The sequence below is a fragment of the Oceanococcus sp. HetDA_MAG_MS8 genome, assembly GCA_019192445.1.
Lineage (GTDB): Bacteria > Pseudomonadota > Gammaproteobacteria > Nevskiales > Oceanococcaceae > MS8.
On record JAHCMK010000002.1, the window covers coordinates 1 to 115,343 of the forward strand.

Sequence of the window (115,343 nt, forward strand, 5' to 3'; positions counted from 1 at the left end):
GTCACGACTTCAACTCAAGGCCTTGCTGGGGGAGTCCATATACGATTTGTTAGGCCACACCTTGCACTGCCTCCGGCCATTGTTCTCTTGCCGCCTCTAGCTCTGCGTACATTCCGTCGATTTCTTCGGTATGACCGCTATCGACGAACCGATGGAGCATCCCAGAAGTACGGATGAATACCGAATTTGTGAGATTTAGATGGTGCACTGTACTTTCGATGTCCATGCTTTCATACAGCACAACCTCGACACCATTTTCCGTGGTCCGGAGGTGACGCTCTTCAAGTGTGGCTATGTCGCTATGTGAGTGACCGCATAGGTATGCATACGCCGAGATGTATTCATCCCCACGGTTCGCCATCTCAAAACGCTCAACTATTTGCATTGGCCTGTGGCCTTCCTTTTTCAGTGCTTCGAGTTCGCCGTTTTTCTTTTTCAGAAACTCCCTCAGCGATTCTTTGCCCCCGGAAGCGGATAAGAACCCTTCAGCCTCGGTATTGTGCGCAACCTGCAATACTCGAGTCATCTTCGTGAGATATTCGGCACAAACCGACTTGAAATAGTTTTCGTCCCGAATAGAGTTACACAGGTCGATATCAGCTTCATACATCGACCGAAGAATCAGTGGCACAGCGACAAAACTGTCGTTCTTGGCCAGATGGATGATAGTCGGGCAAAGTTCAATGACCGAAGCGTAAAGACACATGCAATGGAGATGCTGTCCGCTGCTGCTGTCAAAGCCAACTTCCGGAAGAAGGTTTACGCACCTTCTGTAGTGACGTTCCAGCATTTCGAGCAAGTGGCTGCGGGTTTCCTCCCAGTTGTTCATGTGGGGCCTAACACCCAAGCTCAGCGGCACTTGCGAGCGGGCGAGGATTGGCGTAGCCAAACGCAGCATGCTCGCAAGTGTCCGACTGGAGCGACCTGTTAGGTTTCACTTTCAGCTCGCCCAATCTCCTGTGCCCCCCCAACCAGCACATGCCCTCAACGTGACCATACTCGATCATAACTTCGCTACCGGCCACGAACTTTTTCGACTTGGTCGCAGCTTAATGAATTGAGCACAGAAGACCGATAGAAAAAGAGGTTCGCCAAGTAAGTGAGAAACCCTCCGATGGCTATCACGGTTATAGAGTCGGGCGGATTGGTTTGCATGCAAGCAGCGGAGCCGCTTGAAATGTAAATGGCGAAGATCACATAGCATGGCCAGGCGTATTTGGGGCTTCGAACGAACTTCACCAGCAGACCATCGCTCACGACCCAGGCGATGCTAACGATGGCGGTGATGAGTAGGGCGTATAACGGCCATTCGAGTTCGGCACCTAACATCAAGGATGCGGGTATCGCAGTCACGAAAGCAGATCCAGCAGCTGCTGTGAATTCGTCAACTGTTTCGTCGCTAGATACCGCCCCCCCTTGTGACTAATGAACTGCGCGAAGCTGATAGACCACCTTCGGGCTTCTGCACAAGTAGCCCAGGAAATCCCCCGGGTCGGCGACTGGCAGGATTAGCGTACCGGGCGAGCAACTCATTTCCATAATGAAACCTAACACCCAATTCGACGCCATAAGTGGCCCGTAGTCTGGGGTGGATGGGGTGTAGCACGGCGCAAAAAGACGCTCGGGAGTGTCAAAGTGGCTACAACCCCTTGTTTTATCTCAGCTTGCGTTGCTGACGCTTGGCTAACGTCCAGCGAAAAAGGTTGCGCTAGGGTCTTTTGCATAGGCGTGCCCTCCCGGTCCGCCTTGGTTGTTTTTGTTCGTTATACGTGGGCATGGGTTTAGCTGCAACTGCGAGCTTGAGATGCCGGCGGAGAAATTAGTGGACCAGGTGCGTGCGGAGTGTCGTAAGCGACATTACAGTCGGCGCACCGAGCAGAGCTACGTGAGTTGGTTGGTACGCTATGTGCGTTTTCACGGTCTGCGGCATCCAGCGCAAATGGGGAAGGTTGAGGTAGAGGCCTTCTTAACGCACCTTGCTACGAAGCGGCGGGTGGCGGCCAGTACGCAGAATCAGGCCTTGTGTGCTTTGGTGTTTGCGTACCAATCGGTTCTTGGGCTAGACCTGCCCTGGCTGAGCGATGTCACACGAGCCAAGCGTCCGGCGCGGTTGCCGGTGGTGCTGTCACGCACGGAGGTGGCTGCGGTGTTGGCGTCTATGCACGGGGTGCATCGCCTTATGGCCGAGCTTCTGTACGGGGGTGGGTTGCGGTTGATGGAGTGCTTGCGCCTACGCGTGAAAGACATTCACTTTGAACGCGGTGAAATTACGGTACGCAGCGGCAAGGGTGATAAGGACCGCCGCACGATGTTGCCAAAAACTGCTTCTGCCGCGCTGAGAACACAGTTGGAGCAGGCCCGGGCCATTTGGCAGGGCGACCGTGCAGCGGGCATCCCTGGGGTTGCGCTGCCGGGAGCATTGAACCGCAAATATCCGCATGCGGGCCAAGAGTTTGGTTGGTTTTGGGTGTTTCCCGATAATCATCTGTCCTTGGACCCGGTGAGCGGGCTTCGCCGCCGCCATCACCACTATGAGAAGCGTTTGCAGCGGGCTGTGCGCGCTGCCGGCCGTTCCGCAGGATTAGATCAAGCAATCTCTCCGCATGTGCTGCGCCACTGCTTTGCTACCCACCTTTTGGAGGGTGGCTATGACATTCGCACGGTACAAGAGCTGCTCGGCCATTCTGACGTCAGCACAACCATGGTTTACACCCATGTGCTTAATCGTGGTGGCCGCGGAGTGATCAGCCCCCTAGATGGGCTTTGAGCCCATTGCAGATGCGAGCCCAACGATTTATTCAGCGCCTTTCTACCGCTGGCAACTCGGGCAGAAATAGCTGGCCCGCTGGCCCAGTACTTCGCGGCGGATGGGGGTGCTGCAGCGTTGGCAGGGTTTGTCGGCTTGTTCGTAGGCGGCAAGTTGCAGGCGGAACCAGCCGGGGCTGCCTTGGGGGTCGACGTAGTCGCGCAAGGTGGTGCCGCCGCGCTGGATGGATTCGGCCAGCACGGCGCGGATGGCGTCTACCAATGCAGTATAGCGCTTGAGCGAGACTCTTCCGGCCGGGCGGCGGGGGTGAATGCCGGCGGCAAACAAGGCTTCGGTGGCGTAGATGTTCCCCACGCCCACGACAATGGCCTGATCCATGATGAAGGGCTTCACCGGGCCTTTGCGGCCACGGGAACGCTGGTAGAGATAGGTGGCGGTGAACTCGGGTGAGAGCGGCTCCGGGCCCAGGCTGGCCAACAAAGGATGCGTGTCGCCCAGGGGTTGCCAGAGCACGCTGCCAAAGCGGCGGGGGTCGTGCAGGCGCAGCACGCGGCCATCGGCCAGTTCCCAGTCCACGTGGTCATGCTTGCGCAGAGGGGCATCTGGCTCCACCACGCGCAGCTGCCCGCTCATCCCGAGGTGCACCAGCATGCTGCCTAGAGGCTGGCCGCTACGGCTGCAATCCAGCAGCAGGTATTTGGCGCGGCGGCGCACGGCATCGATGCTGGCGCCTTGCAGCAGGGCCGGGAGGTCGTCGGGCACGGGCCAGCGCAGCGCGGCGTTACGCACGGTCATTGCGCGCAGCGTTTGGCCTTCTACCGCAGGCGCGATTCCGCGCCGGGTGGTTTCCACCTCGGGGAGTTCAGGCATGGTGCTGGGGTGTAGTTGGAGGCTCCGGTCGCAGCCCTGTTAGGCGGTGCCGCCGATGGTCAGGGCATCCACCTTGAGAGTGGGCTGGCCCACACCAACAGGTACGCTCTGGCCATCCTTGCCGCATACGCCAATGCCATCATCCAGGGCCAGGTCATTGCCCACCATGCTGATTTTCTCCAGCGTGCGCGGGCCGTTACCGATGAGGGTCATGCCCTTGAGCGGGCGGGTGATCCGGCCTTTTTCGATGCGGTAGGCCTCTGCGGCGGTGAACACGAAGTTGCCTGAGGTGATGTCTACCTGGCCGCCTTCGAAGTTCTTGGCGTAGATGCCGTCCTCCACGCTGGCAATGATTTCGTCGGGGTCGTGATCACCCGCTTCCATGAAGGTGTTGGTCATGCGCGGCATGGGCAGATGGGCGAAGCTTTCGCGCCGGCCATTGCCGGTAGCAGCCACGCCAGAGAGGCGGGCGTTGAGCTTATCCTGCATGTAGCCGCGCAGAATGCCTTTTTCGATAAGCACATTGCGCTGGCCCGGCGTGCCTTCGTCATCCACCGTGAGCGAGCCACGGCGATCCGGCAAAGAGCCGTCGTCCACCACGGTGACCAAGCTAGAGGCCACTTTTTCGCCCACTCGCCCAGCGTAGACACTGCTTTGCTTGCGGTTGAAGTCGCCTTCCAGGCCATGCCCCACCGCTTCGTGCAGCAGTACTCCCGGCCAGCCATTGCCCAGAACCACTGGGAAAGTGCCGGCTGGAGCCGGATCGGCTTCCAGGCGCAGCAGCGCCAGGCGCACGGCTTCGCGGGCCACTTCGGCCGGCTGCATGCGTTGCAGCAGCTGATCCAGGCCGTAGCGGCCGCCGCCACCGCTGTGGGCGCTTTCGCGCTGGCCATTGCGCTCCACCACCACGCTCACATTCAAGCGGGTCATGGGGCGGACGTCGGCGGCGAGGGTGCCATCGCTTTGGGCAATAAGCACATGCTGATGGCTAGCCGCCAGGCTCACATTCACCTGTACCACCGCCGGGTCGGCGGCGCGCGCGGCGGCATCGGCCTCGCGAAGGGCGGCAATTTTGAGAGTGTCTTCCAGGCTAGTAATGGGGTCGGCGGCGGTGTATAGCGCCGGCACCTCCCGCGCGGCCACCGGCATGGCCTGGCCAGACTGCCCGCTGCGCGCCAAAGCGACAGCGGTTCCAGCCGCCTGTTCCAAAGCCTGGGGGGTGAGTTCTTCGGTGTAGGCCAGGGCTGCGGTTTCGCCCACGATGCCGCGCAGACCCACGCCCTGCTCAATGGAGAAGCTACCGCTTTTCAAGATGCCGTCTTCCAGCATCCAGCCCTGACTGCGCTTGGATTCGAAGAACAAATCCGCCGCATCCAGGCCAGGGGCCAGGAGCTGATTCAGACTGCGCTCAATATCCGAGGTGGAGAGCCCACCGGGCTCGAGCAGATGTTGTTGGGCCAGGGAGAGTGCGTTCATATGCCTAGGATATATGCATTGGGGCGGCATTTCTGCCTACGAATGGGGGTGGCCAGGGGATGCGCGGAGCACCGCGATTTGCCGCTGTGTCTACCCGTGCAGACCAGGCTTCAGACCGTCGGCACACGTCGATGGTTCGCCACCGGAAACCGCTCTCTGAGCGCTTGCAGTTCCTGCAAGTCCAAGGCCGCAGTGACGACATCGGGCTGATGTCCCGCTTGGGCCAGAATGCGGCCCCAGGGGTCGATAATCATGCTGTGGCCCCAGGTTTGGCGGCCACTGGCGTGGGTGCCGCATTGGTTACTGGCCACCACATAGCATTGGGTTTCGATGGCCCTGGCCCGCAGCAGCACTTCCCAATGCGCTTGCCCGGTGGTGTAGGTAAACGCAGCGGGTACCGCAATCACCTGGGCGCCCAGGTCGCGCAGCGACCAATAATGTTCGGCGAAACGAAGGTCGTAGCACACCGATAAGCCCCATTGCGCGCCCGCACAGGCCACCACTTGTGCAGGGTTGTCCCCGGGTGCGATGGTGCGCGACTCTTGGTAGCGCTCGCCCTGCCCGGCATCAACATCGAAAAGATGGCGTTTATCGTAGTAGCCCAGCGGCCGGCCCTTTGCATCACTTACCCAGCAGCGGCTACGCACCCGAGGCGCTTCCTGGGGCAGGCGGCAGTACAAGCTGCCGGCAATCAAAGCCAGACCAGCCTGCGCGCCCAGCTGCAGCACGCGATCCCGCCATACATAGTCTGGGGGGACGTCGGCGCTGGCGTACTTGTCCTCCTCGGTACGCCCCATGCACAGCGCATTTTCCGGCAGCACAGCCACCTGGGCCCCCGCCTGTGCAGCCTCAGCCAAAGCCTGCTCCAAAGCCAGCAAGTTGGCTTCGGGATCAGGGCTGCCATTCCACTGCAGGCCCGCAACTGTCAGCTGTGTCATTGCACGGGCTCCACAGTGGGGTCGTCGAGTGGCCCTTGAATGCGATAAGCAATCTGCCCCACTTGATCCAAGGGCTTATCCAGTAGCTCCTGGGCTAACAACAAGAACAAGCCCATCGCCGGCCCACCCAGTACGGTGGCTGCGGCAGTAAAGCCATGAGAAATACCGGGCAGGATGGTCACCTGCTGGTCTTGCAGGCGCTGCACAAGGTCGACTTCGCCGCGGGCCATCATGCGCAGGGAGGGGCTGATGATGCGCAAGTCATCGGTGATGGCTTGGCCTTGGTTGAGGGCATAGCTGCCCTCCAGGGTGTCGAAGCCTAAGCCAGAGTCGGTGACGTCGGAAAAATCCAGCAAGAACCGGCGCGGCAAGGCCGTCACACTCAACAGCCCTAGTAAGCGGCCAGCACCGGGTTCCACGCTCACCAAACGGCCATCGCTGAGGTTGAATTGAAAATCACCGTCAACGCGCAGCGCGGCCAAGTCCGCCGGCGAAGCCCACGCCAAGGAGCCGTCCAAACGCATGCGCTGGGCGCGAATTCGCCCGGCATACCCCATGCCGCGTAGCCAGGGCATGGCGTTGTCGGTGTTCAGCGCGAACTGTAAGGTGTTCTTGGCAGCTTCCCACTGCGTACCCTGGGCGCGCGAAGGGTCGATTACACGCCCCGACAAACGCAGAGTGGGAGCAGCATCTGCACCCACCCGCAAGGTATCTACCCGGTAGCCCCAGGGCTCACTCACCACGCCCATCGTGAGCGGGCCTAGGTCTTCTCCATCTAGCCGAAAACGCGCTATGCGTAGGTCCATGGTGGGCAGTTCAGCGGGCAGCTCCAGCTGTAGAGGTGTGGCGTCGCCGCTGCTCAGGGCCGTGCCCAAATTCCAGTCCACTTGCTCAAACTGCCCAGCCATGACCAAGTCTTGGTCTTGTTTGGGCGTCACCAACATTTGTCCGCGCAAGGTGTCACCGCGCAGGTTCACCAGCCAGTTTGCACCGGAGCGCAACACCTGCAAGTCGGTTTGTGGCCAGCTCTGACCGGCCAACTCCAAGGCGCCAAGGCGCAGGCTCAAGCCGCCAAACTGATCCGTCGTTGAGGCCTCGTCATCCGTGGCCGCGGCTTGCAGCTCGGGCAAGAAGTCCAACCAGGGCTGCAAAGGGAGCTGCCCCAGCTCGCCATCCACCCACACCCCAGCCGCCGGCGAAGCAGCGACTTGATCGGTGCCAAAGCGTATGGCCAAGCGGGCCTCTGGCCGGCCCAAGTGCAAGCCATGCAAGGCCAATAAATCGCCATAGGCCAGCTCCAGGCGATGTTCCTCTGGCTTCAGGCTGAGCTCCACCCGTCGCGCGCTCTCAGCAGTCTTACCCAGCGGCGGGGGAAGCTCCACCGCAACCCCTTTGAGGTCGGAGCGCAAGCTGATGTTGGTATTCGCCGCCCCACCAAACTGTCCTTCAACCACCCATTCGCTTGCACCCTGTAAACGTGCCGGCAGCCAATCCGGCAAGGGCCACTGCGCAGGAATATCCGCTGTTTGGGCGCGAGTGGTAGCCCGTAGCCGGGTGCGACCCGCACTGCGGCTGAGCCGGGCTTGAATGGGCCAGCCCAGCATCTGCGCCTGCATATTCGTGGCTTCCAAGCCTTCGGGGCTGATATTGAGGGCCCCGCGAATGTTGCGAATGGGTGTGGGCCAATCCCGTAGCTGCAGCTGGGCGTTGTCAACGTCCACCTGTGCCGACCAGCGCCCCCGTCCTTGTTTACGCAGATCCACCACCAGGTCCAGCTCGCCCTGCATGGGGCCAGACAGGGACATACTCCGGCGCAGGCCTTGGATTTCGTCGGCCACGGGGCTATCGCCCAAAAGCTGCATTACCCGACCCGCATCGCCGCGAACGCCGGCATTGATTTGCAGCAAGCCCGCGGGTTTAGGGGCCACTTGGGCCTGCACATTATTGATCTGCAGCTCCCGTAGCCGGCCTTGAGGCACAGACACCTGGACGGATTTATCGCGGATTTGCACTTGCGCCTGCTCGGCTTGGAGCAGGTCCCAGCCTGGGGCAAATTGCAGGCTCACCGCATCAAGCTCTAGATCAACCTCGGTGCGTTGCAGCTTGGCCGCCACGCCATTGAGGTGCACCCGACCTTCGCGCAGCTCACCGCCTTGGGCAGCCTCATTCAGCCAGTTCTGCAAGCTTTGTGGCCAAATTAATGGGATGAGATTACGCGCGACCCGCACATCCGGACAAAGAAAGCGCAGGTCCACCTGCCAGCGTCCACTGGCCTCTTGGCTCAAGCGCCCTACCCCGTCGATGGCACTGACGGAATAGGCCAAGTCCGGCACATCCCATTGCAAGCCTTGGTCGCTCCAGGACCATTGCATGGTGCCGGCCAGACTTTCCATTTCGGTCATCGCGCTGAGCACGGCCGGCCACTCCAGCTGCAGGTCGCGGGAATTGATGCTGATGCGCCCGCGTTGACCAGAGCTGCTCACCTCACCATCCACGCCCTCAATGGCCCATTGGTCTCCCCAGCGCACACCCAACCGGGATAGTTGGGCCACTAATGCCGGACGCGGGGTGCCCATGGTCCAATCCAAGCGCACATCGCTCAGCGCTCCTTGGAGCTCCTGTAACGGAGCTTGCTCAGGCAACCACGCCGCCACCATAGGGAAGAGATCATCCAGCTGTATCCAGCCCGCCTGCAAACGCAGCCGCGGGCGGTCGCCCAGCAGGTATTCCACCCATAATGCCTGGGTAGGCCAAGCTCGGGTACCTGTTTCTACCGACCAGGCCTCGCTTTCGACCCGCAGCCGATCGGTCCCTAGGCTGCCGCGCAAGGGCCCTTGTATGCGTAAATCCAGCGGTCCTTCCGCAACGCTGCTCAAGGCAGCCCGCAGCTGGCCCTGAAAAGGCCAACTGCTGCGGCCATTCTCCCACTCCCGGTCCGCACGTCCCTGCAGCAGGTGGATTTCGCCACTAGGAATAGGTGCCAACCGAGGATCTAAAGATTTCACAGCGTCGAGTTGAATATCCCGCAGCTCCCACTCCAGCATTTGCGGCTGCGCGTCGGCAAAGCGGCTGCTGAGCTCCATGCGTCCGCCCTGTGCATCGTGTAAGTGCAGCAGAGCGCGGCGTGGACCAAAGCCACCTGCCAGGCGAGCTTCATCAATGGTCCATACGGCGATGGCGGGGCCATCCTCTGCCGCCTGCAGCCGCAAGTTGGAGTCGCGAATACGCAGCTGGGAGAACTCATCCAGGGCCTGCAGCATGTCGTCCAAACTCGGTGGGGTATCTCCGCCACCGGGCAAACCCAGCACGCGCCACTGGCCAGTGTCATTACACAAAATGAGTTCGGCACCGGTAACAGTGAGGCGGCGGGGACGAATTTTGCCCTGCACCAGTTCCCAGGGATGAAAGCCGATGGTCAGCCCTTGCACCTGAACCGGGTCATTATTCGCGGCTTGAAGGCGTACCCCGCGCAGGGCCAAAGCCGGGCCAAAGCCCTCCCAACCCAGGCGCAGGTCGGCAATGTCCACCTGCGCGTCCAGCTCTTGCTCCAAAGCGGCCACCAAGCTTTGGCGATACTCGGGTGCCAAATGCATCGCCAGACGGAAGCCGCCCGCGGCCAGCCCGGCCACAATGGCCAGACTCAGCCCCAACCACAACAAGCCGCGCAGTTGTGTCATGACTTCCGCCCTGCGGCGCTGTGCTGCCACCAGGCCGGGCGGAAGCCTTGCCTACATGGGCACCACATCAAAGGATTCCGGCATGTATTGCGACTCTGCCTGCAGGCGGATGGGCGTGTGCAGAAATTCTTGCATTTCGGCCAACGCGCCGGCCTGCTCTTCGCGCAAGCGTTCAATCACATCTGGGCTGGCTAACACTCGATACTCTTGGCTGTCGAACTGCCGCGCGGTGCGTCGCAACTCGCGAAAGATTTCGTACATCACGGTGTCCGGAGTTTTCACCGTTCCGCGGTGGTTACAGACCCGGCAGGGCTCGCAGAGAATGCGTTCCAAGCTTTCGCGCGTGCGCTTGCGGGTCATTTCCACCAGCCCCAGCGGAGAAATGGGCGAAATGCTGGTTTTGGCGCGATCCCGCGCCACGGCCCGCTCCAAGGCATGCAGCACCTGTTGGCGGTGCCCCTCTTCGGCCATATCGATAAAGTCGATAATGATAATGCCGCCGAGGTTGCGTAACCGAAGCTGGTGCGCAATGGCATGCGCTGCTTCCAGGTTAGTCTTGAAGATGGTTTCTTCAAGGTTGCGGTAGCCCAAGTAACCGCCTGTGTTCACATCCACGGTGGTCATGGACTCGGTCTGATCGAACACCAAGTGCCCGCCCGATTTGAGCGATACGCGGCGTTCTAGGGCACGCTGCAACTCATCTTCCACTCCATACAGGTCGAAAATGGGGGTGTCGGCGTCGTACAGATCCAGACGCGGTGCAACCCAGGGCACATAATCCCGCGCAAAGGCTTCGCATTGAGCAAAGGCGCGCTCATCGTCAATACGAATGCGCTCTATGCCGCGCTCGACGAGGTCGCGCACCACCCGCGTGACCAGCGGCAGGTCGGAGTGGATCAGCGTTCCCGGCATACCGCTGGAGGCCTTACGCCGGATCTCGCTCCAGCAACGCTGCAAGTAGGCCATGTCGGTGGCCAAGTCTTCGGCCTGGGCCTTCTCCCCTGCGGTGCGCACAATAAAGCCGCCCGGCGCCTCACTCTCTTCAGCCAGCGCGCCTACCGCCTCGCGTAAGCGCTCGCGCTCTTCCTCATCTTCAATACGCGCCGAAATACCCACATGCGAGGAATAAGGCAAATGCACCAGATAGCGAGAGGGAATGGTGATTTGACCGGTGAGCCTGGCGCCCTTGCTGCCCAGTGGCTCTTTGATGACCTGTACCAAGATGGCATCGCCATTGCGCAGCACCGCGCTGATATCGGAGTCACCTTCATCATTCCGAGCCAGATCTGCCACATGCAAAAACGCGGTCCGCTCCAGGCCAATATTCACAAACGCGGCCTGCATGCCGGGCACCACGCGTTCAACCCGGCCCTTGTAAATGTTGCCCAGGATGCTACCGCGGTGGCCACGCTGAATATGCAGGTCTTGCAATACACCTTGCTCTACCGCGGCCACTCGGGTCTCGTAAGGCGTGACATTGACCAGTATTTCGTTACTCATAACTGCCAGGCCTCAATCCCGCATCGCTTAGTAGCTGCTCTGTTTGACACAAAGGCAGCCCCATGATTCCGGTGTAGCTGCCCTGCATTTCCAACACAAAGCGCCCGGCCTGCCCCTGAATGCCATAAGCCCCCGCTTTGTCCATGGGCTCACCGGAGGCCACATAGGCCGCAATTTCAGCATGGCGCAGTGGGCGGAACTGCACCCAGGAGCTTTGCAGCTGCACTTGGTGCTTGCCGTCGATGGCCAAGGCTATGGCCGTGTGCACCTGGTGCCGAGTCGCCGACAGCTCTCGCAGCATGTGCTCGGCATGGGTAGCATCACGTGGTTTTCCCAGTATTTGCCCGGCATTAACCACAATGGTGTCTGCCGCCAGCACAGCAGCCTGCGGCTGTTGCGCGGCCACAGCCTGCGCCTTGGTTAAGGCCAGACGCTGGACATGGGCTTCGGGCTGCTCTTCCGGCCAAACCGACTCGTCAATATCGGCAGCCTGCACCACAAAGCGATAACCCAGGCTCAGCAGTAGCTCTCGCCGCCGAGGCGAAGCCGACGCAAGAATAAAGGTGCGCTGCGCTGTGTTAGCCATTGTGTGTTGCCAAAGCGATTCCGGCCTATGCGCCGGACACTATCGTTATTAATCCCGATGATACGGGTGCTGAGCCAAAATCGCGCTGGCCCGGTACAACTGCTCCAACAGCACCACCCGCGCCAAAGCATGCGGAAAAGTGAGTTTGGATAAGGCTAGCAGCCCCGCAGCCCCGTCACGCAGGGCTTGATCATGGCCATCCGGCCCACCAATCACCAAATTCAACTGACTGTACTGTTCGTCCCAGCGCTGCACTTGTTCGGCAAAACGGCGGCTGGGCCAGTGCTGGCCGCGCTCATCAAGTAAAACATAGGGCTCTGCTTGAAGCAGCTTGCGCACTTTATCGGAGTCGGCGACTTTGAGCTTCTGGGCCGAGCTGCGCTCACGACCCGCCGTGGGCTTGATCCATTGAAGCTGGGTCTTCCAATGTTTGGGCAGCCGTTGCAGAAAGTCGGCCCCGGCGTCGTCCGCCCAACGCGGCCCCGGCGTAGCTACGACAATGATGCGTAGCTTCACCCCTCTTCGGCAGTGGGCTCGTCACCCGTCCAAAGCTTCTCTAGCTGGTAGAAGGCCCGGGTTTGAGCCTGCATGATGTGCACCACCACCCCGCCCAAATCCACCAGCACCCATTCGCCTTCATCCAGCCCTTCAACGCCCTTAGGCTGATGGCCGGCGTGCTTGGCTTTCAAAACCAAGTTATCGGCCAGCGACTTCACATGCCGACTGGAGGTGCCGGTGCAAATCAGCATCCAGTCGGTGAGTGGCGTGAGTGGACGCACATCAATTTTGCGGGTGTCTCGGGCCTTGAGCTCTTCCAAAGCCTCCTGAGCCAAGTTGAGCTCTGGAACATCACTGCCGTTGGCAGCTGTGTTGTCAGTCACGAATGTGTCCTTGTCCAAAGACCACCCACTTCTGACTGGTCAGGCCTTCCAGCCCCACGGGACCGCGAGCGTGGAATTTGTCGGTGCTAATGCCAATTTCGGCGCCCAGGCCATATTCGAAGCCATCGGCAAAGCGCGTACTGGCGTTGATCATCACCGAGCTGGCATCAACCTCGCGCAAAAAGCGCATAGCATCGGTGTGCGATTCGGTCACGATGGCCTCGGTATGCCCACTGCCATATTCGCGGATGTGATCCGCAGCCGCGTCAAAGTTGGGAACGGCGCGAATGGACAAGATTGGCGCCAAATATTCCGTGGCCCAATCCTCATCGGTGGCTGCCTGGATGCTGGCATCAACGGCGCGCACCTTCTCACAGCCACGCAGCTCTACGTCCTTCTCGCGCAGCTGGGCGGCAATTGCGGGCAACAGCTCGGCCAAGCGGGACTCGGCAATGAGCAGTGTTTCCATGGTGTTGCAGGTGCCAAAGCGGTGCGTCTTGGCATTGACGGCAATGGCGGTCGCCATCTGCGCATCGGCGGCATCGTGCAAATACACATGGCAAATGCCATCCAGGTGTTTGATGACCGGCACCCGCGCGGCATCGCGAACTGCAGCAACCAGACCCTTGCCACCACGCGGAACCACGACATCTACAGCCTCGGTCATGCCCACCAGAATCGGCACCGCCGCACGATCGGCGAAGTCCAGCACCTGCACGGCGTCTTCAGGCAATCCAGCCGCATCTAGTGCACGCTCGATACACCGAGCGATAGCTTGGTTGGATTGCAGCGCTTCGCGGCCGCCACGCAAGATGCTGGCATTACCCGATTTCAAGCACAGAGCCGCAGCGTCGGCGGTGACGTTAGGCCGCGACTCATAAATGATGGCCACCACACCCAAAGGCACCCGCATTTTCCCCACTTGAATGCCGGAGGGGCGGACCTGGGCGTCGCTGATGGCGCCAACCGGGTCTGGAAGAGCGGCGATTTGCTCTACCCCTTGGGCCATGCTTTCGATGCGCTCTGGCGTTAACTCCAAACGATCCAGCAAAGCCGCGTCCAGCCCATTCTCGCGGCCGGCCTGCATATCGGCCGCATTCGCCTCCAGTAGCGCGGCCTGCTGCTCGCGCAAAATACTGGCCAGCCCCAGTAGGGCTTGGTTCTTTTGGGCGGTGGTAGCGCGCGCGGTGGAAACCGAGGCATTGCGGGCCTTGGCACCGATGTCGCGAATGGTCTGCTCGAGGTTGGTAGTGTTAGTAGTCAAAATGTTGCGAGAGTCTCATCTAAAGCAAATGGCAGTTTGGCGGTAGTGGTACCACCGGCAAACACATGGACGAAGTTTAACAAGTCCTCCCAATACTCCTCCTCCGGCCGCGATTTGGCGAGCTGATCTAAACCCACCATCGCGCGGTGTAGCCGCCCCAAAACCGCCGGTTTCAGGCGACGCCGCGCCTGGTTGAACAGTGGTGCCCGCGTGCGCCATACACCAGCTGCCTGCGGGCTGCTGCCCTTGGCCAACTTGAGTAGGCTGCGCAGGTCGCGCGCCAGAGCAAAGTTCAGCAAAGGCGCAGCGGCTCCCTCGGCGCGTAGCCGTAGAGCGATCCGCCGGGCACGCACGAGGTCACCCTCCAAACAGGCATCCGGCAAGGCAAAGACGGCGAAACGCGCGGCGTCAGCGACGCTCTGCTCCAGGGTATCTTTGTCTATGCTGCCCTCTAAGCCCAGCATTTCCAGTTTTTGCAAATCCTGCGCCGCAGCCATCAAGGCGCCTTCGGTGCGGTCTGTCATCCACTCCACGGCATCCGCCGTGAGCTCCAGGCCCTGCGCCCGGGCGCGTTGCTCCAGCCAAGCCGGGATAGCCGCCCGCTCTAAGGAGTCGCCGCGCAGGAATAGGCCCTGATCTTGGATGGTTTTCATCCATGCCGTTGCCCTGGGCATACGCTCGCAATGCGCGACCAAGAGCAAACAAATATCTGCGGGCGGATCCTTCAGCCAACGGCTGATAAATTTGCCTCCGGTCTGGCCTACCTTAGCCTCCGGCAGATCGACCTCAAGAATTTTGCGCGAGGCGAATAATGAGCCTGCCTGCGACTCTGCATAAAGCGCATCTTCATCCAGGCTGTCGAAGCGCAGGCGCTCTTCAAAGCCCTGGCCGCGCAAATGCGCGCGCATCTGATCTGCGGACTCACTCACGAACAGCGGCTCGTCGCCTATCACTAGGCACACCGCCGGCGCGGTCGCCGGAAGGCGGCGTGGTAAATCGGGTGGCCGGAGTATCATGCCTAAAAGCTTAGCAGCCCCAGGCGGGCAATAAGCACCTCCCCTGCTAGTAGATTATTGGAGTTCTCTATGCCGAGCACCCCCTCCCCGATGCGCCGAGTCAGTCGCGGTGATGATTGGCTGGGCCGCATTCAGAATCGCCTCGCAGAAGTCATTGATGGACCAGCAGATGACACCCATTTAAGTGCTGCGGAGCGTCGCCAGGCAGCGGCATTAATGCGCATAAATCATGCTGGCGAAGTCGCCGCTCAGGGTTTGTACTTGGGCCAGGCTGCGCAGGCCAAACGCGCGGACAATCGCGAGCATCTGCTGGAAGCGGCGGCCGAAGAAAAAGCGCACCTGCGCTGGTGCCGAGCCCGCCTCGACCGTTTGGGCTCTGCGCCCAGTTTGCTCGACCCCATTTGGTTCGCAGGCTCGTACACCCTAGGCGCCAGTGTGGCGCGCTTAGGCGATGCTATTTCCTTGGGCTTTGTCTCCGAAACAGAGCGTCAGGTGGAGGCCCACCTGGAAGGGCACTTGCAACGACTCCCAGCAGGTGACCATGCCAGCCGCGAAGTGCTGGAAAAAATGCGGGATGATGAGGCGGCGCATGGTGCAGCCGCGCGCGAACGCGGTGGGCGCGAACTGCCGCGTCCAGTGCGCAAGCTCATGGCTTTGAGTTCCAAGGTGATGACGACCAGCGCCTACTGGATTTAGCCCTCGCCAAGCATGATTCAAGGATTAGTTGCCCTACTGTCGGCTCAGCTGCTAGGCGAGATACTCAGCGCGGCACTCGGGCTGCCAGTGCCTGGGCCGGTCATAGGGCTCATCGTGTTGTTTGTCTGGTTGTGCCTGCGTGGTGGCCCTAGCAATGAGCTCAGCCAAACCGCGCATACGCTGTTGCGATATCTGCCCCTGCTGCTCATTCCGCCCTGTGTAGGCCTGATGGATCACCTCGATCTGCTCGCCATGCACGCAGAGCTATTGCTGGCAATCATCCTCGGAACCACGGCACTATCTTTGGTGCTGAGCGGCTTGCTGGGGCGTTGCTGGCTTAAGGACCCGCAACATGGCGACTGAATGGCTGGAACACAGCCGCAGTTTTGACCTGCTGCTCACCCTGCTCGCCTATCAATGCGGGGTATGGGCATATGCGCGCAGCCGCGGCCATCCCTTATTACTCCCGGTGTGGGTAGGACTGATCCTGGTGTTGGGCGCCAATGTGTTGCTGCAGCGCGACTATGCCGATTACGCCGACGGCAGCGCCGCACTCACCGCCTTGCTGGGGCCGGTCATCGTCGCTCTGGCCATCCCGCTCTACCAACATATGGGGCCTATGCGCGCCCAGGCTGGGCGGGTGCTGGGCATTGTGCTCGGCACCGCAATTTTCACGGCCCTAAGTGTCGCAGCCCTGGCCCAGTGGCTAGCTCCCAATCAGGCCACCTTGCTGGCCTCGGTCTTACCCAAAGCCGCCACCACTCCCATCGCCCTGGAAATCGCCCAGGCCACCGGCGGCATCCCCGCCTTGGCGGCCACCACCGTGATGCTCACCGGCATCGCCGGGGCCATGTTGGCCCCACCCCTGCTCAAGCTGATGCGGGTGCAAAGCCATGCCGCCCTGGGGCTGGCCTTGGGCATTTCCGCCCATGCTGTGGGCACCGCGCGTGCCTTTGAAATTAGCCCCCGCTGCGGCGCCTGGTCCGCGTTGGGCATGGGCCTAACCGGATTGCTGCTCGCCCTGGTTTTACCGGCGGTTTTGGCCTAGACACTACAGGCGTCTGGTTTGAGGCGCCACAACCGTCGTAAGGGCGACTCTGGGCGGGACACGCTGCGCGCTACTTCGGCCCACCTCCGGGGGCTGCAGAGCCTTCATCCTGAATGCCTGCACCGGCCGGACGTCCTGTCCGGCCCCACTTCGTGGCCTGATCCTGCGGCGGGCCGGCGCTCCGCTACCGTCCCGCCCAAAGCCACCCTAACGGGCATAGCCTGCAGAGCCCAAATGGAGCCAAGATCTTTATATGCTTGGGTAGTGCGGCGAGCGGTCAAAGCCGTTCTGGTAGCCAGTAGGAGCGACCCGGCGGAGCGCAGGATCAGGCCGGCGCAGCCGGCGGGGGCCAGGACGGCCCCCGCTTTGCGCGGAGGCAGGATGCCGACTCGCAAAGCCCCGGAGCGCAACCGGACCAGTCGCGACGTGGCTACCAGAGCGGCTTTGAACGCAGTGCCAACCTCTGCCGCGCCCCTGATTGCGTGCTCACCGACTTAATCACTGGCGCGGTAGCGCTGAGTTCATCCGCAATCGCAGCGAGGTGAGCAGCCGCAAGAACACAGGAAGTGCAGCAGCCTTAGAACCTATTGGCGGTGCTAAAGGAGCCAGCGAGCACAGCAAGGTGGGCTGCCACCGAAACGCAGCAGCCGCAGCAATCCGAGCCGACAGGAGCACTACTCTCTGAGAACTGATTACGGGCGCTGAGGGAATCTGCGAGCGCAGCGAGGTGGACCGCCGCCGGAGCGCAGAAAGCGCAGCAAACCTAGAAGCTACCGGCGGCGCTGAAGGAGCCAGCGAGCGAAGCAAGGTGGGCTGCCGCCGGAACGCAGCAGCCGCAGCACACGGGCCGACAGGAGCACTACTCTCTAAAAGCTGATTGCGGGCGCTGAGGGAATCTGCGAGCGCAGCGAGGTGGGTCGCCGCCGGAGCGCAGAAAGCGCAGCATATGGGCCATATGTGAGCATTTTAAGCACCGCCGGCGGCCCAGATCGCAAGCGCAGAAATTCACTCAGCGGCCGCTAGCGGCCACCTGGCATATTGCGCCCGTAGAACATCTCCATAATCTCATGCTCCACCTTGCGCCGAATATCCCGAGTTTGCTTGGGGCTCAGCTCCATGCCGTCGTCGCCGAAGAGATAGGTGGGCAGGTCCAAGTCACGTAGGCGCATCTTGGTGTGGAAAATATTCTCCTGGTAGACGTTCACATCCACCATGTCGTAAGACTGCTTGATCTGCCGGTCCAGGTAATCCTGGATAGAGGTGATTTTGTGATCGATGAAGTGCTTATGCCCGCGCACGTTGCGGGTGAAGCCACGCACGCGGTAGTCCATGATCACAATGTCGGACTCAAAGCTGTGGATGAGGTAATTCAGCGCCTTCAGGGGCGAAATCAAGCCACAGGTTGATACATCGATATCCGCGCGAAAAGTCGAAATGCCCTTGTGCGGATGCGACTCTGGATAGGTGTGCACGGTGATGTGCGATTTATCCAAGTGCCCCACCACCGACTCTTTGATGGGCTCCTCACAGATCAGCATGGTGACCGAAGCCCCTTGGGGGTCGTAGTCCTGGTGGGCGATATTGAGGATGTTGGCACCGATGATGTTCGACACCTCGGTGAGAATATTGGTCAGGCGCTCCGCGTTATAGGCCTCATCAATGTACTCAATGTATTCCTTCTGGGCCTGCTCGGTGAGCGTGTAGCACACATCGTAGATATTGAAGCTCAGGCTTTTGGTGAGGTTGTTAAACCCCAACAGCTTGAGCTTGTCGTTCATGTGCTTAGCCATGCCTTAGGCGTCCTCGGCAATGCGCCACGAATGCGTGATCTCGCAGCTGGCTTCCAGCATGCGAGCCGCCGAGCAATATTTTTCGGCACTTAAGCTCACGGCGCGTTGTACTAGCTTTTCGCTTAAGTCGCCGCCACGCAGGATGAACTCCAAGTGAATCTTGGTAAAGACCTTGGGTTCGGTCTCCGCGCGCTCACCCTGAACTCTCACTTCACAGCCCTGAATATCGGCCCGGGAGCGGCGCAGGATGTGCACCACATCCACCCCAGAACAACTCCCCAGCGACACCAGCATCAGCTCCATAGGCCGTGGTCCCGAGTTATCGCCACCCAAATCTGGCGGCCCATCCACGCGGAGTTGATGGCCACTGCCGGTATCGACATCGAAGGCCATTCCGCCGGCCCAATTCATGGAAATATTCATGCTGTTGCTTCCTGAGCAAGATGCCTTACGGCCGTTCAATTTGGTCGCGAGGCGCGGATGGTACTCCGATCATTAGCCTTTGGCAGCGGGGTACCCAGGGTTGTGCAAGGGGTCTGCCACCAGACCTAGGCTGATTGTGACTGGGCCAACCAGCGGCCCAGTTCTGCGCCGGGCTCCACGGCGCGCATCAAGTGCTCACCAATCAAAAAACCAAAGACACCCGCCTGCATCATGCGCTGCATATCCGCCCCGTTACGTATTCCCGACTCGGTCACCAGCACCCGTTCTTCGGGAACCTCGCCAAGCAGCTCCAGGGTAGTCTCCAAACGAGTTTCAAAGGTACGCAGGTTGCGATTGTTCACGCCCAAAATACCTCCGGGCAGCTCCAAAGCGCGGCCTAACTCTTCGCCATCATGCACTTCCACCAGCACGTCCAACTGAAAATGTCGCGCGCAGGCATACAGTTCTTCCATTTGCGCATCGGAGAGTGCCGCCACAATCAACAAAATTGCGTCCGCGCCCCAGGTGCGCGCCTGCGCCACCTGCCAAGTATCGATCATGAAGTCCTTGCGCAAAATAGGTAGCGTAACCGCCTTATGCGCCTGCATAAGATAGTCGGCATGCCCTTGGAAAAAGTCCTCGTCGGTCAACACCGACAAGCAACTCGCGCCGCCCTCGGCATAGGACTGGGCAATATGAGCCGCATCAAAATCGGCCCGAATCAGCCCCTTGGAAGGCGAGGCCTTCTTGATTTCAGCGATCACCGCTGCGTCACCGGCCGCTACCTTGGCCCGCATCGCATGGGCAAAGCCGCGTGGCGCCTCTGCCACAGTAGCTAACTCTTCCAGGTCCCGAAAACTATGAACGCTGCGCCCAGCGCGCACCTCTTCGGCTTTGCGCTGGAGTATTTGGCTGAGAATATCGCTCATCTTCAGTCTCTTGATTGTTGTTGCAGCGCAGTCAGAAAATCCAGCGCTATCCCTTTTTCCAAGGCCGCCAATGCCTGCGATACACCCGCTGCCAGGCTAGAGGCCTGCCCTGCCACATAGAGGCCCGCACCAGCATTCATCGCAATAGCCGTAGTTGCTGCGCCCGGTGTACCGCCCAAGGCCTCTTTGATGATTTGCGCACTTTGCTCTGCGGACTCCACCACCAGGTCATTCATAGCCACGCGCTGCAGGCCAAAATGCTCGGGCTCGACCACATACTCAAGATACTCACCGTCACGCATCTCACAAACCTTAGTTGCAGCACACGCGCTGATTTCATCAGTGCTATCGGTGCCGTGAACCACCAAGGCATGCTTGCTACCCAAACGACATAGGACCTCGGCAAGGGGTCGTAAGAGAGCTTCGTCGAAGACCCCCAACACCTGCCGCTGGGCACCAGCCGGGTTGGTCAAAGGTCCGAGAACATTAAAGATGGTGCGAATACCTAGCTCACGCCGGGGGCCAATGGCATGTTTCATAGCCGGGTGGTACAGGGGCGCAAACAAGAAGGCAAAACCACTACTTTGCAGGGCCTGAGCTGCCTGCTCCGGAGATAACTCCAGATTTACCCCTAGGGTCGCCAACACATCGGCGCTGCCAGATTTGGAGGACACGCTGCGGTTGCCGTGCTTGGCCACCGGCACACCGAGCGCGGCCAACAGCAGTGCAGTCGCGGTAGACACATTAAACAACCCGGCACCGTCGCCACCCGTGCCACAGGTATCTACCAATGCAGCACGCAGCGTTTCGCTTACAGGCACAGCTTGGGCCTTCTCGCGCATCACTTCGGCTGCAGCCGTAATTTCAGTGACGGTTTCGCCCTTGAGTCTCAAGGCCACCAAAAAACCAGCGATCTGCGCCGGACTCGCCTCACCCTCCATGATCTCGCGCATGGCACCGCGCATCTGCTCGGCATCTAGATCATGACCAGCAAGTAATTCCTTCAGCAGGCTTTGCACCATCATGCGCGCATCTCCAAAAAGTTCTTCAGCATGCTGTGGCCATGCTCGCTCAGAATAGACTCGGGGTGGAACTGCACACCCTCAATTGCAAGCTCTTTGTGCCGAAGACCCATGATTTCCTCGCGCTCTCCGCGCTCGTCCAGCGTCCACGCCGTGACCTCTAAACAGTCCGGAACACTGTGCTCTGCAATGACCAGAGAGTGGTAACGAGTGGCCGTAAATGGGCTGGGCAAGCCGGCGAATACACCTTGAGCGGTGTGTTCGATCGCCGAGGTTTTGCCGTGCATCACCTCACGGGCACGCACGACTTCGCCACCAAAAAACTGCCCAATGCTCTGGTGACCCAAACACACGCCTAGCAAGGGGATACGACCAGCAAAACGCTCCACCGTGGCCAAAGAAATGCCCGCCTCATTGGGCGTGCAAGGGCCAGGAGAGATAACGATATGCGAGGGCTGTAAAGACTCGATATCCGCCACTGTTACCGCATCATTGCGCCATGTCTCCACCTCAACTCCCAACTCCAGCAAGTACTGGACAAGGTTGTAGGTAAAGCTGTCGTAGTTGTCGAGCATTAAGACCATGGCGGCGGTGCCAGATCGGCGGCATTGCAGTGAGGTAGGGCATTGTGCCGCAACAGGCCGTAGCGCGCCTGCGACCCAGGTTATTGCTCTCTATATGTTGCCTTGTTCTACCCCTCAACTAGGCCACCAATGGTGGTTCGTCACACCTCGAAACTGGGCAAAAAAGCGTCCTTAGTATTCGCTGCTGAGCGCATCTTTCTGGGGATTTTTACACAAGGCCTTGTTGCGGCGAGACTTCATCCGCCGTACTGCCGAGTCTTCCTCTCGCCATAGCGCCGCGCCTAGCCGCTTTCTCCCCACCCAGGCGCTGGCTTCGTCCTTAGGGCGCTCAGCTGTGCAGACCTATGCGGTGGTGTCGAAAATTCAGACAGAGTCGCTCAGCTCAGGGCGTATTGCGCCGTTGGATCCGCATTCGTCCGCAGTGCCGGAGGGCACCGCGCAGCAGCGCGAAGAACAGCGGCGCCAGCGGCGCGATACGCCCATTTGCAGACCTAATCACGAAAACCCAACAACCTGGGCCTGTTCTAGCCACAAAAAAGCCCCCTGCGCCATCAGCACAGGGGGCCATAGGATCAAAGATCGCCTGTCGCCTCGGAGCCACCAGGCTCGCGAAGCGAGGTTCTGCCGATTAGGGCAGATTCAGCGTAAAGATGGTGGTACTACCGTTGATCTCGTTACCGGTCACCAGCAAATCAGCGCCATTCGGGCTATCTGCTGCCGGGATGTACAGCACACCTTCAGGACCCAGGTCGCCGGCCATGCCGCCTTCCTGATCCACGCTGAAGTCCCGGTTGTTGGTGTAGCCCAAGAAGCCAGCCAGGCGGGGGTTGGTCAGGTCGTAGATCATGATGCCGCCCACGCGCTCGAGGCCAATGAAACCGTAAACCCGATCGCCAATACGAGCGATATCGACGTTTTCCGGCTCGGGGCCTTTGTTGTCGGAGCGGTTTTGACGAGTCGCGTTGTCATTGCTGGCGTTGAACACCACGCTGCCGTCAATCAGATCCAGATGGGCCGTGATGCGTTCGAAGTCGTCGTTGGAATCAAAGACCACACCGTTTTCATCCACCACCGAGAAGGAGCGCGCGCCGAAAGCGGTGACCCGATCGATATCGCCATCGTTGTCCAGGTCAAAAGCCTGATCGCAGATGAAATCGATGCGGCCCAGTTCGTTGTCATCGTCCCGACCGGCGAACAAGGTCGCGTCCAGATTGGCAAAGTCATCCAGCCCACACTCGTCCACATCATCGCGGGAATCGCCCTCGTTAGCGGTGACCACGTAATGGGTGCCGTTGACCATGTAGCTGGCAATACCATCCGGCATGGCCAAGCCCCAGACACCCTCTTCGGCCACGATATCGATCTCGTCGCGGTCCGAAGCATCCAGAGCATTCACCAGCAGGCCATGATCTTTGAAGCCCAGGCTAACGATGGAGTCGATGCGCATGTTTTCCACATCGACCACGGCGATACCGTTGTTTTCCTGCAAGGACACGAAGACCAAGCTGCCGTCTTCACTAAAGGCGGGGTACTCAGGCTCCAAGTCGTTGGCCACGGAGGTCGCGCCCGGCTCAATGCGCAGGGTGTCGGGCAGTTCGGCATGCCGGCTGCCACCCATATTGAAGTCGGTGAAGCCCAGGGTCATGGCGGTGGCATTGGCCGCACCATTGGACAGATCGATCATGGTGATCGAGCCAGGGACGTCATTGGCAAAGTCACGCAGATCGCCATCATTAGGGTCGGCAGGTACTTCGCCTTCGTTGGCCACGGCGACCAGGCTGCCGTCGGGGCTGGCGGCCAAACCATCGGGCAGCGCGCCAGCTTCCAAGCTGGTCACAAATGCCAGGGTACCAGCGTCGTACAAGGCCACCCGACCATTGGCGGTGGCTGGATCGGCCTCAACCGCTACGGCCACCACACCACCAGCGACAACGACGCTGTTCACTCCATCGAAGCCAGCACCGAGCTCGGCCACCGGGTCCAGTACCGCTTCTTGAGTGGGGGTGGCAGGGTTGCTGATATCCAACACTTCCACCTGACCCGCTTCGGCATTGATGACGAAGAGGCGATCGGTTGCTGGGTCGAAGGCGACGATTTCTGCCGCACTTTCGTCAAAGCCCGCATTGGGGTTCTGGTAACGACCCAGTACCGTGAGGCTGGCCTTGGTAGGCAGAGCAAACACCGAACTGCTGCGCCCATCCACCAGACGCTGAATACGTAGGTCATCGGCAGGGTCGGTCTCGGCCAGATCGTAGGGCACCTCAGCGAAGAAGGCCTGCAGATACTCGGCCAGGGCATCCTGCTCCCGACCGGCGTCGGAGAAGCTGCTTTGACCTGGGTCCACGACGGTGTCGATGCGCGACAGGCTGGTCATATTGGGTGCGGTCAGCCCCTTGTAGGGGTAGCCATCACCACAATCGTTGGTGGGGTCGTTGATGCAGCTTTCGGCCAGGAAGTTCAGCGTCACCAAACGGTAGCTCCGGCTGAGGTCACCCTGCAGCATGCCGTTCACGGCCACTTGGTCGATCACAGCACCCGAGTCATCGACGATGGCCAGATCCAGCACCCGGCTCAGCGTGGTCGCCACGCCGCGGTTGGTGTCGCCAGCCATACGCGCGGGCATGCTGGGGTCGAAGCTGAAGCGCACGCCGGCCACTTGCGGGAATTGGCCAGGCGTACCGTCGCCGGCGACCGCATGCTCAATGATGTCTGCCAACTCGGCCACGGTGACTGTGATGTTCACCAAGCGGTTGTTGAAGCGCAGAGTCTGCTCCAGATCAAGCTGCGATATACCACCCGCTGGCTTGCCACTGCTGACATTGGCCTGGGGCGCCAAGAACTGTGCCTGGGCCGGGTCGGTCGTCCCTGGCGGCTGCAAGACCTGGCCGATTTCGGCGCGGATACCGCCACCGTTTTTGAGCGAGATCAGCACATCAGATTCGGTTTGCTGCGCGTACCAGAGGTTGGCCTCGGCCGTGAGGTTACCCACATTGGTTTCTTCGGTCCGCACTTGGCTGCGACGGCCATCGAGGAAAACCGACGTCAGGCCCAGCACATTGCCATCTTTCTCCACCAGAACCTCTTCCAACGCCTCGGTAATCGCGACTACCTCAGGAATGGGCTCAAAGCTGGCGAAGGGCAGCACGTCGGTCGCGAAGGCGCCACTTTGAATGGGGTCAATACTTTGCGGCAGGACCCGGCCCTGGGCATCGAAGTCCACGACCAAGCGGCCCAAGTAGCGGTAGTCACCGTCGGTGTTCACCAACAGCACCGGCTCGCCACTGGCCGAAGTGATTTGCTGCGGATACACATCAGCAGCGGCATCACCCTCACGCAGACGGTCGGAGAGATCCGCCAGGCGGGTGTTGGAGCCACCGGCGATAATGATATCGACACCGCTGAGCAATTCGGCCAGCTGCTTTTCCACGCTGATCTGCTGCATGTGGGCCAGCAAAATCACCTTGTCGATGTTGCCACCGGCGGTGAGCGCGTCCACTTCGGCCTGAATAATCGCAGCCAGAGCATCGATGTCGCTGGAATCGTCCGGCGTGAACTCCAGATCGCCCACGCTGGTGATTGAGGGGAAAGTAGGACTGGAAGCGCCCACCACACCGATGGTTTGCCCGCCCACGGTGATGGTAGCGCTGGAAGAAACCGAGTTCGGCGCAGCCGCTTGGCCAGCCGCAACCAGCAAAGGTGCGGTGTCGGCATCGGCGCTGAAGTCGATATTGGCGGACAGATACGGGAACTGCGCGCCTGGCCACTCGCCATCAGCAGCAATGAGCTCAGCAAAGGTATCTGCGCCCAAATCCAACTCGTGGTTGCCGACCACCGAGGCCTGCACGCCCAGAGCATTGAGCCAACCCACATGGGCACGTCCGGCATCGGCGGCACCCAGGGCAGCATCGAGGCGCGCGTCATCAGCGCCAAAGTATTCTGGACCCGGAATCCAGTTGTCGCCCGAACTCAGGAGCAGCGTGTTTTGCGGCATCATGCCGCGGAAGCCATCCACCATGGCCGAGAAATTGCGCACATCATCGGCCCCACCAGGGCCATCGACATCAGCAAAGTGCAGCAGCTGTAGTTTAAAAACGCCTGGATCAACGCGATCCACGCCATCGGAACCATCTGCTCCGTCTGCACCGTCAGCCCCATCGGAACCATCTACGCCATTACAGATGATCTCGCTACTGGTGATCTCGGCAGCAGTGAGCACTCCGTCACTGTTCTGGTCGTTACCGGAATCCACCCTTACTCCGCCAGTGGGGCATTGGGCGCCGGCCGCAATCGCCGTCGTCTCCACCAGTCCACCGCTGATAAAGGTGAGCTCATCACCGCAGGCACTCAAACCTAACAGCATGGCGGCGGCCAAGCCGACACGCCCCACAATCATCTCTCGCACTGTGTATCTCCCAAATGTCCAATTGCTCGGGGGAGGGCCAAGCTGGCCCTAGCACCAGGACATTAGGGCGGCAATGGAGTCAGTGCGGTGACGCGGGGATGAAGCTTCTATGACGCCGGTATGGCAGCTCGTGCGGCGGCGCGCAATACAGCGCGGGCCTTATTCATGGTTTCTTCCCACTCTTTGGCAGGAACCGAGTCCGCAACAATGCCAGCGCCGGCTTGAACCACAACCTGGCCGTCTTTGATGACCGCGGTGCGAATAGCAATAGCCGTATCCATGCTGCCGTTCCAGGCGAGGTAGCCCACTGCACCGGAGTACAGACCGCGCTGGTGCGGCTCTAGCTCGGCGATGATTTCCAAGGCGCGAACTTTAGGCGCCCCAGACAGGGTGCCGGCCGGGAAAGTGGCGCGCAGCACATCCATGGCGCTGCGATCATCCGCCAGCGTTCCCACGACGTTGGAAACGATGTGCATGACCTGGGAATAGCGCTCGATGACCATCTTCTCGGTCAGCTGTACGCTGCCAGCCTGCGCGATCCTACCCACGTCATTGCGACCCAGGTCAATCAACATCAAATGCTCGGCCACCTCTTTGGGGTCGGCCAGCAAGTCTTCTTCGAAGGCTTTGTCGGCAGCCGCGGTGGCCCCACGCGGCCGGGTGCCGGCAATGGGTCGCACCGTCACCTGATCGTGCTCCAGGCGCACCAACACCTCTGGCGAGGAGCCTGCCACCTGAAAGTCGCCGTAATCAAAGAAATACAGATAAGGCGAAGGGTTATCGCTACGCAAGGCCCGATACAGGTTCAGCGCCGAACCATCGAAGGGGGCGGTGAGTCGCTGCGAGAGCACCACCTGCATGCAGTCGCCCGCCAGGATGTAATCGCGAATGCGCTGCACCCCGGCTTCGTAGGCGGCCTGGGGGTAGCTGGCTTCAAAGTCGAGATCTGTGCCTGGCGCAGCTTCCGCCAGCACAGGCCAGGATTGTGCCAAGGGTTGCTCAAGGCGATTCTGCAGCGCCTCCAAGCGCTGCTGCGCCTCGGCAGCCGGCACTGAGGCATCTGCCAGCACGACCAAATGCAATCGGTTGCGCAGATTGTCGAAAATGACAAACTCATCGGCGCGGAGCAAGCAGATATCGGGCAGGTCCAAGGGGTCTTCAGGGCTGCGCATCGCAGCCTGTACCCGTGGCTCAATGTGGCCAATGGTCGCCGCCCCAAAGTATCCCACCAGACCGCCATTCAAACGGGGCAGCTCCGGCAGTTCCGGGGCATCTATGTTGGCTGCGTAGTCTGCAATCCACTGCAGCGGGTCGGCCACATCCAGGCATTCTGCAAGGTGCCCATCAACAACACGACTAACGGTGTTGCCGCGCACCTCCAGGCGCTCCTTCGCAGGCAGGCCAATGATGGAATACCGCCCCCAGGTTTCGCCGCCCTGGACCGACTCCAGCAAGAAGCTGTTGGGGCCGGCCGCGAGTTTGAGGTAAACGGTCAGCGGCGTTTCCAGGTCGGATAGGACGCTGCGGGTGTGAAGTTGAAGCTGTTGCATCCGCTCAGACGGCAAGCCGCCCCTTCATCTCGGAAATGACCGCCGCATAATCCGGCGCATTAAAAATGGCACTGCCGGCCACGAAGGTGTCGGCCCCGGCGGTAGCAATCTCGGCGATGTTATCCACCTTCACGCCGCCATCAATTTCTAAGCGGGTAGACAGCCCCCGCTGATCAATCATGGCGCGCACGGCGCGAAGTTTATCCAGGGTGTAGGGGATAAAGGATTGCCCCCCAAAGCCGGGGTTCACGCTCATGAGCAGCACCATGTCGAGCTGCGGCAGGATGTGCTCCAGCACCTGGACGGGAGTCGCTGGATTGAGCACCACGCCCGCCTGACAACCAGCGCTTTTGATGAGCTGGATGGTTCGGTCGACATGCCGGGTTGCTTCGGGATGGAAAGTAATCATGCTCGCCCCCGCCTCGGCAAAGGGCTCCACCAAACTATCCACGGGCTCCACCATCAGGTGCACGTCCATGGGCGCGGAAATACCGAACTTACGCATCGCCGACACAATCATGGGGCCAAGTGTCAGGTTCGGCACGTAGTGATTATCCATCACATCCACATGCACCCAGTCCGCTCCAGCCGCGAGTACGGCGCTGACATCCTCGCCCAAACGAGCGAAGTCAGCAGACAAAATGGAAGGGGCGATCACGGGGCTTTGCATGGGTCAGAACCAACAAAATCTGGAGAGCGACCGCGCACTTTACCCAATGCACCGGCTACCATAAAGCGTTCCGCCTCGAATGCTGCGTACGCATGAGCTTGCACACCACTGAATTGACCTCACTCCCCCTGGTTCACCGCGGCAAAGTGCGCGATATCTACGCGGTTGGGAATGATCAGCTGCTCATCGTGACCACGGATCGTCTTTCAGCCTTTGATGTGGTGTTGCCCGATCCCATCCCAGGCAAAGGGCGGGTTCTCACGCAAATGGCCAACTTTTGGTTTGATCGCTTTGCTCATTGGCTGCCCAACCACCTCTCCTCTACCCCTTTGAATGAGGTATTGAGTGGTGCCGAGCTAGAGCAGGTCCAAGACCAGGCGATTTTGGTGAAGAAGGTCCGCGCACTGCCCTTAGAGGCCATTGTGCGTGGCTACATCATTGGCAGCGGGTGGAAGGACTATCAAAGCAGTGGTGCGGTGTGTGGCATCTCGCTTCCAGCTGGACTCCCCCAGGCCGCTCAGCTTGAGCAACCTCTGTTTACTCCCAGCACCAAGGCCGCTGTTGGCGATCATGATGAAAATGTCGATTTCGATCATATCGTCGAATTAGTCGGCAAGGATCTTGCCCAACAGATCCGAGAACTATCGCTGCGCCTCTATCGCGAGGCGGCCGATTACGCCCGCGACAAAGGCATTTTGATTGCGGATACCAAGCTGGAGTTTGGTGTGGACAATAATGGTGACCTCCTCCTGATTGATGAAGTACTCACGCCGGATAGCAGTCGCTTCTGGCCGGCTGAGGAGTACCAAACCGGCATCTCGCCTCCCAGTTTCGATAAGCAGTTTGTGCGCGACTACCTCGAGACTTTGGACTGGGACAAAACAGCCCCAGGGCCCACATTACCGGCCCACATCATCGAACAAACCAGTGCCAAGTATGCTGAGGCCCTGCGCCGATTAACCCAGGCTTGAGCGAGACTTCCACCGGCCAGTTGCTGACGCAACCTGCCTACTGGCAGGCGCTGCGTGACCATGGCTGTGCCTGTCCAGACACCGGCTGGGAGTGGCAGCAACAGGCCTCCGAATTGACCCAGGCCCCGGTATGGTCCAAAGCCCATTCCTGGGGCGAATTTGTCTTCGACCAAACCTGGGCCCAAGCCTACAGCCGCGCCGGCGGGGCTTATTACCCCAAGTGGGTCTGCGCTCTGCCCTTCACCCCCGTTCCTGGCCCACGGCTGGGCGCCCAGCCAGCCCAGACCGCCGCAGAGCTAGCCGAGCTCGGGCGTGATGCCGGCGTGAGCGGCATACATGTCTTGTTTGCCAGCGATACCGATGCCAGTGCGCTTGCCCACGACCCTCGATGGCTGCGACGGCAAGATATTCGCTATATCTGGCGTAACCGAGGATACGCAGATTTTGGCGATTTTCTTGGCGCGCTGAGCAGTAAAAAACGCAAGAACTTGCGCCGAGAGCGTCGCTTGGCCCAGCAAACCGGGCTCCATATGCAATGGCTACCAGCGGCGCAGCTTCCAGCGCAGGACTGGAATCGGCTGTATGCCCTTTATGCCAGCACCTATCACATGCGCGGCCAGCACCCCTACCTCAGCCTTAGCTGCTTGCAGGCCTGGGCGGAGCAGTTGCCCGAGAACTTTTGGTTATGCACAGCGCGCGATGACCAGCAGCAGCTACAGGCCATGGCCTTCTTCTTTGCCGATGAGCAGGCCTTGTATGGCCGCCATTGGGGGGCCGCCAAAGACTACGACTGCCTGCACTTCGAGCTGTGTTACTACCAGGGCATGGAATTCTGTCTAGAACGCAACATTCCCCACTTCGATGCGGGCGTCCAAGGCCAGCATCGCCTGCTCAGAGGCTTTGAGCCAGCACTCAGCCAATCCCTGCATTATTTGCTCAACCCGGAGTTTTCAGCGGCGGTCGCAGCCTACCTCCAGCGGGAGACGCCAGCGGTGCAAGCGGAGTGGCAGGAGCAGTGCCGTGCTACCGCATTTAAGGATCGCTTGGAGTAGAACGGGCACATCAGGTGATCGACTAGCAGACTCATCGGCAGCACGGACGCCGGCGACCCTAGGCCGCCCTTTCTGGCAGCGGCATCAGTTGCACCGGAGTATTTGGCTGACGCATCTGCAAGCTACCCAGGCTTTGCTGGTGCACCACGGCAATCAAAGGATAACCACCGGTCACCGGGTGATCTGGTCCTAATACGATGGGCAGCCCCGATGGCGGCAGCTGGATGCCTCCGCGCACCATCGGCTGAGACTCGCTCTGAGCGCACCCATCAACACGCAAGGGCTCACCACATAGCCGGGTGCCACTGCGATCGCCGGCGGCATCAATGCTCCACACCTGTTCCAATAACCCGCACCAAGCCTCATCTCCGCACAGCGCTCGATCGGGCCCCGGCCGAATCCAGACCGGATCATCCGCTCGCGGCAATTTGATACGCCCTTGGTCTGCAGCCGGCAGCTCAGCGGGCTCGCCCAGCGGTATGGCATCTCCATGGGCCAATGCTCGCCCCTGCCAGCCACCCAGGCCCGCCACCAACAAGGTGCCGCGCCCTCCGAGTACCGGCTCCACGTTCAGCCCACCAGCCACACACAGATAAGAGACTCTCTGGCCTGGTGTGACACGCACCGTCATGGGCTCCGCCGTAGCCACCTGCACCTGACCATCCACAGCGTAACCCCAGCCAGGCGGTAGGCTAAGTTGCAGCTGACCAAAAAACTCTATCCCCGCCGCCTCCGGCGGATTGCCCAGAACCACATTGGCAGCCATCAGCAGCTCAGGCACCAAAGCACCGCCCCAAGGCACGCCCATGTGCATGGCGCCAGGCCGGCCTAAATCCTGCACCCAGGCCGGGCCCAACACCTGGTCCAGACACACCTCAGGCACTGGGCAAAACCTCAAACCGAATGCGGTCCCCAGTCTGCAGTAAGGCACCATGGGCACCGAACAAGTGCACATCCAGCACCCGCCCCAGCAAATGCCAACCACCGGGCGAGTCCCAGGGATAAATAGCCGTATAAGGCCCGCCCAAGGCCAAGCTGCCAGCGGGAATACGCGGACGGGGATTGCTCCGCCGGGGCAGACTGAGGGCGGCGTCATCGCCGCGCAAATAAGCAAAACCGGGCATAAAGCCCAGCATGGCCACCTGATAAAGACTATGACTGTGGCGCTGGATGAACTCCTCCACTCCCAGGTCCAAAGCCCGCGCGACGGCTTGCAAGTCTGGCCCGTCATAACACACGCGCAAACTATGCTCGCGGGCTGTCGATGCCGCCTGCGTGCTGGCATGAGCTATCCGCTCTTGAAGCCGGGCCGGAGGATGCTGAGGGTCGAAATACACCGCTACGGCGTGCTCAGTTTCCAGCACATCCCACACGGCAGGGTCATCACGTAATACGCGGCTCAAAGCACCGGGCGCATGCGATTCTGGGCGCGGCCCACGCCAGGCTCCATCGCCGAGCCAAACCCAGCCCTCAGGCAGCATGATCCAGCCACTGCCGCACCTGCAGCGCCCGCTGCGCCGCTCCGGCATGATCACCGTGCACGCACACCGACCCTACGGTCGACTCAGTTGCAAATTGCTCAAGCTGATCTTGAATGTGCTCCCAGTCTTCCAGCACAGCACCGGGCTGGTCGCGAGGAATTAATTGCCAACGGCCATCGGCATCGCGCTGGCGACCTCGGTCCGCAAAGGCCTCTTGAACAAAGGCGCAGCCATGGGCCCGCACACGGCGCTCCCAATGGTGCCCGGCTGGTCCCAGCACCCGCAGATCTGAGCGCAGGTAGGGAGTGAGAGCTTGGAGAACCGCCTCCGCCAACGCTGGCTCGCGATCGACTTGATGGTAGAGCGCCCCATGCAGCTTCAGATGGCGGAGTGTTTGCCCTTGCTCAGCCGCTAGATCCGCCAAACGAGTGACTTGCTCCAGCACCTGCTCGGCCACCTGTGCCGGAGGCAGTGGGAGCACCCGCCGGCCAAAACTTTCGCGGTCAGCGTAACCAGGATGCCAGCCCGGCTGCGCGCCATTGTGATGGCAGTGGTCCAGGGCCCGCTGCATGGACTCTTTGTCACCAGCATGCCCGCCACAGGCAATATTGGCCCAATGAGCCGCCTGATAGAGCTCTGGGTCTTCACCAGCCAGCTCACCCAAATCGATATTGAGCGCAATCCGGGGTCGGAATGTGTTCATGCGCTCTATTGTGCCGCGCCAACCGCCACCATGCGAATGGCAGCAGGATAGATGGTGCAGCCATCCCATAAAAAAACCGGCTCAGGCAAAACCTGAACCGGTTCAATATGGTGCCGACGATGAGACTCGAACTCATACGGCTTTCGCCACTACCCCCTCAAGATAGCGTGTCTACCAATTCCACCACGTCGGCGTAGAACAAGCCCAGGGCTCGTTCCAAGAACAGTTTACTCCGGTGCGCCCTCACTTGGGGCCACTGGCTGAGCGGCTGGCTCATCTTCAGCGGTTTCCGGCGCCACCGACTGCTGAGCTGGAGCTGCGAGGCTATCAACCACCGAGGTGGTTCCGGCCTGTCCGCGCGCCACGATGACCGCCAGCACCAAGCTCACTACAAAAAAGAACGCAGCCAGAATACCCGTGCTGCGGCTCAGAAAGTTGGCTGACCCGCGTGAACCAAAGACCGTACCGGATGCACCGCTGCCAAAGGCAGCTCCTGCATCGGCGCCTTTGCCATGCTGCATCAAAACCAGCGCAATAATTCCGATGGCCAATACCACCTGGATGGCCACAAGTGCCGTATACATGTTTAATCTCAGCTCGAAATGGAGGCGGCCGCCGCCTGGGCAATGGCCAGAAAGCTCTCCGCCTTGAGGGCTGCGCCGCCGATCAAACCACCATCGATATCTGCTTGGGCAAATAGCTCTGTGGCCGTGTCGGGTTTGACGCTGCCGCCGTAAAGAATCCGCAAAGAGCCGGCTATTGTAGCGTCAGCTTCAGCTAACAGGCAACGTAGGTGAGCATGCACCTGCTGCGCATCGCTGGCAGCTGCCGATCGACCGGTCCCTATTGCCCATACAGGCTCATACGCAACAACCGCTTGCGCAAAGGCAGCAATGCCCACGCTATCGACCACGGCCTGGAGTTGGCGACCAACGACATCCAGGGATTCACCAGCCTCGCGCTGTTCCAGGGTTTCCCCTACGCACAGAATGGGCCGCAGACCCGCATCGAGTGCAGCAGCAAATTTCTGCGCCACCAAAGCATCGGTCTCAGCGTGATCAGCGCGGCGCTCGCTGTGCCCGACAATGACGTATCTACACCCTACATCGGCCAACATTCGGCCATGCACCTCACCCGTATGAGCGCCATCCTCGGTCGCCGCAGCAAGGTTTTGCGCACCTAGCTCAACCGTGCTGTCAGCCAAAACATCAGCCACGGTGGACAGGTGCACCAACGGCGGGCAAATCACCACCTCTACCTCTGGCCAGCTGTGGCGACGGGCAATATCTCCTGCCAGCACGCGCGCAGTTGCGCGATTCCCGTGCATTTTCCAGTTGCCCGCCACTAGCGGACGACGTTCATTGGCCTGCATCGTTAAAGCTCCTTGATGAGGAAATGTGTCACGACCTTTAGTTCAGTACCAACTGCAGCGCCTCGGCAACCGCCTCTGCTTGAGCCTGGGCTAATTCCTGCTGGGCAGCTTCGGTCATCACGCGAATCAGAGGTTCAGTTCCAGATGGTCGCAGCAGCAGCCGTCCCTGGCCCTCCAAGGCGGTATTGGCCGCCTCCACAGCCTGCCGCACCCGCGGCGCTGCCATCACCTCAGCGGGTGGGTGCCCTTCGCAGCGCACGTTAATCAAAACCTGGGGCAGACACTCCAAGCCCTGACACAAATCGGCCAGCGGACGCTGCGCAAGCTGCATTTCTGTGAGCACTTGCAGCGCAGTTACCATGCCATCTCCTGTTCGGCAGCGATCGCGCACCAGCACATGCCCGGAGGGCTCTCCCCCCAGCTGGGCCTCATGGGCAAGCATCTGCTCAAATACGTAGCGATCACCGACCTTCGCCCGCAACAAAGGAATACCCAGACCGCTCAGGGCCTGCTCTAGGCCGTAGTTGGACATTAAGGTTCCCACTACAGGCCCCTGCAACTCATCGCGCTGTTGCCGCGCCCGCGCCAGAATGAAAAGAATGGCGTCGCCATCGACGAGGCGCCCCTGCGCATCGACCATCAAGCAGCGGTCGGCATCTCCATCCAGTGCAATCCCCACATCGGCTTGCTGTTCAACCACAGCCCGTTGCAAAGCCTGCGGATGTGTGGAGCCCACATTGTGGTTGATATTGGTGCCATCAGGCTGCGTGCCAAGCGTGACTAATTTCGCCCCTAACTCCTGCAAGATCAGCGGCGCCACCTGGTAAGCCGCTCCATTGGCGCAATCGAGCACCACCTTTAAACCGCTTAGCGAGTCGGCCTTGAAGGTGGACTTACAAAACTCAACATAACGCCCCGCCGCATCATCAATGCGCCGCGCCTTACCAAACTCGGCCGCATCAGCACATTGCAAATCGGCGGCAAGCAGTGCCTCGATATGCTGTTCCCGCGCATCGGCCAGCTTGTAGCCATCGGCGCCAAAAATCTTGATGCCATTGTCGCCAAAAGGATTATGCGAAGCGCTCACAACAATCCCAGCCTGGGCGCGGAAGGTGGTGGTGAGTAAGGACACGGCTGGCGTAGGAATGGGACCCAGCAATAAGCTGCGTGCGCCTGCGGCGGAGAGCCCGGCCTCCAGCGCTGACTCCAGCATATAACCCGACAGGCGCGTGTCTTTACCAATGACCACTTGGGCTTGGCCATACTCCTGGCGAAGCACCGTCCCTAGCGCCCAACCCAGGCGCAGAACGAAATCTGGCGTCATCGGCGCCATACCCACTCGACCGCGGATGCCATCGGTTCCAAACCAACGCCGTGAATCCCCCATAACCGTCTCCTTACTTATTCCCATGCAGTGGGATCTGGCGCGTTTAAGGCCTGCCAGAGCTTAAGACCCTGCCGCGTTTGCAGTACATCATGCACCCGCAGGTACTCCGCACCTTGGTTGGCGGCCCAGACTGCGGTTTGTACCGAAGGCAATATCCGTGCGTCGGTGGAATCAAGGCCCAATAAATCACGGAACATCGATTTGCGCGACACCCCAATGAGCAGGGGCGCTGCCAACTCGGCACGCAGCCGCGCAGTGGCTCGCAGTAGCTGCAAATTATGTTGCAGGGTTTTGCCAAACCCGATGCCCGGATCGCAGATGATCTGCGACTCCGGGATACCCACCCGCAGACAGGCCTCCTTGCGTTCGCGCAAGAAGTCCAGCACTTCACTGACGACGTCTGCATAGTGTGGCGACTGCTGCATGGTGGCCGCATCACCCTGGCGGTGCATGAGCACGACCGCCACTGGAGCACCGGCGCAGGCCTCCAGGGCGCCAGGCGCCTGCAGGGCATTGACGTCATTCACCATGGACGCGCCGGCAGCAATAGCTGCGGACATGACCGCCGGCTTTTGCGTGTCAATCGACCAAGGACGCTTTGCGGCCTGCAGCTCCGTGAACACTTCGCGCAGGCGGCGCAATTCTTCCTGTTCGGAAACCGCGGGCGCGCCAGGGCGCGTGGATTCAGCGCCCACATCGACCCAATCGGCACCCTGCTCCCATAACTCCCGCGCGCGCGCACGCGCCAGCGTGGGCTGCAGGTAGCAACCGCCGTCGGAAAAAGAATCTGGTGTGACGTTGAGCACACCGAGGAGCTGAACCGGCTTCATAACCCCTCCACCGGTTCCAAGCGCATCTGCGACAGCTCCTGAATGGCTCAGGCGGAGCTTTGCTCGGCTGGCACCTTGGCTTCTTCCACCATCTTCTGCAGCTCACCGGAGCCATGCAATTCGATGACGATGTCACAGCCACCAATCAGTTCGCCGCTGATGTAAACCTGCGGGAACGTCGGCCAATTCGCGTACTGGGGCAGAGTCCGGTGGATCTCCGGGTCCTCAAAGATATTGACGTAGGCAAACTCACGCCCGCAGGAGGCCAGCGCCTGTGAAGCGCGCGCGGAAAAACCGCACTGCGGAAATTCCGGGTTGCCTTTCATGAAAATGACAACAGCGTTGTCGTTGATGATCTTTTTGATGCGTTCCATTGCGTCCATAGGACAGCCTCCAGCGTGTACGGGGAGAGACCCCATCTGTGCGGGGGCGGCAGTATACACCGCACCCCAGCGCAACACAGTATCCGTATACTGATGCACCCAACTTTGCGAACCCATGGAGAGTGTCATGGCATTGGAATTACCTGCCCTTCCGTATCCGCGCAACGCGCTGGAACCCCATATGTCGGAAGAAACCCTGGACTTCCACTACGGCAAACACCACGCCACCTATGTCGATAAGGCCAATGGCTTGATCGCCGGCACCGACAACGAGAACAAAAGCCTGGAAGAACTGGTGAAATCCAGCTCCGGCGGCCTGTTCAACAACGTGGCCCAAATCTGGAACCACACCTTCTTCTGGAACTGCCTCACCCCCGGCGGCAGCAGCCCCAGCGCTGAACTCACAGCGAAAATTGAAGCCGCCTTTGGCTCGATGGATGCTTTCAAAGAAAAGTTCACCGCAACGGCCGTTAATACCTTTGGCTCTGGCTGGGCTTGGCTAGTGAAAAACACGGCTGGCGAGCTGGAGCTGGTCTCCACCTCTAACGCCGGCTGCCCGCTCACGGATGGTCACACGCCGCTGCTGACCTGCGATGTATGGGAACACGCCTATTACATCGACCACCGCAACGCCCGACCCAAGTACTTAGATGCTTTCTGGGCTCTTGTGAACTGGGACTTTGTAGAGCAAAATCTGAACGCTTGACTCTAAACAGATAAGCGTCGAGGCCACCTGCGGGTGGCCTTTTTCGTTGGCCATTATGCAGCTACAACATTACCTCGATATCACCGACCTCAGCGCAGACTTAACGCGGGAAGTTCTACGCCGCGCGGCCGTACTCAAGCGTGCGCCACTGCGCCCAGAGCTACTCGCCGGGCGAAGCTTGGCGATGATTTTCGAAAAGAGTTCTACCCGTACGCGGGTATCTTTTGAGGTGGGTATGACCCAACTCGGCGGCCATGCCCTCTTTTTGAGCTCGCGCGATACCCAGCTTGGGCGCGGCGAGCCAGTGGCCGACACAGCGCGCGTGCTCTCGCGCATGGTCGACGCCGTCATGATCCGCAACGACTCGCACACAGCCCAGCAAAGCTTCGCGGAGCACAGCGACGTTCCGGTGATCAACGGCTTGTCTGAACAATCGCACCCCTGCCAAATTCTGGCCGACTTACAAACCTTTGCTGAGCATCGCGGCGATATTCGCGGCCGCAAAGTGGCCTGGATTGGGGATGCCAACAATGTTTGCGCCTCTTGGGCGCATGCCGCAGAGTTGCTGGACTTTGAGCTGGTGGTTTGCAGCCCTTCTGGATACGACTTGGAGGCCGCAAGCTGGTCGGTCAACAGCCCCCAGGTGCGCGCCGAAACCCAGCCAGCCATCGCGGCCAGTGGCGCGGCGCTGGTGGTAACCGATGTCTGGGCCTCCATGGGCCAGGAAGAAGAGCAGCGCCAGCGGATGGCGGCATTTGCCGACTATCAGGTCAACACCGCGCTGATGGCGCAAGCGGACCCGGAGGCCTTATTCATGCATTGCCTACCTGCGCACCGCGGCGAAGAAGTCAGCGCAGCCGTCATTGATGGCGCGCAAAGCGTGGTTTGGGACGAGGCTGAGAACCGCCTGCATGCGCAAAAAGCCTTGTTGACCCTACTCCTGGGAATTCCAAATTCGGAGTTTGCTTAAATATGCCCATCGAAGTGCCGCAAAGGCATGTCGAAGCCAATGTCCGTGCGGCCTTGCGTGAGGATATTGGCCCTGGTGATGTGTCCGCCGCGTTGATACCGGCCACGCAAATGGTGCAAGCCGAAGTGCTCTGCCGCGATGCTTGTGTGATCTGCGGGCAACCTTGGTTCGACAATGTCTTCGCCCAGCTCGATCCCAATGTGACCGTGGAATGGACTTGTGCCGAAGGCGCGAAGGTACCGGCGCAAACGGTGATTTGCCGTATCTCCGGCCCTGCCCAAGCCATCTTGGCCGGGGAGCGCACCGCGCTCAACTTCCTGCAAATGATTAGTGCGGTGGCGACCCGCACGCGGCGCTTCGTAGAGCGGGTCAAAGGCACACGCGCGCGCATTTTGGATACCCGCAAAACCCTCCCTGGCCTGCGTGTTGCCCAGAAGTATGCGGTTGCCGTCGGCGGCGGGCAGCCCCACCGGCTTGGCCTCTTCGACGCGGTCATGCTCAAGGAAAACCATATTGCTGCCATGGGCAGTATTGCGGCCGCTGCCACAGCGGCGCGGGCTCAGTCTCCAGATTTGCCGCTGATTATCGAAACCGAAACTCTGCAACAGGTGGAGGCCGCGCTAGAGGCGCAGGCTGATGTGATTCTGCTGGATAATTTCGGCACCCATCTGTTGGCGCGCGCGGTTGCCATGTGCACAGAGTTCAAACGCTACAACCGCGGCAACTCGGCCTTGGAAGCCTCGGGTGGTATTAGCCTAGAGAATGTCCGCGAGATTGCCGATACCGGCGTGGACCGCATTTCCATCGGCAGCTTGACCAAATCTGTGCAAGCCATCGATTTGTCCCTGCGGGTTCGCGACATGCAAGCCTAAGCCTGTTGAGGGAGCATTCCTACAAGCCTTAGGTTACTTAGGAGCAGATTAAGGCCACAGAGCGGACGGCTCTACATAAGGCTGCAATACCGTGGCGTCATCGAAATGCTGACGACCCAAAAAAGCAGTAGCGTGCCGCCCCCAGTCACGCATCGCCCCCGCGTTACGGACCCCGCTAGGCCATAACCACCAGCGCTCACCCCGTTCGCTGCCCGCGATCACACCGCGTTCGTTCATGCGTGGTTGCAGCTGCGCGCGCGCCACATTCCACGACTTCAGGTGCAACGAAGCCGGGGTGGCATCCATAGGCTGCTGGCGAGATTGCACATCGACCAGCATATGGTCGCCGCTGCGTAAGACCAGTCGCAGCTTCGCACTGTCGACCCGTGGTGCTGGCTGCAAGCGCGCCTCCTGCCAGGCCGACAAACGTGGCACATGCGGGCGATGACGAACGGGAAAAACCAAGTGATAACAACCGCAGGCATGAATACTGTCATGCACCACAGGCCAACCATCTGGGCCGAAGGTGGTGCGCCAGATCACACCATCCAGACGTCCCGCGTAGGGATCCCAAGCCGATTGGGCTGGGCGCTCTGAGAACCATAGCACCCAGGATAACTGCGGCAGTAGCCGGCCGTGGAGCAAGGTGTAGTCCAATCGCCAGTACACCTCCGGCTGCTGGATATCTACCCCTAAGGGCTGAGCCTGAGGACGTCCGGGACGATTATGTTCGGCGGCGGCGGGGAGCACCCAGCTCGGCGCAAATGCCGTTGCCAGGGCCTGGCCAAGAGATGCTGGCAGCTGCGCAGCCCCTAGATGATCTTGGGGCAGCTGACGCAGCGCGGCCGCAGCCTGAACAGCGGAGTGCCGCACTGCTGACACCGTATATTCCTGCCAAGCCTGCTCGGGCAGTGCGGCCCACTGATCTAAGAACTCGGCCTGATAACCGCTAATGCCTGCTGCTAAAAACGGAGCAGCGACGGGGTATGCCCCCAGGGCGCGCTGCCAGGCAGAGTACTCGCTGGGAACCTGCGCAGCACGAATCAAGGCCTGCACACGCGCAGCATCGGGCTCCTCGCTGCCCGTAGGCCAAAGCCCTTGCAGATGCTGCTCGGTACAAGCATCGCCGGATGCTGCACCGAACTGCGAGCCGCCGGCATGCAAAGCCACATCGCGCATGCGCCGCAGCAGGTCTCGCCATTGCGCACGCGACCAGCCTTCGCTGTGCGCGGCGAGCTGCGCCCATACACGCTGGGTAGCAAGACCAGCAAAGCCAGCAACCAGCCGCGCATCACCACGCTCCTCCAGCGGAGCACAACTCGCCGGCTCGGGCAATGGAGGCCGACTGGCACAACCCAGGGTTAAGCCCACACACAGCCATAACAAGCCAGCGCGCAACATGGAGAGCACCCCTATTGCGTGCGGCGACCAACCGGCTCACAAAGACAATGCGCCATGGTGCCGCGCTGGCCGGGCTGCAACACGGGCAGAGCCAGCTGTGGCGACAAAGCAGCCAGCCACGGCAGTTCGATGGACTCCATCAGCTGCGCTGCCAACCAACCCGAGGTGAGCTGTTTCAACCATTGAAAGCGGGGGTCAGGCAGGGGCGCAAACACCTCAGCAGGTGCATTCTCAGGCAAGCCTGCTAACTCGCGTAAGCGTTCCAAGGCCGCATCCTTGTCGCCCAGCAGGTCGACCAAGCCATTATCCAAAGCCTGCCGCCCGGTCCACACTTGACCTGAGGCAATCTCTTCGACTTGCGCCTCGGTCATGTCGCGCGCCTGCGCTACGGATTGAATAAACAGTCGATAATCGTGCCCTACCACCAAATCCAGAGTGGCCCTGGCGTTATCTGCCAGTGGCCGCAGAGGACTCAGCGCACCGGCCCATTGGGTCGTACCCACGCCGTCTGCATGGAGGCCCAATTTATCGCCAGCTTGGGCAAAGGTGGGCACCAAGCCAAACACGCCAATAGAGCCGGTAATTGTGGACGGCGCGGCGACGATTTGGTCCGCATTCATGCTCACCCAATACCCACCGGAGGCGGCCGTACTGGCCATTGAAGCCACCACAGGCCGGCCACTGGCCTGGAAGTCGAGCAAGGCCTGGCGAATCTGTTCACTCGCATTCACGCTTCCCCCGGGCGAGTCCACGCGCAGTAGCAAACCAGCCACATCCGAGTCCCGCCGCGCATCATGAATAAGATCGCGCACTAAGTCGCCGCCGGCGAGGCCGGTGCCTCCATCGCCATCGACAATTTCACCCTGGACATGGACCACAGCCAGGTACTTTTGCGATTGCTCAGCGGCTTGCATGGAGCTGCGGCCAGAGGTGGCGCGGCGATAATCTTCCGACCATATTTGCCGGAAGCTACCGTGATCGGGATCTTCACCAACGATGGCCTTAGCCGCATCACGTACCGCAGATAACGACTCGGCAGCCGTGACCAGCCCCGCCTGCACGGCGGCCGCGGCTAGATCACCCTCGGTAGCCTCCAAGCGTTGCACGAAATCATCGGCATAATCTTGCAGCTGCTGCGGGTCTAATCCACGCTGCTGAGCCACCTGTTCCCGCCAGCCGGCCCACAGACTATCCAGCCAACGCTGAGCATTGCGCCGCGCCGCTGGCGACATACCATTGCGCTGATAGGGCTCCACAGCCGATTTGTACTCCCCACGGCGGAACACATGCACGTCCACCCCCAAGGACTCCAAAGCATCTGCAAAGTACACCCGGTCTACCTCAAAGCCCGGTAAAAACACCGCCCCCATGGGGTCGATGGCAATGCGATCCGCCTGAGCCGCCAAAAAATACTGCGCTTGACCCAATGCCGCGCCATAGGCATGCACCGGCTTCCCGCTGGCACGAAAGCTTTGTATGGCGCTGGCAATGGCCTCGAGCTGCGCCTGACCGGCAGCAAAGCCCTCATCCAACTTCAAAAACAGCATTGCAATACGCGGGTCTTGCGCAGCCTGCAAGATGGGTTCGATGATGTGCTCCACGGGCATGATCGCCGGCGGCTCTCCCAGCGCCTCCTCCAGAAGCTGTTCTCGGGGGTCGGTATCGTCGTATTCCACCAACATGCCGCTGGGAGCAACGACCAGGGCGACATTGTCATCCACTGTCGGGCTTGGCGGACCTTGCCAAAGCATCACCAAGACTCCTACGAAAACGAGTAGGAAGACAACGCTGAGAAGTTTGCGTAGCAAATCGGCCGTACCGCTTAGCACGCGCCAGAGGAATCGAAATGGAGCCAACACTGTGAAGCCTTAGGCGGGGATTGTGGGCTGAGTCTAAGCCATCGCTTTAATCATAGTTATTCTCAATGGAGGGGCTAGAAGAACTTTGCTTGATCAATCTCGTGATGACCCCAACAATAGCGGCTCTCGTCGTTGAAGCGACGCGTCATGCATTTTTTTCTAGGAGAGACTTATGAGCGTACTTGTTGGCCGTAATGCCCCCGATTTCACCGCCGCAGCTGTGATGCCGGATGGTTCCATCGTCGAAGACTTCAAACTGAGTGATCTGCGCGGCAAGTACACCGTGCTGTTCTTCTGGCCTTTGGACTTCACCTTCGTGTGCCCATCGGAAATCATCGCGCACGACAAGCGCGTTGCTGCATTTGAAGAGCGTGGCGTGCAGGTGGTTGGGGTCTCCATCGACTCACAATTCACGCACTTTGCCTGGCGCAACACCCCGGTCGACAAAGGCGGCATCGGCGAAGTGAAGTTCCCGATGGTGGCCGACGTCAACCACGACATCGTGGCCAAATACGGCATCGCGCACCCGGAAGCTGGCGTAGCTATGCGCGCATCCTTCCTGATTGACAAGGACGGCGTTGTGCAGCACCAAGTGGTGAACAACTTGCCACTGGGCCGCGAAGTCGACGAAATGCTGCGCTTGGTAGATGCCCTGCAATTCACCGAAGAGCACGGCGAAGTCTGCCCAGCCGGCTGGCAAAAAGGCGATGCCGGCATGAAGCCCACCAGCGAAGGTGTGGCCGAATACCTGTCGTCTAACGCCGACAAGCTCTAAGAAGCCCAGATATCACTTGCCCGCCTGCGCAGCAGTGTTGGCGAGTGGGCCTGGCATCGTGCCAGCACGAACTTAAGACGGCCCGCCGCTATCGGCGGCGGGCTTCTCTTGGCTTCGCAATGACGGTCGCCCCAAAGCGACCACCCCATTTTTAGATTGCCCTCCAGCGGATAAACCATGAGCAGCGATAACCACCACAAACTGATCATCCTGGGCTCCGGCCCTGCAGGCTACGCAGCAGCCGTTTACGCAGCGCGGGCCAATCTTGAGCCGGTGTTGATTACCGGCATCCAACAAGGCGGTCAGCTCACCACCACCACAGAAGTGGACAATTGGCCTGGTGACCCCGAGGGCTTAACGGGCCCTGATCTGATGGTCCGCATGCAACAGCATGCTGAACGCTTTGATACGCAGATCGTCTTCGACCACATCAACAAAGTGAATTTCAAGCAGCGCCCCTTCGTTTTAGAGGGCGACTCTGCAACCTACACCGCGGATGCCGTCATCATCTCTACCGGAGCATCGGCGCGCTACCTAGGTCTGCCCTCGGAAGAGGCCTTTATGGGTAAGGGCGTCTCTGCCTGCGCCACCTGTGACGGGTTCTTTTACAAAAACAAAGATGTCGCAGTCATCGGCGGCGGTAATACCGCTGTAGAAGAAGCCCTGTACTTGGCCAATATCGCCAGCCACGTCCACCTGGTGCACCGTCGGGATACCTTCCGTGCGGAGAAAATCATGGTGGACAAGGTGAAGGAAAAGGTTGAGGCCGGCAAAATCACGCTGCATTTGAATGCCGAGCTGGCCGAAGTGGTCGGCGACGACAGCGGTGTAACCGGCGTCAAACTGCTACGCAAAGACGACCAAGGTCCAGAGCAATTGGATCTGCATGGAGTCTTCATTGCTATCGGCCATACGCCCAATACCGGCATTTTCGAGGGTCAGCTGGACATGAAGAACGGCTACCTCACCGTCAACAGCGGTACCGAAGGCAATGCCACGGCGACTTCGGTCCCTGGCGTGTTTGCCGCCGGAGATGTGAGTGACCACGTTTACCGTCAAGCCATCACCTCTGCCGGTACAGGCTGCATGGCTGCCTTGGACGCGGAGAAGTACTTGGATCAGCTCAGCTAAGATCGCCCGCGAACTCAACACCCCGAAGCCCCGCAGTCGCGGGGCTTTTTTTGGTTCAGCGCGGTTTAGCGGGATATTGGCTTAGGTCTGCCGAACATGATGGCTTGAGCATCTACCCTCCTCGTAGGTCGTCAGTTGGGCACAAGCCAGCTCTGCAGATGACAGACGGCGCCTCGTTACTGCACTCGCGGCGTTAGGCGTGTTGGTTCGTTAGCGCCGCTGTTCCTCGCGCCGCTGCGCGGTGCCCTCCGGCGCCTCGTGCTTGGTGTGGTCGGCTTGACGCGACGTCGTGTCGCGGCAAGCCTTAATCGGCCGTCCGTGGCCGATTGACCACAGTCGCGACAAGACGTCTACGGCGCTCGGATATGCGGCCCTAAGGGGCCAACACCCCAACCTGCCACCACCGGCTCTTCAGCATAGCCTCATCCTTAATCCTCAGATGCTTGATGTCGCTCCAATTAGAGCCAAGTGAGGCCCGACGGAGCTGCCGAGCAAAGATCATCGGCTCAATCCACAGTGTTCCGCGAAGAAGCTTTTATAACCTCACTTAAGCTCACTGACCCTCTGTGAATGCGCGGAAAGCCTCGTGATGTAGGAACGTAGCTCATCACTTGCGGGTATGCACATTTGTATGCACACTATGGTCATGAGATTCGAATGGGATGAAGCCAAGCGAGCCACGAACCTGCGTAAGCATGGCGTGGATTTCGCCGACGCCACGCCCGTTTTCGATGATCCCCTTGCCCTGACCATCGAAGACTTCGATAACAACGAAGTCGTCATGGTCACGATGGGGTGCGACGCGCTCCTGCGCGTCTTGGTGGTGGTCTGGACAGAACGCCTCAGCGGCACCATCCGGATCATCTCGGCCCGAAAAGCGGAACCTCATGAGTGCCGCCAGTATGAGAGTTAACCATGAAAGACCAATACGACTTCAACGATGCCAAGCGTGGCCCGATCATTCCCCAGGACACCGGGAAAACACGCATAACCATCCGCCTTGATACCGACATCATCGAGCACTTCAAAGCACAATGCGGCGGCGGTGGCAGCTACCAGACGATGATCAATGACACCCTGCGCGCAGCCATCCGTGGAGAAAACCTTGAGGACACGCTGCGGCGTGTTGTAAGGGAAGAATTGACGCACGCGGCGTGAATTAACCCCTGTCTTTGGCTGATCGGGTGCTAAACCCAAGTTAAAAGCTCATGACATGGGAATCACATTCAATGTCCTTCTGAAAGTGAGGTAATTCAGCTGTTATCTGGGGTTAAATCTGTATGTTCGAGCTTGCGTGAGACATTGGGCTGGGCCTACCACCCCCCTGCTCTTGTCCCCTCGCCCGAGGTCGGCAGTTTCACTCTAGCCAGCTCCAGCATTGACCGAGACGCCATCGCTTCCAGTGGCCCTTGAGGACCGCATCCAGGGGGCGCCTCGGAGGGGCAGGACCCGTTTGAGGCTGGTCCAGCAGTCTTACTGATTGCCGCTCACAGCGCCGCCACTCCCCGGTAGACGGCTGAGGAGTTTCCGCAGCGTATGCTCCCGCGCAAAGCTTGATCCACCGCGGAGCGGTGATCGCTAAACCCCGCGCTGTTATGCAAATCTTCTTTCCTCGTCCAACCTAGGGCCGGGCTAGGACCTCTCCCCGGTACACTTCGGCGGTGACTTGCACCAAATGCCGCAAGTTCAGACTATGGTGGCCTCAGCCCCGGACACAGGCCGGGTGTTGTATTGGTGGGGATATGACATGAGTGATGCAAACAGGGCCGGCCCAGCGATGACGCGCCAACGCACGGCCGTGTTAGGGCTTTGCGTAGGCGGCTTAGCCCTGTGTCCGGCGCCTGCGCTAGCCTTGCTTGAGGACATGCCATGGTCGCCAAGCTCTACCCTACCTTGGGCGATTGCCGGACTACTCAGCCTGTGGAGTCTGGCTGCCATGTTGCGCCAACGGCAGCGGCGCAAATTCATGCACCAGCGCTTGGCCCAGCTGCGCCGGCCACGGGCGAGAGAAACGCAAGCACCAAACTCTAGCTGGGCCGCGCTCGGGAGCGAGCTGGATCAGCTAGAGCAAGAGCTGCTGCAGGAGCGTAATGCCCAACAAGCCGACCAAGCCGTGGCGACTGGCCTACGCGAAGTTGGTGACCTTACGCCGGGCGCTATTTGGTCGGTGACATTGCCTACGGATGCTCCGGCCAGAGTCACGTATTTATCGCGTGGGTTTGAGGACCTCTACGCTCTTGACAGAGCCAAAGTGCGCAGCGATCTATCAAGCATTTTCAGCAGCATCCACCCTGCTGATATCGATCGCACGCGCGCTGCCATCGAGCAAAGCATCTTCGGTGATACGCCTTTACACATTGAACATCGCAGCCAGCGCCCCGATGGCAGCTTTCGTTGGACACGGGTCCTCGCGCAAATCCACCGGAATACCCAGGGCGAGCGAAGCTGGAACGGCTTTTGTCTAGACATTCATGAGTTAATCCAGTTACGACAAACCACCGAATCCGCCTTGCAGCGGGCGCGTGCCGCACATCAGGCCCAATCCCACTTTCTGGCCAATGTCGGGCACGAAGTGCGCACTCCGCTCAATGCCATTCTTGGTGTGGCCGACTTAGCTTTAGAGCAGACAGATCTAGCACCAGACATGCAGCAGCGCTTCAGCCGTATTCGCGATGCCGGCCAATCGTTATTACATCTGCTCAATGATCTGTTGGATACCGCCCGTTTAGAGGCCGGCAAAGTAGAGCTCAAGCCTACGGAGTTCGCCTTGGACCAATTGCTGGAAAGGGTGGGCCGCTGGCATGCGGACACCGCACGGCATAAAGGGCTGGACTGGCAACTCGCACTGGACCCAGGCGTACGCATTGCCGTCCGCGGCGACCCGGTCCGCTTACAGCAAGCCCTGGGCAACCTACTCAGTAATGCGGTGCGCTTCACGCACCGCGGCAAGATTGAGGTCTACGCTCGCCCTCTACTCTTGCCGCAACCAGACGGTCGTTCTTGGTTTGAAATCGGAGTGACAGATACTGGCCCAGGCATACCGCGCGACCAACAAGACAACATTTTTGAGCCCTTTATTCAGGGTGACAGCAGCGCCGAACGGCGGCATGGTGGCACCGGCTTAGGTCTGGCGATCGTGCGCCAATTAATGGAGTTAATGCAGGGCGAAGTTCGTCTGGACTCAACGCCGGGTCAAGGCAGCTGCTTTCGTTTACGCTTGCCCCTAGATCGCGTAGCGCTCATCTCTGCGGCCAGTGCGCATCAGGAGCCAGAGCCGGGAGCCCCTCTAGAGCTGGCCACAGAACAAGTCGCGGCGCTGCTAGCACGGATTCGGCATGGCGACCCCAGTAGCCGCTCCTTACTTCAAGAGTGGTTCGACCCCATTCCCGCAAACTTGCAGGGATTACAACAAGCCCTGCAACGCTTCGACTTTCAACAAGCCGAACGCTTACTCCAGCCGCTGGAGCGAGTGCCTGCATGAGCGCCCAATCTGCCCGCATCCTGGTGGTGGATGATGAGCCAGCCAACCTGGCCTTAATTCACGACATTCTTGGCGCCGACTACCAACTGCATATGGCGCAAGACGGGCCTCAGGCTCTGAGCATCGCCGCTGAGATTCAACCCGACCTCATCCTGCTGGACTTGATGCTACCGGGCATGGACGGTTATGAGGTCTGCCAACAGCTGAAGAAGAACCCTGTGCTGGCAGATATCCCGGTCATCATGGTGACCGCGCGTGACCACACCCAAGACGAGCTGCGCGGTTTTGCTGCCGGCGCGGTGGAGTTTATTACCAAGCCCATCAGGCCCGCCTTGCTGCGGGTACGCGTGCAAAACCACCTTCAACTCAACCACCTCAACAAGCGCTTGCAAGCCGATGTGGAGGCGCGAACGCGCGAGCTCGAGTTGGAAGTGCGCCGGCGTGAGCAAGCCATGGCCCGGGCCGAGTATCTGACTCTGCACCACCCGCGCAGCGGATTACCCAATCAGCGCCAGCTTCGCCTGCGCTTAGAGCAATACTTAGCAGCGCGCTCCAATGGCGCAGGTCGCTGTGGGCTACTTCAGCTGCAACCCGACGGCCTGGACCGCATTCGCCAGGGCAGCAGTCCAGAGCAGGTGGACGCTATTTTGAGCGAGTTGGGTGAGCGCCTGCGCGTTGCCTCCGGGCGTGATGATTTCGTCGCCCACCTGGACGATGACAGCTTGGTGGTGATGGTTCCACTACCATTGCCCAGAGCAGCGCAAGATGACCGCCAGAAGCTGGAGCGTCTCGCCGATCTCTACCGTAAAACCCTGGGACGCCCCGTCGACAACATGGCCATTAGCCTCTGCGTGGGCGGCGTATTGGCCCCCGACGATGCGGCCAGCGCAGAACTCGCCCTAGACCGGGCGCATATTGCCCTGGCCAATGCGCGCCGCGCAGGGGCAAATCAAACACGTATGTATGCACCCACCATGGCTGCTCATGCGCGGAGGCTGCACCAGCTCGAGCGCCAGCTACAAACGGCTATCCTGGAGCACCGCTTAGATATTCATCTACAGCCCCAGGTGCACCTTGCCAGTGGCCAAATCAGCGGTGCGGAGGCACTGATCCGCTGGCCAGATGGTGCTGGAGGCTACATCGCCAACAGCAGCTTTTTGCCGTTGGCAGCGGACGCCGGCCTGGGACTGGCTATCGACAATGCTGTACTGGAGCAATCTTTGGATTGGCTACAAGCCAACCAACAGATTCTCCCTCCAGGTTTTCGTCTGGGCATCAACATGTCGGCGCAGGCCTTGAGCCGACCGGGCTGGCTGGAGGCGCTGCCCCAACACCTGTGCGACCGCGGGATCGAACCCCAACGCGTGGAGCTGGAAATTACCGAGCAGTCTCTGATCCAGGATATGCATCACACCCATGAGCGCCTGCGCCGCCTCTGCGCGCAAGGCCTGCATGTCGCTGCGGATGATTTTGGTAGCGGGTATTCCTCACTAGCCTGGTTGGATGGGCTGCCCATCGATCGCATCAAGCTCGATCGCCTGTTCTTGCGCCGGCTAGAGCACAGCCCACGCGCGGCCACTTTGGCGGCCAGCATGATCCAGCTCGCGGATGAGCTCGACCTGGACTGCGTGCTGGAGGGCATTGAAGAAGCTTCGCAGTGGCGCTTTGCCAGAGCACATGGAGCGCCCCACGGCCAAGGCTACCTACTATCGCATCCCATTGCCCCTGAAGATTTCAGCGCGCTGCTCAGCGATGGACTCTGCCTTCCTCAAAGGCCAGCCGCTGCAAAATAAGGAGCCACCAAGGCTTGGCGCCAACCTGACGCTAGCCGTCCGCTCCGGTCACGACACCATTGCTCACAGTCAGCGCGGCTGGCAATCACGCCGCGATCCAATTCGGCCGCTTGAGCGGCCTTGCCAACCAGGGCCTGAACCCGCTTCACAGCCTCACGCTCCACCGGCTCCAGTAAGTCCACGGGCTGCTCCTGCGCCTGCTGCAATCGATCTAATAACTCTTGACCCTGATGTCGGACTAGTCCATCAGGGATATCGTTGATCCGGCGGAGCTCCTGCAGGTTGGTGGGGTTGTGGCGAGCGATAGCCACCAGCAAGCCATCCTTGGCCACCCATGATCGCGGCTTGTCGGACCGCCGTGCACGCTGCTCCCGCCAAACCACCAACTGCACATAACGTTGCTGCTCATCGGGCTCCATGCGCTCCATAGCCCTAGCGCGCAAAGCCAGGTCTACAGGGTCGGGATCTGCCCAGGGACGCGCCAAAGATTGCATCTCCTCCGTCATCCAGTCGGTGCGCCCAGCCGCTGCCAGCGCGTCCTGGAGTTGGGTGTACAGTGCGGGCAAGTGCTCTACGTCGGCTGCGGCATAGGCACACTGCTCCGCGGACAGCGGGCGGCGGGACCAGTCCGTCCGCGTTTGCCCCTTGTCTACAGTCAGCTGTAGCCGCTCAGACACGATTCCGGCATAGCCGATTTGCGGTACTCCGCCGAGCAGCGCATGAGCCGTCTGAGTGTCGTATAGCGGCTGCAAATGCTGCACACCCACAGTGGCCAACACCTCTTGGTCCTGGCCAGGCGCATGCATGATTTTGAGCAGCGGCAGGTTCAGCAACTCCACCAAAGCCGGGAGCAATTCGGCGCACTGCGCGTCGATTAAGGCCACAGCATCCGGGGTGCCCACCTGCACCAAGCATAGCTGTGGGTAATAGGTTCGCTCGCGCATGAATTCGGTGTCTAAGCTCAACCATGGCTGGGATCGCGCATGCGCTGTCCATGCCTGAACTTCGGCGGCGGTGGTGAGATACTGGGCGCTTCGAGAATTGCGCATGGGCCAACAGTGGTCCGTGTGTGGTTTAGGTCACCCATTGTTGCTGATGATTGCTTCGCTTGCGCACAACCTTTCTCGCCTACTGCTTTTTAAAGCTGGCCCGCAGGATCTGCCCGCTACTCCCTTGCTACTCCAACTGGGTGTGCTGGCCTTCCTGACCACTGCGGTGGCGCGCTTACTGCTGGTCAATACCATCGGTCCTGCCCTCCTCCAGGCCCTTGTCGGGTTTGCGGTCTTTTGGGCATATGTGCAGCTAGTGCTCAAGGCGCGCAAAAAACCGGAACGCTTTGCGCAAACCATGGGCGCCTTACTCCTCAGTTCCAGCGTGATCAGCATTTTGATGTTGCCGCCACTCAACACACTGGCACCGCTGCTCATGGAAGTAGCCCGCGGCGCCAATCTGGCTGAGGTACAACCTCCCAGCTGGGCGGTGTATACCTGGCTGGGCTTGAGCATCTGGGGCTTAGCCCTGGCGGGTCACATCTTTCGCCATGCATTAGATGTAGGCATGGGCTTGGGGGTGCTTTGCGCTCTGGGCTATGAGTTATTGCTTGTGCTGGTGATGTCACTGGTCAGCACCAACCCGGCCGCCTGACCCATGCACGTCCACATTCTGGGAGTCTGCGGCACCTTTATGGGCGGCTTGGCCGCGCTAGCGCAGGCGCGTGGTTTTGTAGTCAGCGGGCAAGATAAAGCGGCCTGGCCGCCCATGAGTGAACAGCTGGCCGCTCTGGGCATTCATGTGCACAGCGGCTATAGCGCAGAGGAACTGGAGCGGCAGCAGCCCGACATCGTGGTGGTCGGCAACGCCATCAGTCGTGGCAATCCTGCGCTGGAATATGTCCTCGACCGCGGCATCCCCTATGTATCCGGCCCCCAGTGGCTGGCCGAAGAAGTTTTGGCGGACCGCTGGGTCATTGCGATAGCCGGCACCCACGGCAAAACCACCACCAGCAGCCTAGTCGCGCATATTTTGGAGCACTGCGGACTCCAGCCTGGATTCTTGATCGGCGGCGTACCTGCGAATTTTGGTCAATCTGCCCGGCTTGGAGCTGCCCCCTTCTTCGTGATCGAGGCTGATGAATACGACACAGCTTTCCACGATAAGCGTTCCAAGTTTGTGCACTACCACCCGCGCACCTTGGTGCTGAATAACCTCGAGTTCGATCACGCCGATATATTCGCCGACTTAGGTGCCATCGAAACGCAGTTTCACCATTTAATCCGCACCGTCCCTAGCAATGGCCTGGTGATCTACCCCGAGGCCGAACCGGCCTTAGAACGGGTGATTCAGCGTGGCTGCTGGACGCCGACCTTGGTGCTAAATGGCGTCGACGGCCGCGCTGGCATACAGCCCCAAAGCGAGGACTGGAGTCGTTTTACGATCAGCCTGGGAGAACACAGCTACGCCGTGCAGTGGGGCCTACGCGGCGCTCACAATGCAGCGAACGCCTTGGCCGCCGTCGTTGCTGCACGGCATGCCGGCGTACCCGCGCGCGCGGCGGTGGAGGCGCTGCCCAGCTTTGCCAGCGTTGCGCGACGACAAACTGAAGTGGCTCAGGTTGCCGGCGTATCCGTCATCGACGATTTCGCCCACCACCCCACAGCAATCGCAGCCACCATCGCCGCCCTGCGCCCGGTCACCTCTGGACGGCTGATTGTTGGCTTGGAGCTGCGCAGCAACAGTATGCGCGCTGGCGCCCATTTGGCGGCTTTGCCCGAGGCGCTGAGCGGCGCGGATCAAATTCATCTACTCAATCCCCCTGATCTCAACTTTGATGCAGCTTCTGCGCTGGCAGCCTTAGGACCCCGTTTGTGTTGTGCGAGCACCGCGCCAGAGCTGCAGGCCGCCTTGGTGTCCACAGCCCAGCCCGGCGATCGCATCGTCCTCATGAGCAACGGCGCCTTTGGCGGGTTGCCGCAAAGTTTAGGTCCAGCCCTGGAAGGCAAATTCGCATGACCCAACAACTCTCTACGCTGAGCACAGACGCTCTCAATTTGGATCTGCCGGCACAGCAGCAGCTCGAAGAAGCCGCAGATATTGCGGCTCGCGCTGCTCAAAAAGGCGGCGCAAGCGCGTTTGCCTTGGCTGCCTCCGCGCACACCGGACTATCCCTGGCTTTGCGCGAACAAGCCGTGGAATCTTTAGAGTTTCAGCGCGACCGTGACTTGGGCATCACGGTGTACATCGGTCAACACAAAGGCCACGCAGCCACTGCGGATTTCCGCCCTCAAGCCATTGAGGAGGCTGTACAAGCGGCCTGTGCCATTGCTGCCCACACGCAGGACGATGCTGCTAACGGCTTACCGGACGCGACCGAACTCGCCCAGGACTTTCCCGACTTAGATCTGGATCACCCCACCCAATGGAGCATGCAACAGCTCCTGGACTGCGCCCGGGAGTGCGAACAGCGCGGCCTCGATGCCTCCGTGGTTCAATCCAGCGATGGCATGCACGTCAGCGCATCGCGGCAGATCAGCTTGCTACGCAATAGCCTGGACTTTCAAGGCTGGCGCCAGTCCAGCGACTACAGCTTAAGCCTCAGTCTGATTGGTGAAGATGACTCCGGCAAACGCCGGGATTATTGGTACGCCCATGACCTCAAGGACGCGGTTTTTGCGCAGGCCGACATGGTGGCCGACACCGCCGCCGCACGCGTGGCTCGCAGCCTCAACCCGCGCCAGCCCAAAACCGGAGCCTGCGCGGTGATTTTCCCCCCGGAATTGGCGCGGGGACTATTCCACAGCTTCTTAAGTGCTATTAGTGGGGGCGCCTTGTATCGGCGCTCGAGCTTCTTGCTGGATGCTTTGGATACCGCCGTCTTCCCGCATTGGCTGCAAATCAATCAGCGGCCACGACAAGCTGGGCGTATCGGCAGCGCGAACTTCGATGCTGAAGGCGTGGCGACCCGCGACCGGGAGCTGGTGTCGGAAGGGATTTTGCGGGGCTGGCTACTAGGTAGCTACTCCGCTCGCAAATTGGGCTTACAAACCACGGGTAATGCAGGCGGCGCCCAACGCATAGAGGTGGCATCCCACGGCGCCAGCAGTATTGACGAGATGATGCAGGAGGCTGGTCAGGGCTTGCTGATCACGTCGCTGATGGGTCAGGGCGTCAAGCTCACAACCGGCGATTATTCACGCGGCGCGACTGGCATTTGGTTTGAAAATGGGGCTCCGGCCTACGCCGTGGATGAGTGCACCATTGCCGGCAACCTGCGCGAGATCTTCGCCAGCCTTGCTGCTGTGGGCACAGATCAAGACCTGCGTTCCGGACTCGTGACTGGCAGTGTTCTGGTCCCCCGTATGATGATCGCCGGCCAGTGACAGACCAGCAGTCGAGAACCCGATGAAAATCGTTGCGTGTTACAGCAGCAAAGGCGGCGTGGGCAAAACGGCTACCGCGGTCAACCTCGCCTGGTGGTGTGCGGCGCGCGGCCGCACCACCTTGTTGGCTGATCTAGACCCCCAAGGCGCTTCTTCATTCTACTTTCGGGTCAGCCCTGCCAAAAAGAACTGGGGCAAAGTGCTGCGCGGCCGCCAAGCGGAGCTGGGTGACCAAATTCGCGCCAGCGAATATCCCAACCTCGATGTCCTTCCTGCCCATCAAGGATTCAGGAATGTCGACGTATTGCTGGCCGCTGCGGAGCAGTCGCACAAACGGCTAAAGCAGAGCCTGGGTACTTTAGAGTCGCATTACGACCTCGTGATCCTAGACTGCCCGCCCACCATGGGCCCCTTGGCTGAGGCCATCTTTAACGCCGCTGATCGCATATTGCTGCCCCTGATCCCAACCACCTTGGCCGAGCGCAGTCTCGAGCAATTACTCGAGTTTTTTGCCCAACAGGGCTGGAAAACCAAGGCCATACGACCCTTTTTCAACATGGTGCAAGGCCGGAAGACCCTGCATCGCAGCACTATGGCACGGCTACGCGCCCGCATACCGCACGTGGCTCAGGCGTGGGTTCCACATGCACGCGACGTAGAATACATGGGCGAACAACAAGCACCATTGCTCGCCACCACCCCCCAAAGCCCCGCGGCAAAGGCCTTCGATGCCGTTTTTGCCGAACATTGCGCAAAGCTCGTTCAGACCCTGGCCTGAGCTCTCAACCAACGCGCCTGCTGATCAGCGGCCCCCTGCGTGACTCACGCAGACCGGCTTAGTAGGTCGAGGGCACAATCCAGAAGACTGTCAAAGCGGTGATGATCAGGGCGCCCATCAGGTTCAAGGCCAAGCCTTCGCGCGCCATACGGGTGGCGCTGACCTGCCCACTCCCATACACAATGGCATTGGGCGCCGTAGCCACCGGCAACATGAAGGCACATGAGGCGCTCAGCGCGGCTGGCAACATCAACCACAGCGGCGGTATCTGCGCAGACTGCGCCGCCAGCGCAAGAACGGGTAATAACAAAACGGCTGTTGCGGTGTTGCTACTGACCTCGGTCAAGAAGGTGAGCATCAAACAAATGACGATCACCGCTGACCACAGCGGCCAAACTCCCACCATGGCAAGTGCATCGCCCAAGGCCTCACTGAGGCCAGACACGGCGAAGGCCTTGGCCAGTGCAATACCACCACCAAACAAGATCAGCACTCCCCAGGGTATCGCTACGGCCTGGCTCCAAGGCAGTAGCCGTCCGCCACGTCCGTCGCCGATGGCGCTCAGCAACACCACGCCCAACAAGGCCACGTGGGCGTCATGCGCTTGCGGAAGCTGTAACCATTGCTGCCAGCCGCCCCAAGGCTCGGAACGACTCACCCAGAGCAGGGCCACCAGTGCAAACACCCATAGGGTGCGACGCTCAGCCGCTTGCCAGGCCCCCACCTGGGGCAGCTCAGCACGTAGCGGGCCGTTTAATCGACGTGTCAGCCACAGTGCAGCGGCTGGCAGCAGCACAACGACCACGGGCAAGGTCCATTGCATCCACTGGACGAAACTGGGAGGGCGACCCACGTTTTCGGCATACACCTGCATAAACACCAGATTGGGTGGAGTGCCTATGGGCGTGCCCAAACCACCGATGCTCGCCGCATAAGCAATACCCAGCACCAGAATGGGCGCCATCCTGGAGCCCCCTTGGGCAGGCAGCACAGCCATGGCCACCGGCAGCAGCATGAGGGTGGTTGCCGTATTGGAGATCCACATGGATAGAACGGCGCTGGCCAACATAAAGCCGAAGACCAGTCGTCGCTGACTGTGCACACCGCACACATGCAGCATCGCCAGGGCCAACCGACGGTGAGCGCCGCTATGTGCCAGGGCCTGGGACAACATGAAGCCACCCAGCAGCAGCAAAATCAATGGACTGCCATAAGCAGCGCCAACCTGATCGGCGCTGAGCACACCAAACAATGGCAACAAGGCCAGCGGCAGCAAGGCCGTGACGGCCATCGGCAGGGGCTCAAAAACCCACCATAGAGCGCAAAGAGCCGCCAAACCGGCGGTTCCTACCGCAGCGTCTGGCAGATTCATGGCTGCGCAAACCCACATGCTCGCCGCGGCAACGATGGGGCCTGGAAACCATCTCCACAGGCCCATTGTCGTTATTGTCTCCATCCGCAGGGCGTAGCCTTCAACCTATGCCTTGGCCTCTAGTTGCGCTTCATCGCCGCAAAGAACTCAGCGTTGGTCTTGGTTTGCTTCATGCGGTCGATCAACAGTTCAATCGCGCCCAGGTCATCGCCTGATTGCAGGGCTTTACGCAGGACCCATACCCCCTGCATTTCCTGTTGATCCATCAGCAATTCTTCGCGGCGGGTCCCCGAGCGGTTGACATTAATGGCCGGGAAGACACGCTTCTCGGCAATGCGCCGTTCTAGGACCAGTTCCAGGTTACCGGTTCCCTTGAACTCCTCGTAGATAACTTCGTCCATCTTGGAGCCGGTTTCGACCAAGCAGGTCGCGATAATGGTGAGCGAGCCCCCCTCTTCGACATTCCGCGCGGCACCAAAGAAGCGTTTGGGCTTTTGCAAAGCATTGGCGTCCACACCCCCGGTTAGCACCTTGCCGGAGCTGGGCGCTACGGTGTTGTAAGCACGTGCCAGGCGAGTGATGGAATCCAACAGGATGACCACATCGCGCTTGTGCTCCACCAACCGCTTGGCTTTTTCGATGGCCATCTCGGCGACCTGCACATGCCGGCTAGCGGGCTGATCAAAGGTGGACGACACCACCTCACCACGCACGGTGCGCTGCATGTCGGTCACTTCTTCAGGGCGCTCGTCAATCAGCAGCACCATCAAATAGTGATCGGGGTAATTCGAGGCAATGCTCTGCGCAATGTTTTGCAGGAGCAAGGTCTTACCCGCTTTGGGCGGCGCAACAATCAACCCCCGCTGCCCCGCACCGATAGGCGATACCAAGTCAATGATTCGCGCAGTGATGTCTTCGGTAGACCCGTTACCGCGCTCCAAACGCAAGCGGTCCTGCGGGAATAAGGCGGTGAGGTTTTCAAAAGGAACCTTGCGCCGACTCACCTCAGGTGGCTCATCGTTAATCGTGTCGATTTGGCCTAGGGCAAAGTAACGCTCGTTGTTCGCTGGCGGACGTACCCGGCCGCGAATGGTGTCGCCTTTACGCAGGCTGAAACGACGAATTTGGCTGGGCGACACGTAAATATCATCCGAGCCGGAGTCCCAGGAATCGTTGGTGTTGCGCAGGAAACCGAAGTTGTCGTTGGTCAGTTCCAGGACGCCTTCCACCGTAACAATGTGGTTACGCAGCAGATAGTTGCGCAGCAACTGGAAGATGAGATCCGTCTTTTTGACCCGCGAGAGCTCTACACCGAATTCCTCGGCGATGGCGATGACTTCATGGCCGGGCTTGCGCTTGAGCTCCACCAAGTCAATGACGGGCAGGCTTTCATCGGGCTCATAATCTGCGTACTCGGCATTCCGATCACGCCCCTTGCCGCCGCCGTTACCACTGCCTTGATTAGGGTTATTCCGGCCACGCCGATTGCGTCCACGCTCGCGGCGGTTGCCTCGCGGGCCATTACCACCACGGCCACCTTGGCCGCCATTACCGTCGTTACCGTCCTTGCCATCGCCGCCGTCGTCGCTACCGGTGTTGTCATCACCACGCGCACTCTCAGGAGCTTTGTCGGCTTTGTCATTGGCAGCCGGCTTTTCCACACTCACCTTGACTTCTACAGCCTCAGCGGTGGACTCGGCAGCCTCAGCTTTGGGCTTGGCCGTGCGGCGGCGTGGTTTAGGCTTGGCTTCCGCTGCAGGGGTCTCGGCGGAGTTTTCTGGGGTATCAGCAGTCGCGGCGTCGTTGCTCACGGAATTCCTCTGTCAGGAAAGCAAAAAGGTTGAGGGAGCGCTAAAGGCTCAGGCGCAGATGTGAAAACAACCCAGACGAGGTTGGGAATCTGCAACCGAAAATCGTAGGAAGCTATGCAGCAGCGTGAATGCTGTGCGCTTAATCTCACGGTGGCCTGCACCGCTTGGATGACGAAGCAAGAATGTTGTCACCTCCGCTTCGACATCTGGATGCTACTGCGCTCGGCGGCGGTATGCAACTCGGGGCCGAAGAAATTTCCCTGGCGCAGCACTGCCTGCGCCGTTTCCACGCGCGATTCCAGCGACTCGAGCAGAGTGCATGCCGCTGGATGTGCCCCTACTACGCAGGACTATTTCGCCTGGCACAGGGTCGGTGCGGTGCCTTGAGCCTGGATGACCCTGACCAGTGCCAGAAAATAGCGATGAAGGGGACATTGGTCTGGGTCCACCCAATGTGTGTTGTCAACGCCCCGTACTCGCCCTGGTTGATGAAGGGCTTGTGGGCGCATTCTGAAATGCCATAAGGCCGTGTGCGAAGCCAGGGTTTGCTGACCATCGGCGACCAATGACTGACTCACTCCAGAGTGCTGCGTAAAGCAAAAAAAATCGGGGTAGCGCCAGAAGATCGCGCTACCCCGACTTTTAAACTCTAGCCGCTGGAACTCTAACCACTGAAACTTCAGCCGCTGGGCGAGCTCGCCTTACATGGCCGACTCAACAAACTCCGTGAGTTGAGCTTTAGACAGCGCGCCGACTTTGGTTGCTGCCACTTCGCCACCCTTGAAAATCATCAGGGTCGGAATACCGCGAACGCCAAATTTGGCCGTGGATTGCTCGTTATCGTCGATGTTGAGTTTGACGATCTTCAGCTTGCCATCATATTCCGGGGCCAAAGCTTCAAGAACCGGAGCAATCATGCGGCATGGCCCGCACCACTCGGCCCAGAAATCAACCAAAACAGGAACATCGGACTGCAGCACGTCAGCATCAAAGCTGGAATCTGTGACGTGGGTGATGTGCTCACTCATTTGCGGGCTCCAAATCTTTTATCGAAGGAAAAATGGAAAGTGGGGTGTATCTCAGCAATATCAACACAATACCTTGAAATTCTCCGCCGCAGGCCAAAGCCAACCAATCGCGACTATGGGTTTGCGCTATGGCCCTGGGCCCCAGAGCCATCAAGGTCTACAGCATCCGCGGCTATGGGCACGCCGAATCAATCACTTGGGCTGTCCACTGCAACCGGCAATGCTGCTCACGTGGCGCAAACGACAGCTTTTCAACACTTGGGTAAAGCGTTGTTATGATGGGTAGCGGCACGCTTTTGTCCGCTAATGATTCGCTGGGACATCCCGATTTAATGCAACAAGACCCAACTGAGGCTGGCAAACACCTGACTGATCAGGCTTTTGCCGACATGCCTATCCACAGCCGCCTGCTGGCTGCACTGCAAGAACAGCAGCTGAGCCACTGCACACCCATCCAAGCACAGACACTGCCCATGGCATTGGCCGGGCGTAGTGTGGCAGGGCAGGCTGAAACCGGCACCGGGAAAACGGCGGCTTTCTTAATCGCAACCTTGCACCACCTTTTAAGCAACGAAGACAGTCCCGAGCGCAAGGCCAACCAGCCACGCGCCATCGTCATTGCGCCCACCCGCGAACTCGCTCAGCAGATTCACGCCGATGCCGAGCCACTGTGCCAGAGCCTGCACCTGCGGAGCTGCGTGGTGTATGGCGGCAGCGGCTACCAATCGCAGCAAGACCAAATTGCCAGCGGAACAGACCTGCTTATTGGCACTCCTGGCCGGTTAATCGACTACTTCAAACAAAGGGTTTTCGATTTGCGGGCCGTTGAAGTCGCGGTGCTCGATGAAGCCGATCGTATGTTTGATCTGGGTTTCATCAAAGACATCCGGTTCTTAATGCGCCGTTTGCCGCCAGCCGGACAACGCTTGAACTTGATGTTCTCCGCAACGCTCTCACATAAGGTCATGGAACTGGCCTGGGAGCACTTAGGTGACCCAGAATGGGTGCGTAGCGAATCCACCAGCCTCACCGCCCGTGGTATCCGCGAGCAGCTCTACCATGTGAGCAAAGACGACAAACGCAACCTGCTGATTAATTGGCTGCGCGCCATGCGCCCGCAACACACCATGATATTTGTCAACACCCGGCGTGTGGCCGAGTACATTGATGAAAACTTGGTGCGCGCGGGTATTAAAGGCGGCATGCTTTCCGGCAATGTGCCGCAGAAAAAGCGCGAGCGGCTACTCAGCGAGTTCAAAAGCGGCGATATCCACGTCCTCGTGGCCACCGATGTTGCCGCCCGGGGGCTGCACATCCCTGGCGTCAGCCATGTGTTGAACTACGACTTACCCCAAGACGCCGAAGACTATGTGCACCGCATCGGCCGCACCGCGCGTGCTGGGGCTCAAGGAGATGCGGTGTCGTTTTGCTGCGAAGAGTATGTGTTCGGGCTGGAAGACATTGAGTCGCTCATTGGCTACCAGATTCCTGCCGAGCAGCCTCCAGCCGACTGGCTGCAGCGACCGGAGCTAGGACCCAGACCGCCGCGCAAACCCAAGCCTCCGCGCAGCGGAGGACAGCGCCGTCGGTCTGGTGGCGGACGCCGGCGTTCCTCGGCCGGCAACCGCAGCAGCTCCTAAGGCGCTGAGGGCACCTGCAGGGCCGCCAAGCTAGAAATCTCGATCAAGTCTGGCTCTGCCTCACGGATGGGCAGGGCGCGCCCTGCATCGCGCACCCCCAGAACCTGCCCCACCCCGCCGGCTAGGGCACCGCGCAGCACGCGTGGCGTGTCGTCCACGAGCACCGCGCGCTGCAAGTCGATACCGGTCTGTGGGGCAAAGCTTTGCCAAAAGGCCAACTGCTCTTTGGGAGCGCCAAAGGGGTGCGTGCTGTAGGCGCGGTCGAATAAAGCGGTCAATCCCGAATACCGATCTTTCAGGTCCAAGACGTCTGGATGGGCATTCGTCAGCAGTACCAACTCCCGTCCGCTCGCGCGTATGGCCTCCAAGGTGGGCTGCACCTGCGGTAGAAAACGGATATCGGCAGCTGTCTCCTGCTTGAGCTCACGCAAGCGCAGGCCCAGGGTCCGGTCCCAGAAGTCCAGGCAGTACCAGTTCAGGGTGCCCTGATGCTCCACGAATAAGGGACGCAAAGCCTGTTGGGCCGCGGCAAGCTCCATGTTGTTTTGTTGCCCCCAGGCGCGGGGCACCGCCTCATGCCAAAAGGCATGATCGAAACTCAGGTCCAGCACGGTGCCGTCCATATCGCACAGCACCGTGTCGATGCGAGTCCAGTCCAAGGCTTGATTCATGGACTTATGGTAGCTTGCCCAGCTTCATAGCGACCACCTCAGACACAGCGTATCCGCCCATGCTTGATCAGTTAACCGCCCTGGCCGAAGAGGCCGGCCAAGCCATCTTGAAGCACTATGCAAGCCCGGAGGCGGTGCAGACCAAAGCGGATGACTCACCGCTGACAGCAGCAGACCTTGCTGCCCACCAAGTCATCAGCGCTGGACTCGCTCGGCTAGACCCCAGCATTCCGGTGTTATCCGAAGAAGGGGGCATGCCAGACTTTGCCCAGCGACAAAGCTGGTCACGCTACTTCCTGGTGGACCCGCTGGATGGCACCAAAGAGTTTCTCAAACGCAATGGAGAGTTCACGGTCAATATTGCGCTTATTGAAAACCACCGCCCCAGCTGCGCGGTCGTCCATGCACCGGCGTTGGAGGGACAAAGCTGGATTGCTCGCATTGGCGAAGGTGCTTGGCACCGCCAAAACGGTGAGCAGCGAGCCATCCAGACGGCGCCCCTGCCCGAACGCTGGCGCATTTTGGTGAGTCGCAGCCATCGCAGCCCCGAGGTGGAGCAATTTTTGGCCAAATGCCCAGCCCATGACCCCATTGCTGCCGGATCGAGTTTGAAATTCTGCCGCATTGCTAGCGGCGAAGCCGATGTCTATCCGCGTCTGGGACCGACCTCGGAGTGGGATACCGGCGCCGGCCAATGTGTGCTGGAGGCTGCCGGAGGCGTCGTGCTGCGCACCGACGGCAGCCCCCTGCGCTACAACACCAAAGACGAAATCCTCAACCCGTGGTTTATCGCCGCAAGTACCGCCGACTATGACTGGACAGCCATGCTCGGCTAACAAGGCCATCCGCGTCGGCGTATTCGATTCCGGGCTTGGAGGCTTATCCGTTTTCAGACAGATTGCCCAACTACGCCCCGATATCGACCTCATCTACTACGCCGACCAGGCCCGCATTCCCTGGGGGCCGCGCAGCGCACAGGACCTACACCTGTATTGCCGCAATATCTGCTTGCAGTGGATACACCAACAATGTGACCTCATCGTCGTTGCCTGCAATACGGCCTCGGCAGCTGCGCTGAGCCGACTGCGCTTGGAGTTCCCGCAGCAGTGCTTCGTGGGGATGGAACCGGCCATCAAACCAGCCGCGCAATTAACCCGTAGCGGTGTCATCGGACTGCTCGCCACACCAGCCACGCTAGCAGGCGAGCTGCTGGCCCAGACTCGGGCCCGCCATGCCGCACATGTGCGCATCGTCTCGGACCCCTGCCAGGGCTTGGTGGAGGCCATTGAGAGCACCGACCCGCAACAGGTGAATGCCACCCTAGCGCAGATTTTGCCGAGGATCTTGGAGGCTGACAGTGACGTACTAGTGCTCGGGTGTACGCACTATGTGTTTGCCGCAGAGGCCATGCGCGCCCAGATGCCTAGCGACGTTCAGATTCTGGATCCAGCTCCCGCAGTCGCCGCCCAGGTCAATCGCCTGCTTCCTGCACCCACACAGCGCAGCGGCCAACGCCAGTTTTGGACCAGCGGCGACCCGCAGACCTTTAGCCGCCGAGCGTCTGCCCTGCTCCAGCACAGCATCCAGGCACAGCACGCGGACTGGGTCACAGCACCCCTGCCCTAGTCAAAAGCGACAGCTAATCGCGCCAAGCGTGCAGGCTGGATTAAGGCGCAGTCTCAGACTGCGTCACCTGACTAGGCTAGGGCGAGGTCCAGTTCGGCAAAGCTATGCACAGATGCATGCTGCTGCGCGGCTTGGGTCCCATCCTCGGGGCGTATGAGCTGTACAACCTGGAGCCCGCTTGCTTGGGCCGCATCCAGCTCTTCGGCCACATCGGACAAAAATAAGATGTGCTCTGGAATCACTCCCAGAGCCTGTACGATGCGAGCGTAGCTACCTGCCTCACGCTTGGCGCCAACACGGGTGTCAAACCACTGGGAGAACAGCTCCCGCAGGTCTCCTTGCGGCGTGTGTCCAAACAATTGCTGCTGTGCGGCCACCGATCCTGAGGAATACACCCCTAGCCCAATGCCGGCGGCATGCCAAGCTTTGAGAGCGGGAACCACGTCCGGATAGACGTGGCTTTGCAGCTGGCCATCGGCGTAGCCACGACGCCAAATCATGCCCTGCAAGGCCTTCAAAGGCGTCACCTTTTGGTCGGCGTCCATCCACGACAACAAGGTAGCCAAGATCGTTGGATGGTCATCGGGTGAGCACTCAGCCAGCATCGCTGTAGCCACCACCTCGGCGCGCACCTCAGGATCGTGAGCATGCTCACGCAGAAACTCCGGCAAGGCCGCGCGGGCAAAAGGGAACAAGGTGTCGTGCACGAAGGCAATGCTGGTGGTGGTTCCTTCAATATCGGTGAGCAGAAAACGCACGCTCAGGTTCATCTGCCGGCCTCCGGCAATGGTTGCATCGGCGCATAACGCTTGGCCACGTCATCGCCGGTAAACTCCGCCACCCAGCCATCTGCTTGGGTGAAGAACCGCAGGGCCACAAAGTACGGGGCCTCACTCATATCAAACCAATGGGTCATTCCCGCCGGCACGCTGATCAGATCGCCAGCCGTGCACAGCAATACATACACCCGGCCATTCTGGCGCAGATAGAACAGCCCGCCACCGGCGGCGAAGTAGCGCATCTCAAAATCTGCATGCGTGTGCTCTTGGAGAAACTTTTCACGGGCCGCCGCTGCGCCGGGGTGATCAGGAAACAGAGCCACCACATCCATGGCCGAGAAGCCGAATTCGTCTTGCAAAGCCTCAAGCGGCCCACTGTAAGCCCGTAGAACCTCTTCGCTTGGCGTTTGTGGCCCGATGCCGTCAACCACCGCCCAGCGCCGGAATAGCACCCCGATGGACTGCATGTGAGCCTCAATCGCTGCTGTTGATTGATGCTCTTCCAACAATTGCGGCTGGTCTTGGTCGGCGAAGATTCGCAAGGTGGTCATCGGATTTGCAACTCCATGAGCTGGCATTGAAGTAGAAACTCCAAGCTTTCATAGCGCCAAAGCGCTTGTTCAACAGTCGTTCCCCAAGCATAGACGCCATGCCCGCGGATGATGTAGCCGTGTTCTATAGGCCGTGCGGCATGCCGAGCACGAATATGCGCGGCCAGCCTGTCCATATCCTGGTCATTATCAAAAAGGGGCACGGCCACCGTGGCGTCGTGGGATTGCACGCCTCCCAAGCCTTTGAGCATTTCGTAGTCCTGCAGCTCCAACCAAGGCTCCGCGTGCCGCCGCCCCAGAACGGTTGCTGCCGGTGAATGGCCATGCAAGACGCAACCAATAGCCGGCAGGGCGGCATAGCGCTCACAGTGTAAAAGCGTTTCGGCCGACGGGGTCCGCCCTGCTTCCAGGCTTTGACCAGCGGCATCGACCAAGAGAAAGTCGTTCTCGCTCAGATGACCTTTATGCCGCCCGGACACAGTGAGCAGGAACTGCCCTGGCGCCAGTCGCACAGAGAAATTGCCGCCACCGCCTGGAACCCAGCCATGACGATCCAAGCGCTGGCCGGCGGCGATCAACGCCTGCCGATATTCCTGTTGTGACACCAGTGCTCCGTCATGTTCCAATATGTGCCAAGTTTAGCAATCTGCCTCGCTGCCCATGCGCTTTTCCCGCTCTGCTTCCACCCTAGGCTTGGCCGTATTGAGCGTAGGCCTCATCGGCTGCGAAGGCGCGCTGACCCTCGATATATTGGCCGACGCCCCCGCCCCGCAAGGCCAGCTCACTTTGGCTGTAGACCAAATCGAGCTGGTCCACAGCGATGGTGGCGTAGAGACCTTCGACGTGGAGCAAACGCTCACCATCGATTCCGGCGGCTTAACGACCACCCGCCTGCTGAGCGGAGAAACGGTACGCGACGGAAACTACACGGGCATCCGTCTTCGCCTGCAACAAGATCAGAGCAGCTACGACCCAGATGTCACGGACACCGTCGATGCGCTAGACCTCAACCTCATCAACAACCCAGCCGAAGCCAACAATCAAAGCTTTAGCGTGAGTGAGGATGAAGTGACAGAACTCAGCCTCAAGCTCGGGAGTTTTGTGAGCTTGAGTAACACCTCTGACAGCAGCAGGAACAGCCAAGACTTCAACCCCGCCTTGGAACTGAGCCGCACGGCAGACACCCGCAGCGTGAGTTTTAGCTTGCAGGGCTTAAGCGCCTTCGAGAGCGTTTGCGCCTCTACAGTATCGGGACTACCCCGACTGTACATCTTTAATAACTTCATCAATCAAGCCCTTGATGATGTTGACGGCGGCGCCAATGACCCGCTGCGGGTATTGCATGCCCAGCCCAGCACCGACGATGCTGACACTCGTAGCTGGCGTGCGCCCCGCCTGAGTAGCGGCACCTACCGGCTCGCGCTGAGTTGTTCGGATGACGACCCCGCATTTAACGAAACCGTCGTCTTTTTCTGCACCAGCACCCAGACCCTAGACTCCGATACCAGCGTAGACTTGGTGGCTAACAGTACCGATGCAGGCTGCCCTCCGGAAAGCTGAATCGAGCTCAGCGATAGACACCGTTGCTCTGCCCTACTGGTTCGCTAGGGAAGCTCTGAAGACACCCGCAAGCCACGCCAGGTGGCCAGCTGCCGGAGCGCAAATGCCACGGACTCTGTGCGGCCTTGAGCCATTGACTGGCGAGCATCGCCGGAGGGCGAGGCGGCAAGCACAGCAATGTATTGAGCGCTTCCTTAGTGGATCAGACGAATGCGGTCATCCTCAAAGGGTGACAAGTCCGGTGCCAGCAGCTGGATGTAGCGGTCAAAGTACAGCAGCTGTTTGAGCAACAAAGCGAACTCCTTGGGAAAGCGGATGCCATGCCGGCGCCCAATATCCACGATGGAGAGCATGAACTGCTCGGCATCATCTACGCCCAAATCCATGGCCGGATCACCCTCAATAACACCGCGGGCAACATCCACAACGCCCCGAATGTCACGGGCAAGGCGCGCCACATCTACATCCTCACTGGTGATGCCAATAGTGACTAAGCATTGCGCCATGAGCATGTAATCTTCGGCGGCCCGCGCTGACATGAAATCGATAATGGCCTGCCAGGTTTCTTTGCGGATGCGCCCAACGATGCCAAAGTCGATAAAGCCCACACGGCCATCCTCCAGCACCATTAAATTCCCCGCATGCACATCGGCATGGAAGAATTGGCAACGCACCAAAGAATCCATCCAGGTATTGAGCGCGTTAATCAGCGTCCACTCCGGCTGCGGCGAGTATTTGCGAATACTGTCGAGATCGGTGAAGGGAACCCCGTAGAACCGCTCCATGGTCAGCACCCGACGGGTGGTCGCCTCGTGGTATACACGCGGCGCGCGGGCAAAGTCGTTCTGGGTGTCCTGCAAAAACTGCCGGAATGCCTCGATGTTGGCCGCCTCAGCCAAGAAGTCACACTCCTTAAGCATGGTGGCCTGCACATCACCCACAATCTCAGAGGCTGAGGCACGGGTCACCGCAGGCACGAGCTTCTCAAGCACTTTCACGGCCAGGTAGAGCACGTTGAAATCGGTGGCAAGTACCGTACGCACACCGGGCTTTTGCACCTTCACCACCACGTCTTCGCCGCCGACCAAGGTCGCCGCATGCACCTGAGCGATCGATGCCGTGGCCAGTGGCTCGGGGTTGATCTTGGCGTAGATTTGCGTGAGGGGTTGCTGAAACTCCTCTTCCAGAATCTGCTGCACCACGCTAAAGGGAATGGGTGGAGCGGCATCCAGGCAGCCCTGGAATGCGTCGACGTATTCCCGCGGGAACAAAGAGGGCGCGCTGGCGACAAATTGGCCAAGCTTGATATAAGTCGTCCCTAAGCGCTCAAAGGTTTGCCGCAGCAACTCCGGCCGCGGCGGCCGCTTACCCAGCAAATACTCGACTCCGGTGCGCCCAATCACACTCGCGGTCTGGCCCAAGCGCATCCCGCTGGTCACTGTGTCACGCGCTACCCGAAGCGCCTTATAGCGTTGCAACATCCATTGCCCTCATATCGATCCTTAGGCCGCAATGGCTTGCGGCGGGTCCGCATTATAAAGGGGCCGGAGGGCCCGACGCCTGCGTCCCCGCAGTCTTAGTCTGAGTCCTGGCCCAGGCGTGTATCGCGCATGAGGCTCTCCTGAGCAACGCTAGCAACGAGCTCACCACTGCGATTGAAGATCAAGCCCCGCGACAGGCCGCGGGCTCCCTGAGCCGTAGGGCTATCCATGGAATACAACAGCCATTCGTCTGCGCGAAATGGCCGATGCAACCACAAAGCGTGGTCTAAGCTGGCCACAACCATATGCGGCTGCACAAAGCTGCTGGAATGGGGGAGCAGCGCCGTGGACAACAAATTGAAGTCCGAGGCATAGGTCAGCACCGCCTGATGCAGCAACAAATCATCGTCGAGGCTTCCGTCCGCGCGAAACCAAATAGCTTGCTGCGGCGCACGGGCCTCGGGCCGGAAGGGGTTCACTGGGTGTACCGGACGAAACTCAATCGCCAGCTGGCGCTGGAAGCGCTCGCGAAACGCCGGAGGGCAATCCTCTAACCATTGCTCTCTCCATTGGGCCTGCGACTTTAGGGCTTCTGGCGGCGGCACCTCCGGCATGGGGCTAGCATGGCTGGGCCCTAGCTCTTCGCGGTGAAAAGACGTAATCATGGAAAAAATGGGCCGACCATGCTGGATGGCATGGACTCGCCGCACACTAAAGCTGCGCCCATCACGGATGCGCTCGACTTCGTAAACGATGGGGGCATCCATACGACCTGGACGCACAAAATAGGCATGCATGGAATGCGCGCTCGCACCCGCTACCGTTCGCTGCGCGGCCACCAAGGCTTGGCCCAGCACCTGCCCGCCGAAGACGCTCTTCCCCCCTAAATCACGGGATTGCCCACGAAAAAGGTTGTCTTCAATTGTTTCGATATCCAGCAGGGCAATCAGGTCGGCAAATACAGCATTGGTCATGGTCGATGCGAAAGCGCTCTAGGTCAGCGCACAGCATAGCGCTCACTCCTGCCGCGCAGGGGCAGTACACTGCCAGACAATCGTCTATTGATACTGTGACCTTGTCATGTCCGAACATCGCATCACACTGCAGGCAGATATTGCAGCCCCCGTTGAGGAGGTTTTTGCAGCCTTTGCCGACCATGAAACCTTCGGCAAGCTTTGGCCGGGCCGTACCCAGCGTATTCGCGAAGGAGCCACGCACCCCAATGGCGAGGGTTCGGTGCGGCATGTGCGTAGCGGACTGGTGGAGCTGGAAGAAACCACGACCGTTTATCAACCCTCAGAGCAGCTTGAATATCGCATCACGCGGGGCACTCCGCTGCGCGACCATTACGGACGCCTGCACTTCCATGGCAGCGACAGTGGGACACGGGTGGACTATGAAGTTTATTTTCGCTGTCCAATCCCCTTACTCGGCAGGCTGATCGCACGCCAGCTCAAACAATCCTTCAATCGCCAGATCGGCCCCTGGTCTGAGGCCCTTCAAGCAACAACATGAGCTCCGAGCTGCTGCTGTTGCGTCATGCCAAAAGTGACTGGAATTCCCAGGCACGCAGCGACGCTTTGCGACCCTTAAACCCCCGCGGGCGGCGTGCAGCACCACAAATGGGAGCCTTTATCGCCGCGAATAATTGGCTCCCCGACCGCGTTCTATGCTCACCCGCTTTGCGCACGCGGCAAACTCTGGACGGCGTCGCTCAGGAACTGCCCTGCCCACTCCCCACCATCTGGGACGAAGCCATTTATGCAGCGAGCCTGCAAGCTCTGCTCCAATGCTTAAGCGACCATTGGCACCCTGGAGAGCGCATGCTGCTGGTGGGCCATAACCCCGGCCTGGAAGAGCTGCTATGCCACGCACTGCCGCAGAGCGACTGGCCGCCGGGCCCCAAACGTATGCCGACCTGCGCTCTTGCTCGTTTGGCCTGGGAGCCCACCCAGCTGACGCAGTCGGGTAGCGCTATGTTGTTGCACTGGCAACCGGTCAAGGCCCTCACCAACGCATGAATACCCCGCGCAGTCCCGTTACCCATTTCGCGCTGATTACCTGCGGGCTGATGTTTGTACTGCAGGGCTTTGGCGGCGGCCAGGACGTACTCTTACGCCATTTGGCCTTGTGGCCCAGCCTCAGCGCCACAGCTGGGCCAGAGTGGCCAAGCTTTGCCCCCTGGCAGCTACTGAGTTACGCCCTACTCCATGGCAGTGGCTTGCACTTGTTCTTTAATTTGTTCGGCCTATGGATGTTTGGCCGCCCCGTAGAGTGGGCCATTGGCAGCCAAAGGATGGCGTTTTATGTCGGTTTAGGCATTATCGGCGCCGGCCTATGCCAACTGGGAGCTTTGAGTCTGGAGGGTCGGCATGTGCCCACAATCGGCATCTCCGGAGGTGTGATGGCGCTACTGCCGGCGTTTGCACTGCTCTACCCACGGGCCAAGATCATGCTGCTCTTTCCGCCGATCCCCCTGCCGGCGCCCATCTTCGTATTGCTCTATGCAGGGCTGGAATTGGGCCTAGGCGCCACCGGCGCTCGCACCGGCATTGCCCACTTCGCCCATCTGGGCGGAATGTTGGCAGGCGCCATTGTACTGGCCGTGTGGTACTTCAACGGCGAGCTGCGCCCGCGCCGACTCCCCGAGTCCTGAGCTGACAACATGGCGCATGTCTACTTAGCCGCACTGGTCATCCTAGGCCTAGGCTTGGTGTTTCTGTGGACCGATCCACGCAGCCGCAGCAGTCAGGCTCTGGCCGGCAGTTTGGTATTCAGCGGATTGAGCATTGCGCTGAATAGCTGGTTGTATGCGGGAGGCACGCAGGATGCAGCCGCCGGCCTGGGACGCTGGGTCGCCACTCTGGACGCCCTGGCCATTTGGTTGGCTTTTGCCTGGGCGCGCCAGCTGCGTCGCACCCTGCCGCAGCACAGCGGCATGAACACCCGCTTTGGCGACCGTCTGCTCACTCTAGGCAGCCTGAGCGTCGGGGTGTACTGGCTGTTATCGCTGAGTTTCCCTCAGCAACGGGCAGACTCTTTTCTCAACGCCTTTAGCGTGGATCGCGTCACCAGTGATTTTTGGTTTTTTGTGTTCAGCCTGCCGCTGGAATTCGCCTCCTTAGCTGCTCTCGGCGCCATGTTGCTCCTCCTCCGGCGCCCTATTGACCGCGCCGAGAAGAAGCGCCTCTTGGCCATGTGCCTCGCCATGCCGGTGATGCTCAGCGGGCTGGTATTGCCCATCGCTTTTGCCCCCTTCGTCACCGTGAGCGGCGCACTCATACTGCTGATTGGGGCTACGCAATACCACGTAGAACAGGGGCGACGAAGTGAGTTCTTAGGGCGATTTTTGTCACCCAGCGTGGCCGGATTAGTGCGCGACCGCGGCCTGGAGGCCATGCGCCGTGAAACCCGCACGGTGAGCGTGCTGCATTGTGATATCCGCGGATTTACCAAGCGCTGCCAGGATCTCAGCTCCGAAGAAATTCTGGATCTGCTCCGCCAGTTTTATGCCGTTGTGGGCCGTTGCTGCGAGACCTATGAGGCGACGATCAAGGACTACGCTGGTGACGGCGTCATGGTCTTGGTCGGCGCACCTTTGCCCATTGAGAATCCTGGCAGTCGCGCCATGCAACTGGCGCAAGCCTTGCATGAAGAGTGCGCACCCCTACTGCGGGCTTGGAGCCGCCCTAGTAGCCCCCTAGGCTTGGCCGTCGGGGTCGCCACCGGGCCGGTGACTCTGGGCGTTATTGGTGCACTTCGCTTGGAGTACGTTGCCGTGGGGTCGACAGTGAACTTAGCCGCCCGTTTGTGCGAGTCGGCCGGTGCCGATGAAACCCTGACCGATAGCGCTGCGCTGAAGCATTTGGTGCCACGCACTCTAACCCTGAAGGGTTTTGCCAAAGACGTTGCCGCTTACTCCACCCGCGCAGCTGTCTGAACTGCCGCCTGGGGCTTGCTGCGGACGCGGGCTGGCACCAGGGCGCCCGGAGCTGACCAATCTTGTTGAAGCTCCCACAGGGGTTGTCGCTGCCGGCCCTGCAAATAGTCGTGATGAAACTTGATCAGGCCTTCCTGCCCGGCCTCGTTGCGCACCTCTAAGTAGAACCCGCCCAAGCCTTTGGTATGACCATATCGGCGTGTTTCCACGCCCAATACCGTCAATGGCTCGTCGGCGAACAGCGGGAAAGAGCGCCACTTGCTGGGCGTGTACAAACGATGATTGGGCTCCAAACCGGCGCTGCGAACGCGTAACACTTGCCCGACCAAGCTGCGTGCAAAGCTTAGGGTTTGCAAAAAGTACACGCGTCCCACTGACTGCAAATGCAAAAAGGGCCCTTCATCAGCGTGCGCGCTGGTATCCATAGCGTACACATAGCTGCAGTCCTCGAGCTGTGCCGGGAACCAGCGCTCCCCCTGAGCGTAGAAATAGGCCCCGCTCAACACGCCCTGGCGCCCCCCATAGCCGGCGGACAAGGGCTCGGCAAGCAAGCTGGGGCGGCGGCGCCAAAGCACAAAATCACCATCCAGCAAACTGTCGCTCAAGACCGGGAATGCGAAGCGTACTCCGGCGAGTTGCGCAAAGTTGCACTCTTGCTCCGGTGGCAGCAGCCGGGGTTCTGGTAGGGAACCGGAGTCCGCTGCCACTGGTCGCATCAGCATTGCCACCAGTAGAATGGTGGCCCATGCGACTCCCCAAGCTGACCTTAAAGCCATGTTGAATGCCGACACCGAAATCGTAAAGCTCAATCGAGAGGTTATCGCGGTCTTGGTGCCCGATGGGCAAAAAGTGCGCATTCCTCCTGGCACCCAATGTGGCATCACGCAAGCTCTAGGCGGGAGTTTTACTGTGTACATCGAAGGGCGTCTATTTCGTGTTAACGGCGAAGATGCCGATGCCTTGGGCAAACCGCATCCGCCACGGATTTCCCTACCCGCGGACGCGGATGAAGACGAAGTGGAGCGCATTGTTTGGCAACAGCTCAAGACCTGTTACGACCCAGAGATTCCAGTGGATATTGTTGAACTGGGCCTTATCTACAAATGCAGAGTCGAGCCACTGGGTCATGACCAGCGCAAGGTCAGCGTAGAAATGACGCTCACAGCACCGGGGTGCGGCATGGGCGATGTGTTGGTGGCTGATGTGCGGCACAAGCTCGAACAAATTCCCACCGTGACGGACACCTCCGTGGAGTTGGTTTTCGACCCACCCTGGAACCAATCCATGATGAGCGAAGCAGCGCGTCTGCAAACAGGCATGTACTACTAGGCGCATCGCCCATGGAGGCGGCCGGAGATAAGGACAAGGCCGAGTGGATGAGGCCTAGTCTATTGTGACCAACCCCACCGAACTACGACTCGGGTTAAAGTAATGCCGGGCGCCAAGCACTAGGCTGGCAAAGACACCCGAGGGGACGAAACCATGGCGAGAAAACTGCCGATTACTGATGCGGCTTGGCTCATGCTGGAGAACCGCGAGCGACCCATGCACGTGGGCGGCCTGCAGCTATTTGAGTTGCCCAAAGATGCGCCACCGCATTTCTTACATCAAGTGGCGGAAGAGTTTCGCGCCGGCACCCTTGTAAAACGCCCGTTCAACCAGCGTCTCAAAACCCCATATTCGTCCACGGGCAGCTTCCAGTGGGTGGAAGACACCGACTTTGACCTGGACTACCACTTTCGCCACTCGGCTCTGCCTGAGCCGGGTCGTGTTCGGGAACTGCTAAGCCTAGTGTCACGCCTCCACTCTTCCCTGCTAGACCGACACCGTCCGCTGTGGGAATGTCATCTCATCGAGGGCTTAGAAGGCAATCGTTTCGCCGTCTACACCAAGATTCACCACTCCGTGGTGGATGGTGTGGCGGCCATGAAACTGGCAATGAGTTCGTTTACCGAAAATGCCAAGAGCCGCGACCTGCCCCCGCCTTGGGCCGAGCACAGGGATAACCTCACCCGCAATCGGCAATTGCGCGGAGGCGGCACCCTCGCGCCAGGCCTGGGGCTGGTGCGGCAGCAATTGGGCACCATCCCCCCGGTTCTACAGGCCTTTCGCGATCAATATCGCCAGGCGCGCAAAACCGAGCATGAAATCATGCCTTACCAGGCGCCGCGCAGCCTGCTGAATAAACCCATCACAGGGTCGCGCCGCGTTGCCGCACAAAGCTACCCGTTGGATCGCGTGAAGAACATCGCTCAAGCTTTAGACGGCACCGTCAATGATGTGGTGATGGCCATGTCCGCATCCGCGATTCGTGCTTATCTCATCAGCCAGCATGCCCTACCTACGGAACCACTGATTGCCAATGTCCCGGTCTCCATTCGGCCCGCTGATGATGACTCCGGCGGGAACGCCATTGGCTTCATGCTATGCAGCCTAGCGACCAACGTGGGCGACCCTGGGCGCCGGTTTCAGATCATTCAAGACTCTATGCGCGCGGGTAAACAACGCCTGCGGCAGATGACCCGCGAAGAAATCACCAACTACTCCTTAGTATTGACTTCACCCATGGTGTTGGGACAGCTCATGGGTTTCAAGGGCGAGAAACGGCCGCCCTACAATGTGGTGATCTCCAACGTTCCCGGCCCGCGCAACACTTTGTACTGGAACGGGCTCAAGATGGCTGGTATGTACCCGGTGTCGCTGTTGCTGGATGGCCAAGCCCTCAATGTCACCGTGGTGAGCTATGACGGCTCCTTGGAGTTTGGCATTACAGCCTGTCGTAAGTCTTTGCCGAGCATTCAAAGATTGCTGGATTACCTAGAAGACTCCATGGCCGAGTTGGAGATGGTGGCCGGCATTGGCAGTCGTAGCAAAGGGCAGCGGGCCAGCTAGCTCGGTAGAGCACCGCGCAGCCCTGGCACTTCACAGATTGCCGCTGTGGCCAGTGCAGCGCTGGTAGTTGCTAGCAGCAGCGCGAGCACCGCCGCAGCGAGTCGATCTACGCAATGGCTGTGAAGAAGCTGGTCACAGATGGAACGCCCTGGCTCGAGGCCGACCACTGCGCCGGGGATCGCTCCTAGGCTGCATCAAACCTGAGCTGCATCCAATCCATGGAGTTGCAAGGTAAACTGGTGCGCAGTTAAGCAATGTTGCTTACCTTTATGACTGCGTTGACCTCTCGTCGCCAAGGCCTCCGTTTAGGCATGAGAATGTCATACACCGTCGATATATTCCTACAAGAGGTTGCCGTAGGCAGGCGGTCGCGCCAACAATAGACGCAGCCGAAGGCAACTTCACACTCTCGAATTCAAGACACGGGGAAGAAAACCATGAAGAAAACGCAACTGACAGCTGCGGCTGTTGCCGCTTTGGCCTGCACGAGCAGTGCCTGGGCGCAAGACAGTGAGGAACGCGCCACCTATTTCAGCGTTCTGGGTAGCTACATTGTTGCTGATGACCAGCGCGACGTTGATAACGCCGATGCCGGTCAGAATACCGCCATTGACGAAGGCTACGGCGTTCAGTTCGTTATGGGCCAGATGACCTCCAGCGGTTTTGGCTTCGAGCTTTCCCTGTTCAATGACATGTTTGAAACCGACCAGAACAACGGTACGGACTTCTACCGCTACGGTGTGGGACTGGACGCCATCTACGCCTTTGGCGACTGGATTGGCCTGAGCAGCGATCGCAGCGGCTTTACCCCCTACGTGCTCTTGGGTGGTGGCGCCGTCTACAACGACGTCTTCCCCGATGACCGTGACGATTATGGCTACTACGCCAACGCCGGCCTGGGCATGGTGACCCCCGCACTGAACAAGTACGGTATGAAGATCCGCTTGGATCTGCGCTACGTCTACGACGACTTCGAGTCCGGCTACGACGAAGAGTACAAAGGCAACATCGGTATTGAGTTCCCCCTCTTCGGCGAACCCAAAGTGGTGGAGAAGATCGTCGAGCAAGTTAAAGTGGTTGAAGTCGAGAAAGACAGCGGCCTGCGCGACTCCGACGATGACGGCATCGTGGATGGCAAAGACAACTGCCCCAACACCCCTGCTGGCACCCGAGTTGACGGCGAAGGCTGCCCCTTGGGCGACGTGGTTGCCTTGGACGGCGTGACCTTTGAGTTCAACAGCGATCGTCTGCGCCCCGATGCGGCCACGATCTTGCAAGATGCCGCTGAAGTCCTTGAGCGTTATCCCGAAATGTTGGTGGAAGTTGCTGGCCACACCGATTCCATCGGTGGCGACAGCTACAACCAAAGCCTGTCCCAACAACGTGCAGAGTCGGTGCGTCAGTACCTGATCACGCAGGGCATTTCTGCCGAGCGCTTGACGGCTGTGGGTTATGGTGAGAGCGAGCCGCGTGCGACCAACGACACCGAAGAGGGTCGTGAGTTGAACCGTCGGGTTGAGCTGCGCATCCAGAACTAATTGGGAATGCGTTTTCACACCAGTTTTTACGCAATCTCATAGGAGTTCTTCAATGAACAGACAATGGAAACTAGCGATGGCCGCCTCGGCCATCGCTCTCTTCGCCGGCTGTGAAGCCGATGGCGGTTTCCCTGGCGGCGGGGGCAATCCTGGCGGCGGTACCAACGATGCAGATGGCGATGGAGTGTTTGACTCCGCTGACCTTTGCCCAGGTACCGATGCAGACGCCTCTGTAGATGGAAACGGCTGTGCCACCGATCAGTTCGGAGGAGCCATTCCCAGCGGCTTTCAGTGCAGCAGCCCTTACTCGGCGAACGCAACTGCAGGAGCTGCTGAAGGTAACCTCTGTGTGCTCGGGGCTGTGCTGGACCCGATTCTGGGAATCCTGGGCACGGAAACCTGTTCCGTCACCGATGTGGAGAACGCAGGCGACGGGAACTTGGAAACATTCGCTCAGCTCGAAACCACCGCAGCATTGCTAGACCCGGCCACCTTTGGCTTTGGTCTGGGTGATCCGGTGGATGGGGATGTATCGATCACCTTGGATGGCTTTGGCACGCGGGGGCCCGGCAGTTTGGCGGCCTTCGACCTTGAAATCCCTGGGGGGCTCGTGGACCTTGGAGTGCTCAACTCCATCCGGATCGATACCTTGCTCGATGGCCAGTTGACGAATGACTCCGTAGAGGCCGCAGCCGACGGGAGCCTAGATCCGATTGGACTACTTACCCTTGATCTGCTGGGCATTATCAGTGCATTCCAGGGCAATGAGCGTTTCACCGCCGGCCTGATTGCCAGCGAGCCCTACAACGCTTTGCGCATCACGGCTTCGGCTAGTTTGCTCGGCGCCCAGGTCGGCCTGCAGGAATCAGATGCCAACGTGTACGTCTATGATGGCTGTAATGATGCCATAGCACCTACGCCCACTCCGACGGCAACGCCGGCGCCAACCCCCACGCCGACCCCGACTCCGGACCCTTAAGCTTCAGGCGGTTCCGTGAGTTGAAAAAAAAGCCCCGCAGTCGCGGGGCTTTTTTTGTGCGCAAGCTCGTGGAGCTGAGTGCGAACTACTGCCCCTGGCCCATGGAATAGCCCTTCACAGCATCGAACTCGCACAGGTTTTCGGTTTTGATGATGTCGATGCCAGCCGCATGCAGTTCGCCCAGCAGTTGCAGCACTTGGGCGTAAATAATGCCGTGACCGGGTTTGGCCATGAAGCGGCAACGCCAATGATCGGTGCAGTGAGTTTCCTCCATACCGCCAGGCCATACCTTCACGCCGCGATTGGTAATCATCTGCAGGCTCAGGCCATAACCAGCCACCGCGGATAAGCGCTGCCCCAAACTATCTGGGCTGACCTGCGGGGCATCTACAAACACATCAACGCCCACCAAGGCCTTGTTTGGCCGGCTGCGGCGCACGGATGCAGCCGGAGCGGGAGCGGCCTGCACGGGAGCTTGATCTGCGTATTCCACCTTCGGCAGCACCTGCGGCTCTTGGCCCAATCGGGCGACGACCGCTTGGGCAAAGGCTTGGGTGCCTAAGCGAGCCTGAGTGTGCTCCGAGAGCATATCTGCCGTGTGTTGGCCATCTTCCAGGGTGCGCAGCCAGGCATTGTGAATGCGCTGCGCGACGTCCGCCTGCCCAATATGAATCAGCATTTGCACCGCGCCCAGAAGCAAGCCACTGGGGTTGGCAATGTCCTGACCGGCAATATCCGGGGCACTGCCATGAATGGCCTCAAACATAGCCACCTGGTTGCCAATGTTGGCACTGCCCGCGAGGCCTACGCTTCCACTGACTTCGGCAGCAATGTCGCTGATGATGTCGCCATAGAGGTTGGTGGTCACAATGACATCAAAGCGCTCTGGCTGAGTCGCCAGCCGCGCCGCACCAATATCGATGATGTAGCGCTCTGTTTCTAAGTCTGGGTAGTCCTGAGCAATCTCTTCAAAGACCTCATAAAACAGCCCATCGGTGAGCTTCATGATGTTGTCTTTGACCATGCAGGTCACCTTGCGGCGACCATGGGCGCGGGCATACTCAAAGGCATAGCGCACAATGCGCTCGCAGCCCGGCCGAGTGATAAGCTTCAAGCACTGGTAAACATCGGCAGTTTGGCGGTGCTCAATGCCCGCGTACAGGTCTTCTTCGTTCTCCCGGATAATGACCACATCCATTCCGGGATGTTGGCTGCGCACAAAAGGGGCGTAGGTAGTGCAGGGGCGCACATTGGCGTATAGCCCCAAGGATTTGCGAATGGTTACATTCAGGCTTTTATAACCACCCCCGCTCGGCGTGGTGATTGGCGCTTTCAAAAATACTTTAGTCCGGCGCAGACTGTCCCAAGCCTCAGGAGCAATACCGGCGCTATGCCCGGAGGCATACATTTGCTGACCAATGCTGATGGTTTCCGGGGCAATCCGCGCCTTGGCGGCAGCCAGAATATCCAAGGTGGCCTGCATGATCTCCGGACCAATACCGTCGCCCATCGCCACCGTGATGGGGGTGAGGTTGGTAGCGCTTTGGGGGATGGGGGTTTCGCCGGTCGCCAATACGGTGCTTGGGTCTTGCTTCATGCGGGGGCTCACTGCGGGAGGTCGGAAAAGGTGCAGCCACTGTACGCGGACAAAACATTTTGAAAAAATACTTTGTTCTGATGCTATTCATAGGTTTTTGTCTATGACAGTCGCCCTCCGAGAATTGCTCCGCATTACGCCACAGCAATTGCGGGCCTTTGAGGCCACCGCTAGATTGGGCGCGGTCACCCGGGCCGCACGCGAACTGCACATCACCCAGCCTACGGTCAGCGTGCAACTCAAAGAGCTGGCGCAAACCGTGGGCGCTGAACTATTCCTCAAGTCTGGCCGCGGCATTGCCCTCACCCAGGCAGGCGAGGCCTTGGCGCTCACCATCAACGACATTCACGATTGCTGGCGGCGCTTTGAAACGACATTATCGGATTTGCAGGGCCTGATTCAGGGCCGGCTTCGCATTTCGGCAGTCACCACCGCCGAGTATTTCGTGCCCGATCTGCTGGGCCCGTTTGCCCAAGCCTATCCAGGAGTGGATGTAGAGCTCATTGTGGATAGTCGGGAGCGTATTGTGGAACGCATGCAACGCTTCGCTGATGATGTCACGGTAATGACCCTGCCCCCGCAGGACCTACCCTTGGCGCAACTCCCCTTCCGCGACAACCCTGTGGTTGTCATCGCTGCCCAGGACCACGCCTATGCTGGACGTCGCTGCAGCTTGGAAGATCTCGCCAATGACTCTTGGCTAATGCGCGAACCGGGCAGCGGGACTCGGCGACTGGCCGAAGATCATTTTCGCGGCGTCGGCTTTGAGGCTCAGGTTCGCATGAGCCTGGGGAGCAACGAAGCCATCAAACATGCGGTGCGCGCAGGCTTGGGTTTAGGAGTCATTGCCGAAATCGCCCTGCAGCCACACGCGCCAGGCCTAAGCATCGTGCAGGTAGACGGCTTTCCCCTGCAGCGGCGCTGGCAGGTGGTCTACCGCCGTGATCGCCCGCTATCCAGCGCCGCTCAAGCCTTGGTGCGCTATCTTCAAGACAGTCCACACGAGCGCGCATGATGCTGACTCTCTGTGCCAATGAACTCCAAGCGCGGCTACTCCGTGATGATCACAACCAGGCCCATTGGAGGGCTGGTGAGGCGGCCTGGGAGGCGGCCAACATTTGGTCATTCGAGCGCTGGACGCGGCAGCACTGGCTCAATCAATGGCCCCCAGAAGAGTTGATTTCGCGCACCAAAGAGCGCTGGCTATGGCTAGAACTCATTGCCGCAGAACCCTTGGCGAACACCGTGCTCGCCCCCGAACAGCTGGCGCAGCAAGTTATGCGCACCTGGCGCCTCTGCCAACAATGGAGCATCAACCCAGAACACGCTCCTCGGTGGACGCCAGAGCAGGAACTCTATGCCCGGCTGCATCAGGCCATGCACACGCAGCTACAAGACCGCGGATGGATTACCGATAGCCAGCTCGCAGGGGCCATATTGCCCACCCTCCAGCCCCAGAGCGCAATCCAACTGGCGCCTGGGGTGTGGAGCAACAACCTCCCCCCTATGCAGCGCAAAGTTTTGCAGCGGCTGGGCCTGCAGCTGCAGCGCCAGGACCAAGCACAGGCTGGCCCGCGGCAGGGCTGGCTATGCACGGACTCTGAGCAGCAGTGGCAAGCCCTGGCTCAGCGGCTGAGGCCTCTCATCACTCAGCCTGATGCGCGGGTGGTGGTCGGTGTACACAACCTCGCCCAACATCGCAACCAACTGGAAGATGCCTGGCGGGAAGAGCTGTGTGCTTGGGCCGATACTCTGCCAGCTGCTCGCGAAGACCATGAGCCGCCATGGCAAGTTGAGCTACCGCGTGCGTTGCCCGAATGGCCTATGGCCAAGGCCTTGTTGGACGTATTACAGCTACTGCATGCGCCCCTGAGCTTCAGTGACCTCAGCGCGGTCTTGCGCCAACCTTTGTTCTATGACGCGCAGGAGTGGCTGTACTGTGTACAAGCCGAAGCGGGGCTACGCCAACGTGGGCTCCGCTTTAGCGTCAATGACCTGGAGCAGTCCCTCGCCGACGATGCTCCCCCAGCCCTCAAACAGCGCTTCGCTGCTTTGGCTCAGTGCATCCATGAACGACCGCGCAGAGCGCGGGCTGCGCAGTGGATTAATCACTTTCAGCATCTGTGGACCGTGTTTCCACTGCACCCCAACGCCGCCGTTTGGCGGCTACGCGAGGATCTCAGCCGTTCACTGGCCGGCTTTCAAAGCCTCGATGATGAATTGGGGCTGCTCAGCCCGCGCCAGGCAACGCGCTGGTTATTTCAGGTCTTAGACGATCACTACCATTCTCCCCCTGCACTGAAGCACAGCCCCGTGCTGGTCTGCGAGCTAGACCTTGCCTGCACCTTGCCCGCCTCACACACCTTTCTCTGCGGTCTAGACGGGGCCGCATGGCCTCCACCAGCGCCCTCTCAGCCCTGGCTGAACCCAGAGCTTCTCGCCTCGGTGAAACACCCCGCGCAGTCCAGCGCGAGTTGGTACGCGGATCAGCAAGCCTATTGGCAGAGCGCACTGAATCAGCCTGCACAACTCGAGCTGTATGCCTGCGCACAAGACAGCAGCGGCCAAACGGTGCAGCCCAGCCCCTGGCTGGCCGCCAGCTGGCAGCAGACGCCCACCACAGATTCCGAACACCGAGTGGGCACCCAAGACATTCTCGAAGCGCCCTTGGCCACCTTAGGCCCGCAGAGGCTGCAAGGCCAAAGGCGCGCGGTGAATATGTTGCGGCATATGGCGCGCACACCCTTTGCCGCCTTTATCTTGGATCGGCTGCGCACCAACCAGCTACCAGAGATTGCCCAAGGCCTAGCGCCCGACCGCCAGGGGAGCTGGGTGCACGCCATGCTCGATCAGGCCTGGGCGCATTTACGCAGCTCGCGCAAGCTGGCGGCCACTAGTGATGAGGCTCTACTCGGCTTACTCCAAGACATCAGCAGTGATACCGGCCATGAGTACCTGCCGTCCAGCCGCTTTGGCCCCTTCCTCAGACGCCTAGAAACTGATCGTATCGTGCAGCTGTGTCTGCGCTGGTTACAGCACGAGCGCCGGCGGCGGGACCCTTTCGAGGTCATCTATCGCGAACTCGATATCGAAGAAACGCGCGCCCAGCTACCCATGCGGATGCGCATCGACCGTATCGACCGCGTGCTACTGCCTGATCGCCCGCGCCTGCTGATTGTTGACTACAAAACCGGCCAGGCCGACTTTAGCGGCTGGTCCAGTGAGGGCCTCCACGAACCACAACTACCGCTATATGCCACCAGCCAAGCACTGGCAGCGCACGGGCTGCACCCGGTGGACGGTATTTGCTTTGCCCGCGTCCACCACCGCCAAATGGCCTTGGTGGCGGCTACCAATTGGTGCCAAAAACTGATTGAAGATCGTCAAGAAAAAGCCTGGCGGGGGGCCTGGGAAGAAGAGCTTCAGGCCTGGGAGCGACGCCTCAGGGCCCTCATTGCTGACTACGCTCAAGGCGAGGCTCGGCATGCCACACAGTACGCACTTCAACAAGACTGGAGCCTGCGCGCCTTAGGGTTTTTGTTGGATGCAGACGGCGCTCAGGAGGATGCACATGGACCTGGATAGCCAGGCTCGGCAACAGGCGCTGGACCTACGCCAATCGTTTTGCGTGCGCGCCCCGGCCGGCTCTGGAAAAACCGGACTTTTGGTTAGTCGCGCTTTGGCCGCTCTGGCCCAAGTCGATGAACCTGAACAGGTTTTGGCCATTACCTTCACCCGCAAAGCCGCCTTCGAGATTCGGGAGCGCTTACGTGAAGCCTTGGACAGCGCCGATGCTCCCCCACCCGCAGATAGTTTTGCTCAGCATATTCATGCCCTGGCGATGCGTGTCCGCCAGCGCGACCGCGAGCGCGGCTGGGAACTGCAACACAACCCCAACCGGCTGCGGGCCACCACAATTGATGGGCTTAACCGCGATCTGGCCCGGCATATGCCCTTGATGACAGGCTTGGGAGCCCCCTTACAACCGCTGGATGATGCTGCGGAGTTGTACCGACAAGCTCTGGTGCGCGCGCTGGACCGGCATGAAGACGCGCAGCTTGATGGCGCCCTGCGGCAAAGCCTAGACCAGGTTCTGCAACTAGGCCAAAACCGGTTGGACCCCTTACTGCAAAAACTCCATCAACTGCTGGCCGAGCGCGGCCAATGGGCTGGCATTGACCCCAGTGAAGACGCTTGGGAGCGAGGCCAGTATTGGCTAGAGCAGTGGACCCTCAGCAGCATGTGCGACATTCTCGCCCAACTGCCCTTAGCCACGGCCGATGCCTGGGCTCTGACGCTGGCTGAACTGGCTCAGGCCCAACCCGACAGCCCCTGGCAGCCCGTGCAAGCAGCCACGGCATGGCCAGCAGCGCTGCCGGAGCATATTGAGCAGTGGCAGTGCTTAGCACGCAGCCTGCTGACTCAAACCGGGGCATTACGCAAGCCAGGCGGCTTGAATGTTCGGTCTGGTTTTCCCAAAGGACCTACAACCGCCCGGGCCAAAGAGCTTATGCAAGAGTGGCAGGATCACCTGTCTCCTAGCTGCGTGCATGCCCTGCGTGCACTGCTGGATTTGCCGAGCCGTTATAGCCAAGAGGAGGCCGAACGCAGCCAACACTTGTTGGTGGTGCTGCGCCTCGCCTTGGCCGAACTCAAGCTTATATTCGCCGAAAGCGGGCGCTGCGACCACACAGAAATCGCCCTAGCCGCGGCCACCGCCCTGGCCAATGAGAGCAGCGGCGTAGGGCAACGCATGGACGCCCGCATTCAACACCTGCTGGTCGATGAAATGCAGGACACCAGCCAGAGCCAACTACAGCTACTCGCCATGTTGGTTCGCGACTGGCAGCCTGGCGATGGGCGTAGCCTCTTCCTGGTCGGCGATCCCCAGCAAAGCATTTATGCATTTAGACAGGCGCGGGTCGAAGGCTTCCAGCGCCTACTGCAACCAGGCGCCAGCCTTGGCCCGGTCCCCCTGCAGGCGCTACAGCTAGCACGTAATTTTCGCTCTAACCCCACTTTGGTCGAGTGGACCAATACGGTCATGGCGCGTATTTTTGAAGCCCATGGCAGTCCTATTCGCTTTGCCCCCAGCACAGCTGCCCGAACACAGGCCACAGCGAACCACGCCATCGTCTGGCACAGCTGCCAGAGCGAGGCTGAGGAGGTCCAGCTTGCCCTGACTCAGATCCGTCAGCTTCAGGCTCAGCAGCCCAATACACGCATTGGTATGCTGGCTCGCACCCGCGCTCACTTGCTGCCATTGGCTCAGGCCCTACGCCAAGCCAACATGACATTTAGCGGCATCGACCTCCAGCCCCTCTCCGAGCAAGCCCATGTGCGCGACTTTTTGGCAGGACTGCGACTATTGCACCACCCGGCAGACGAACTCAGCTGGATTCGCTGGCTACGCAGCCCAGCCCTGGGACTCAACTGGGCACAAATTGACCAGCTCCGGGCCACGGATCTGCAGAGCAGTTGGGCCCGCCTAGTCCTCGCCGCCAGCCCCCCGGAGGACTATCCAGAAGCCCGCTGGCAACACGCCATCGACACCTTAAGCAACGTGCTGCAGCGGCGCCAAAGTGGCCTCGCCCTCGCCGAGGCGGCGCGCTTACTCTATGCGGGATTAGGACAGCACCATGCCCTAGACGGCCCGGCGCGCACGGATATCTCCAGGGTTTTGGCCTTTTTGCGCGAGCACTGCATGGGTGGGCAGCTGCGCGATGAAGCCGCTTTTCTGCGCGGTCTGCAGCGCTTATGGGCGGCGGCTGCCACCGCGCCGCTAGAACTGATGACCGTGCACAAGTCCAAGGGCTTGGAGTTTGATCAGGTCTTCCTCATGGGCTTAGGCCGAGGAGGCCGCGGCGGCGAAGAACCACTACTGGGCTGGCACCCCGATCATCCCGAAGCGGTGCTGAGCATTCAACCCAGCGCCATGGACAGTGATAGCGAGGCCTCAATCTACCCCTGGCTTCGGCGCACCACCCGACACCAGGAAGCCGCGGAGCAGTTGCGGCTGCTCTATGTGGCATTGACCCGGGCCCGCGACGGCCTGCATCTGTTCGCCCTGCCCAAAGCGGCCTCCGGTAGCTTGGGCGCAGCCCTGGCCAGTGTAGGGCAGTGGCCAGAAGTCGATGAGGACAGGGCTGAAGAGGCCTCGGCCGGCGGTCTGGAGTGGGTCCGCCAGCGCTGTTTTAGCACTGTTCCCAAGGCGCCAGAACAACCTCAGTTTGAGATGGCGCCCAGGCGAGGACCCTCGCCCAGCCAATTAGGCGCAGCGCAGGACCCAGCCCCAACATTGAGTGCAGAGCGGCTTAAGGCCACCGTTCTGGGCACAGCTGTGCATCAAACTTTGGAATACCTCGCCATCCATGGGCTGGAGCAATGGGAACATCGGCGGGAACAGATGCTGCAATCACTCCGGGCCGCATTAACCCGACAAGGACTCCCCCAAGTCGATGCTGCGTCCACACTGACGCAAGTCGAAGCGATGATCGACCGTGCCACCCAGGGCCAGGCCCGCTGGCTGCTCCAAGACCACCCTTGGCAGCGCAACGAATACGCTCTGGCAGGCCGACTGGAGGGGCGCTTGGTCCAAGGCGTGATCGATCGCTGCTTCATCACCCAGGATGGAGAGCTTTGGCTGGTGGACTACAAAACCAATCACCCCCCTGCCGAGCTTGAGCAGGCTGCTTGGATTGCCAGCATGGAGCAACAATACCGCGTGCAGATGGATCGCTATGCGCAGCTCTTGCTGGGTACTCAGCCCGCAACTCAGCACTGCATCTGTGCCTTGTATTTGGTGGCCACGGATAGCCTGCATAGCTGGCGTTTTCCGGCATGAGCCCGCACTGAGTTGGGTCTGGGGTTGAATAGCCATTGCCAAACGAGCACCACCTCAGTATTTGCGGCTGTACGACGAGGCCTTTTTTTACCCATGGTTCTAACTCAGACCTTCATTGAAGAACTGACCTTAAGTCGATGTTGATTCAGGATTTTTCGGAGATACCCACAAAGCCTGTGGATAAGTCTGTGGAAGAGAGTCGAAAAGTGTGGCTAAGTGCCCGAAAGATGGGCTGTGTCAGCCTCTGGACAATTCGTCACCATTTTGTCATCGACCATATAAATCAATCACTTACAGATCTTCTCATTCATCACAGTGGCCGCTTGACACAGACCAAGGAGGCTGACCTATGGATGCCAGGGTTGTGCATAACAGCAAAGTCCCAATAAATCAGACTTTGCTGCAGAGCAGCATGCCTGCAATTCGCGCAGCACCGCGCGTCATGGGTGTCATCGCTGGCTGGGATCCTAGTGGGGGCGCCGGCATGTTGGCTGACGTTGCCACCGCACAAGCCCTACAGGTCCGAACGCTGGGCCTGGTGAGCTGCTTAACGGCGCAAAGCCTGCAGCACTGGGCGCATGTTCAGGCCACGGACAGCGCCTTACTTGAAGCCCAGATGCGCTGCTTGCAGCGCGACCCCCTGCCCCCAGTGTGGAAAGTGGGCGCCTTGGGCAGTGCGGCCAATAGCCAAGCCCTGGCGCAGTGGTTGGGTGCACAGCGGCCCAAACCTACGGTGGTGCTAGACCCGATTCTGCACAGCAGCTCTGCAGGCCAACTCGGGATGGCCGCGTGGCTGCAGCCATGGCTGCCGCTTAAACCGCTGCTGTGCCCAAACAGCGCAGAGTGGGAGCACATCGGTACACAGCTACCTGCAGCCAGCCAGTGCCCGCGCCTGATTACCGATGCGCCGCATGGAGCGCGACTGTACAGCCCTGATGATGCTGCCATCGAGTTTGAATACACGCGCCGCCCCGGCGAATGGCGCGGCACCGGCTGCACCTTGGCCACCCTCATCGCTATAGCGCTCAGTGCCGAGCTACCCACTGCGCAGGCCTGTGGCTTCGGGCTTGCACAGCTGCAAAGTTGGCTCGCTCAGTCTGCCCCGCCCCATATTCAACGTCGTCCGGAGGCGATGTGATGACTCCTCAGAGCCGCCTGCAGGTACAGGGCCTGTATTTGCTGGTAGACCCGGAAGTGCTCCCGGCCAAGCAATGGATGCGCGTACTGCCGCAGGTCCTGGCCCAACCATGGGCCTTGGTCCAACTTCGGGCCAAGATTGGCGATGCAACCCAGCAGCTGAGCTGGGCCAACAATCTCGCTGCCATGTGCCGAGAATATGCGCGTCCTTTGCTGATCAACGACCGTGTGGACTTGGCCTTGGCATGCAAAGCCCAAGGTGTACACCTAGGACAAAGCGACGGCAGCCTTCAGGCGGCGCGCCAAGCGCTAGGACCACAGGCCATCATCGGCCGCACCGCCCATGCCGATCTGGCCTTAGTGGAGGAAGCCGCCCAAGACGGCGCAGATTATGCGTCTATCGGCGCCATTTTTGCCTCTGGAACCAAGCCTCAGGCTAAACCCGCTTCCTTGGCGCTGCTGCGCCAAGCCACCCAAACGCAGCGCATTCCCATATGCGCCATCGGTGGTATCAACACCCAGAATCTGGACGCAGTCCTAGACTGCCAACCAGCGCTCATCGCTGTCTGTGGCGCCGTGCTCTCAGCCGCAAATCCTGGCCAACAGGCCGCGGATCTTATGCGATCATTAAGACATGACTAATCGCGAATCCAGCCGTTCTGAGCAACTCTTCGCTCAGGCCCAAAACTGCATCCCTGGCGGAGTGAACTCTCCGGTGCGTGCCTTTGGCGCTGTGGGTGGTACCCCACGTTTCGTCGCTAGGGCTCAAGGGGCCTATATCCACGACGAAGATGGCCAGTCCTACATCGACTACATTGGCTCTTGGGGGCCGATGATCCTGGGTCACCAGCATCCGGAGGTCCTCGCGGCTATTCGTCAGCAGCTTGAGCTGGGTGTGAGTTACGGCGCCCCGACGGCGCTGGAAATTCAAATGGCCGAATTACTGTGCCAGCGCCTGCCCTCCATGGAGCAGGTGCGCATGGTCAACTCCGGTACAGAAGCCACTATGAGTGCCCTGCGCTTGGCGCGTGGCTTTACCGGTCGGGACGATGTACTCAAGTTTGAAGGGTGCTACCACGGTCATGGCGATGCCTTCTTGGTCAAGGCCGGCTCTGGCGCACTCACCTTTGGTGTACCGACTTCACCGGGTGTGCCACAAGCAGCCACACAGCACACGCTGACCTTGCCCTACAACGATGTCCCAGCCCTGGAGGCCTTGTTCAGCGCGCGCGGCGATCAGCTCGCGGCCGTCATCGTCGAACCCATCGCCGGCAACATGAACTTCGTGCCACCCAGTGCCGAATTTCTCCAAACCCTCCGCCGACTTTGCGACCACCATGGCAGCGTATTGATCTTTGATGAGGTGATGACTGGGTTTAGAGTGGGGCCGCAAGGCGCTCAAGGCATTTATGGCATCCAGCCCGACTTAACCACCCTGGGCAAAATCGTCGGTGGCGGTCTTCCTGTGGGGGCTTTTGGGGGTCGTCGCGACATCATGAGCCAGCTCGCGCCCACGGGGCCGGTGTACCAAGCTGGCACTCTGTCCGGAAACCCTTTGGCGATGGCCGCCGGATTAGCAACGTTGCAAACCTTGTTTGCGCTTGATCCCTGGGAGCAGTTGGCCCAGTCCACCCAGGCCTTGGTCGAGGGTGTGATCCAAGCCGCACAGACCAACGGCATATCTGCATGCGGCCGCAGCCAAGGCTCCATGTTCGGCTTGTATTTTGGGCTCAGCCAAGCTCCAAACAACATGGAAGAGGTCCAGGCCGGTGATAGCAAGCTTTTCGCCGCCATTTTCCATGGCATGTTGGAGCGTGGGGTGTACTTAGCGCCTTCGGCTTTTGAGGCCGGCTTTGTCTCCATCATGCACGGTTCGCAAGAGGTCGAGCAGACCATCGCTGCGGCCCAGGCTACCTTTGCCCAACTGAGCGAGTGAACGATCTCCCGGTCTGGTTACAAGACTGGCTAGGCTGGATCGAACATAACCCAGAGGTCAGCCTACTGGTGCTGATGCTGGCGGCCGGGGTGGAAGGCCTGTTTCTCATTGGCCTGATCATCCCCGGGTCGGTCCTTATGTTCAGCGCGGGAGTATTAGCGGCGCAGGGCTACCTGGACCCCGTCACCACCATTTCTGCAGCCTTCCTCGGTGCTTGGGTAGGCGATCTAGCCAGTTTTGCGCTGGGACGCCACTACCGACACCGGCTTCCAGAGCTGACGGGGCGCTGGGCTTTGCTGCCACGTGCAGAGGCGTTTTTTGCGCGCCATGGCATCCTCAGTGTGCTGCTTGGGCGCCTCATCGGCCCCTTACGGCCCTTCATCCCGGCGGTTGCAGGAGCTGCAGGCATGCCCAGCCCGCGATACGGGGTCGTCGCCGCCCTGGCTTGCGCCCTGTGGGCACTCAGCTATGCCCTGCCCGGCATGTTAGTCGGCGCAACTCTGCTCGTGCTCGCCGACCTGCTGGGCCGGGTCAGCATATTAGTGGGGCTGGCTTTGGTCGCCGCCTATGTGCTCTACCGCTTGGTGGTGCTGCTCATAGCGCTGAGCCAGCATTATGCCGAGCCGCTGCTCTTGCGCCTTATAGACTGGTCGCATCGACATCGCCGCTTGGGCCGCCTCGGCCCTGCCCTGGCTGATCGCCAACAACCAGAAACACCTGTTCTCCTCGCCTGCTGGCTACTCCTTGCCCTGGTCATGGTGGGCTTGGAGGGGTTACTGCGCTGGGGCCAGGCCGGCGTGAATGACTGGAATTACGTCGTGCTGGACACCCTGGCGGGCTTACGCAGTCCAGGTACCCAACTGCTTGCCCAGTGGCTGGGTGGCTTGATTGATGCTGGTTTGCTAGTGGCGGTGAGCGTCAGCATGAGCCTGGGGTTTTTTCTGAGCGGGCGCCTACGCGAGGCTGCGCATTGGTTGGCAGGGCTGAGTGGCAGCGCGCTACTGGGCTGGGTGCTGGGCCAGCTCAGCCCACAGCCCGTGTCCTTGTTGCAACAGAGCTTGCCCCTATGGCAATGGAGCTGGGGGATTGGCTTGGCTATGCTCAGCGCCGGATTGCTGGTGACTTACCGCCCACGCAGCTGGCGTCTTGCCTCCTACTGGCTGGTGGGCAGTGTGGTCCTGCTCAGCATGGCCGGCCTGTGGTTACTAGCAGACAGCTATCCGGACCGCAGCCTATTGCTGGCGATTATTGTGTTGCTGTGGACCAGCCTAGTCACACTCGGCTTTCGTCGCCACGCGCGGCGCCGCCGGGGTCCGGCCCCGCTGTGGCCCTTGGTGGTGGTGGTCGGCCTGAGCGTGCTGCTGTGGTGGCAGCCGCGCCCCATCACCAGCCCCATCGAGCCCTTGGCACGACTGATTCATCAGCGCCCGGATCGGATTAACCTACTTTGGACTGGCCGCCCTGCTGCGGCGCTGCAAGCCGCACAGTGGCAGCAGCTGCCGCCATTTAGCTGGCAGGCACTCCGTGCATGGCTGCAGTCGCCGGCTCCGCAACCGCTGGTTCCAGCGCTATTGGACGGTCAGCCACCGGATCAAACCTGGCGTTATCACAACCAAGTCCTGCGACTCTGGCGCGCTCAGCGCTGGGGTGGCAGCGAAGCCCAGGACCTCTGGGTGGGTCAACACGGACTGGTGGAGAATGTACATTTGTTGGGCCAAATGACCCTCCCGCGAACACGGCCCACGCAATGGACAGATGCCGTGTGGCACGCCAGCGCACTGCCCGCCTCGGCGTCCTTGCTGGCACCGCTGAGCCCGCAGCTGATTCAATTGGGCAGCTCAGAGATACAACGCTCCCTGGAACTACCTCAGACCAACACGCCTAAGCCCTGAGGGCCAATGGCACCCAGAGGAATAGAGCCGTTTTTGGCCTGCGGCGCGGCGCGAGCGTGTCAAAGCGGAGGTTTGGCAGCGTGCAAAGGCTAGCCCCGGCCTAGCGGCCCACAAGACCCAGTCAAAAGGGCCCAGTCCAAGCGCTTTGCAGCATAGTGGTGTCCTGGCCTGGGTCATAAGCAATAGCGCGCTTGCAGTCGACAACAAGGTTGCCCCCCTGTTCCAGCAGCTGGTTAAAACACGCAGCCACAGGCGGGCTAGAATGACGCGCCGTCCGCAAACCCAGAATCTCATGAGTGCCGACTCCTCCAGCAGCTTTGTCAGCCGTATGCGCGCCAAGATCAACCGTGGTGACTCATGGTTGACCTACGACCTGGGCAACCTGCTACCGGGTCAACAGCTGGACGAAAACGCGCTAGAAGAATTCGAGGATTTACTACTCAGCGCTGACCTGGGCGTTGATGTCAGTCAAACCATCAGTGAAACCCTGCGCGCCGAGGTGAATGCCGGCCGCGTCAAGCGCGTGGACCAGCTTCAAAAGTTGCTACGCAAAACCTTGATTGACCTGCTCAAGCCCTGCGAGGAGCCGCTGGTCATCCATGACTTTATTAAGCCCTTTGTGCTCATGGGGGTCGGCGTCAATGGCGTTGGCAAGACCACAACATTGGGCAAGATTGCCGCGCAACTCGCCCAGCAAGGCCGCGAAGTGATGCTGGCCGCCGGCGACACTTATCGTGCAGGTGCGGTCAAGCAACTGGGGCAATGGGCCGAACGCGGCGGCGTAGCCCTGATGGAGCAAGGCCAAAACGCGGATCCCGCCAGCGTGATTTTTGATGCTTTTTCCGCAGCGAAGGCGCGCGGAGTCGATGTGTTGCTGGCGGATACTGCCGGTCGCTTACATACCCAAGGCGGGCTGATGGATGAGCTGCGCAAAATTAAACGGGTACTGCAGAAACAAGAAGCCTACGCCCCTCATGAAGTGCTGTTGGTGGTGGACGCCACCAGTGGCCACAATGCTCTACAGCAAGCCATACAGTTCCATGAGGCCGTGGGCTTAACCGGACTGGCCATTACCAAACTGGACGGAACGGCGCGTGGGGGGACGGTGTTCGCCATCGCCAAGCGCTTGGGCTTGCCCATCCGCTTTATCGGGGTGGGCGAACAGCTAGACGATCTCGGGCCTTTTCAAGCCGAGGCCTTTGTAGACGCGTTGCTCAGCGGCAATACCCCCAGCTGAGCGCATGCCCGAGCTGCTCAGGATTCATAACCTACACAAGCGCTTTCCGCCCGGAGAGCGGGTGTTTCATGGTGCGCAAGCACAATTGGCCGAAGGCGAGTTTGTCTGGCTGACCGGGCCTTCTGGCGCCGGGAAAAGCACCCTGCTGAATATGATTGCCGGTGTGGAAACACCATCGCAGGGACACATCTTGGTGCAAGGCCAAGACATCACCAAGCTTAGCCGCCGCCAGCTGCTCGCTTACCGGCAACACCTGGGGCTCATTTTCCAAGACCCCATGTTGCTTCCAGACCGCGACGTGTATCACAACATCGCCCTGAGCCTGGAAATCCGAGGCCGCATGCCGGCGGCGGAGCAAAAGCGCCGCGTTGATCGCGCCTTGGCGCATGTGGGCTTAAGTGGGCGCGGCCGGTCCATGCCCGCCCATTTGTCCGGCGGTGAGGCCGCCAGGGTCGCCATTGCCCGGGCCTTGGTAGCTGGGCCCCGTCTGGTATTGGCTGATGAGCCCACGGGGAACCTCGATGCGGCGCTGGCGAGAGACATTTTGCAGCTATTTGTGGCCATCAATGAGCTGGGGGTGAGCTTGGTCGTCGCCAGTCACGACGAAAACCTCATTGCCGAGTACCCCGCCACACGCTGGCGGATTCATGAGCACCAGCTACAGGTGGGGCCCAGCACATGAACTGGCGGGCGGCACTGCAGCGCCAGGATGCAGCCGAGCTCATTAGCATTGTGGTGATGGCCTGCGCTGTTGCGCTACCGGCCTTGCTATGGCAGTTGCAGCACGCTCTTAGTCAGAGCCTGGAGCAGCGCGCCAGTGGTGCAGTCGTGCTGTTTTTGACAGCAGACGCCGTGGGTAGTCCAAAGCTAGTCAAGGATTTGGAAGAACATCCCCTGGTGGCGCAGGTCCAGGCGCTGAGCGCCCAGCAGGCCGCCGCTTCTTTTGCGGATTTCTTGGGCCTCAGCGCCCAGGAACGGCGAGAACTTCCCGAGCAACTCGTGCCAGCTACGGTGTCGCTGCGCCTGCAGCCGCAGGCTGACCCAGATGCGGTGGAGCAAGCTATACAGGCCTGGCAAAGTCGCCCAGCTGTACAAAGCCTGTGGTGGGATCGTGCCAGCCTAGAGCGCGGTCAACAGCTGTACTTCAGTTTGCGTAACTTAGGCCGTGGCCTCACTTTGGTATTGCTGCTGGCAGGCGTGGGTATCGTTGCCGCCGATGTCAGTGCACGCCTGGCGCGTAGCGCTCAGCAAGTAGAGGTTCAGACGCTGTTAGGCGCCAGCGATGAATTCATCTTACGTCCTTATCTCAGCCGGGCGATGCTACTGGGCGGCATCGCAGGCGGCGTGAGCCTGGTGCTGCTCGGGCTTGGCATTGCCGGCCTGCAGGGAGTGCTCCAGGAGCTGTCGCAGAGCTGGGGCCAAACGGTGCAATTGCACTACCCATCCCCGTCCAGCAGCGTGCTTCTTCTGCTGGCTCCAGCGGTACTGTCTGCGCTCACCACGGTCGGGGTGGTACTCAGCCGCTTACAGAGCCGCTGATGTTTGAGCTACCGTGCTGATTGAGGTCTGCCCTTGCGTCGGCGTGAGCCACGCCGTGCACATCCCAGCAGACCAAGTTCAGCGGCTCGCCGCGCGAAGTTAGCGCGTCAGCATCCGCTTTAACCACTGCGCAGCCGCTGGGTGCTAAGCCCTGTCTGCGCGGACCAGGACTGCCCCACCCATTCCCAACAAAACGCTGAATAGCCCCGCCATATGGAGCTTTGAACATCGTTTCATCCGGGGAACTTTCCCGCATGTCGGCGCTCCAATGATCAGTTTTGGCACTCTCGGCCTGAGAGTGCTAAATTACCGTTCATGGGAGATTCCACGATGACAAATACGCTCGCTGTGTACTCCAAGCAAGCCATGCCAGTGCCGCTGACCGGCAGTCTGGACGCCTACATTAGTTCGGTGAACCAAATCCCTGTGTTGGATGTGGACACCGAGCAAGCCCTTGCGCACAACCTGCAGGACAATGACGACCTGCAAGCGGCGCAGGCCCTGATTTTGTCCAATCTGCGCCATGTGGTGCACATTGCACGCGGTTATATGGGCTATGGCTTGCCGCTGGCTGACCTGATCCAAGAAGGCAATATTGGCCTGATGAAGGCCGTGAAGCGCTTCGATCCAGAAGTGGGTGTGCGCCTGATTTCCTTTGCTGTGCATTGGATTAAGGCGGAAATACACGAGTACATCCTGCGCAACTGGCGCATCGTTAAGATTGCGACCACCAAGGCGCAGCGCAAACTGTTCTTCAACCTCCGCAGTAAGAAGAAACGCTTGGGTTGGATGAATAAGGCCGAAGTCGAGGCGGTTGCGGCAGACCTGAATGTGAAGCCTGAGACCGTGCTGCAAATGGAACGGCGCTTATCCGGCCAAGACCTGGATTTCAGCAGTCTGGGTGGTAGCGGCGACTCCGAAGATGCACCGTATGCTCCAGAGGAATATTTAGCCGCTGAGGATCAAGATCCGGCCCCCGCTCTAGAATCAGCGGAGTGGGAAGACCAGCAAATGGCCACACTCAGCAGCGCTGTGCAAGCCTTGGATGCGCGCTCGCAAGACATTATTCGTCGCCGCTGGATGTACGCCGAGCAAAAAACTGGGCTGCAGGAACTTGCAGACGAGTATGGAGTATCCGCGGAGCGCATCCGGCAGATTGAGTCGGCTGCGATGAAGAAGATCCGCAAAGCCTTGGAAGACGTTCAGGGCTAAGCCGCACCCCTACTGAAAAAGGCGACCCTCGGGTCGCCTTTTTTTGTGGTCCTTCACAGCCTAGTGTCACTGAACAGAATGGGGGGCCGAACCTGCCACCATCTGGTCTACGCCACCCACCCTTGCCCAGAGCCAGACGTCACATGCTAACCAGCCCAGGTTTGGCGGGGAAAAAGTGGCGTCCAAGCCACCGGACAAAGACATGTCGTCTGGTCCCGCTGCTTCAGTATCGAGGGCGACCGCATCTGGCTCCAAGAACCACGCCCTCAACACACCGCAGAGAGGGCCGCACTCGGGGAATTAGATCAAATAGTGGTCCAACAAAAGGGCGGCAAAAATGAGCATTAAGTAAACGATGCTGTAGCTAAACAGCCAGCCTGGCAGCGCTTTGGTCGGCCGCCGATAGAGCAGCCAGGTCTTGTACAAATACACTCCGCCCAGTGGCAGGGCTCCCATCGCGTAGAGCCAATGACTCATACCGATGGCCAAAGGTAGCAAGGTAATGGCAAAGAGCACCGCTGTGTAAAGCAGGATATGCAAGCGCGTAAAGTGCGCGCCATGAGTGACCGGCAGCATGGGAATTCCAGCTGCGGCGTATTCTTTTTCACGGTCCAAAGCCAGCGCCCAAAAGTGCGGCGGCGTCCAAGCGAAGATAATCAAAAACAGGATGAGCGCTTCGGGGTCCACCTGCCCGGTCACGGCCACCCAGCCCAGCAGGGGTGGTGCAGCACCTGCAGCACCTCCAATCACAATATTCTGCGGCGTGGCCCGCTTCAGGAATACGGTATAGATAAGCGCGTAGCCCACCAACGAGGCCAAGGTGAGCCACATGGTTAAGGTGTTGGTCGTGGCAAATAGCACCCATGCTCCCAGCACACACAGCACGGCTGCAAAGCCCAGCGCGCGCGCAGTAGTGACCGTGCCGGTCGGCAATGGCCGACGCCGCGTGCGGGCCATGCGCGCATCGATTTCCCGGTCCGCCCACTGGTTAACCACCGCAGCAGCAGCAGAACACAACCAAATGCCCAAGCTGGCACCCAGCAGCACCTGCACATCCACGACCCCGGGTGTGGCCAGGAAGATGCCGATTAGAGCCGTGAAGACCAACAGCATCACCACCCGCGGTTTGGTGAGCTCCCAATATTCACGGACTTGAGCAAAAGGTTCGGTGGCACGCATGGTGTCAAGCATTCGGCAAAGGCCTCAATCTAGAGTTCAGCGCAGCCAGGAACATCACCAACGCGGCTGCGCCTGCATTGTGCGCCGTGGCCAGCCACAAGGGCAGACCAAAGAGCACCGTGGTGATCCCAATGGTGAGTTGTGCGGTGAGGAGAATGGCCAGACCGCCCGCCCAGTTGCGCAGCCCCTCGCTGCGCCACAAGCGCCAAATCAGCCCTCCGAGTATCAGCGTAATGACGACCGCGCCGAGCCGGTGGGTGAGGTGTATGGCCGTGCGCGCTGGAGATTCCAACACGCCGTACTCGTAATTTTGATCTAATCCGCGCCACAACACAAAGGCTTCGGCGAAATCCGCCTCCGGCCACCAAGATTGATGGCAAGTTGGGAAGTCCGGACACGCCAAGGCCGCGTAGTTACTGCTGGTCCATCCACCCAGATAAATTTGGGCCATTAAAGCCAGCAAGGCAAAGGCAGCAAAACCAGCGGGGCCAAGCTTGAGCGCTGGCCCGGCACTGGGCTGGCGGCGCGCTGCGTAGCGCACATTGAGCCAAGTCAAAAGACCGAGGGTTGTCATTCCGCCCAACAAATGACCACTGACTGCCAGGGGTTTTAATTGCCAGGTGACCGTCCACGCCCCCAGCAAGCCCTGGAAGCACACCAAGCCCAACAAGCCGAGCAAAAATCCTCGAGGGGCCATACGCTGACGCCAGCCCAGTGCGAGCAGCAAAACAATGCCCAGGCCCACGCCGCTGGCGAAATAACGGTGAATCATCTCGCGCCAGGCCTTGCCCGTCTCCAGCGGCCGCTCGGGGTAGGCGGCATTCGCGGCCGCCGCATCTTCTGGCACCAGAATTTGACCGTAACAGCCAGGCCAATCCGGGCAACCCAGTCCGGCATCCGTCAGTCGCACGTAGGCGCCTAAAACCACCACACCCGCGCACAACAACCAGGTGGCTCGGGCAATCACACGAAAAGCATTGGAGGGAGGAGTCATTCGGCGGAAAGTCCTTCAGTGATTGAAGACAAATGGGGAATTGATGAGATCGATGAGGCGCAGACCAGCGGCACTAGCCAATGTTGGAGAGCTTGAGCAGACGCTTGAGGTCGTCATACAGGCCACGTAAGTCCACCTTTTGCGGCGAGTAACGCATGACAGCGTTGCCCAGCGGGTCAATGATGGTGACGGTCAGAGGGTCATCGCCTTGCAGGCGCTGGCGAAGCTGCGCGTGTTGGGAGGCCGACAACACCGCATATTCCAACAGAGGATGCTCTTGCTCAAGCCGGGACTTAAGAGCCCGGGCACTGCCTGCATCGGGTAACACCACGAGACGCTGCACACGGCTACGTTTGCGGTGTAGGGACTTACGCAATTGGCGGATGTCTATGAGACGACTCTCACAAGCCTGGTCACATTCAGACGGGAGCACTTGCAACAGTGTCCATTTTTCATTCCATGGGTCGGCCAAAACCTGTCCTTGAAGGTCTTGCAGCGGCAGATCCACCGGAGCGATTGGCAGCAGCATCTCACCGTTGTTGGTCTGCCCATGAGGGCGCCATTCCTCCGGACCAAAGTACAACAGCCAGGCCAAGAAGAAGGGGGTGAAAAAGATGGCGGCAATGAGCAAAAATCGACGTCGGCCTCGGGGCTGAGGCGGCGCAGAGCTTGAGGTGGTCGAGGTCATTGATCATCTCCGGAGCTGCGCCGGTTGAAGCGCAGAAAAATAAACAACAAGGTCAGTGCCAGGGCCGCCCACTGCACGCTATAGCCATAGTGGCGTTCTGGGGGGATTTCAAAACGCGCCCAGCGACGTGAATAAGCTCCTGGCAACTCAGGATCCATCAGCAGCAGTGCTGGCCAAATCGAATGACCCAGGCTGCATTCCAATAACTCTTGATCGGGGTAGTTCAGACGCGGCAGAGGGGCATCAGAGCATGTCTGCTGGGTCACCAAACCTGCTTTTGGCAGGTCCCGCAGGACTCCGCTTGGCACATTTGCTTGCGGGGCAAGAATGTCTGGAGACTCGCTGCGATTTAGCGGAGCGGCCAACCATCCACGGTTAACCAGCAGCCAACTCCCATCATCGAGCTGGAAGGGAGTCAGTAGGTGCACACCAGGGCGACCATCTTGGGTTTGATTGTCGAGCAGGATATGCCGCGACCCCCATTGCCCCTGCAACTGCAAACGCTGGCCATAAGGCAGCACGTCTGGCCGTTTTGCCGTAGTCTGAGGTGCCGCGAGTGCGACCTGTGCGCGCTCGTTCTCAATGGCTGCTTTGTCCTGACCCCGCTGGTACTGCCACAGGCTCAAGCGCGCGCACAGGGCAATGCCTAGTAGGCTGATCAAGGCTACTAGGGGGTGCGGCCGCCATGTTGTCCTAAAGGTATTGAACATATGCTCGTGAAGTCGGTGATCGTGCTCGGGCTACTGGGTGTGCTGGTAGCTCTGGGCTTTGCGTTTTATTACCTCATGACCGATGTCGGGCCGAAGAAGCGAACCGTCAACGCGCTGGCGATTCGAGTGTCTTTGTCCGTGGCCATCATTGTGTTTCTGGCCTTGGGCTATTGGCTGGGCTGGATTGAACCGCATGGGGTCGTGCCATAACCGGCATTCGCCCCCAGACACAAGAAAGGGGTGCCCGCAGGCACCCCTCCCGTTCAATCCCCAACCCTGTTGCGGCGGCGTCGCTGCCGCCCCAGTTGTTACAGGATGTATACGAAGACGAACAGTCCTAACCAGACCACGTCCACAAAGTGCCAGTACCAGGCCACACCCTCAAAGCCAAAGTGCTTTTCAGGGGTGAAATGACCCAGGGCGAGGCGAATCGTGATGATCGCCAACATTAAGGTACCCAGAGTCACGTGCATGCCGTGAAAACCAGTCAGCATGAAGAAGGTGGACCCATAGATCCCCGACTCCAGGGTCAGGTTCAGCTCCTGGTAGGCAACGATATATTCCTCGGCCTGGAAGTAGAGGAAGATGCAGCCCAGGGCAACGGTCGCCGCCATCCACGCAATGACGCTGCCCCGAGACTTACCCTCACGCAGACCGTGGTGAGCAAAAGTGAGGGTCACGCCGGAGGTCAACAGCAACATGGTGTTCAGGAACGGCACACCCCAGGGCGGGATCACTTGAAACTCGCCGCCCATGGCGCCAGGACCGTTGGAGGGCCAGGTCTTCTCAAAACCTTCCCACAGCAGCATGTTGGTCAGAAGGCCATCGCCAGAGCCACCCAGCCAGTTCAGGCTCAGGGCCCGCGCATAGAACAATGCGCCGAAGAAAGCGGCGAAGAACATCACCTCAGAGAAGATGAACCAAGCCATCCCCCAGCGGTAGGTCATATCCACCTGGTTCGAGTATTTCCCTGCCTCGCTTTCCTTCACGATGCCGCGGAACCAGACGAAGGTGAAATACAGCGTAATGGCTACACCGGCATAGATCGGCAGACTGCCGGTGTCGTTACCGTTGAGATAACCGGCAATGCCGTACACCAAAACGAACAGCCCGATGGTGAGGAAAAAGGGCCAGGACGTCGGTGTAGGTACGTAATAGGTGCCTGTTTGCGAGGACATAGTGAAATTACTCCGAAAGGCTCACAGACCACCAACCTCGGCCAGGCCGGTGGCATCAAAAAAAGTGTAAGACAAGGTGACGGTATCGATGTTTTTAGGAATATTCGGGTCGATCAGAAACCGAACCGGCATCACCTTGTGTTCACCGCTAGCGAAAGGCTGCGGGGTAAAACAAAAGCATTCTGTCTTGCGCACGTACTGCGCGGCACTCCACGGAACCACGCTGGGCGTTGCTTGGGCCAACACATCTTTATCGCCATTGTTCCGCGCCTCAAATGTGACTGTGTGGAACTCACCCGGGTGCACCTCGATGCTGGGCTGGCTGGCGGCAAACTCCCAAGGGAGGTTGTTGTTGACCGTAGTCAGAAACTCCACACGCACCGTCCGCGTTGCATCCGGCGACTCTTCCACCTGAGTTTCCAGCGTCAAACCACTGTTGGTCCCGTTGAGACCGGTGATGTCACACAGAAAGCCGTACAGAGGCACCAAGGCATAACCAAAGCCGAACATGGCTCCCGCTACCACGAGTAAACGTAGTGTTTCTGCTAGCGAGCGCTTCTTAGTGGAACTTTGCTCGGCGGCCATGGTTATGACATCGCAACGAAAATGCTGCCAAAGAAGAGCAGCGCAACCACCACCAAGGCGAGGGCCAAGCGCACATTGCGCTTGGCCACCTCGGGATCGTTGGGTCGAATGGGCTCTTGACTCATGAATGACTAGCTCTTAAGCCGGATTGGCTTCCGCTTGATGCTCATCGGCATGCGCACCTTGAACCTCGCTCTCATCGATGACGGGAGGAGTTTCAAAGGTGTGATAAGGAGCCGGTGAGGGCACAGTCCACTCTAAGCCAGTTGCACCATCCCACACGCGGGAAGGAGCCGCTTCGCCTTTCTTCATGATGCAGTACACGATCATGTTGTAGGCCCAGATGAACTGGACGACGAAGTACACGAAGGCGCCGATGGAGGAAATCACGTTCCAGTCGGTGAACTGGGTGGCGTAGTCCGGAATCCGGCGCGGCATACCGGCAAGGCCAGAGAAGTGCTGCGGGAAGAAGGTCAGGTTGATCGCGATCGCAGACAACCAGAAGTGGATTTGACCCAACTTCTCGCTGTACATATGACCGGTCCACTTGGGAATCCAGTAGTAAATGGCCGCCAGAATCGAGAACACCGCACCCGGCACGAGCACGTAGTGGAAGTGCGCCACCACGAAATAGCTATCGTGGTACTGGAAGTCCACGGGGGCGATGGCCAGCATCAGGCCGGAGAAGCCACCAATGGTGAACAGGAACACGAAGCCCAGTGCGAAGAGCATGGGAGTTTCGAAGGTCATGGACCCGCGCCACATGGTCGCGATCCAGTTGAAAACCTTCACCCCGGTGGGCACAGCAATCAGCATGGTGGCGAACATGAAGAACAGCTCACCTGCGAGCGGCATACCCACTGTGAACATGTGGTGAGCCCACACGATGAAGCTCAGGAAGGCAATGGAAGCCATGGCGTACACCATGGAGTCGTAGCCGAAGAGGCGCTTACGAGCGAAGGCGGGGATGATGGTGGAGATAATGCCGAAGGCCGGCAGAATCAGGATGTACACCTCGGGGTGCCCGAAGAACCAGAAGATATGCTGGAACATCACGGGGTCACCACCACCAGCCGCGGTGAAGAAGCTGGTGCCGAAGTATTTATCGGTGAGCAACATGGTGACGGCGCCGGCCAGCACCGGCATCACGGCTAGCAGCAAGTAGGCGGTAATCAGCCAGGACCAGACGAACAGCGGCATTTTGAGCAGGGTCATCTGCGGAGCACGCATATTCAAAATGGTCACGATGACGTTAATCGCACCCGTGATCGACGAAATCCCCATCAAGTGAACGGCAAAGATCAGGAAGGGGAAAGCATCACCCGTTTGCAGAACCAGCGGCGGGTACATGGTCCAGCCACCGGCTGGCGAACCACCGTCCATAAATAGGGTGGACAGCAGCAGCGTAAAGGCGAAGGGCAAAATCCAAAAGCCCCAGTTGTTGACCCGTGGCAGCGCCAAGTCGGAGCAGCCGATCATCATCGGGATCATCCAGTTCGCCAAGCCCACAAACGCGGGCATCACACCACCAAAAATCATCACCAGCGCGTGCATGGTGGTCATTTGGTTAAAGAATTCAGGGTGTACGAATTGCAGCCCTGGCTGGAAGAGTTCAGCCCGGATCACCAGCGACATCAAGCCACCAATGAAGAACATGATCATGGAGAACCACAAATACAGGGTTCCCAAGTCTTTATGGTTGGTGGTCTTGATCCAACGCATGATCCCTTTTTCAGGGCCATGGTCGTGATCATGGTGGGCGTCGTGAGTAGCGGCGTGACTCATAAGGGGGGGTACTCCGATTCCTATCCCTGGGGATTAGCGTTGGGCGGCCACAGCAGCGGGCTCAACAACACCATAGTCGTTGCCCCAGCTGTTGCGGGTGTAAGTGATAACTGCGGCGATATCTTCGTCGCTGAGGTACGCAAAAGGCGGCATCGCATTTTTGCCTTTGAGCACCTGCATGATTTGCTCTTCAGCAGGGCCTTTCACCTTTGGTGCGTCGACCAAAGACGGGAAGCCCGCGGGGGGCATGCCTACGCCGTTGGGCATATGACAAGCCGCACAATTTTGTTTGTAAACACCTTCGCCCTTGGCAACCAGCTCTTCCTTGGACATACCGGCGTCGCCACCAGCATCACCCTCGGCCAGCTGAATGTTGCCCAGCGCTGCAACTTCAATCGGTGCGGATGCTACAGGCTGCGCCTGAGCAACCTGTGTATCTGTTTTGCCACCGCGGCTGGCCACCCACTGTTCGAATTCTGCGGGCTCAACAGCTTTAACGACGATGGGCATGAAGCCGTGATCGCGGCCGCAGAGCTCTGCGCACTGGCCGCGATACACACCTGGCTCATCAATCTTGACCCACATTTTGTTCACGTAGCCAGGAATCGCGTCTTTCTTACCAGTGATTTCAGGCACCCACCAAGAGTGGATGACATCGTTGGCGGTCAGAAGCAGGCGGATCTTCTTGCCTACGGGCAGAACTAAGGGCTGGTCGACGTCGAGCAGGTAGTTATCAACCTTGGTGACATCGATGCCGGAGTCGAGTTGCCGAGCTTGGTTGGACTCTGGAGCCAAACGGGACAGGAAGGACACTTCCTCGTCCAGGTACTCGTACTCCCACATCCACTGATAACCCGTGATTTTCACGGTGAGATCAGAGCCGGAGGTGTCATCCATTTCGATCAAGGTGCCTGCGGCTGGGATTGCCATGGCAATGAGGATCAAAAATGGCGCGACGGTCCAAGCAATTTCCACCTTCAGACTTTCGTGGAAGTCCGCTGGTTTTGGGTGCACGCTGCGGCGGTGCGCGAAGATCGAATAGATCATTGCGCCAAACACCACTACGCCGATAGCGCAGCAGATGTAAAAAATGAGCATGTGCAGACCGAACACCTCGCGGGTAGTTTCAGTCACGCCCGGGGACATGTTGTAAGGCGCGACCGCATGGGCCAGCCCAGTTACCGACGTGGCCATGACAGCCAAAAGAGTTCGGTTCATCCGTGTAAACATTCGCAACTCCACTAACGGATTGACGCGCAAGAGCCTTGGTGCGAACCAAAAATCAGGGCTAGCGCGAGGTGATCTGCAAAGCCCGCTGATTTTAGTGCAAAAGTTGACCTGGGTCAGCACGCAGACTCAACCAATGTGCTTAAAACTTTACGCCAGTGGTTCTGGTCCAGATGCAGCCGAGGCCCAGCTAGCCATTGATTCAAGGTCGCTTCGTTCTCTTCCACCCAGGGCTGCAGTGGCGGCAGGCGATTGGCAATCCAGGCCCAAGGCAAGCCGGCTTTTTGCAAGGCCTGCGCGCTGAGCAGCGCGTGATTGATACAGCCTAAACGCATTCCGACCACCAAAACACAAGGCCAACCCTGGCCAGCGACCCAGTCCAGAAAGGTCAGTTTATCGGTGAGTGGGACTAGCAAGCCCCCAGCCCCTTCCACAATCACCCAGTCGTACTCTTGCGCCAAAGCGTGCGCGCCGGCTGCCATGCCATCTGGGTCGATGCGCAATCCGCAATTGTCTGCCGCCAAATGTGGGGCAATTGCATCTGGCAGCGCGATGGGGTTTACCTGGGCGTAACTCAGGCCAGGCGAGCTCGCGGCGAGCAACTTGAGCGCATCCTCATTCCGCCATCCGTCTGCGCTTTGCTCACAACCGGCGGCGACAGGTTTATATCCCGCCACACTGGCGCCAGTTTCACGCAGGGCATGAATGAGTCGAAGACTGGTGTAGGTCTTACCGATTTCGGTATCGGTGCCGCCAACAAAAACAATGGGCATAGTTTGGGAGTGCGCCTATGGTCGAAGATAAACCTGGGAATACCGCGCGTAGCGAGCCTCAGGCCACCGCCTGCTCAGCTGCGGTCTCTTGCGCGGCAATATCGTCTAAAGCGGCGACCAGCTCGTGAATATCCTCCGCCGTATGCGCTGCGGACAAGGTCACCCTGAGCCTCGCCGTATTGGCCGGCACGGTGGGTGGGCGAATAGCACTCACCCAAAAACCACGCGCCTCAAGGGCCTGCTGCCAGGCTAAGGCACGCGCCTCCGTCCCTAACACTAAGGCTTGAATAGGGCTGGTCGATGGCAAGGCCTTCCAGCTACGCTGCTCAATCAACGCGCGCCATTGCGCAATGTTGCTGTGCAAGGCGGCGACATGCTCAGGCTCCGCGCGCAGAATGGCCAAAGCCTGGCGCGCTGCGGCGCAGACGCTGGGGGGGAGTGCTGTGGCGAACATAGTCGTCCGCCCCCGCTGCAGCAGCCACTCTAATAAATCACGATGACCCGCCAAGGCCGCACCATAACCACCGAGCGATTTGCCGAAAGTCACCATCTGTACCCAGTCATCGGGCACATCCATCCCCGCGCCGGCCACACTGCCACGACCGCCTCCGGCCCAGCCAAATCCATGCGCATCATCCAAATACACGGCTGCACCATACTGCGCGGACAAGGACTGCAGGCTGGGCAGCGCCACACTATCCCCCTCCATGCTAAAGATGGCGTCACTCACAATGAGGGCATCGCGGCCAGCGGGACTATCCAAAAGTTGCGCCAAGGCCGCCATATCGTTGTGCGCGTAGCGCTGCACAGGCGTCTTGCTCAGGCGGCAGCCATCGATGAGAGAGGCGTGATTGAGGGCATCGGATGCAATGAGACCAGCCCCCTGACCCAGCAAGGGAATAGCGCCGGTATTCAGCGCGTAGCCGCTCCCGCCGACCAACACCCGCTCGACGTGTAGCCAATCCGCCAGCTCGGCCTCTAGAGCCTGCTGCTGATAGTGAAAGCCGCAAACATGCTGCGAGGCGGTACTGCCCTGCCCTAAGCCCTGGGCAGCAGCCGTCGCTGCCTGCTGTAAGCGCGCATCGGCAGCGAGGCCCAGGTAATCGTTGCTACAGAACACGCGCAATGAGCGCCCGTCGTCCAACATGGCCATACGTGCATCGCGCTGACGGATACAGCGGCGCTGGCGAATCTGCTGGTCTGCGCGAATCCGCGCAAGACCGCTGCGCGCCTGATCAGACAGCCAAGGCATGAGCGTCATGCAGTGCATTGCGCGCCTGAGCCACCGGCGCCGCTTTAAAACCTAGTTTGTTTAACAACGCCTGATCCGCTTCGACATCCGGATTCCCGGTGGTCAGCAACTTATCTCCATAAAAAATGGAATTAGCTCCTGCCATGAAGCACAGCGCCTGCAGGCTTTCCTCCATGGCGCTACGTCCCGCAGAGAGCCGGACCACCGCATAAGGCATCAGAATGCGGGCGACCGCAATGCAGCGCACAAACTCAAAAGGGTCCACACCGGTGTTCTCGGCCATAGGCGTTCCAGGCACAGCCACCAGCTGATTAATCGGGACCGAATCCGGATGCGCTGGCAGATTGGCCAAGGTCCGTAGCATTTCGCCGCGATCCTGCCGACTCTCACCCAAGCCTAAAATCCCACCGGCGCAGACTTTAATGCCTGCGTCTCGCACATGTTGAAGCGTGTCGATTCGACTCTGGAAAGTCCGCGTGGTGATGACCTTGTCGTAATAATCCGGGGAGGTATCGATATTGTGGTTGTAATAATCCAAACCGGCGTCGGCCAACTCTGCAGCCTGCTCCGGCTTCAACAAGCCCAGTGTCACGCAGGACTCCATACCCATGTCGCGGACGACGCCAATCATTTCCTTCACGACGCGCAGATCTTTGGCCTTAGGGCCACGCCAGGCCGCTCCCATGCAGAACCGCGTGGCGCCCGCTTGTTTGGCCAACTGCGCCGCCTGCCGCACCTCTTCAATAGAGGCCAGCTGCTCACGATCCAAGCCGGTGTCGTAACGAATGCTCTGGGAGCAGTATTTGCAATCTTCCGGACACCCCCCCGTTTTGATGTTCATGAGGGTCGACAATTGGACCTGGCGCGGGTCATGGCACTGGCGGTGCACTTGTTGAGCCCTAAACAGCAGCTCGTTAAATGGCAGCCGGAACAGGGCCTGAACCTGGTCTGCCGTCCAATCATGGCGGGTAACAATGTCTGAGGGCATGGTGTCCTTCCTGGGGGCAAGCAGCAAGGCAGTGCTGCGCATGAAGCCTCATGCTGGCTCAGCCACTCAGACTCGTCAACCAGTGATGGGCACCTGGGTTGACAAGTGCCTGGAGCGCCTGGGCATCTGTTGCTGCCCCCAATGTGGATCTGCGCTCAGCGGCTTAGCGCTCTGTACGCCTTGCGCAGACGCTTTGCCCCGCCTTGGAGCCGCCTGTCCTGACTGCGCCGAAGAGCAGCCCGTGGTTCAAAGCTGTGCACGCTGCCTGGCCAAGCCACCGCCATGGCATAGCCTGAGAGCACTCGCCCCTTATGCGCCCCCGTTCAGTCAATGGATGGTGCAGGCCAAATATTATGAAGACCCGGTCAGCCTGGGCATGCTGCGACTCCTCAGCGCCGGCCTGCCTTATTGGCGTGATTACCGCGTCTGTCCCATACCCACACCGGCAGCGCGCCTGCGAGCACGTGGCCTGAACTTGGCTGCGGCTTTGGCCTGGAGCTTGGCAAAGCCTCGCCGCCTGCCACTCACAGAGGCTTTAGGCTGCGACCAAACCATGCCAGCGCAGCAAGGCCGTAGCCGGCAGCAACGGCTGCAATCACGCCACAAGGCCTTCAAGGCAGAAGCCTGCGTCGCCGGCCAGCGCATTTTGCTAGTGGATGATGTGATGACCACCGGAAGCACACTGATCGCCGCTACCCAAACCCTGTTGCGCGCTGGAGCACGCCGGGTGGATGTGGTGGTGTGGCTGCGCACGCCGCCACCCCACTAAGGACGCGCGGCTGTCGCCCCGGCACACGGCCGCCACCGCAGAGCGAGCTCTACGCCTGCGGGGCGTAATCTAAGAACAGCCCTAGGAATACTGCAGCTCCCAACCAATGGTTGTTCAGGAATGCGGCTAAGCAAGCTGCCGGTTCGCGATGACGAATGCGCCATTGTTGCCATAGCATCAACATCGCGGCGACGCTCAGGCCGGCCGCATAGTACCCGCCCAATTGCAGTAAATGCCCTAAAGCACCCAGCAGCAACAGCATCAGCACTTGCAGGGCAGCGGTGATCATCCGATCCGCAGAGCCAAACAAAAGCGCTGTGGACTTAATGCCAATCTTGCGGTCATCCTCGCGATCGACCATGGCGTAGAAGGTGTCGTAGATCACCGCCCAGAGTGTGGTGATGAGCAAGAGCAACCATGCCGCTGGAGGCACTTCAGCACGCACCGCAGCGAAGGCCATAGGCCCACCCCAGGCAAAAGCCAAGCCCAAATGCGCCTGCGGCAAGGAGGTCCAACGTTTGGCAAAGGGATAGCTCGCGGCCAAAGCAGCCGCCGGCAAGGACAACAACACCGTGAGCCGGTTCAATTGCAGCACCAAGCCCAAGGCCAGTAAACACAACATGGCAAACACCAGCAGCGCCTCCCATGGCGCAATCCGCCCAGTGGCTAGGGGGCGCTGCCGGGTACGTTGCACATGACCGTCAAAATCGCGATCGGCAAAATCGTTAATGGCGCAGCCCGCCGAGCGCATAAGCACCGTGCCCAGCACAAAGATCACCAAAATTGGCGCTGGAGGCACACCTTCGGCAGCAATCCATAAGGCCCACAAGGTCGGCCAGAGCAATAGCCAAATCCCAATAGGGCGATCCAAGCGCACGAGCTGGGCATAGGCTTGTACCCGCGCCAGCACTAAGGCCAATACGCCAGCGGGCTGAGCTGATGTGGGCGTGGTCGAAGTCTGCATAGTCAAAAGCAGCGAAATCTGCGGCGCAGCTTAGCAGGACACCAAAGCCAGGTTATGACCGACTCCCATGGCCGAACACATCGACTGGTTTAGCGTGCCACCTTGGGAGGCCGTCGCCGTCTGTGAGCGACCAGCAATAGCCAACATAGCCCCACCAGTGTCCAGCCACTCAATGCGCCGCCTGCTTGCGCAGATCGGCCACGCGCTTGGGCCTGGCTTGGCTCCTGGGCTTGAGCGGGCCGCTGCCAGTCCAAGTGGTTTTTGAGCAAGCTGTAGCCGGTGTAGGTCACCGCATAGTTCTGCAAGCCAAAGGGGTGGTAGTACTCTTCGGTAGGGTCAGGCAGCAAGGCACCTAATATGCCAATGCGACCAGCCCCCAAAGCAATTTCGCCGTGAATCACGAAACCGGCAGAGTGCAATCCAGCGGTATAGCCTCCAGCGGCTTCCCAAGACTGCTGATTCACCTCCCAATTCGGCGCGACTTGAGCATCAGCGCCATTTCCAAAACGCATGCCAATAGGAACCGTGTCGTAGGTCTGACTGGCCACACCACGCAGCCCCGCATTTAAGGGATGGCCACGATCCGTGAACTCTTCTACCGAGCCGACATAGGCTGAGGTGCGGCGAATGTCACCGGGGTTGATGTCGGCAAGCAACTCAGGCAAAGCCTGCAGCGCGGCATCGGTGAGGAGCAGATTGCCGCCGTCGCGCACCCATTGCCCCAACCACGCGTACCACTGCTGTAGATCGGCCACAGCCTCGGGTGCGGCATCATTGGCCAGCACTAAAGAGTCAAAATCGGACGCATCTACGGTGCCAGTCAATAGCTCGGCCATGCGGACTGGCTGTAGAGCTTGGCTGGCCAGCCCTGCCAAGTCCTCAAAAAACTGCATGCGAGACACATCGTAGGGCGCTTGGCCAAAGCCGCCGGGGTCGCCCAAATCATTCCCAACCCCATTGGCGTCGTCATGGCGGATACGCTTGGGGTCGAACAGGTACGCGACGCGGCCACCCAGCTCAAATACATGCGCCTTGGGGTTCAAGGCTTGCTCAAACATGGTGTAGTTGATAGCTCTAATTGAGTCCACCCAAATCTGGTTCAGCGGCGCCAAGTAGGTGAATCGGTTGGAGCCCGCCGGATAGTTGTTGTAGCTCAACTCGGTCGCAAAACCGGTACCGGCTATGGTGTCGCGGGTATTGTAGTAATCAATGCTGGACCCGCTCGCCGAATAGCCCAAAATGTCGTAAAGCGTGCCCCAGCGGTAGGCCCCGGCATACTCCCCAACCACCTGCTGCACCTCAAACATCGAACTCGTGGACAGGTAGTTGCCCATGGACTGCGCAATACCATCGGCAAAGCGGGCCAAGGTTTCCGACTTTTGATAATCGAACTCCCCCACAATTTGCAGGCCAGCTGCCAGGTAGCTATCGGCAAGTTGGCCGTGGTTATCCGTGCCCAAAAACCATTCACCCGCATGTTCTTGTAATAGCTGCGCAACAGCTACACCCTCCTGCTGGAAATAATCCGCATTGTCGTAGGCAAACCAGCCTTTGACTGGAAAATTCCGGTTGAGGTCGAAGCCGGTAGAGTTGGCGCGGGTGTACTGAAAACCTTGGCCGGCATTGGTCAATGGCTCGCCAGCGACCCAGCCATCGGGGTTGGCAAAAGTGAAATGCACAACAAAGCGAGTGAGTAGGTCCTGGATAAAGGGATCAGCACCGCGTCGCTGTGGGTCGACCATTTCTTCAATCATGCGGACGGCACCTTCGCGGGGACCAAACTCATTGGCATGAATGGAAGACATGACGAATAGACGTGGCTTGTCTTGTGCCCCCGCCTCATCAGTCAGGCGAATGTCATACAAGGAGTAGCCGGCTTCCGACTTACCCAACACCACCACCTCCATACGCTCCGGGAAACGGCTGTTTAAGGTTTGGATGCCGCACTCGAATTCCGCGAAAGTGACATAGGTGAGCGACAACACGGGTTCGGGGAACACTTTGCCATCCGGCGTTGGCGTCCCATCACAGCCCACGGGTGTTGCCGCCGCAGGCAAACTCAGCCCCATCGTGACCAGCAAGGCCAGTGTCCATACTTTCATTGTGCATTCCCCAAGTTCGAGTGCGTTGTCCACTCTGCATCGTCGGGCGTAGGCCCGATCCGCACACGGTTCCCGATTAAGCTTAGCCTCCTTCCGCTTTCGCCACCAGCCAAACTGCGCCGCGGTGTCGAGGATCGAGCGATGCAAGAACTCCGCCAATTTCTCCGTTTCCACAGCGGCAGGCGGGTATGCGGGGCGGTAAGGCCTATCCGATTAAACTGGCCCGGTGCTTGCTTCGGCCTGCATGACAACCCTCTTTGCAGATGCAGCTCCGCATGGCGCTGTCCAGGAATTTAGGGGGTAGTATCTCGCTATACCTTGGGAGTGGCGCAGGCGCGCTCAAACGAACAAATATGACTGCGTATTTCGCTGCGGTGCGAAGCTCAAAGGCTTCCCAGATGCTATTGGCCTTATTCGGCTGTGGGCTGCCCTGGCCGGTCTTGGCTCATAGTTTTGGACGCACCTACAGTATTCCGGTGCCGGTTTGGATGTATTTATATGGGGCAGCCGCCGCGCTGGCCTTGTCCTTTCTGCTCATCGCCTGGTTCGCTACGAGTGCAGCAGAGCATGGCACGGGAGGGGAGCTTGACCTCAGCCGGACCCGGTTTACCGGGTTACTCCGTCGTTGCAGACCGGTACTCCAAGGCCTGAGTGTGGCTGGGCTTGTGCTCGCGATTGCGACCGCCTGGATGGGCAGCCCCAATCCTTATGTCAATTTCTCCATGACCTGGTTCTGGATTTTGTTTGTGCTGGGACTGGGCTATGTGAGTGTGATTGCTGGCGATGTCTACCGCTGGCTCAACCCTTGGCAGGTGCTGGCTCAGGTGATCGGGCGGCTTTGGCAAGGCTACTCGCAAGGCCGACTGAATTACCCTGCACGATGGGGTTATTGGCCCGCTTTAGGCCTTTACATGGGCTTTATTTGGCTGGAACTCGAAGCCGAACTTGATGTGCGTGATCTGGGCCGGCTACTCCTGAGCTACAGCCTGCTGAACATACTGGGCGTAGGGCTGATTGGCCGCCGCGACTGGTTTCGCTACTGCGAGTTTTTCAGTGTGTTTATGCGCCTGTTTGCTGCCATGGCCCCGGTTTACCTAGCCCCCAACCAAACCCTGCGCCTGCGTGCCCCCTTTGCAGGCCTCGTAGGCTGGAAGGCGCAGGGCTACAGCATGCTGCTATTTATTTTGTTCATGCTCTCGTCAACAGCCTATGACGGCCTGCGCGTCACAGTGCCTTGGGTGGAGCTGTTTTGGGTGGATTTGTACGCTGCGCTGGAGCCTTGGGTTGGCAATGAGCCTATTGCGGCCTATCACAAGATGAAGCCGCTGCACGCTATTTGGTCCACCGGCGCTTTGCTGCTATCGCCGCTGCTGTATTTGGGCGTATACCTGCTCTTCATCGGTGCAACGCGTGTGATCACAGGCTCGACTATGAGCCTTGGTGAGCTGGCATTACGCTTTGGCCCCTCTCTACTCCCCATTGCCTTGGTGTATCACGCGGCGCATTACTGCGCCTTGTTTATCACCCAAGGCTCCAAAATGCTGGGACTCATATCAGATCCCTTCGGCTGGCGCTGGGACCTCTTCGGCACCACCCACCTACTACGCAGCAACTGGATACTCGATGCCGCTATTGTGTGGCATAGCCAACTCGCCCTGATTGTGGGCGGGCATATTGTCAGCGTCTACATCGCCCACCTGGTGGCCTTGGAGATTTTCCCCTCACGGCGCCAAGCCGCGCTGAGTCAGCTACCCATGTTGGGACTGATGATGCTGTTTACGGCCGGTGGGCTGTGGATCTTAGCCCAGCCTATCTCTGGTAGCTAAGGCCTAACTCGAAGGCAAGTGCCCAACGCACTCAAGCCGTCTACCAAATCAAGCTGCGCCTTCGGTCTCGGCACGGCTGGCAGCCAAGCCTGCGCCTGTGTCCCCCGCGCCGCTACGCGGTTCCCTCCGGGGACGCGCTGCTCTGGGGGGCGTCTCGACGCAACGTCCTGTTGCGGCGAGACTCAATCCGGCGTCCTGCCGGATTGTCCCCCGGCACAGCGCACCCCTCCGGCGCTTCCTCCTTTACCAGGCGCAGGCTTGGATGCCAGCCGCAGAGCAAAACCTTGGCATCCGGCGCGAGCTGGAGTTGTCACATCGCACTCCAGGAGTAGACATTAAGGTGAATGATTCCAGCCTGCATAACCTCTGTGCCGAATGAGAAGGGTGCTTGGTTCCTCACCCTGCCAATGGCGAGACGTGTTGGTTCGCTGGGGCCGCGTTTGGCACCCGCGCCGGAGGCGCCTGGAGCGACTGTGGTCAATTGGCCATGGATGGCCGATTGAGGCTTGCCGCGACAGGACGTCGCGTCAAGCCGGCCACATCAAGCGCAAGGCACCGGAGGGAATCGCGAAGCGACGCGGGTGACTGCGGCCCTGGCGAACCAACACGACCTCCAAGGCATGAGCCTGGAGGCTATCTAAGGTGTTGCTCATAAAAAAAACGGCCCCGAAGAAACCCTCGGGGCCGCAAAGCTACAACAACGATCAACTACAGAACCAAGCCTTAGGCTTGGCCGTAAAACCTTAGTTCAGGCTGAGCACTTCCAAACCTTTGGACAGATCCCCGGTGACCACCCAGCCATTGTGATAAATGGCCTCCCAGGTGTCGGTAGCATCAGCGTATTGGCTGATGATGGAGGGCAGTGTGGGGTTGGTGAAATCCATCACCAAAGTACCCGCGCCATAAGCACCAATGGTCATCAGATCACGCCCTTCATCATTAGGGATCAGGCGACCGAAGTGCACCGTACATGAGGTGGAATCTGCATTGACCAGAAAATGGGTCGCCGGAGCAATCCAACCCTGGAGCAAGGGACTGGTCTCATTGCTAACGTCATAGAAAAACATGGCGCCACTGGGAAAAGACAGGCTGGCTGCAGGGAATGGGCCAATCGGCGGTAACCCAGCGTGGGCAACACAAGCTGGTGCAGCACCACCTCCGGTCTCATCGCCCACAAATAAGACGGTGCCATCACTATTCAGACCGGCAAAATGACTAAAAATGGCCGGTGAGACTGCGGTGGACACCGTACCGGGAATGCCATGATGCACCGGCAGACTGACGATCAGCTCTGGTTGGGTGGGATCTTCAATATCCCACAGCTGCGTAAACTCCACGCCAGCACAAATAGCGCGGTATTTATCCTGCTCGGCATCAATCCAAAAGCTGATGTCATGGCAGCTCCAACCATTCATGAAGGGCTCTAGCTCCACCGGGTTATCCGGATCGGATAAGTCCCAAATTTCGGTAAACCCGGAGCCCCCATTGGGGAGGTTGCCGCCGCCCACAGATGCGCTGTTATAGACAATGGGCGTGCCCGGAACCACCCCAATATTGTGCTCGCCCTGAGCCGGGTCCAAGGTGTACATCTCAACCGGCCGCCGGGGGTCGGTGATGTCGACCACAGGCAAGTCATCGCTCTCTGTTGCGAACACCACAATCAGGCGTCCATCGGGGTAAGCAATGGTTTCGGCGCCGCGCAAGTTGGTGTTTAGCACCGCGCCCAAAAATTTCGGCTCTGCGGGGTTGGAAATATCAATGATGGAACCGTTATCCCCAAAGCCCGACAAAATGGCCAAGCTGCCGAAGATTTCAAAGCCGCCCGACTTGGTGGCCTCTGCCGGGGACCCGGCCAAGAACTCGAGTTCAAAAGACTCAGCCGCTGTTTCTGGAGCCGCAGGAGGCGCCCAGAACTCGGGCAGGTTTGCAGCAACCGGAGGATGTGAGGCCGTGGCGAAGTTATAGGCCGGGTGTGGAGCCAGGCGCGGGTCGCGCCAAAGCTCTGGGCCGGCCACAAAAGGCCCGGTTGGCACGCTGTCAGCACGGGCACCTACAACGTTCGCTCCTAAGTCCCCGGCTCGCCCTCCACCACCACACGCGGTGATGAGGGTACAAAGAGCAAGCGTAATCCCGCCCGCGGTTGGCCATTGATTCATGGCAGTTGTCCTCCTGAAAAATATGGGCGCAGATTGCCCACGCAAAGTCCTGAAAATCATGTGTTAGTCGACCGCGCGATGACGCTGAGCCGCCGCACTAGCACCACCCAGCCCCAGCAAAACCAGCAGCGCCCACCAGCTCACGGCGCCTCCAGTGCTGGGCGCAGCCGGGCGCGGTAGCGGTACATCGCGGGTAGGCACCTGCACAGCAGGTTGCATTTGCTCGGGGGCCGGTAATGTCACGCTGTACACATCCACCGCCGTACGACTGATGTCTGCCGATGTGCCCCAGTAGGTGAAGCTGCCGTCCGCGTTTTCTTCAAAGGCGAAAATATGTGAGACCCACTGCGTACCGCCCTCCGGTATCCACCAAGCAGCCTCTTTCCATTCAAAGCTACCATCGGGGTTTTCGATGTAGTCCACCACTTGGGTGCCTTGGGAGTACCAGCCCATGAAGATGCGGTTCTGGCCAGGAATCTGTTGGAAGAGATGTGCTGTGCAGAAGGTACCGCCCACCATACGTGGTGTTGCCCGGTAGATAGCCTTGTCCCCATCCGGTGTGCGTGCATAGGCCACATCGGCCGCCTGGGCAATGGCTTCGGCTGTATCGGCACCCGGTGAGCCGGGGTATTCGGTATACAGACGGTCGACGGCATAGGCGTGGATTCCGCCGTTGCCATCGGCGTTCACCTCATTGCTACCCGGCGTAGGACAGGTGGCATCGGGAGGCGTTACTCCGCCACCACGCTCATCGCTGACCAGCAAAAACTTACCGGAGTGGGTGAACTCAGCCTCGTGAGAAATGGCGACATCATCGGCAGGAAGACGCCCGCTGTTGGCCGCATGATTCACAAAGCCGACCAGCTCCACACCTTCGACCGAGGGCGCGCCTTGTTCCAGCCATCCGCCCATGGTCAGCGGTCGGCCCTGGGCACCCAGCACGCAGTCGGTGACAAGCGCGCCGGTGGCAAACACTCCGAGTTCATCTGAAGCGCTCTTGCGCACGGCGCAGGGCAGCGGTTCGCCGCGGATGGTGTCATCGGTGTAGTCGTTGGGGGTGCCGTTATCGTCAAAGACCCCCGACATATCCAAGACCAGGGTGGAGCTCAAGCTGGCGCAGGCTAAGCGGTCGTCTGGGTAGAGCTCTAATTCATGACAGGCTCCGCCTCTACCGCTGTCGAAGGTGCCGCGAATCCAGTCTGGCTCGAACCGAAAACGGTAAACCTGCGGCCGGCACTGGGCGCGCTTGGTGGCAAGGTCGGTGCCCTCGGGAAAATTCATGCAGCTAGAAATGTCGAGCATTTCAAAGCCGTCGAGGTCGCCTTGCTCGCTGCGCGTGGGGTCCGCTGCATCCGGACGATTCGCCAGAGTTACGTAATCAGAGGTGGAGGTGTAAACGATATGCGGACGCCGTGGGTCGACATTCACCGTATGCGCTTCACCAATATGACTGGTCAGGTGAATTTCGACGGGATTAGCCAGGTCGGTGATATCCACCAGCTCCAGACCGCCAGGAGGTTGGTCGAAACCAGCTGCGGCCAAACCCACCAGGGTTCCCTGGTCATGACAACGTCCGGGCGCATCCGTAGCGTCAATGAGAATCTGAGGCCGGCCGGTGTTCGCCATGCCTTTCCAATCGGTATTGAACAGCACATCGCCCTTGGGTGTGACTTCCACATCGTGCTGCAAGGCCAAAGCCGCAGAGGCGTCGGTGACACACGCGGCTGAGCCATGAGCGGCGACGAAAGAGGGATCTAGCTCACCGTTTTGGGTAAGCCTATAGATAACCTGGCCCCCTTCGTTGGGACCGATCGCCAAGGTCCCCGCAGCGACGTAGTAATCCCCGTCGACGCGAAAATAGTCCAGATCCGAGTGCGGATTGGCGCTATTCAAGGAGGTAAACACCTCCCACACAGCGCCATCCCCGCCAGAGTTCAGCGTACTCGCAGTAGGGGCATTCACCACACCCAACTCGCCTGGGCCATGATCAGCGAACACAGCCAAAGGCATGAATATCGCCACCACTGATGTAGCAGCGCTCAAGCGCGAAACTCTCATTGTCGGTTCTCCAGGTTCTGTGGAGTCAGACGCTGCGCACTACGACAGTGCACAATAAAAATGCGTCAAAAGCCGAATATTTCAGACTTATCGTTAATCGGCAAGCACACAGGCCCGCCAATCAAGGGCCTAGCAGCCTGGAGAATCCCCCACGCGTGGCCCACCCGACCTTGGATAGCAATAACTGGACCAGTTCTTCTCAGGCCCTCAAAACTGCGCCTTTGCAGGTTTTGGTGGCCAGTGTTTTGGTGCTCGTGAGCCACCCTGCAATCGCCCATGGCTTTGGGCAAATTTATACCTTGCCGGTGCCCACATGGATGTACTTATATGGGGCCGCTGCGGCGCTTTTGGTGTCCTTTGTCATCTTTGGTTTTTTTGTCTCCGCGACGGCGCCATCCGCTCACGCCCCACCCAAACAGCAGCCCAATAGCGACTAT

Annotated in this window: 102 protein-coding genes and 1 tRNA gene (1 of these 103 running past the window's edge); 46 read left to right on the top strand and 57 right to left on the bottom strand. The window is 59.7% G+C overall.

All coding sequences use genetic code 11. From position 1 onward, the window contains the following. Window positions 1–49: 49 nt before the first annotated feature. Window positions 50–898 carry a hypothetical protein gene (locus tag KI787_02910; protein ID MBV6628881.1) on the bottom strand — a complete coding sequence of 283 codons (849 nt, stop codon included), beginning with the start codon at window positions 896–898 and terminating at the stop codon, window positions 50–52. A gap of 906 nt (window positions 899–1,804) precedes the next feature. Here KI787_02910 and KI787_02915 point away from each other — a divergent pair. Beyond that, window positions 1,805–2,767 (top strand): integron integrase, encoded by a 963-nt coding sequence (locus KI787_02915; protein MBV6628882.1) that lies wholly within the window; start codon window positions 1,805–1,807, stop codon window positions 2,765–2,767. A 42-nt stretch (window positions 2,768–2,809) separates the two neighbouring features. On the opposite strand, the gene mutM is transcribed toward KI787_02915, so the two are convergent. The 10 genes from mutM to holA all read right to left on the bottom strand — a co-directional run bounded on the left by mutM (window position 2,810) and on the right by holA (window position 14,888). Further along, window positions 2,810–3,637 (bottom strand): bifunctional DNA-formamidopyrimidine glycosylase/DNA-(apurinic or apyrimidinic site) lyase, encoded by an 828-nt coding sequence (mutM, locus tag KI787_02920; GenBank protein ID MBV6628883.1) that lies wholly within the window; start codon window positions 3,635–3,637, stop codon window positions 2,810–2,812. A gap of 39 nt (window positions 3,638–3,676) precedes the next feature. Continuing rightward, a complete protein-coding gene (tldD, locus tag KI787_02925; protein MBV6628884.1) occupies window positions 3,677–5,113 on the bottom strand; it encodes a metalloprotease TldD in 1,437 nt (478 codons plus the stop codon). A 110-nt stretch (window positions 5,114–5,223) separates the two neighbouring features. Continuing rightward, complete coding sequence (locus tag KI787_02930; GenBank protein MBV6628885.1) at window positions 5,224–6,051, bottom strand: carbon-nitrogen hydrolase family protein; 828 nt, start codon at window positions 6,049–6,051, stop codon at window positions 5,224–5,226. Next, entirely contained in the window at window positions 6,048–9,728 is a 3,681-nt protein-coding gene (locus tag KI787_02935; GenBank protein MBV6628886.1) for a hypothetical protein, read from the bottom strand. The genes KI787_02930 and KI787_02935 overlap by 4 nt, the downstream gene beginning before the upstream one ends. A gap of 51 nt (window positions 9,729–9,779) precedes the next feature. Next, window positions 9,780–11,228, bottom strand: coding sequence for a ribonuclease G (gene rng, locus KI787_02940; GenBank protein ID MBV6628887.1), 1,449 nt, complete (start codon window positions 11,226–11,228; stop codon window positions 9,780–9,782). Then, window positions 11,221–11,814 (bottom strand): septum formation inhibitor Maf, encoded by a 594-nt coding sequence (gene maf / locus KI787_02945; GenBank protein ID MBV6628888.1) that lies wholly within the window; start codon window positions 11,812–11,814, stop codon window positions 11,221–11,223. Before maf ends, rng begins: the two co-directional genes overlap by 8 nt. Window positions 11,815–11,862: 48 nt before the next feature. Beyond that, a complete protein-coding gene (gene rlmH / locus KI787_02950; GenBank protein MBV6628889.1) occupies window positions 11,863–12,330 on the bottom strand; it encodes a 23S rRNA (pseudouridine(1915)-N(3))-methyltransferase RlmH in 468 nt (155 codons plus the stop codon). After that, the gene (gene rsfS / locus KI787_02955; GenBank protein ID MBV6628890.1) at window positions 12,327–12,647 is read right to left on the bottom strand and encodes a ribosome silencing factor; all 321 of its coding nucleotides are present in this window, start codon (window positions 12,645–12,647) and stop codon (window positions 12,327–12,329) included. Before rsfS ends, rlmH begins: the two co-directional genes overlap by 4 nt. A gap of 40 nt (window positions 12,648–12,687) precedes the next feature. Next, window positions 12,688–13,962, bottom strand: a complete 1,275-nt coding sequence (locus KI787_02960) for a glutamate-5-semialdehyde dehydrogenase (GenBank protein MBV6628891.1) — start codon at window positions 13,960–13,962, stop codon at window positions 12,688–12,690. After that, the gene (gene holA, locus KI787_02965; protein ID MBV6628892.1) at window positions 13,956–14,888 is read right to left on the bottom strand and encodes a DNA polymerase III subunit delta; all 933 of its coding nucleotides are present in this window, start codon (window positions 14,886–14,888) and stop codon (window positions 13,956–13,958) included. Before holA ends, KI787_02960 begins: the two co-directional genes overlap by 7 nt. Before the next feature lie 177 nt (window positions 14,889–15,065). Between holA and coq7 the strand changes: the two genes are divergently transcribed. The 3 genes from coq7 to KI787_02980 are packed head-to-tail and all read left to right on the top strand — an operon-like array spanning window position 15,066 to window position 16,719. Continuing rightward, window positions 15,066–15,671: a 2-polyprenyl-3-methyl-6-methoxy-1,4-benzoquinone monooxygenase gene (gene coq7, locus KI787_02970; protein MBV6628893.1), complete on the top strand. Its 606-nt coding sequence runs from the start codon at window positions 15,066–15,068 to the stop codon at window positions 15,669–15,671. Window positions 15,672–15,683: 12 nt separating this feature from the next. Further along, window positions 15,684–16,034 (top strand): CidA/LrgA family protein, encoded by a 351-nt coding sequence (locus KI787_02975; protein MBV6628894.1) that lies wholly within the window; start codon window positions 15,684–15,686, stop codon window positions 16,032–16,034. Beyond that, complete coding sequence (locus KI787_02980) at window positions 16,024–16,719, top strand: LrgB family protein (GenBank protein ID MBV6628895.1); 696 nt, start codon at window positions 16,024–16,026, stop codon at window positions 16,717–16,719. The genes KI787_02975 and KI787_02980 overlap by 11 nt, the downstream gene beginning before the upstream one ends. A gap of 1,019 nt (window positions 16,720–17,738) precedes the next feature. Here the strand turns inward: KI787_02980 and speD are convergent. The 8 genes from speD to rpe form a co-directional block, all read right to left on the bottom strand. After that, entirely contained in the window at window positions 17,739–18,509 is a 771-nt protein-coding gene (gene speD / locus KI787_02985) for an adenosylmethionine decarboxylase (GenBank protein ID MBV6628896.1), read from the bottom strand. Between the two features lie 3 nt (window positions 18,510–18,512). Then, on the bottom strand, window positions 18,513–18,932 hold the full coding sequence (locus tag KI787_02990) for an OsmC family protein (protein MBV6628897.1): 420 nt from the start codon (window positions 18,930–18,932) through the stop codon (window positions 18,513–18,515). A gap of 125 nt (window positions 18,933–19,057) precedes the next feature. Next, the gene (trpC, locus tag KI787_02995; GenBank protein ID MBV6628898.1) at window positions 19,058–19,861 is read right to left on the bottom strand and encodes an indole-3-glycerol phosphate synthase TrpC; all 804 of its coding nucleotides are present in this window, start codon (window positions 19,859–19,861) and stop codon (window positions 19,058–19,060) included. Window positions 19,862–19,863: 2 nt separating this feature from the next. Next, entirely contained in the window at window positions 19,864–20,886 is a 1,023-nt protein-coding gene (gene trpD, locus KI787_03000; protein MBV6628899.1) for an anthranilate phosphoribosyltransferase, read from the bottom strand. After that, window positions 20,883–21,467: an aminodeoxychorismate/anthranilate synthase component II gene (locus KI787_03005; protein MBV6628900.1), complete on the bottom strand. Its 585-nt coding sequence runs from the start codon at window positions 21,465–21,467 to the stop codon at window positions 20,883–20,885. Before KI787_03005 ends, trpD begins: the two co-directional genes overlap by 4 nt. A gap of 628 nt (window positions 21,468–22,095) precedes the next feature. Next, window positions 22,096–25,869, bottom strand: a complete 3,774-nt coding sequence (locus KI787_03010) for a choice-of-anchor I family protein (protein ID MBV6628901.1) — start codon at window positions 25,867–25,869, stop codon at window positions 22,096–22,098. A 107-nt stretch (window positions 25,870–25,976) separates the two neighbouring features. Beyond that, the gene (locus tag KI787_03015; GenBank protein ID MBV6628902.1) at window positions 25,977–27,419 is read right to left on the bottom strand and encodes an anthranilate synthase component I; all 1,443 of its coding nucleotides are present in this window, start codon (window positions 27,417–27,419) and stop codon (window positions 25,977–25,979) included. 4 nt (window positions 27,420–27,423) lie between these two features. Then, a complete protein-coding gene (gene rpe / locus KI787_03020) occupies window positions 27,424–28,089 on the bottom strand; it encodes a ribulose-phosphate 3-epimerase (protein ID MBV6628903.1) in 666 nt (221 codons plus the stop codon). Window positions 28,090–28,181: 92 nt separating this feature from the next. Here rpe and KI787_03025 point away from each other — a divergent pair, with 92 nt between their 5' ends. Together KI787_03025 and KI787_03030 are read left to right on the top strand one after the other, a co-directional pair. Beyond that, window positions 28,182–29,060 (top strand): phosphoribosylaminoimidazolesuccinocarboxamide synthase, encoded by an 879-nt coding sequence (locus tag KI787_03025; GenBank protein MBV6628904.1) that lies wholly within the window; start codon window positions 28,182–28,184, stop codon window positions 29,058–29,060. Then, window positions 29,057–30,112, top strand: a complete 1,056-nt coding sequence (locus KI787_03030; GenBank protein ID MBV6628905.1) for a GNAT family N-acetyltransferase — start codon at window positions 29,057–29,059, stop codon at window positions 30,110–30,112. The genes KI787_03025 and KI787_03030 overlap by 4 nt, the downstream gene beginning before the upstream one ends. Before the next feature lie 58 nt (window positions 30,113–30,170). On the opposite strand, the gene KI787_03035 is transcribed toward KI787_03030, so the two are convergent. The 9 genes from KI787_03035 to grxD form a co-directional block, all read right to left on the bottom strand. Continuing rightward, window positions 30,171–30,995 carry a biotin-dependent carboxyltransferase family protein gene (locus tag KI787_03035; protein ID MBV6628906.1) on the bottom strand — a complete coding sequence of 275 codons (825 nt, stop codon included), beginning with the start codon at window positions 30,993–30,995 and terminating at the stop codon, window positions 30,171–30,173. After that, entirely contained in the window at window positions 30,988–31,593 is a 606-nt protein-coding gene (locus KI787_03040) for an allophanate hydrolase subunit 1 (protein MBV6628907.1), read from the bottom strand. Before KI787_03040 ends, KI787_03035 begins: the two co-directional genes overlap by 8 nt. Next, a complete protein-coding gene (locus KI787_03045; GenBank protein ID MBV6628908.1) occupies window positions 31,583–32,296 on the bottom strand; it encodes a LamB/YcsF family protein in 714 nt (237 codons plus the stop codon). Before KI787_03045 ends, KI787_03040 begins: the two co-directional genes overlap by 11 nt. Window positions 32,297–32,404: 108 nt before the next feature. Continuing rightward, window positions 32,405–32,489: transfer RNA gene (locus tag KI787_03050), tRNA-Leu, on the bottom strand. Between the two features lie 34 nt (window positions 32,490–32,523). Further along, a complete protein-coding gene (gene secG, locus KI787_03055) occupies window positions 32,524–32,880 on the bottom strand; it encodes a preprotein translocase subunit SecG (GenBank protein ID MBV6628909.1) in 357 nt (118 codons plus the stop codon). 8 nt (window positions 32,881–32,888) lie between these two features. Further along, a complete protein-coding gene (gene tpiA, locus KI787_03060; GenBank protein MBV6628910.1) occupies window positions 32,889–33,668 on the bottom strand; it encodes a triose-phosphate isomerase in 780 nt (259 codons plus the stop codon). 37 nt (window positions 33,669–33,705) lie between these two features. Next, the gene (gene glmM / locus KI787_03065; GenBank protein ID MBV6628911.1) at window positions 33,706–35,055 is read right to left on the bottom strand and encodes a phosphoglucosamine mutase; all 1,350 of its coding nucleotides are present in this window, start codon (window positions 35,053–35,055) and stop codon (window positions 33,706–33,708) included. Between the two features lie 14 nt (window positions 35,056–35,069). Beyond that, entirely contained in the window at window positions 35,070–35,885 is an 816-nt protein-coding gene (folP, locus tag KI787_03070) for a dihydropteroate synthase (GenBank protein MBV6628912.1), read from the bottom strand. 47 nt (window positions 35,886–35,932) lie between these two features. Further along, window positions 35,933–36,268, bottom strand: coding sequence for a Grx4 family monothiol glutaredoxin (gene grxD, locus KI787_03075; protein MBV6628913.1), 336 nt, complete (start codon window positions 36,266–36,268; stop codon window positions 35,933–35,935). A gap of 127 nt (window positions 36,269–36,395) precedes the next feature. On the opposite strand from grxD, the gene KI787_03080 reads away from it, so the two are divergent. From KI787_03080 to nadC, 3 genes are read left to right on the top strand one after another with little or no spacing between them, the layout of a single operon-like run. Continuing rightward, window positions 36,396–36,974, top strand: coding sequence for a superoxide dismutase (locus KI787_03080; protein ID MBV6628914.1), 579 nt, complete (start codon window positions 36,396–36,398; stop codon window positions 36,972–36,974). A gap of 55 nt (window positions 36,975–37,029) precedes the next feature. Beyond that, the gene (gene argF / locus KI787_03085) at window positions 37,030–37,944 is read left to right on the top strand and encodes an ornithine carbamoyltransferase (protein ID MBV6628915.1); all 915 of its coding nucleotides are present in this window, start codon (window positions 37,030–37,032) and stop codon (window positions 37,942–37,944) included. A 2-nt stretch (window positions 37,945–37,946) separates the two neighbouring features. Beyond that, a complete protein-coding gene (gene nadC / locus KI787_03090; protein ID MBV6628916.1) occupies window positions 37,947–38,816 on the top strand; it encodes a carboxylating nicotinate-nucleotide diphosphorylase in 870 nt (289 codons plus the stop codon). Window positions 38,817–38,864: 48 nt separating this feature from the next. Here the strand turns inward: nadC and KI787_03095 are convergent, their stop codons facing one another. Both KI787_03095 and sppA read right to left on the bottom strand, forming a co-directional pair. Next, entirely contained in the window at window positions 38,865–40,217 is a 1,353-nt protein-coding gene (locus KI787_03095) for a hypothetical protein (protein ID MBV6628917.1), read from the bottom strand. 11 nt (window positions 40,218–40,228) lie between these two features. Further along, window positions 40,229–42,076, bottom strand: coding sequence for a signal peptide peptidase SppA (gene sppA, locus KI787_03100; GenBank protein ID MBV6628918.1), 1,848 nt, complete (start codon window positions 42,074–42,076; stop codon window positions 40,229–40,231). Window positions 42,077–42,248: 172 nt separating this feature from the next. Here sppA and KI787_03105 point away from each other — a divergent pair, with 172 nt between their 5' ends. The 6 genes from KI787_03105 to KI787_03130 all read left to right on the top strand — a co-directional run bounded on the left by KI787_03105 (window position 42,249) and on the right by KI787_03130 (window position 49,256). Beyond that, window positions 42,249–42,851 carry a peroxiredoxin gene (locus KI787_03105; GenBank protein ID MBV6628919.1) on the top strand — a complete coding sequence of 201 codons (603 nt, stop codon included), beginning with the start codon at window positions 42,249–42,251 and terminating at the stop codon, window positions 42,849–42,851. 177 nt (window positions 42,852–43,028) lie between these two features. Continuing rightward, window positions 43,029–43,982 (top strand): thioredoxin-disulfide reductase, encoded by a 954-nt coding sequence (gene trxB, locus KI787_03110; GenBank protein MBV6628920.1) that lies wholly within the window; start codon window positions 43,029–43,031, stop codon window positions 43,980–43,982. A gap of 646 nt (window positions 43,983–44,628) precedes the next feature. Then, window positions 44,629–44,895, top strand: a complete 267-nt coding sequence (locus tag KI787_03115) for a BrnT family toxin (GenBank protein ID MBV6628921.1) — start codon at window positions 44,629–44,631, stop codon at window positions 44,893–44,895. A gap of 2 nt (window positions 44,896–44,897) precedes the next feature. Beyond that, on the top strand, window positions 44,898–45,140 hold the full coding sequence (locus KI787_03120; protein ID MBV6628922.1) for a BrnA antitoxin family protein: 243 nt from the start codon (window positions 44,898–44,900) through the stop codon (window positions 45,138–45,140). 589 nt (window positions 45,141–45,729) lie between these two features. After that, window positions 45,730–47,463 (top strand): PAS domain-containing protein, encoded by a 1,734-nt coding sequence (locus KI787_03125; protein MBV6628923.1) that lies wholly within the window; start codon window positions 45,730–45,732, stop codon window positions 47,461–47,463. Next, complete coding sequence (locus tag KI787_03130) at window positions 47,460–49,256, top strand: EAL domain-containing protein (protein ID MBV6628924.1); 1,797 nt, start codon at window positions 47,460–47,462, stop codon at window positions 49,254–49,256. The genes KI787_03125 and KI787_03130 overlap by 4 nt, the downstream gene beginning before the upstream one ends. Here the strand turns inward: KI787_03130 and KI787_03135 are convergent. Further along, the gene (locus tag KI787_03135; protein MBV6628925.1) at window positions 49,232–50,305 is read right to left on the bottom strand and encodes an HRDC domain-containing protein; all 1,074 of its coding nucleotides are present in this window, start codon (window positions 50,303–50,305) and stop codon (window positions 49,232–49,234) included. The genes KI787_03130 and KI787_03135 overlap by 25 nt on opposite strands. Between KI787_03135 and KI787_03140 the strand changes: the two genes are divergently transcribed. From KI787_03140 to KI787_03155, 4 genes are read left to right on the top strand one after another with little or no spacing between them, the layout of a single operon-like run. Beyond that, complete coding sequence (locus KI787_03140; GenBank protein MBV6628926.1) at window positions 50,304–50,900, top strand: hypothetical protein; 597 nt, start codon at window positions 50,304–50,306, stop codon at window positions 50,898–50,900. The genes KI787_03135 and KI787_03140 overlap by 2 nt on opposite strands. Window positions 50,901–50,903: 3 nt before the next feature. Further along, complete coding sequence (mpl, locus tag KI787_03145) at window positions 50,904–52,265, top strand: UDP-N-acetylmuramate:L-alanyl-gamma-D-glutamyl-meso-diaminopimelate ligase (GenBank protein ID MBV6628927.1); 1,362 nt, start codon at window positions 50,904–50,906, stop codon at window positions 52,263–52,265. Next, window positions 52,262–53,632, top strand: a complete 1,371-nt coding sequence (gene pmbA, locus KI787_03150; protein MBV6628928.1) for a metalloprotease PmbA — start codon at window positions 52,262–52,264, stop codon at window positions 53,630–53,632. Before mpl ends, pmbA begins: the two co-directional genes overlap by 4 nt. 22 nt (window positions 53,633–53,654) lie before the next feature. After that, window positions 53,655–54,410, top strand: a complete 756-nt coding sequence (locus tag KI787_03155) for an AAA family ATPase (GenBank protein ID MBV6628929.1) — start codon at window positions 53,655–53,657, stop codon at window positions 54,408–54,410. Window positions 54,411–54,468: 58 nt separating this feature from the next. Here KI787_03155 and KI787_03160 read toward each other — a convergent pair whose 3' ends face one another. The 3 genes from KI787_03160 to trxA form a co-directional block, all read right to left on the bottom strand. Then, window positions 54,469–55,848, bottom strand: coding sequence for an SLC13/DASS family transporter (locus KI787_03160; protein ID MBV6628930.1), 1,380 nt, complete (start codon window positions 55,846–55,848; stop codon window positions 54,469–54,471). A gap of 53 nt (window positions 55,849–55,901) precedes the next feature. After that, on the bottom strand, window positions 55,902–57,158 hold the full coding sequence (gene rho, locus KI787_03165; protein MBV6628931.1) for a transcription termination factor Rho: 1,257 nt from the start codon (window positions 57,156–57,158) through the stop codon (window positions 55,902–55,904). A gap of 1,136 nt (window positions 57,159–58,294) precedes the next feature. Beyond that, entirely contained in the window at window positions 58,295–58,621 is a 327-nt protein-coding gene (trxA, locus tag KI787_03170; GenBank protein MBV6628932.1) for a thioredoxin TrxA, read from the bottom strand. 332 nt (window positions 58,622–58,953) lie between these two features. Here trxA and KI787_03175 point away from each other — a divergent pair, with 332 nt between their 5' ends. Beyond that, the gene (locus tag KI787_03175; GenBank protein ID MBV6628933.1) at window positions 58,954–60,261 is read left to right on the top strand and encodes a DEAD/DEAH box helicase; all 1,308 of its coding nucleotides are present in this window, start codon (window positions 58,954–58,956) and stop codon (window positions 60,259–60,261) included. Here the strand turns inward: KI787_03175 and KI787_03180 are convergent. Next, window positions 60,258–60,932 carry an HAD-IA family hydrolase gene (locus tag KI787_03180; protein MBV6628934.1) on the bottom strand — a complete coding sequence of 225 codons (675 nt, stop codon included), beginning with the start codon at window positions 60,930–60,932 and terminating at the stop codon, window positions 60,258–60,260. The two genes, KI787_03175 and KI787_03180, sit on opposite strands and share 4 nt — an antisense overlap. Window positions 60,933–60,991: 59 nt before the next feature. Here KI787_03180 and cysQ point away from each other — a divergent pair, with 59 nt between their 5' ends. After that, the gene (gene cysQ, locus KI787_03185) at window positions 60,992–61,768 is read left to right on the top strand and encodes a 3'(2'),5'-bisphosphate nucleotidase CysQ (GenBank protein MBV6628935.1); all 777 of its coding nucleotides are present in this window, start codon (window positions 60,992–60,994) and stop codon (window positions 61,766–61,768) included. Next, window positions 61,743–62,558 carry a glutamate racemase gene (gene murI / locus KI787_03190; GenBank protein MBV6628936.1) on the top strand — a complete coding sequence of 272 codons (816 nt, stop codon included), beginning with the start codon at window positions 61,743–61,745 and terminating at the stop codon, window positions 62,556–62,558. The genes cysQ and murI overlap by 26 nt, the downstream gene beginning before the upstream one ends. A gap of 71 nt (window positions 62,559–62,629) precedes the next feature. Here the strand turns inward: murI and mtnC are convergent, their stop codons facing one another. The 3 genes from mtnC to KI787_03205 are packed head-to-tail and all read right to left on the bottom strand — an operon-like array spanning window position 62,630 to window position 64,493. Then, on the bottom strand, window positions 62,630–63,328 hold the full coding sequence (gene mtnC / locus KI787_03195) for an acireductone synthase (GenBank protein ID MBV6628937.1): 699 nt from the start codon (window positions 63,326–63,328) through the stop codon (window positions 62,630–62,632). Further along, a complete protein-coding gene (locus KI787_03200) occupies window positions 63,325–63,888 on the bottom strand; it encodes a cupin (GenBank protein MBV6628938.1) in 564 nt (187 codons plus the stop codon). Before KI787_03200 ends, mtnC begins: the two co-directional genes overlap by 4 nt. Next, complete coding sequence (locus KI787_03205; GenBank protein MBV6628939.1) at window positions 63,885–64,493, bottom strand: methylthioribulose 1-phosphate dehydratase; 609 nt, start codon at window positions 64,491–64,493, stop codon at window positions 63,885–63,887. Before KI787_03205 ends, KI787_03200 begins: the two co-directional genes overlap by 4 nt. 55 nt (window positions 64,494–64,548) lie before the next feature. On the opposite strand from KI787_03205, the gene KI787_03210 reads away from it, so the two are divergent. Then, a complete protein-coding gene (locus KI787_03210) occupies window positions 64,549–65,448 on the top strand; it encodes a hypothetical protein (protein ID MBV6628940.1) in 900 nt (299 codons plus the stop codon). A 194-nt stretch (window positions 65,449–65,642) separates the two neighbouring features. On the opposite strand, the gene KI787_03215 is transcribed toward KI787_03210, so the two are convergent. Together KI787_03215 and tesB are read right to left on the bottom strand one after the other, a co-directional pair. Then, window positions 65,643–66,929 (bottom strand): AarF/ABC1/UbiB kinase family protein, encoded by a 1,287-nt coding sequence (locus KI787_03215; GenBank protein ID MBV6628941.1) that lies wholly within the window; start codon window positions 66,927–66,929, stop codon window positions 65,643–65,645. 95 nt (window positions 66,930–67,024) lie between these two features. Next, a complete protein-coding gene (gene tesB, locus KI787_03220; GenBank protein MBV6628942.1) occupies window positions 67,025–67,903 on the bottom strand; it encodes an acyl-CoA thioesterase II in 879 nt (292 codons plus the stop codon). A 106-nt stretch (window positions 67,904–68,009) separates the two neighbouring features. On the opposite strand from tesB, the gene KI787_03225 reads away from it, so the two are divergent. Genes KI787_03225 through KI787_03240 form a run of 4 tightly spaced genes read left to right on the top strand, consistent with a single transcriptional unit; the run spans window position 68,010 to window position 70,869 of the window. Further along, complete coding sequence (locus KI787_03225) at window positions 68,010–68,444, top strand: SRPBCC family protein (GenBank protein MBV6628943.1); 435 nt, start codon at window positions 68,010–68,012, stop codon at window positions 68,442–68,444. Continuing rightward, entirely contained in the window at window positions 68,441–68,950 is a 510-nt protein-coding gene (locus tag KI787_03230; GenBank protein MBV6628944.1) for a histidine phosphatase family protein, read from the top strand. The genes KI787_03225 and KI787_03230 overlap by 4 nt, the downstream gene beginning before the upstream one ends. Then, the gene (locus KI787_03235; GenBank protein ID MBV6628945.1) at window positions 68,947–69,585 is read left to right on the top strand and encodes a rhomboid family intramembrane serine protease; all 639 of its coding nucleotides are present in this window, start codon (window positions 68,947–68,949) and stop codon (window positions 69,583–69,585) included. The genes KI787_03230 and KI787_03235 overlap by 4 nt, the downstream gene beginning before the upstream one ends. 9 nt (window positions 69,586–69,594) lie before the next feature. Further along, window positions 69,595–70,869, top strand: coding sequence for an adenylate/guanylate cyclase domain-containing protein (locus KI787_03240; protein ID MBV6628946.1), 1,275 nt, complete (start codon window positions 69,595–69,597; stop codon window positions 70,867–70,869). Here the strand turns inward: KI787_03240 and KI787_03245 are convergent. After that, window positions 70,845–71,585, bottom strand: a complete 741-nt coding sequence (locus KI787_03245; GenBank protein ID MBV6628947.1) for a hypothetical protein — start codon at window positions 71,583–71,585, stop codon at window positions 70,845–70,847. The genes KI787_03240 and KI787_03245 overlap by 25 nt on opposite strands. Before the next feature lie 58 nt (window positions 71,586–71,643). Here KI787_03245 and sufT point away from each other — a divergent pair, with 58 nt between their 5' ends. The 4 genes from sufT to KI787_03265 all read left to right on the top strand — a co-directional run bounded on the left by sufT (window position 71,644) and on the right by KI787_03265 (window position 76,278). Further along, window positions 71,644–72,198, top strand: coding sequence for a putative Fe-S cluster assembly protein SufT (gene sufT / locus KI787_03250; GenBank protein ID MBV6628948.1), 555 nt, complete (start codon window positions 71,644–71,646; stop codon window positions 72,196–72,198). Window positions 72,199–72,351: 153 nt separating this feature from the next. Beyond that, the gene (locus KI787_03255) at window positions 72,352–73,761 is read left to right on the top strand and encodes a wax ester/triacylglycerol synthase family O-acyltransferase (GenBank protein MBV6628949.1); all 1,410 of its coding nucleotides are present in this window, start codon (window positions 72,352–72,354) and stop codon (window positions 73,759–73,761) included. A 437-nt stretch (window positions 73,762–74,198) separates the two neighbouring features. Next, window positions 74,199–75,299, top strand: coding sequence for an OmpA family protein (locus tag KI787_03260; GenBank protein MBV6628950.1), 1,101 nt, complete (start codon window positions 74,199–74,201; stop codon window positions 75,297–75,299). 52 nt (window positions 75,300–75,351) lie between these two features. After that, window positions 75,352–76,278, top strand: coding sequence for a hypothetical protein (locus KI787_03265; protein MBV6628951.1), 927 nt, complete (start codon window positions 75,352–75,354; stop codon window positions 76,276–76,278). A gap of 85 nt (window positions 76,279–76,363) precedes the next feature. Here KI787_03265 and KI787_03270 read toward each other — a convergent pair whose 3' ends face one another. Beyond that, window positions 76,364–77,875: an NADP-dependent isocitrate dehydrogenase gene (locus KI787_03270; protein MBV6628952.1), complete on the bottom strand. Its 1,512-nt coding sequence runs from the start codon at window positions 77,873–77,875 to the stop codon at window positions 76,364–76,366. A 103-nt stretch (window positions 77,876–77,978) separates the two neighbouring features. Here KI787_03270 and KI787_03275 point away from each other — a divergent pair, with 103 nt between their 5' ends. From KI787_03275 to rpoH, 11 genes are all read left to right on the top strand, one after another. Continuing rightward, window positions 77,979–78,890 carry a LysR family transcriptional regulator gene (locus KI787_03275; protein MBV6628953.1) on the top strand — a complete coding sequence of 304 codons (912 nt, stop codon included), beginning with the start codon at window positions 77,979–77,981 and terminating at the stop codon, window positions 78,888–78,890. After that, window positions 78,887–81,460: a PD-(D/E)XK nuclease family protein gene (locus tag KI787_03280; GenBank protein MBV6628954.1), complete on the top strand. Its 2,574-nt coding sequence runs from the start codon at window positions 78,887–78,889 to the stop codon at window positions 81,458–81,460. The genes KI787_03275 and KI787_03280 overlap by 4 nt, the downstream gene beginning before the upstream one ends. Next, window positions 81,447–84,719 carry a UvrD-helicase domain-containing protein gene (locus KI787_03285; GenBank protein MBV6628955.1) on the top strand — a complete coding sequence of 1,091 codons (3,273 nt, stop codon included), beginning with the start codon at window positions 81,447–81,449 and terminating at the stop codon, window positions 84,717–84,719. Before KI787_03280 ends, KI787_03285 begins: the two co-directional genes overlap by 14 nt. A 412-nt stretch (window positions 84,720–85,131) precedes the next feature. Continuing rightward, complete coding sequence (locus KI787_03290; protein ID MBV6628956.1) at window positions 85,132–85,857, top strand: bifunctional hydroxymethylpyrimidine kinase/phosphomethylpyrimidine kinase; 726 nt, start codon at window positions 85,132–85,134, stop codon at window positions 85,855–85,857. Continuing rightward, entirely contained in the window at window positions 85,857–86,498 is a 642-nt protein-coding gene (gene thiE / locus KI787_03295; GenBank protein MBV6628957.1) for a thiamine phosphate synthase, read from the top strand. Before KI787_03290 ends, thiE begins: the two co-directional genes overlap by 1 nt. After that, on the top strand, window positions 86,491–87,792 hold the full coding sequence (hemL, locus tag KI787_03300; protein ID MBV6628958.1) for a glutamate-1-semialdehyde 2,1-aminomutase: 1,302 nt from the start codon (window positions 86,491–86,493) through the stop codon (window positions 87,790–87,792). Before thiE ends, hemL begins: the two co-directional genes overlap by 8 nt. Then, entirely contained in the window at window positions 87,789–89,684 is a 1,896-nt protein-coding gene (locus KI787_03305) for a DedA family protein (protein ID MBV6628959.1), read from the top strand. The genes hemL and KI787_03305 overlap by 4 nt, the downstream gene beginning before the upstream one ends. A gap of 262 nt (window positions 89,685–89,946) precedes the next feature. Then, entirely contained in the window at window positions 89,947–90,921 is a 975-nt protein-coding gene (gene ftsY / locus KI787_03310; protein MBV6628960.1) for a signal recognition particle-docking protein FtsY, read from the top strand. A 4-nt stretch (window positions 90,922–90,925) separates the two neighbouring features. Next, window positions 90,926–91,603 (top strand): ATP-binding cassette domain-containing protein, encoded by a 678-nt coding sequence (locus KI787_03315; protein ID MBV6628961.1) that lies wholly within the window; start codon window positions 90,926–90,928, stop codon window positions 91,601–91,603. Continuing rightward, window positions 91,600–92,460, top strand: coding sequence for a hypothetical protein (locus tag KI787_03320; protein MBV6628962.1), 861 nt, complete (start codon window positions 91,600–91,602; stop codon window positions 92,458–92,460). The genes KI787_03315 and KI787_03320 overlap by 4 nt, the downstream gene beginning before the upstream one ends. A 330-nt stretch (window positions 92,461–92,790) precedes the next feature. After that, window positions 92,791–93,672 carry an RNA polymerase sigma factor RpoH gene (gene rpoH / locus KI787_03325; GenBank protein MBV6628963.1) on the top strand — a complete coding sequence of 294 codons (882 nt, stop codon included), beginning with the start codon at window positions 92,791–92,793 and terminating at the stop codon, window positions 93,670–93,672. A gap of 300 nt (window positions 93,673–93,972) precedes the next feature. Here rpoH and KI787_03330 read toward each other — a convergent pair whose 3' ends face one another. The 4 genes from KI787_03330 to KI787_03345 form a co-directional block, all read right to left on the bottom strand. Continuing rightward, window positions 93,973–94,863, bottom strand: a complete 891-nt coding sequence (locus KI787_03330; GenBank protein ID MBV6628964.1) for a heme o synthase — start codon at window positions 94,861–94,863, stop codon at window positions 93,973–93,975. Then, window positions 94,856–95,845, bottom strand: a complete 990-nt coding sequence (locus KI787_03335) for a COX15/CtaA family protein (protein MBV6628965.1) — start codon at window positions 95,843–95,845, stop codon at window positions 94,856–94,858. The genes KI787_03330 and KI787_03335 overlap by 8 nt, the downstream gene beginning before the upstream one ends. A gap of 73 nt (window positions 95,846–95,918) precedes the next feature. Next, window positions 95,919–96,533, bottom strand: a complete 615-nt coding sequence (locus KI787_03340) for a hypothetical protein (protein ID MBV6628966.1) — start codon at window positions 96,531–96,533, stop codon at window positions 95,919–95,921. After that, the gene (locus KI787_03345; protein MBV6628967.1) at window positions 96,530–97,195 is read right to left on the bottom strand and encodes an SURF1 family protein; all 666 of its coding nucleotides are present in this window, start codon (window positions 97,193–97,195) and stop codon (window positions 96,530–96,532) included. The genes KI787_03340 and KI787_03345 overlap by 4 nt, the downstream gene beginning before the upstream one ends. A gap of 48 nt (window positions 97,196–97,243) precedes the next feature. Here KI787_03345 and KI787_03350 point away from each other — a divergent pair, with 48 nt between their 5' ends. Continuing rightward, a complete protein-coding gene (locus KI787_03350) occupies window positions 97,244–97,453 on the top strand; it encodes a twin transmembrane helix small protein (GenBank protein ID MBV6628968.1) in 210 nt (69 codons plus the stop codon). A gap of 98 nt (window positions 97,454–97,551) precedes the next feature. Here KI787_03350 and KI787_03355 read toward each other — a convergent pair whose 3' ends face one another. From KI787_03355 to bioB, 7 genes are all read right to left on the bottom strand, one after another. Further along, the gene (locus tag KI787_03355) at window positions 97,552–98,421 is read right to left on the bottom strand and encodes a cytochrome c oxidase subunit 3 (protein ID MBV6628969.1); all 870 of its coding nucleotides are present in this window, start codon (window positions 98,419–98,421) and stop codon (window positions 97,552–97,554) included. Window positions 98,422–98,442: 21 nt separating this feature from the next. Then, complete coding sequence (locus tag KI787_03360) at window positions 98,443–99,006, bottom strand: cytochrome c oxidase assembly protein (protein ID MBV6628970.1); 564 nt, start codon at window positions 99,004–99,006, stop codon at window positions 98,443–98,445. Window positions 99,007–99,144: 138 nt separating this feature from the next. After that, window positions 99,145–100,791 carry a cytochrome c oxidase subunit I gene (gene ctaD, locus KI787_03365; protein ID MBV6628971.1) on the bottom strand — a complete coding sequence of 549 codons (1,647 nt, stop codon included), beginning with the start codon at window positions 100,789–100,791 and terminating at the stop codon, window positions 99,145–99,147. 33 nt (window positions 100,792–100,824) lie between these two features. Beyond that, window positions 100,825–101,985: a cytochrome c oxidase subunit II gene (coxB, locus tag KI787_03370; GenBank protein ID MBV6628972.1), complete on the bottom strand. Its 1,161-nt coding sequence runs from the start codon at window positions 101,983–101,985 to the stop codon at window positions 100,825–100,827. 149 nt (window positions 101,986–102,134) lie between these two features. Next, window positions 102,135–102,791: a dethiobiotin synthase gene (gene bioD, locus KI787_03375; GenBank protein ID MBV6628973.1), complete on the bottom strand. Its 657-nt coding sequence runs from the start codon at window positions 102,789–102,791 to the stop codon at window positions 102,135–102,137. Window positions 102,792–102,849: 58 nt separating this feature from the next. Continuing rightward, window positions 102,850–104,043: an 8-amino-7-oxononanoate synthase gene (locus KI787_03380; protein ID MBV6628974.1), complete on the bottom strand. Its 1,194-nt coding sequence runs from the start codon at window positions 104,041–104,043 to the stop codon at window positions 102,850–102,852. After that, the gene (gene bioB, locus KI787_03385; GenBank protein MBV6628975.1) at window positions 104,027–105,031 is read right to left on the bottom strand and encodes a biotin synthase BioB; all 1,005 of its coding nucleotides are present in this window, start codon (window positions 105,029–105,031) and stop codon (window positions 104,027–104,029) included. The genes KI787_03380 and bioB overlap by 17 nt, the downstream gene beginning before the upstream one ends. Window positions 105,032–105,224: 193 nt before the next feature. On the opposite strand from bioB, the gene KI787_03390 reads away from it, so the two are divergent. Then, entirely contained in the window at window positions 105,225–105,800 is a 576-nt protein-coding gene (locus KI787_03390) for a ComF family protein (GenBank protein MBV6628976.1), read from the top strand. A 49-nt stretch (window positions 105,801–105,849) separates the two neighbouring features. Here the strand turns inward: KI787_03390 and ubiA are convergent, their stop codons facing one another. Further along, the gene (gene ubiA, locus KI787_03395; GenBank protein MBV6628977.1) at window positions 105,850–106,764 is read right to left on the bottom strand and encodes a 4-hydroxybenzoate octaprenyltransferase; all 915 of its coding nucleotides are present in this window, start codon (window positions 106,762–106,764) and stop codon (window positions 105,850–105,852) included. 89 nt (window positions 106,765–106,853) lie between these two features. Continuing rightward, window positions 106,854–108,866, bottom strand: coding sequence for a hypothetical protein (locus tag KI787_03400; protein MBV6628978.1), 2,013 nt, complete (start codon window positions 108,864–108,866; stop codon window positions 106,854–106,856). Between the two features lie 398 nt (window positions 108,867–109,264). Here KI787_03400 and KI787_03405 point away from each other — a divergent pair, with 398 nt between their 5' ends. Then, on the top strand, window positions 109,265–110,692 hold the full coding sequence (locus KI787_03405) for a hypothetical protein (protein ID MBV6628979.1): 1,428 nt from the start codon (window positions 109,265–109,267) through the stop codon (window positions 110,690–110,692). A 743-nt stretch (window positions 110,693–111,435) separates the two neighbouring features. Here the strand turns inward: KI787_03405 and KI787_03410 are convergent. Continuing rightward, entirely contained in the window at window positions 111,436–112,848 is a 1,413-nt protein-coding gene (locus KI787_03410; protein ID MBV6628980.1) for a hypothetical protein, read from the bottom strand. Between the two features lie 63 nt (window positions 112,849–112,911). Further along, window positions 112,912–114,906 (bottom strand): hypothetical protein, encoded by a 1,995-nt coding sequence (locus tag KI787_03415; protein MBV6628981.1) that lies wholly within the window; start codon window positions 114,904–114,906, stop codon window positions 112,912–112,914. Window positions 114,907–115,061: 155 nt separating this feature from the next. Here KI787_03415 and KI787_03420 point away from each other — a divergent pair, with 155 nt between their 5' ends. Further along, a protein-coding gene (locus KI787_03420; protein MBV6628982.1) for a hypothetical protein crosses the window boundary here: on the top strand, window positions 115,062–115,343 show its 5' portion. The gene runs 1,227 nt beyond the window's last position; only the first 282 of its 1,509 coding nucleotides appear in the window; it begins with the start codon at window positions 115,062–115,064; its stop codon lies beyond the right edge, outside the window.

Bases quoted from the DNA above. Each gene is read 5' to 3' on its own strand.
- KI787_02910 (MBV6628881.1), bottom strand. From the start codon at position 898: ATGCTGCGTTTGGCTACGCCAATCCTCGCCCGCTCGCAAGTGCCGCTG.
- KI787_02915 (MBV6628882.1), top strand. From the start codon at position 1,805: ATGCCGGCGGAGAAATTAGTGGACCAGGTGCGTGCGGAGTGTCGTAAG.
- mutM (MBV6628883.1), bottom strand. From the start codon at position 3,637: ATGCCTGAACTCCCCGAGGTGGAAACCACCCGGCGCGGAATCGCGCCT.
- tldD (MBV6628884.1), bottom strand. From the start codon at position 5,113: ATGAACGCACTCTCCCTGGCCCAACAACATCTGCTCGAGCCCGGTGGG.
- KI787_02930 (MBV6628885.1), bottom strand. From the start codon at position 6,051: ATGACACAGCTGACAGTTGCGGGCCTGCAGTGGAATGGCAGCCCTGAT.
- KI787_02935 (MBV6628886.1), bottom strand. From the start codon at position 9,728: ATGACACAACTGCGCGGCTTGTTGTGGTTGGGGCTGAGTCTGGCCATT.
- rng (MBV6628887.1), bottom strand. From the start codon at position 11,228: ATGAGTAACGAAATACTGGTCAATGTCACGCCTTACGAGACCCGAGTG.
- maf (MBV6628888.1), bottom strand. From the start codon at position 11,814: ATGGCTAACACAGCGCAGCGCACCTTTATTCTTGCGTCGGCTTCGCCT.
- coq7 (MBV6628893.1), top strand. From the start codon at position 15,066: ATGCGCCGAGTCAGTCGCGGTGATGATTGGCTGGGCCGCATTCAGAAT.
- KI787_02975 (MBV6628894.1), top strand. From the start codon at position 15,684: ATGATTCAAGGATTAGTTGCCCTACTGTCGGCTCAGCTGCTAGGCGAG.
- KI787_02980 (MBV6628895.1), top strand. From the start codon at position 16,024: ATGGCGACTGAATGGCTGGAACACAGCCGCAGTTTTGACCTGCTGCTC.
- speD (MBV6628896.1), bottom strand. From the start codon at position 18,509: ATGGCTAAGCACATGAACGACAAGCTCAAGCTGTTGGGGTTTAACAAC.
- KI787_02990 (MBV6628897.1), bottom strand. From the start codon at position 18,932: ATGAATATTTCCATGAATTGGGCCGGCGGAATGGCCTTCGATGTCGAT.
- trpC (MBV6628898.1), bottom strand. From the start codon at position 19,861: ATGAGCGATATTCTCAGCCAAATACTCCAGCGCAAAGCCGAAGAGGTG.
- trpD (MBV6628899.1), bottom strand. From the start codon at position 20,886: ATGATGGTGCAAAGCCTGCTGAAGGAATTACTTGCTGGTCATGATCTA.
- KI787_03005 (MBV6628900.1), bottom strand. From the start codon at position 21,467: ATGGTCTTAATGCTCGACAACTACGACAGCTTTACCTACAACCTTGTC.
- KI787_03015 (MBV6628902.1), bottom strand. From the start codon at position 27,419: ATGCAACAGCTTCAACTTCACACCCGCAGCGTCCTATCCGACCTGGAA.
- rpe (MBV6628903.1), bottom strand. From the start codon at position 28,089: ATGCAAAGCCCCGTGATCGCCCCTTCCATTTTGTCTGCTGACTTCGCT.
- KI787_03025 (MBV6628904.1), top strand. From the start codon at position 28,182: ATGAGCTTGCACACCACTGAATTGACCTCACTCCCCCTGGTTCACCGC.
- KI787_03040 (MBV6628907.1), bottom strand. From the start codon at position 31,593: ATGCTGCCTGAGGGCTGGGTTTGGCTCGGCGATGGAGCCTGGCGTGGG.
- KI787_03045 (MBV6628908.1), bottom strand. From the start codon at position 32,296: ATGAACACATTCCGACCCCGGATTGCGCTCAATATCGATTTGGGTGAG.
- secG (MBV6628909.1), bottom strand. From the start codon at position 32,880: ATGTATACGGCACTTGTGGCCATCCAGGTGGTATTGGCCATCGGAATT.
- tpiA (MBV6628910.1), bottom strand. From the start codon at position 33,668: ATGCAGGCCAATGAACGTCGTCCGCTAGTGGCGGGCAACTGGAAAATG.
- glmM (MBV6628911.1), bottom strand. From the start codon at position 35,055: ATGGGGGATTCACGGCGTTGGTTTGGAACCGATGGCATCCGCGGTCGA.
- folP (MBV6628912.1), bottom strand. From the start codon at position 35,885: ATGAAGCCGGTTCAGCTCCTCGGTGTGCTCAACGTCACACCAGATTCT.
- grxD (MBV6628913.1), bottom strand. From the start codon at position 36,268: ATGGACGCAATGGAACGCATCAAAAAGATCATCAACGACAACGCTGTT.
- KI787_03080 (MBV6628914.1), top strand. From the start codon at position 36,396: ATGGCATTGGAATTACCTGCCCTTCCGTATCCGCGCAACGCGCTGGAA.
- argF (MBV6628915.1), top strand. From the start codon at position 37,030: ATGCAGCTACAACATTACCTCGATATCACCGACCTCAGCGCAGACTTA.
- nadC (MBV6628916.1), top strand. From the start codon at position 37,947: ATGCCCATCGAAGTGCCGCAAAGGCATGTCGAAGCCAATGTCCGTGCG.
- KI787_03095 (MBV6628917.1), bottom strand. From the start codon at position 40,217: ATGTTGCGCGCTGGCTTGTTATGGCTGTGTGTGGGCTTAACCCTGGGT.
- KI787_03105 (MBV6628919.1), top strand. From the start codon at position 42,249: ATGAGCGTACTTGTTGGCCGTAATGCCCCCGATTTCACCGCCGCAGCT.
- trxB (MBV6628920.1), top strand. From the start codon at position 43,029: ATGAGCAGCGATAACCACCACAAACTGATCATCCTGGGCTCCGGCCCT.
- KI787_03115 (MBV6628921.1), top strand. From the start codon at position 44,629: ATGAGATTCGAATGGGATGAAGCCAAGCGAGCCACGAACCTGCGTAAG.
- KI787_03120 (MBV6628922.1), top strand. From the start codon at position 44,898: ATGAAAGACCAATACGACTTCAACGATGCCAAGCGTGGCCCGATCATT.
- KI787_03125 (MBV6628923.1), top strand. From the start codon at position 45,730: ATGAGTGATGCAAACAGGGCCGGCCCAGCGATGACGCGCCAACGCACG.
- KI787_03130 (MBV6628924.1), top strand. From the start codon at position 47,460: ATGAGCGCCCAATCTGCCCGCATCCTGGTGGTGGATGATGAGCCAGCC.
- KI787_03140 (MBV6628926.1), top strand. From the start codon at position 50,304: ATGGGCCAACAGTGGTCCGTGTGTGGTTTAGGTCACCCATTGTTGCTG.
- KI787_03135 (MBV6628925.1), bottom strand. From the start codon at position 50,305: ATGCGCAATTCTCGAAGCGCCCAGTATCTCACCACCGCCGCCGAAGTT.
- mpl (MBV6628927.1), top strand. From the start codon at position 50,904: ATGCACGTCCACATTCTGGGAGTCTGCGGCACCTTTATGGGCGGCTTG.
- pmbA (MBV6628928.1), top strand. From the start codon at position 52,262: ATGACCCAACAACTCTCTACGCTGAGCACAGACGCTCTCAATTTGGAT.
- KI787_03155 (MBV6628929.1), top strand. From the start codon at position 53,655: ATGAAAATCGTTGCGTGTTACAGCAGCAAAGGCGGCGTGGGCAAAACG.
- KI787_03160 (MBV6628930.1), bottom strand. From the start codon at position 55,848: ATGGGCCTGTGGAGATGGTTTCCAGGCCCCATCGTTGCCGCGGCGAGC.
- trxA (MBV6628932.1), bottom strand. From the start codon at position 58,621: ATGAGTGAGCACATCACCCACGTCACAGATTCCAGCTTTGATGCTGAC.
- KI787_03175 (MBV6628933.1), top strand. From the start codon at position 58,954: ATGCAACAAGACCCAACTGAGGCTGGCAAACACCTGACTGATCAGGCT.
- KI787_03180 (MBV6628934.1), bottom strand. From the start codon at position 60,932: ATGAATCAAGCCTTGGACTGGACTCGCATCGACACGGTGCTGTGCGAT.
- cysQ (MBV6628935.1), top strand. From the start codon at position 60,992: ATGCTTGATCAGTTAACCGCCCTGGCCGAAGAGGCCGGCCAAGCCATC.
- murI (MBV6628936.1), top strand. From the start codon at position 61,743: ATGACTGGACAGCCATGCTCGGCTAACAAGGCCATCCGCGTCGGCGTA.
- mtnC (MBV6628937.1), bottom strand. From the start codon at position 63,328: ATGAACCTGAGCGTGCGTTTTCTGCTCACCGATATTGAAGGAACCACC.
- KI787_03200 (MBV6628938.1), bottom strand. From the start codon at position 63,888: ATGACCACCTTGCGAATCTTCGCCGACCAAGACCAGCCGCAATTGTTG.
- KI787_03210 (MBV6628940.1), top strand. From the start codon at position 64,549: ATGCGCTTTTCCCGCTCTGCTTCCACCCTAGGCTTGGCCGTATTGAGC.
- KI787_03215 (MBV6628941.1), bottom strand. From the start codon at position 66,929: ATGTTGCAACGCTATAAGGCGCTTCGGGTAGCGCGTGACACAGTGACC.
- tesB (MBV6628942.1), bottom strand. From the start codon at position 67,903: ATGACCAATGCTGTATTTGCCGACCTGATTGCCCTGCTGGATATCGAA.
- KI787_03225 (MBV6628943.1), top strand. From the start codon at position 68,010: ATGTCCGAACATCGCATCACACTGCAGGCAGATATTGCAGCCCCCGTT.
- KI787_03230 (MBV6628944.1), top strand. From the start codon at position 68,441: ATGAGCTCCGAGCTGCTGCTGTTGCGTCATGCCAAAAGTGACTGGAAT.
- KI787_03235 (MBV6628945.1), top strand. From the start codon at position 68,947: ATGAATACCCCGCGCAGTCCCGTTACCCATTTCGCGCTGATTACCTGC.
- KI787_03240 (MBV6628946.1), top strand. From the start codon at position 69,595: ATGGCGCATGTCTACTTAGCCGCACTGGTCATCCTAGGCCTAGGCTTG.
- KI787_03245 (MBV6628947.1), bottom strand. From the start codon at position 71,585: ATGCGACCAGTGGCAGCGGACTCCGGTTCCCTACCAGAACCCCGGCTG.
- sufT (MBV6628948.1), top strand. From the start codon at position 71,644: ATGTTGAATGCCGACACCGAAATCGTAAAGCTCAATCGAGAGGTTATC.
- KI787_03255 (MBV6628949.1), top strand. From the start codon at position 72,352: ATGGCGAGAAAACTGCCGATTACTGATGCGGCTTGGCTCATGCTGGAG.
- KI787_03260 (MBV6628950.1), top strand. From the start codon at position 74,199: ATGAAGAAAACGCAACTGACAGCTGCGGCTGTTGCCGCTTTGGCCTGC.
- KI787_03265 (MBV6628951.1), top strand. From the start codon at position 75,352: ATGAACAGACAATGGAAACTAGCGATGGCCGCCTCGGCCATCGCTCTC.
- KI787_03270 (MBV6628952.1), bottom strand. From the start codon at position 77,875: ATGAAGCAAGACCCAAGCACCGTATTGGCGACCGGCGAAACCCCCATC.
- KI787_03275 (MBV6628953.1), top strand. From the start codon at position 77,979: ATGACAGTCGCCCTCCGAGAATTGCTCCGCATTACGCCACAGCAATTG.
- KI787_03280 (MBV6628954.1), top strand. From the start codon at position 78,887: ATGATGCTGACTCTCTGTGCCAATGAACTCCAAGCGCGGCTACTCCGT.
- KI787_03285 (MBV6628955.1), top strand. From the start codon at position 81,447: ATGGACCTGGATAGCCAGGCTCGGCAACAGGCGCTGGACCTACGCCAA.
- KI787_03290 (MBV6628956.1), top strand. From the start codon at position 85,132: ATGCCTGCAATTCGCGCAGCACCGCGCGTCATGGGTGTCATCGCTGGC.
- thiE (MBV6628957.1), top strand. From the start codon at position 85,857: ATGACTCCTCAGAGCCGCCTGCAGGTACAGGGCCTGTATTTGCTGGTA.
- hemL (MBV6628958.1), top strand. From the start codon at position 86,491: ATGACTAATCGCGAATCCAGCCGTTCTGAGCAACTCTTCGCTCAGGCC.
- ftsY (MBV6628960.1), top strand. From the start codon at position 89,947: ATGACGCGCCGTCCGCAAACCCAGAATCTCATGAGTGCCGACTCCTCC.
- KI787_03315 (MBV6628961.1), top strand. From the start codon at position 90,926: ATGCCCGAGCTGCTCAGGATTCATAACCTACACAAGCGCTTTCCGCCC.
- KI787_03320 (MBV6628962.1), top strand. From the start codon at position 91,600: ATGAACTGGCGGGCGGCACTGCAGCGCCAGGATGCAGCCGAGCTCATT.
- rpoH (MBV6628963.1), top strand. From the start codon at position 92,791: ATGACAAATACGCTCGCTGTGTACTCCAAGCAAGCCATGCCAGTGCCG.
- KI787_03330 (MBV6628964.1), bottom strand. From the start codon at position 94,863: ATGCTTGACACCATGCGTGCCACCGAACCTTTTGCTCAAGTCCGTGAA.
- KI787_03335 (MBV6628965.1), bottom strand. From the start codon at position 95,845: ATGACTCCTCCCTCCAATGCTTTTCGTGTGATTGCCCGAGCCACCTGG.
- KI787_03340 (MBV6628966.1), bottom strand. From the start codon at position 96,533: ATGACCTCGACCACCTCAAGCTCTGCGCCGCCTCAGCCCCGAGGCCGA.
- KI787_03350 (MBV6628968.1), top strand. From the start codon at position 97,244: ATGCTCGTGAAGTCGGTGATCGTGCTCGGGCTACTGGGTGTGCTGGTA.
- KI787_03355 (MBV6628969.1), bottom strand. From the start codon at position 98,421: ATGTCCTCGCAAACAGGCACCTATTACGTACCTACACCGACGTCCTGG.
- KI787_03360 (MBV6628970.1), bottom strand. From the start codon at position 99,006: ATGGCCGCCGAGCAAAGTTCCACTAAGAAGCGCTCGCTAGCAGAAACA.
- ctaD (MBV6628971.1), bottom strand. From the start codon at position 100,791: ATGAGTCACGCCGCTACTCACGACGCCCACCATGATCACGACCATGGC.
- coxB (MBV6628972.1), bottom strand. From the start codon at position 101,985: ATGGCCACGTCGGTAACTGGGCTGGCCCATGCGGTCGCGCCTTACAAC.
- bioD (MBV6628973.1), bottom strand. From the start codon at position 102,791: ATGCCCATTGTTTTTGTTGGCGGCACCGATACCGAAATCGGTAAGACC.
- KI787_03380 (MBV6628974.1), bottom strand. From the start codon at position 104,043: ATGCCTTGGCTGTCTGATCAGGCGCGCAGCGGTCTTGCGCGGATTCGC.
- bioB (MBV6628975.1), bottom strand. From the start codon at position 105,031: ATGCCCTCAGACATTGTTACCCGCCATGATTGGACGGCAGACCAGGTT.
- ubiA (MBV6628977.1), bottom strand. From the start codon at position 106,764: ATGCAGACTTCGACCACGCCCACATCAGCTCAGCCCGCTGGCGTATTG.
- KI787_03400 (MBV6628978.1), bottom strand. From the start codon at position 108,866: ATGAAAGTATGGACACTGGCCTTGCTGGTCACGATGGGGCTGAGTTTG.
- KI787_03405 (MBV6628979.1), top strand. From the start codon at position 109,265: ATGCTATTGGCCTTATTCGGCTGTGGGCTGCCCTGGCCGGTCTTGGCT.
- KI787_03410 (MBV6628980.1), bottom strand. From the start codon at position 112,848: ATGAATCAATGGCCAACCGCGGGCGGGATTACGCTTGCTCTTTGTACC.
- KI787_03415 (MBV6628981.1), bottom strand. From the start codon at position 114,906: ATGAGAGTTTCGCGCTTGAGCGCTGCTACATCAGTGGTGGCGATATTC.